This window comes from Pseudomonas asiatica (assembly GCF_040214835.1).
GTDB classification, from domain to species: Bacteria; Pseudomonadota; Gammaproteobacteria; order Pseudomonadales; family Pseudomonadaceae; genus Aquipseudomonas; species Aquipseudomonas putida_Z.
Window position 1 is genome coordinate 1,292,336 of sequence record NZ_CP157874.1, and the last position, 111,115, is coordinate 1,403,450.

A 111,115-nucleotide genomic window follows, 5' to 3' on the forward strand; every position below is an offset into this window, starting at 1 on the left:
GTGGATCTGGTGTCGGCGGGGCAGACGGACAGCTCATGCGTATTCTGATTTCGAACGACGACGGTGTTACCGCACCCGGCATCGCCGCGCTGCACGCTGCGCTGGCGGATTACGCCGAGTGCGTGGTTATTGCCCCGGATCAAGACAAGAGCGGCGCCAGCAGTTCGCTGACGCTGGACCGGCCACTGCATCCGCAGACCTTGGCCAATGGCTTCATCAGCCTCAACGGCACGCCGACCGACTGCGTGCACCTGGGGCTCAATGGGCTGTTGCCACAGGCGCCGGACATGGTCGTGTCGGGGATCAACCTCGGTGCCAACCTGGGCGACGACGTGCTCTATTCGGGCACTGTCGCGGCCGCGTTGGAAGGCCGTTTCCTCGGCGGTACCTCGCTGGCGTTTTCGCTGTTGTCGCGCCAGCCGGACAACCTGCCAACCGCGGCCCATATCGCCCGCCGCCTGGTCGAGGCGCAGTCGCGCCTGGCCTTGCCGCCGCGCACCGTGCTCAACGTCAACATCCCCAACCTGCCGCTGGAGCACATTCGTGGCATCCAGCTTACCCGCCTCGGTCACCGGGCGCGGGCGGCGGCGCCGACCAAGGTGGTCAACCCGCGCGGCAAGGAAGGCTACTGGATCGCCGTGGCCGGGGATGCCGAGGACGGTGGCCCGGGTACCGACTTCCACGCGGTGATGCAAGGCTATGTATCGATCACTCCGCTGCAGCTCGACCGCACCTTCAGTGATGCCTTCGAGCAGCTCGACGGTTGGCTGGAGGGCCTGCTCTGATGCGCGAGGACGATATGCTGCGGCGTGGCATCGGCATGACCTCCCAGCGTACCCGGGAGCGGCTGATCCAGCGCCTGTGCGAGGAGGGCGTTTCGAACACCAAGGTGCTCGACGTGATCCGTCGTACCCCGCGCCACCTGTTCGTCGACGAGGCGCTGGCGCATCGCGCCTACGAAGACACCGCGCTGCCGATCGGCCACAACCAGACCATCTCGCAACCGTTCATGGTTGCCCACATGAGCGAGCTGCTGCTCGAGGCCGGGCCGCTGGACAAGGTGCTGGAGATCGGCACCGGCTCGGGCTACCAGACGGCAATCCTGGCCCAGTTGGTCGAGCGTGTGTTCTCGGTGGAACGCATCAAGGTGTTGCAGGACCGGGCCAAGGAGCGCCTGGTGGAACTGAACCTGCGCAACGTGGTGTTCCGCTGGGGCGACGGTTGCGAAGGCTGGCCGGCGCTGGCGCCGTACAACGGCATCATCGTCACCGCCGTGGCGCCGGAAGTGCCGCAGGCATTGCTCGACCAGCTGGCGCCCGGTGGCCGTATGGTGATCCCGGTGGGGCCAGCCGGCGAAACCCAGCAGCTGATGCTGATCGTGCGCGAGGAGCATGGATTCTCCCGCCGCGTGCTGGGGGCAGTGCGCTTCGTACCGCTGCTCAACGGCCCGCTGGCCTGAACACTGCTGGTTCGAGCCGCGCGATATTTTTACGCCAGCACCGAATTCTTGCAGCAACGCCCTGTCTATCTGGCGGGGTGAAGCGCTAGCGCACAGCGTGTGCCATGGCTTTGCAGCAGTCTTTCACCAACCCTGCCAATGCGGGCGGGCTTGGTTATAATTGCAATAATATTGCATTTCTTGTCTTCATATCGTTTTCGGCACCATGAGGGGAGCGCGGGTGGGTCACACAGTCATTCGGCAGCGCAAGGACGGGTCGGGTTTCACGCTTCTGGTGATTGCACTGGCCATGGGCACGCTACTGGTGGGTTGCTCGAGCACCAGCAGCAACAGCGCGCGGGTGGTCGACCGCAATAACACCGTGCCCAAGCGCCCGGCGGTAACCACCGGGCAGTACATCGTCAAACCTGGCGATACGCTGTTCTCCATTGCCTTCCGTTATGGCTGGGACTACAAGGAACTGGCTGCGCGCAACGGCATCGCGGCGCCTTACACCATTCGCCCGGGGCAAGCGATTCGTTTCAGCAGCGGCTCTACCGGCAGCACCACGGTGGTGTCCAGCCCGTCGTCGTCGAGCAAGACCACGGTCATCCGGCGGCCTGTGGGCAGTACCAGCACACCCCCTGCCAGTACCAGCAAACCGGCCACGCCGACAGCCTCCAGCAGCGCCCCGGTGGTCGCCACGGTGCCTGCCGCGGAGCGCGCGGTAGGCGGCTGGACCTGGCCTGCCAATGGCGTGCTGATTGGAAAATTCGCTTCAAACGGTAGTTTGAATAAAGGCATTGATATCGCCGGTGATTTGGGACAGCCTGTTTTTGCTGCGTCTGATGGTGCAGTGGTGTACGCCGGGAGTGGCTTGAGGGGCTACGGCGAACTGATCATCATCAAGCACAGCGATACCTACGTCAGTGCCTACGGCCATAACCGCAGGCTGTTGGTTCGGGAGGGGCAGCAGGTCAAGGCAGGGCAGTCGATTGCTGAAATGGGGTCCACGGGCACAGATCGGGTGAAGCTGCATTTCGAGATTCGCCGCCAGGGCAAACCCGTCGATCCGCTCCAGTTCCTGCCACGTCGTTGACCGTTGTACCCGGCCTGTTCCTGTGATGTAGAGGGGACAGGCTCCAGCGCTGCCAGGGAGATAGGTGCCGCTCGAGTCTGAGTTCGAACTCAGCAAAGGACTATAACAATGGCTCTCAGTAAAGAAGTGCCGGAGTTTGACATCGACGATGACCTGCTTCTGATGGAGACGGGTATCGTTTTGGAAACGGATGTGGTGTCAGACGAACCTGCTGTATCTTCGGTTCGGACGAGGGCCAAGTCGGGCTCTTCGCTCAAGCAACACAAGTATATCGATTACAGCCGGGCGCTCGATGCCACCCAGTTGTATCTCAACGAGATCGGATTCTCGCCTCTGCTTTCGCCGGAAGAGGAAGTGCATTTTGCGCGCCTGTCGCAAAAGGGCGACCCTGCCGGCCGCAAGCGCATGATCGAAAGCAACCTGCGCCTGGTTGTAAAAATTGCCCGTCGTTACGTGAACCGCGGCCTGTCGCTGCTCGACCTGATCGAGGAGGGCAACCTGGGGTTGATCCGTGCCGTCGAGAAGTTCGACCCGGAGCGTGGTTTCCGGTTCTCGACCTATGCGACCTGGTGGATTCGCCAGACCATCGAGCGGGCAATCATGAACCAGACCCGCACCATTCGCCTGCCGATCCACGTGGTCAAGGAACTGAACGTCTACCTGCGCGCTGCGCGCGAGCTGACCCAGAAACTGGACCACGAACCCTCGCCAGAAGAAATCGCCACGCTGCTGGAGAAACCGGTCGCCGAGGTCAAGCGCATGCTGGGCCTGAACGAGCGGGTGTCTTCGGTGGATGTGTCGCTCGGTCCGGACTCGGACAAGACCCTGCTCGATACCCTGACCGACGACCGCCCGACCGACCCGTGCGAACTGCTGCAGGATGACGACCTGTCGCAGAGCATCGACCAATGGCTGGGCGAGTTGACCGACAAGCAGCGTGAAGTGGTGGTGCGCCGCTTTGGCCTGCGCGGGCATGAAAGCAGCACCCTGGAAGATGTCGGCCTGGAGATTGGCCTGACCCGTGAGCGGGTGCGGCAGATCCAAGTCGAGGGGCTCAAGCGTTTGCGTGAGATCCTCGAGAAGAACGGCCTGTCCAGTGAGTCGTTGTTCCAGTAGCGGAAGCCTGCAACACAAAGCGCCCCGATGATTTCGGGGCGTTTTTGTATGCCTGTTTGAATTGCTGGGGGCGCTGCGCGCCCCTATCGCGACACAAGGCCGCTCCTACAGGAGATCGCGTTGCCTGTAGGAGCGGCCTTGTGTCGCGACGGGCTGCAAAGCAGCCCCAGACATTATGTACTGCGCTACCCCAGTAACATCGCGTGTAAGCCTTTGCTTACTTGTTCTGTCAGCCTTCTATGTACGTTTCAGTAAATCATTGTCGTATCCAGATCCTGCGTTTTCCCAACTCATTGAAAAACCTGGCTTATTCAGCTGTGAGGAAATGTGTCACCTGCAACACCCTGTGAGGTTTAGCGGTTGCCCGCCCGGCTCAAGTCGCTAGTATTCGAACTGTGCACAGGGACATGCACAGGCTTTCAGGAGGAAAGCCAGGGACGTCGCAAGAGGCGATTTCATCAGGATGATGTTTGGGACAAGCAGGGACTACGGAAAAAATGTGGGCGGGTCAAACCGCCCCTTTTTTTTGCCCGCAGAAAACAAAAAAGGCCCCAAGGGGCCTTTTTCGTGTCCGGACGCTATCAGCGCTCCAGGTCTGCAATCTTGCCAGTCTTGCCATCCCACTCTTCAGCGTCCGGCAGGGCGTCCTTACGCTCGGTGATGTTCGGCCAGATTTCCGCCAGTTCGGCGTTCAGCTCGATGAAGTTCTCCATGCCCGCAGGCACTTCGTCTTCCGAGAAGATGGCTTGCGCTGGGCATTCCGGCTCGCACAGAGCGCAGTCGATGCACTCGTCCGGGTGGATGACCAGGAAGTTCGGGCCTTCGTAGAAGCAGTCCACCGGGCAGACTTCCACGCAGTCGGTGTATTTGCATTTGATGCAGTTGTCGGTGACGACGAAGGTCATTTCTAATTCTCTCCTCAGGCGACGGCGGCGGCCCTTCCTCTCAGGGCCGCGCGGTTTGCGGGCATGTGGCTGCAGGCCAGGCTAATAACCTGCAGCACCAGCAAACCGCGGCGGATTCTACCAGCTTGTAGTGGGCGCCGTTATAACAGGTTCTTTAGTTGATATAGCATTTCGATAGCTTGACGCGGGGTCATGTCGTCCAGCTGCAGCTTGCCCAGCTTCTCGATGGCCGGGTGTGGCAGGCTGGCGAACAGGTCGCTCTGGTGCGGGACCTGTGGCACGTCCTTGGCCTTTTGGGCCGGGGGCTGTTCATGCGGCAGGCTGGTGGTTTCCAGCCTTGCCAAGTGTTCACGGGCACGCTGGATGACGGCCGTCGGCACGCCGGCCAGCTGCGCCACGGCCAGGCCGTAGCTCTGGCTGGCAGGGCCAGGCAGCACGTGGTGCAGGAACACGATGCGTTCGTTGTGCTCGGTGGCGTTCAGGTGCACGTTGGCCACCAGCGGCTCGCTTTCCGGCAGCACGGTGAGCTCGAAGTAGTGCGTGGCGAACAGCGTGTAGGCACGCAGCTGGGCCAGGCGCTCGGCGGCGGCCCAGGCCAGCGACAGGCCGTCGAAGGTACTGGTGCCACGGCCCACTTCGTCCATCAGCACCAGGCTGCGGTCGGTGGCGTTGTGCAGGATGTTGGCGGTTTCGCTCATCTCGACCATGAAGGTCGAGCGGCCGCCGGCCAGGTCGTCGCTGGAGCCGATGCGGGTGAAGATGCGGTCGACCAGCGACAGTTCACAGCTGGCAGCCGGCACGAAGCTGCCGATATGCGCCAGCAGCACGATCAGGGCGGTCTGGCGCATGTAGGTGGACTTACCGCCCATGTTCGGGCCGGTGATGATCAGCATGCGCGTGCTGTTGTCCAGGCCCAGGTCGTTGGCCACGAAAGGTGTGGTCAATACCTGTTCCACCACAGGGTGGCGGCCCTGCTCGATGCGCAGGCACGGCTCATCGACGAAGCGCGGGCAGTTCAGGTCCAGGTTCAGTGCACGTTCGGCCAGGTTGCTGAGCACGTCCAGTTCGGCCAGGGCGGCGGCGCTGTCCTGCAGCGGTGCCAGGTGGCTGATCAAGGTTTCCAGCAGGGCGTCGTAGAGCATCTTTTCGCGGGCCAGGGCGCGGCTCTTGGCCGACAGGGCCTTGTCCTCGAACGCCTTCAGCTCCGGGGTGATGAAGCGCTCGGCGCCTTTCAGGGTCTGACGGCGGATGTAGTCGCCCGGGGCCTGCTCGGCCTGCTTGGTCGGCAGCTCGATGAAGTAGCCATGCACCCGGTTGTAGCCGACCTTGAGGTTGGCCAGGCCGGTGCGGGCCTTTTCCCGGGCTTCCAGGTCGATCAGGAACTGGCCGGCGTTCTCGCTGATCGCCAGCAGCTCGTCCAGCTCGTTGTCATAGCCGGCCTTGAGCACGCCGCCATCGCGGATCACCGCCGGCGGGTTGTCGATGATCGCCCGTTCCAGCAGGCTGGCCAGTTCGGGGTAGGTGCCGGTAATGGCGGCCAGGCGTGCCAGGTGCGGCGCCTCCAGCTCGGCCATGGCGTTCTGCAGCTCGGGCAGCGCGCCCAGGGCATCGCGCAGGCGTGCCAGGTCGCGTGGGCGGGCGTTGCGCAGGCCGATACGGGCGAGAATCCGCTCGATATCGCCGATTTCCTTGAGCTGCGGCTGCAGCTTCTCGAAGCGGTAGCCGTCGAGCAGGCAGCGGATCGAATCCTGGCGTGCCTGCAGCACCTTGAGGTCGCGCAACGGGCGGTTCAACCAGCGGCTCAGCAAACGGCTGGCCATGGCGGTCTGGCAGCGGTCGATCACCGACTGCAGGGTGTTGTCACGGCCGCCGGCCAGGTTGATGTCCAGCTCCAGGTTGCGGCGGCTGGCGCCGTCGAGGATGACCGTGTCGTCCAGGCGTTCGTGGCGCAGGCTGCGCAGGTGCGGCAGGGCGGTGCGCTGGGTTTCCTTGGCGTAGATCAGCAGGCAACCGGCGGCGCCGATGGCCAGGGTCAGCTTGTCACAGCCAAAGCCCTTGAGGTCCTTGGTCGCGAACTGCTGGCACAGGGCCTTGCGCGCCGAGTCGCGGTCGAAGTCCCATGGCGCACGGCGACGGGCGCCCGGGCGTTTCTCGGCGGGCAGGTCGCGCGGCCAGTCGTCGGGGATCAGCAGCTCGACCGGGTTCAGGCGCTCGAGCTCGGCCAGCAGGTTTTCCCAGCCCTTGATCTCCTGCACGCTGAAGTTGCCACTGGTGATGTCCAGTACGGCCAGGCCGAACAGGCGCTCGTCACCGAGCAGCGCGGCAATCAGGTTGTCGCGACGCTCGTCGAGCAGGGCCTCGTCGCTGACCGTACCCGGGGTGATGATGCGCACCACCTGGCGTTCCACCGGGCCCTTGCTGGTGGCGGGGTCGCCAATCTGCTCGCAGATCACCACCGATTCGCCGAGCTTGACCAGCTTGGCCAGGTAGCCTTCCAGCGAATGGAACGGAATCCCGCACATGGGGATGGACTGGCCGGCTGACTGACCGCGCGCGGTCAGGGTGATGTCCAGCAGTTTTGCGGCTTTTTTCGCATCTTCGTAGAAGATCTCGTAGAAGTCGCCCATGCGGTAGAACATCAGCTGGTCCGGGTGCTGGTTCTTCAGCTTCCAGTACTGCTGCATCATCGGGGTGTGTGCGGAGAAGTCGGAAATTGCTTTATTCATCAAGGGCTTAGAAAGTAGGTCTCAATATTGTGGGGCAAATTGGGGCGTTCTGTGTTGCACGCGCGACGCCGAGACCCACCGGATTTTCAAGCCGCATAGGTTAACACGGCTACCCGGCAGGCTGTACCTGCGATATTCCGCCCGGCGCCGCTGCCGTGGCCGGTAGCGGCCTGGAACAAGTGATGTGCGAGACCGAAGCGGGCGCCCACCCCACCTCACCAAGATGCTAGGGTAGAAGCCTGCCTCCAAGGAGCCCGACATGGACCCGATCACCACGCTTGCCACCCGCCTGGGTGAACACCTGCGCCGCTTCAACGCGCAGGTGACCACCGCCGAATCCTGCACCGGTGGCGGCATCGCCGAGGCCATCACCCGCGTGCCCGGCAGCTCGGCCTGGTTCGAGGCTGGGTACGTGACCTATTCCAACACCCAGAAAACCCGTCAACTGGAAGTGCCCGCGGCGTTGTTCAGCCAGGTTGGCGCGGTCAGCCAGGAAGTGGTCGAAGCCATGGTCCGCGGCGCCCAGGCCGCCAGCGGCGCGCGCTTTGCCGTGGCGGTGAGCGGCGTGGCCGGGCCGGACGGTGGTTCGCCGGCCAAACCGGTGGGCACCGTGTGGCTGGCCTGGGGCGACGGCAACCATGTGTTCAGCGAGCGGCGCCAGTTCGACGGCGACCGCGAGGCGGTGCGCCGACAGACGGTGATCGCCGCGTTAGACGGCTTGTTACAGCTTGGTGCCGAGTAAATCGACGACAGGGGTTTGCGCGGGCGCTTGCCTGTGGAATAATACTGGCTACTTATACAGGTATTCCGGCCGTCAGGGCCAAGTCGAACACGTGAGGATTTCAATGGACGACAACAAGAAGCGCGCCTTGGCTGCGGCCCTGGGTCAGATCGAACGCCAATTCGGCAAGGGCGCCGTCATGCGCATGGGCGACCACGAGCGCCAGGCTATCCCTGCCATCTCCACCGGCTCGCTGGGCCTGGACATTGCCCTGGGCATCGGCGGCCTGCCAAAAGGCCGTATCGTCGAGATCTACGGCCCGGAATCCTCGGGTAAGACCACGCTGACCCTGTCGGTCATCGCCGAAGCCCAGAAAAACGGCGCGACCTGCGCCTTCGTCGACGCCGAACACGCCCTCGACCCCGAGTACGCCGGCAAGCTGGGCGTCAACGTCGACGACCTGCTGGTTTCGCAGCCGGACACCGGCGAACAGGCCCTGGAAATCACCGACATGCTGGTGCGTTCCAACGCTGTTGACGTGATCATCGTCGACTCCGTGGCTGCTCTGGTACCGAAGGCCGAGATCGAAGGCGAGATGGGCGACATGCACGTGGGCCTGCAGGCGCGCCTGATGTCCCAGGCGCTGCGCAAGATCACCGGTAACATCAAGAACGCCAACTGCCTGGTCATCTTCATCAACCAGATCCGTATGAAGATTGGCGTGATGTTCGGCAGCCCGGAAACCACCACCGGTGGTAACGCCCTGAAGTTCTACGCCTCGGTGCGTCTGGATATCCGCCGTACCGGCGCGGTCAAGGAAGGCGACGAGGTGGTCGGTAGCGAAACCCGCGTCAAGATCGTCAAGAACAAGGTTTCGCCGCCATTCCGTCAGGCCGAGTTCCAGATCCTCTACGGCAAGGGTATCTACCGTAACGGCGAGATCATTGACCTGGGTGTTTCCCAAGGCCTGGTCGAGAAGTCCGGTGCCTGGTACGCCTACCAGGGCAACAAGATCGGTCAAGGCAAGGCAAACGCTGCCAAGTACCTGGCTGAGAACCCGGCTATTGGTGCCGAGATCGAGAAGCAGATTCGCGAGAAGCTGCTGACCTCTGGTGCTGTTGCGGCTGCTGGTAAGGCTGCTGCTGCCGAAGCCGATGCCGATGACATGGCCGACGCTGACGCCGGTTATTGATTGCGCGGTAGATAGCCGAACATGTCCGCCGTACTCGACACCCCCGTCGCCATTCGGCGGACAGCCATGGACCTGCTCGCGCGACGTGAGCACGGTCGCGTCGAGCTGACGCGCAAGTTGCGTCAGCGCGGCGCTTCGGACGAGCTGATCGAGCCTGAACTCGACCGGCTCGCCGAAGAAGGGTTGCTTAGCGAAGCCCGTTACCTCGAAAGTTTCATCCGGTACCGTTCCAGCTCCGGCTACGGCCCTGCGCGTATTCGCGAAGAGCTAGGCCAGCGCGGTTTGGCGCGTGCTGATATCGAGCAGGCGCTACGCGAGAGCGAGGTGGATTGGGGCGAGCGCATGCGTGACGTTTGGCAGCGCAAGTTTGCTGGTCAGCGCCCGCAAGATCCCCGCAGCCGTGCCCAGCAGACCCGGTTTCTGGCTTACCGGGGTTTCCCCATGGACATGATCGGCCGTCTGCTGAGTGGTCGTGATATCGACGACTACTGAGGGCTGGGGCCGCTTTGCGGCCCCAATCCAGCCGGCAAACGTTATCTGACCGGCATTAGGGTTTACCCGCGAGTACCGGCAACGCCGCTCCCACAGGTTGCGCGGCGCACTTTGGAAATTTGTTCGACAATCAACTGACCTTCAACGCCTCCCTGGCCCGCTGCGTGGTATGCATGGGCTGCGGCTTGGCCCAGTTCTCCGGCAGGTTGATGAAGTCCACCAGCTCGCGCAGCCTGCCCTGATCCCGGCCATTGAAGGCAAATGACAAACGGGTCAGGTGGCTGAAGTTGCCCACTTCGTGCTCGGCACTGCTGTCAGGTTGCTGGTGATACTTGCCACTCAGGCGCAAGTCGGCAAAGCCTTCCTGGATGTCATACAGCGCCGCCTCGCTGAGCGGGTGATGCATGCGGATCACGAACTGGCTCTTCAGCCAGCGGCTGGAGTGGTAGTTGCTGTAGAACTGGTTGATTTCTTCCACTGCCTCGTCAGCGCTGTGCACCAGGCGCAGCAGTTTCAGGTCGCTGGGCAGGATGTAGCGGTTTTCCTCCAGTTGGCGGCTGATGAAGTCCAGGCAGTCGCGCCAGAAGCTGCCACCTGGCGAATCCAGCAGCACCACCGGTACCAGCGGGCTCTTGCCGGTCTGGATCAGGGTCAGCACCTCCAGCGCTTCATCCAGAGTGCCGAAACCACCCGGGCACAGCACCAGGGCATCGGCCTCCTTGACGAAGAACAGCTTGCGGATGAAGAAGAAATGGAACGGCAGCAGCTTGTCGGTGCCGTCCACCGTGGGGTTGGCATGTTGTTCGAAGGGCAGGGTGATGTTGAACCCCAGGCTGTGGTCGCTGCCGGCGCCTTCGTGGGCAGCTGCCATGATGCCGCCGCCGGCACCGGTGATGACCATCAGGTCGGAGCGTGCCAGGGTTGCGCCCAGTTCGCGGGCCAGGGCGTACATCGGGTGCTCCAGCGGAGTGCGCGCCGAGCCGAACACGGTCACCTTGCGCCGGCCCTTATAGCGTTCCAGGGTGCGGAACGAATGGTCCAGTTCGCGCAGGGCCTGCAGGGTGATCTTGGCGCTCCAGCGGTCGGTGTCGTCATGGGCCATGCGCAGGATGGTCAGCATCATGTCGCGGTACAGCGGCAGGTTGGGGCTGTTCGGTGCCACCAGTTGCAGTTGTGCGTCGATGTTGCTCAGGTCGATGTTGTTGTCGCGGAAGTGGCTGAACAGCAGTTCACTCGATTGGTAAGGCATGCAACGTCTCCTTCTGCACCAATACCTCTGACCTCAATCTAGACCCTTGCGCTCAATTGTGCCGGAGGGTTCGGCACAGCCGCCCGTCGGCATGCAGCCACGGGGGATGCGGGTTTGGTTAACTGGGTAGAGCGAAACGTGTCGATGCAGGAGGTGGCGGTATGCATCGCTTGATCATCGAAGTGGACCGGCAGCTTTACCAGCAGCTGGAGAATGCGGCCCAGGTGCATCACCTGAGCCTGGAAGCCGAGTGCCGGCGCAGGCTGTCGGGGCTGGAATGCCAGTCGCGCTACCTGCAGGCGCTGCTGGCAGAGATGCGCGCCGATGCCGCTGAAGGGCGCTGGCGCGCCCGTGAAGACGAGAAGGCGTAGCGATCGAAGTTGGTTACTTCTTCTTGTTGCCGGCCACGCAGCTGGCATTGTCGAACGCCTGGTCCATGATCGGCTGGTTGGTCTTGTAGACCGTGAAGCGGTAGACCATGACCGCGCCTTTGGACATCAGGTTGCGGAAACCGCTGTTGCGGCAGACGCTGTCACCCAGCTGGCTGCGTACCTGTTCGGGGTTGGCCTGCATGCGCGCGGCATGGTCCTGGCGCACGCTCAGGTGGTTGACCAGTGCCTTGCCCTCCACGGTGTAACCCTGGTCGAGGATGTCCTCGTTGATGGCTCGCGGGGTGCCGACACTGCTCTCTTTGGCAACCTTCTGCAGCGTGTTGTTCAGGTCGTATTCCTGCTTGGAAGCCGCCTGGGCTGCCAGGGGCAGGGCGAGCAGCAGGCTCAGGGCGGGGACGATACGGCGCAGCATGAATCTCTCCTGGTTCGATGACTGGCGCTTTGACATGCGCGGGTCGACGGCGTTCCCTGAAAATCGCGCAGGCGCGAGGCTGGGGTACGGTAAAAACAGCGATTATAAGGACCGCGCCGCCACCTGCACAGCAATTGCCCCCTGTTCTGGTAGACTGGCGCCCTTAGTTTTTTCCGAGTCATCCTTGTGTCCATTCCCAACCTGTCCAGAGGCCTGCCGGCATGAGCCATGCGGTAGCGCGCCTGCGCGCCGAACGCCTGGCCCGCAGCAACAAGCCCTTCATCGCCCGTGGTTCGCGTGCCGAGCGCTGCCCCGATTGCCGGGTAATCGCCACTCATTGCCTGTGCGCCTGGAAGCCGCGCGTGCAGGCCGAATCCGGCGTGTGCCTGCTGATGCATGACACCGAGCCGCTGAAGCCCACCAATACCGGCTGGCTGATCGCCGACCTGATCGAGGACACCTCGGCCTTCGGCTGGCTGCGCACTTCGGTCGACGAACGCTTGCTGGCGTTGCTGGGCGATCCGCATTGGCAGCCCTACATCGTCTTCCCCGGCGAATTCGTTGCCCAGGAGCGGGTGGTCAGCGAGGTAGTGCGCGAGCCGGGCAAGCGCCCGCTGTTCATCCTGCTGGATGCCACCTGGACCGAAGCGCGCAAGATGTTCCGCAAAAGCCCGTACCTTGACCGCTTCCCGGTGTTGAGCCTGCAGGCCGAGCAGATGTCCCGCTACCGCCTGCGCCGCTCCAAGCGTGACGATCATTTCTGCACTGCGGAAGTCGCTGCCATGTGCCTGGACCTGGCCGGCGATACCCAGGCCTCGCAGGCGCTGGACGCCTACCTGGATGTGTTCAGCCTGCATTACCTGAGCGGCAAGCGGCGCCTGCCGCTGGACGAGCAGGACGACACCCACCAGCGTTTGCATACCTTCCTATAGTCCAAGGGGCACAACCCCTGCTTTGGTTCATAATGACCCTTACCCGAGTGCCCGACACAGAACAGGATCCCCAGATCGATGGCCACTTACGAAATCCTGATTGCCGATGACCACCCGCTGTTCCGTGGCGCCTTGCGCCAGGCCGTTACCCTCGGCCTGGGCCCGGATGTACGCCTGGTTGAAGTCGCCAGCATTGCCGAACTGGAAACCCGTCTGAGCGAAAAAGCCGACTGGGACCTGGTGTTGCTGGACTTGAACATGCCGGGTGCCTACGGTTTTTCCGGGCTGGTGCTGCTGCGTGGGCAATACCCGCAGATCCCTGTGGTGATGGTATCGGCGCAGGAAGAGGCCGCAGTGGTGGTCAAGTCCCGCGAGTTTGGCGCCAGTGGCTTCATTCCCAAGTCCAGCACCCTGGAAGTGATCCAGGATGCGGTGCGCAAGGTGCTCGACGGCGAGGTCTGGTGGCCGCCGCAGGCGTTCGAAAAGGTCGATGTCTCGGCCGAGGCCAAGGCCGCCAGCGAAGGCCTTGCCAGCCTCACGCCGCAGCAGTTCCGCGTGCTGACCATGGTCTGCGAAGGCTTGCTGAACAAGCAGATCGCCTATGAGCTGAACGTGTCGGAAGCGACCATCAAGGCCCACGTGACCGCGATCTTCCGCAAGCTGGGTGTGCGTACCCGCACCCAGGCGGCGTTGTTGCTGCAACAACTTGAATCGGTTGCCAGCAGCTGAGTGCGCCTGGCTTCACGCTTTTTTGACTCGTGCCGGTCTAGTCTGCTGGCCTTTCCGTTGTGAAGTGACTCACATGACATCGCCATTCAAGGGCCAGACCGGCCTCAAACGTATCCTCAACGCCGCCGGCTATTCGCTGGACGGCCTGCGCGCCGCCTTCAAGGGCGAGGCCGCGTTCCGCCAGCTGGTGCTGCTCAACGTGCTGTTGGTCCCGGTCGCCTTCTGGCTGCCGGTCAGCCGTGCGGAGCGGGCGATCATGATCGCCGTGTGCCTGTTGGGCCTGATCGTCGAACTGTTCAATTCGGCGGTGGAAGCAGCCATCGACCGCATTTCGCTGGAGCGCCACCCGCTGTCGAAAAACGCCAAGGACATGGGCAGCGCCGCGCAACTGGTGGCACTGACCATGGTGGCGCTGGTGTGGGGTGTGATCCTGCTTTAAGCGATTGGTGGCAACACGATCTCGTCACTGCGGGTGAAGCCCGCAGTGAAGTTGCGGCACAGTTCGAGAAATTCGCGCATGGCCGAGGTCTGGTACTTCTGTTTGTGCCAGATGAAGTAGAACTGGCGCATCAGGTCCAGCTCCGGGGTTTCTACCGCTACCAGGCTGCCGCGGCGGAAGGCGTCACGCAGGGCCAGGCGCGAGATGCAGCCGATGCCCAGGCCCGACTCCACCGCGCGCTTGATCGCTTCGGTGTGTTCCAGCTCCAGGCGGATGTTGAGGTTGGTGCGGTGGTGGCGCATGGCCTGGTCGAAGGTCAGGCGCGTGCCCGAGCCCTGTTCGCGCAGGATCCACGCTTCCTGGGACAAGGTCTGTACATCGGCGCGGCCCAGCTTGGCCAGCGGGTGCTGCGGCGCGCAGAACACCACCAGTTCGTCCTCGACCCAGGGCTGCACTTCCAGGTCCGGGTGGTTGCAATCGCCTTCGATCAGACCCAGATCAATTTCGTAATGCGCCACCTGTTGCACGATATGCGCAGTGTTCTGCACATGCAGCTTCACCTGGCTTTCCGGGTGCACCTGCATGAAGCTGCCGATCAGCAGGGTGGCCAGGTAGTTGCCGATGGTCAGCGTGGCGCCGACCGCCAGCGAGCCGAAACCGGACTTGCCGTTGAGCAGGTCTTCGATTTCCTTGGCCTGGTCGAGCAGGGCCACGGCCTGCGGCAACAGTTGCTGGCCCAGGGCGTTGAGGCTCAGGCGCTTGCCGGCGCGGTCGAACAGCTGGCAGCTGGACTGGCGCTCAAGCTCGGTGATCGAAGTGCTGGCAGCCGACTGCGACAAGGCCAGCACACTGGCGGCGCGCGAAACGCTCTGGTGCTGGGCCACGGCAACGAAGACTTGCAGCTGACGAAGTGTAAATCGCATATCGATATAACCGATAACACATATCTTGATAATCCAGTTAACAGATATTGTCGCTGCCCCTAAACTATCGCGCAACTGCGCGTCTTGCGCGCGCCGCGTCTTTCTTCAGGAGCCCCATTAAATGAGCAACATGAACCACGAACGTGTCCTCAGTGTGCACCACTGGAACGACACCCTGTTCAGCTTCAAGTGCACTCGCGACCCGGGCCTGCGCTTCGAGAACGGTCAGTTCGTGATGATCGGCCTGCAACAAGAAAGCGGCCGTCCGCTCATGCGCGCCTATTCCATCGCTTCGCCGAACTGGGAAGAGCACCTGGAGTTCTTCAGCATCAAGGTGCCGGACGGTCCGCTGACCTCGCAGCTGCAGCACCTGAAGGAAGGCGACGAGATCATCATCAGCAAGAAGCCTACCGGTACCCTGGTACTCGACGACCTGAACCCGGGCAAGCACCTGTACCTGCTGAGCACCGGCACTGGCCTGGCACCGTTCATGAGTGTCATCCAGGACCCGGAAACCTACGAGCGCTTCGAGAAGGTGATCCTGGTGCACGGCGTGCGCTACGTGAACGAAGTGGCCTACCGCGAGTTCATCACCGAGCACCTGCCGCAGAACGAATTCTTCGGTGAGTCGGTTCGCGACAAGCTGATCTACTACCCGACCGTGACCCGTGAACCGTTCGAGAATCAGGGCCGCCTGACCGACCTGATGCGCAGCGGCAAGCTGTTCAGCGACATCGGCCTGCCACCGATCAACCCGCAGGACGACCGCGCGATGATCTGCGGCAGCCCGAGCATGCTCGACGAGACCAGCGAAGTGCTGGACAGCTTCGGCCTGAAAATCTCCCCGCGCATGCGCGAGCCGGGTGATTACCTGATCGAGCGTGCCTTCGTCGAGAAGTAAGGCGCAGGCTGATGCAAAGAAGGCGACCCTTGGGTCGCCTTTCTTGTGCCTGTGATTCATGTATCGCCTGTGCCGGCCCTTTCGCGGGCTTGCCCGCTTCCACAGGGATATCACAAGGCCTGAGGTCAGTGGTACCCCTGTGGGAGCGGGCAAGCCCGCGAAGAGGCCGGAACAGGCAATACACAATCTATTCGACGCGCGTCTCGCCGCTATACACCAATATCTCCCGACACCGCTTGCACAGGTAGCGCCGCCCCTGGCGCACCAGCTTGTGCCGCTGCGCGGTAAACGGGAAGTCGCTTTGCGGGCACGGGCAGCGGTAGATGTAGCGGGTCACCACGCGCCGTTGCACTTCGTAGTTGTGGCAACGGTTGGGCGGCAGTTCATACACCCCGCGCATGATCAGCTGCCACTCCTCGCCATGGGCCTGGATGCGGTCGCCGAACAGCTGGTGGGCCACCAGGTGCGCCACTTCATGGGCCACGGTCTGGCGCAGGAAGTCTTCCTGGTTTTCGCGGTAAAGCTGCAGGTTGAAGCGCAGCAGGTTCTCGTGCAGGTGGGCGACACCGGCTTTTTGCCCGCGCAGCTTGAAGCTGACTTCCGGGCGCGGGAAGGGGCGTTTGAAGAAGGTTTCAGCTTGCTGGTAACAGGTTTCGACGCGTTGTCTGAGCAGCTCGGGCATGGCGGGGTGGTTCTCCTGACCGGGCATTATGCCGCAACCCCGGGCAGGCTGCCGAGCCACCGGTCAGCGCACAGCCTGAGGCCGCCTTGCGGCGGCCTCAGGTTGATGCCCCAGTGTTGGTCGAGTCTGTTCTAGTTGGTGTAGACGGGCCCCACGCCCAGTCCCCAGATGATCACCGTGGCGGCCATGATCGCCACCAGTACCACAAGGCCCACCGCCAGCACCGAGCTGGAGAACAGGAAGCCTTCGTCGGACGGTATGTTCATGAACGTCGGCAAACCGACGTACAGCAGGTACACCGTGTAGCAGATGGCGGCGGTGCCAATCAGCATGCCCAGCCACAGGTGCGGGTACAGTGCCGCCAGGCCGCCGATGAACAACGGGGTGGCGGTGTAGGTGGCAAAGGCGATGCACTGTGCCATGGACGGGTTGGCATCGTAGGTGCGAGCCATCCAGTGGATGAACGCCCCCATTACCGCCACCCCGGCAAGCATCGCCAGGTACGACATGATGCTCATCCAGATGGCGCTTTCCATGGTCAGCATCACCGCTGGCCGGTCGCCGATCACCCAGCCGACCTGGGTGGTACCGATGAACGCCGAAATGGCGGGGATCGCAGCCAGGATCAGGGTGTGCGTCAGGTACATGTGGCTGATGGTTTCTTCTTCGCCACGAATTTCCCGCCATTCCTGGTCGGGATGGGTAAACAGCCCCACAACGTGATGAATCATGCCGATCACTCCTCTCAATGTTGCCAAACGCCCCCCAGATGGAGCGCAAGCGGCCCTAGGCCCGAACACCGAAGCAAGCGGTAATGTGGCCTTATGTCGCAGTATAGGAAGCCGTTACCCGCATAAACCGTGCTTTTTAGAGCAAATTGCGCTGTAAGACGCGCTGTTGATTACAATGAAGTCTTTATCGGAATGCCTACAGCGCCGCCGCGTTTGTGCGTAAAATAGCCGGCTTTTGTCACACCTCGCGGATCCAAGCGCTATGGGCACCCTCTCGGTCAACCAGAACAAACTGCAAAAACGCCTGCGTCGTCTCGCCGGCGAAGCCATCACCGACTACAACATGATCGAGGATGGCGACAAGGTCATGGTCTGCCTGTCCGGCGGCAAGGACAGCTACACCATGCTCGACGTTCTGTTGCACCTGCAGAAGGTGGCACCGATCAAGTTCGAGATCGTCGCGGTGAACATGGACCAGAAGCAGCCGGGTTTCCCCGAGCATGTGCTGCCGGCCTACCTCAAGGAACTGGGTGTCGAGTACCACATCGTCGAGAAGGACACCTACTCGGTGGTCAAGGAGCTGGTCCCCGAGGGCAAGACCACCTGCTCGCTGTGCTCGCGCCTGCGCCGTGGCACCCTGTACACCTTCGCCGACGAAATCGGCGCGACCAAGATGGCGCTGGGGCACCACCGCGACGATATCGTCGAAACCTTCTTCCTCAACATGTTCTTCAACGGCGCGCTCAAGGGCATGCCGCCGAAGCTGCGCGCCGACGATGGCCGCAACGTGGTGATCCGCCCGCTGGCCTACTGCAGCGAGAAGGATATCCAGGCCTACTCGGACATGAAGGAATTCCCGATCATCCCGTGCAACCTGTGCGGTTCGCAGGAAAACCTGCAGCGTCAGGTGGTCAAGGACATGCTGGTGGAGTGGGAGCGCAAGCACCCGGGGCGTACCGAGAGCATCTTCCGCGCCCTGCAGAACGTGGCACCGTCGCAGCTGGCTGACCGCAACCTGTTCGACTTCACCAGCCTGAAGATCGACGAGAACGCTACCCCGCGTTTCCTTGACGTGCTGAACATCTGAACCCATGCGCGATTACCAGTGGTTGCACGAGTACTGCCTGAACCGCTTCGGCTCGGCCCAGGCCCTGGAGGCCTTCCTGCCGCAGCCGCGCACACCGGCGCAACTGCGTGATATCAGCGACGACCGCTACCTGTCGACCTTGGCCCTGCGCGTGTTCCGCGCCGGGCTCAAGCACAGCCTGGTGGATGCCAAGTGGCCGGCGTTCGAGCAGGTGTTCTTCGGCTTCGACCCGGAGAAGGTGGTATTGATGGGCGCCGAGCACCTCGAGCGGCTGATGCACGACGAGCGCATCATCCGCCACCTGGGCAAGCTCAAGAGCGTGCCGCGCAATGCGCAGATGGTTCTTGACGTGGCCAAGGAGAAGGGCAGTTTCGGCGCCTTCATCGCCGACTGGCCGGTGACCGACATCGTCGGTTTGTGGAAGTACCTGGCCAAGCACGGCAACCAGCTGGGCGGGTTGTCGGCACCGCGCTTCTTGCGCATGGTCGGCAAGGACACGTTCATCCCTACCGATGACATGGCTGCGGCGTTGATTGCGCAGAAGGTGATCGACAAACCGCCGACCAGCCAGCGGGACCTGGCCTTGGTGCAGCAGGCGTTCAACCAGTGGCATGCCGAGAGTGGGCGGCCGCTGTGCCAGTTGTCGGTGATGCTGGCGCATACCGTCAACCATTGAGATTTGTGTTGGCCCCTTCGCGGGCATGCCCGCTCCCACAGGTCAGCGCCGACCTCAAGTGTGGCGCGAACCCTGTGGGAGCGGGCAAGCCCGCGAAGAATCTAACGCCCTTCGCCGGCCATGCGCCGTTCGTGCTGGAACTTCCAGCGCACATACAGCAGCCCGGCAATGAACAGCCCCAGGCTCACCAGCACCTCTACCCAGCCAAATACCGCCCGTGCCGGGTCGAACGCCGCCAGCACCCCCTTGATGAAATAGATATTCACTACGAAGCAGGTCCAGGCATGTGCCCGGGCGCTGCCTGTCAGCATGCCCGGCAGCAACAGCAGCAACGGCACCAGTTCGATCGCCAGGATCACCTCGACCCGCGCCCCGTGCAGGTTGGCGAACCACAGGTTGTTCACCAGCAGCAGGGCGACCAGGCCGAAGAAGAACGCCAGGCTCAACGCCCGCGTCAGGCGCAGACGCGGTGCCAGCCATTCCAGCGCCGGCAATACCTTGGGCTTCTTAGCCACGTGCGGCCTCCAGGGCCTTGGCGGTGGTCGCCAGGCGTTGGCCAAGGGCGCGGCACAGGGCTATCTCGTGCTGGTCGAGCTCGCGCTTGCCATCGGCGCCAGCATGATGGCTGGCGCCATACGGGGTGCCGCCACCGCGGGTCTCGAGCAGTGCCGATTCGCTGTACGGCAGGCCCATTACCAGCATGCCGTGGTGCATCAGTGGCAGCATCATCGACAGCAGGGTGGTTTCCTGCCCGCCATGCAGGCTGGCGGTTGAGGTGAAAACGCCCGCCGGCTTGCCGACCAGTTCACCGCCCAGCCACAGGCTGCTGGTGCCATCCAGGAAGTACTTGAGCGGTGCCGCCATGTTGCCGAAGCGGGTCGGGCTGCCCAATACCAGGCCGGCGCAGTGGCGCAGGTCGTCCAGGGTGGCGTACAGCGCGCCACTGGCCGGGATGTCCGGGGCCACTGCTTCGCACTCGGTGGAAATCGCCGGTACCGTGCGTAGGCGGGCTTCCATGCCGGCCAGCTCGATGCCGCGGGCGATGTGCCGGGCCATCTCGCTGGTCGAACCATGGCGGCTGTAATACAGCACCAGGATGTAGGGCTGGCTCACGGCAGGATCTCCAGTACTTTCTCGGGCGGTCGGCCGACCACGGCCTTGTCACCGACGACCAGGATCGGCCGCTCGATCAGCTTGGGGTGCCGGGCCATGGCCTCGATCAGTTGTGCGTCGGTCAGCGCCGGGTCGGCCAGTTTCAGCTCCTTGTACTCGTCCTCGCCGGTACGCAGCAGCTGGCGTGGGGCGATGCCCAGCTTGCCGAGCAGGGCCTTCAGGGTGGCAGCGTCGGGCGGGGTCTCGAGGTAGCGCACGATGGTCGGCGCCAGGCCGCGAGCTTCGAGCAGTTCCAGGGCGCCGCGGGATTTCGAGCAGCGCGGGTTATGATAGAGCGTGAGGTCGGTCATGTCGGGTCGCATCCAGCAGGGTGTGGCGGCTATTCTAACCGCAGCGACTGACCAATTTGCTTTAAAACTCGAGAAGGATTGACCCATGGCAAGGCGTCTGGCAGCAGTACTGGCCATCACCGCGAGCCTGTTGCTCGGTGGTTGCGGTGCCGATTATGGCGTGGACCAACACGGTAATACGGTTAAGGCCGAACAGATCGACGGGCACTGGCTGGTGCTCAACTACTGGGCCGAATGGTGCGGGCCGTGCCGTACCGAAATCCCTGAACTGAACGCGGCAGCCAAGCAGTGGGCGGCCGACGGTATCAAGGTGGTGGGGGTGAACTTCGATGGCTTGCAGGGGCAGGAGCTGAAGCAGGCTGCCGAAACCTTGGGCATCGCTTTCACCGTGTTGGCGCAGGACCCGGCCGAGCGCTATGACCTGCCACGTAGCGAGGCATTGCCGGTGACCTACATCATCGATGACAAGGGCAAGGTGCGGGAACAGCTGATGGGCGAGCAGACCCTGGAAGGGCTGCAGGCCAAGATCAAGGCACTGAAGGGCGCCTGATGCATTTGGGGGCTGCTTTGCAGCCCATCGCGACACAAGGCCGCTCCTACAGGAGATCGCATCCCCCTGTAGGAGCGGCCTTGTGTCGCGATGGGCCGCAAAGCGGCCCCGGCAATATTCAGCCTTCCTCAGGCCAGAAGCGCAGCGGCTTGCCTTCGGCCGGCCAGAAACGCATCTGCTCGATAGGCGACACATCCCAGCGCTGCACTGTTTCCAGCGCCTGCAGGAAGCGCTTTTCCTGCTCCATCAACGCCGGTGCGCAGAGCTTGCGGGTCTTGCCGACCTTGCCGAAGCTCAGGTGCTCGCCGTCCAGTGTGTACGGCGCAAACCAGTGGTTGCAGCCGCCGTTGCCATAGGCACGGCCATCGCTGGCCAAGGTCAGGGTCAGGTGGCTGTAATCGATCAGCGGCCGTTCGCCAATCCACTCCAGCACGTAGCTGCGCTCCTGCTGCAGTTTCGAAGGTTCCGCGGCGCAGCCGAGCAGGCCGGTGGCAATCAGCACGCCGGTCAGCAGATTCTTCACTCGGCGCTCTCCTGGCAACGCGGGCACAGGTGTTTTTCGCCACGGCTGGCCCAGCCCAGCTCGGCAACGCGCGCGCTGGCGGCAGGCTGGCGGGCTTTCTTGCCCAGCTTGGCGTCCACCGCGAACTCGAAGTCCAGCACGGCGTCGCAGCTGTCGCACGCAACCTGCCAGGTGAGGATTTCCAGCTCGTTGAACACCGGGCCGCTGGCCACGGCAACCCACTGGCCGCGTGGGTTGATCAGGTGGCGCACGCTCTCCACTGTCAGGCGCATGGACAAGTCCTTGCTGCCCTTGAGGGTGACCAGCAGGGTGTCGCCTTTGTGCATCGAACCGCCGTTGCCGGTGACCTGATAGCGGCCCGGCACCAGGGCGCGGCACTCGATCAGGGTGTGTTGCGGGTTGAAAAGGGTGTAGCGGAAATCGTGCTCGACCATGGGTCCTCCAGAAATGCCGCGTATCCTAGCACTAACCCATCACCAGATTCTGTGGATTGCCTGCCGCCCAGCGGTTGATGTTGTCCAGCGTGGTCGCGGCGATGGCATCCAGTGCCTCGCGGGTAAGGAACGCCTGGTGGGCAGTGATGATCACGTTGGGGAAGGTCAGCAGGCGGGCCAGTACGTCGTCCTGCAGCGGCAGGTCGGAGCGGTCTTCGAAGAACAGCTGGGCTTCTTCTTCGTAGACGTCCAGGCCCAGGTAGCCGAGCTGGCCGCTCTTCAGCGCGTCGATCAGCGCCGGGGTGTCGACCAGCGCGCCGCGGCCGGTGTTGATCAGCATGGCGCCGGGCTGCAGCTGGGCCAGGCTTTGTGCATTGACAAGGTGCCGGGTGTGCTCGGTCAGCGGGCAGTGCAGGCTGATGACGCGGGCTTCGCGCAGCAGTTCGGGCAATGGCAGGTAGCGCGCGCCCAAGGCCAGCAGGTCGGGGTTGGGGTAAGGGTCATAGGCCAGCAACTGGCAGCCGAAACCGGCCATGATGCGGGCAAAGGCGGTGCCGATCTGGCCGGTACCGACCACGCCGACGGTCTTGCCGTGCAGGTCGAAGCCGGTCAGCCCGTGCAGGGTGAAGTCACCCTCGCGGGTGCGGTTGTAGGCCCGGTGCAGGCGCCGATTCAGGGCCAGGATCAGCGCCACGGCGTGTTCGGCCACGGCGTGCGGCGAGTAGGCCGGCACTCGCACTACGGTCAGGCCCAGGCGCTGGGCGGCGGCCAGGTCGACATGGTTGTAGCCGGCCGAACGCAGGGCGACCAGGCGCGTGCCGCCTGCGGCCAGGCGTTGCAGCACCTGGGCGTCGAGCTCGTCATTGATGAAGGCGCATACCACCTCGTAGCCATCGGCCAGGGCAGCGGTGTCGAGGGTCAGGCGGGCAGGCTGGAAGTGCAGGTCCAGGGTGGTGCCGCTGGCGGCACGGGTGAAGCTTTCCTGGTCGTAGTGCTGGCTGCTGAACAACAGGGCGCGCATGGTGGGTTCCTTTTCCAGTGCAGGAGGTACAGCATACCTTGAATATGGCGCGGGCCACTGTGGGAGCGGGCGTGCCCGCGAAGAAGGCTTCGCGGTGGATGGCACGGGCTTCGCCCGTGTTCGCGGGCACGCCCGCTCCCACAGGGAACTGTGTCAGGCGCTCAATCTGGCCTGCGCCGCCAAGCGGTTGATTGCCGCATCCAGTTCGTCCAGTGCCTGCTGTGCCAGCGGGTTTTCCTGCTTGAGCAAGGTCTCGCTGCGCTGGCACGCGGCCCGCAACTGCGGCACGCCGCAATAACGCGAGGCGCCGTTCAGGCGGTGCACCTGTTCGATCAGGCCGTTGCGGTCGTCGGCCTCGCGGGCAGCGCGTATGGCTTCGCGGTCGGCTTCCAGCGAGGTCAGCAGCATGCTCAGCATATCCGCCGCCAGGTCCGCCTTGCCGGCGGCCAGGCGCAGACCTTCCTCGGGGTCCAGCACCTTCAGGTCATCACCGTTGGCCAGTTGCTCGGCCAGGCGTTCCTGCTGTGGCGCGCCCAGGCTCAGGCCGGTCCATTTCATCACCACCTGGGCCAGCTGCCGTTCGCTGATCGGCTTGGTCAGGTAGTCGTCCATGCCACCGTGCAGCAACGCGCGTTTCTCATTGGCCATGGCGTGGGCGGTGAGGGCGACGATCGGCAGCGGGTTGCCGCTTTGGGTGTTTTCCCACAGGCGAATCTGCTCGGTGCAGGCGCGGCCGTCCATGCCGGGCATCTGCACGTCCATCAGCACCAGGTCGAACGGCTCGTCCTGCACCGCCTGCACCGCCGCATAGCCGTTGTCGACAGCCAGCACCTCGGCGCCCAGGTCTTCGAGCAGGGTCTGCACCAGCAGCAGGTTGGCGGGGTTGTCGTCGACGCAGAGGATCTTCGGCTGGCGCTGGCCGTTGACGCTGTTCACCTCGCCCTGCGGGCGGCGCGGCTGCACCAGTTCCAGCAACAGGCGGCGCAGTTTGCGCGTGCAGGTCGGCTTGGACAGCAACTGGCCATGGCCGTTGGGCAGGTACGGATGGTACAGCGCCTGCTCGGTGGTCGGGCACAGCACCACGCACTGGCAATGGTAGCGCTCGAGCTGCTGGTGGTAATGGCCCAGCTGCTCGGGCGACAGGTTGCCAAGGTTGGCCCCGAGCACGGCGAACTCGAACGGCAAGCCAGCCTGGCTGGCGGCCTGCACACCCTGCAGCAGCTGGTCGTAGGAGGCGAACAGGCTGACGCTGAGGCCGCAGTCTTCCAACTGGTGTTCCAACGCCTGGCGCGCCAGCTCGTGGCCGTCGACGATGGCTGCGCGGCGGCCCAGCAGCGGTTGCAGCGGCAACTCCTCGACACCATCGTGGGCCTTGGGCAGGTTGAGGCTGATCCAGAACTGCGAACCCTCGCCCGGGGTGCTGTCGACGCCGATCTCGCCGCCCATCTGCTCGATCAGGCGCTTGGAAATCACCAGCCCCAGGCCGGTGCCGCCGGGCTGGCGGGCCAGCGAGTTGTCGGCCTGGCTGAAGGCCTGGAACAGCGTACGCACATCCTGTGGCGACAGGCCGATGCCGGTGTCCTGCACGCTGATGCGCAGCTGCGCACTGTCTTCGTGCTCGTCTTCGAGCATGGCGCGCACGACGATGGTGCCTTCGCGGGTGAACTTGATGGCGTTGCTGACCAGGTTGGTAAGGATCTGCTTGAGCCGCAACGGGTCGCCGATCAGCGACGACGGGGTATCGCGGTAGATCAGGCTGAGCAGCTCCAGCTGCTTGGCGTGGGCGGCCGGGGCGAGGATGGTCAGGGTGTCCTGGATCAGGTCGCGCAGGTTGAAGGGGATGCTGTCGAGCACCAGCTTGCCGGCCTCGATCTTGGAGAAGTCGAGGATCTCGTTGATGATCCCCAGCAGGTTGTCGGCGGATTTCTCGATAGTGCTCAGGTAGTCCAGCTGGCGCGGTGTCAGCTCGCTTTTCTGCAGCAGGTGGGTGAAACCGAGGATGCCGTTGAGCGGGGTGCGGATTTCGTGGCTCATGTTGGCCAGGAACTCCGACTTGATGCGGCTGGCTTCCAGGGCTTCCTTGCGCGCCATGTCCAGCTCGATGTTCTGGATCTCGATGGTTTCCAGGTTCTGGCGCACGTCCTCGGTGGCCTGGTCGATGCTGTGCTGCAGCTCTTCGTGGGCGTTGTGCAGGGTTTCGGCCATGCGGTTGATGCCGCGCGCCAGCTCGTCCAGCTCATGGCTGCCCATGGCCGGCAGGCGTTCCTCGAGGTGGCCGTCCTTGAGCTGGTTGACCGCGTGCTTGATGCGCTTGATCGGGTCGTTGATGGTGCGGCTCATGCGCAGTGCCAGCAGGCCGCTGAGCACCAGGCAGGCGAGGATCAGCAGCAGGCTGGTGAACAGGTTGCGGTAGCCGCGCAGCAGGGTGCCGTCGTGGGACAGCTCGATCTCGACCCAGCCCAGCAGGCGTTCGGATTCGGCCGGCACGGCATCGGTGGCCAGGTCGCGATGGTGGCCGAACACCGGCATCAGGTAGCGTGTGGCGTCATTGCCGCTGCGCTGCAGCAGCTGGGTGCCGGTGCCGCCGCTGGGTGGCTGGTTGAGCATGCTCGGGCCGGCGTGGGCCAGGCGCGTGCGGTCCGGGGCCAGGAAGGCGACCGCACGCACATCGGCCTGCTCCAGGGTTTGCGCGGCAATGCGCTCAAGTTGTGCCGGTGCCAGCTTGGCCATGGCGGGTGCGGCCAGTGGCGCCAGTTGCTCGGCGATCATCTTGCCGCGTTGCAGCAGCTGGGTGCGCAGGTCGTTCTGTTGCAGCCAGGTGAAGTAACTACCCAGCACCAGGGCCATCAGGCCGGCGGGCAGCAGGGCCAGCAGCAGGACCCGGCTGCGAATTCCCAAGCGATCGAGCACACTCGCCTCCTGTCATGTGCCTGGACGCCGTCAAGCGATGACGGCCAAGCCGGGAAGTTACTCCGCCTGCCGTGCTATTGCACCTCTTTAGTACGTGTTTTGCGCCCTTGCAGGGGCATTGGTCGCAGGGCGGTTGCCTGGCGGGCGCTGGATACTCAATAATTGCGCAATTGAGAATGCATGGCAGTTGCCAATGAATCCTGTAGCTATTCACAACTCCAATATCCTCGCCATCGAGGATGACCCGGTCCTCGGTGCCTACCTGCACGAAGAGCTGCAGCGCGGCGGCTTCCAGGTGACCTGGTGCCGCAATGGGCTGGAGGGCCTGGAAACGGCGGGGCGCCAGGCTTTCGATGTGGTGCTCATGGACATCCTGTTGCCCGGGCTCAACGGCCTGGATGCCCTTGCGCAGTTGCGCAAGCGCAGCGCCACGCCGGTGATCCTGATGTCGGCGCTGGGCGCCGAGGCCGACCGCATCAGCGGTTTCCAGCGCGGTGCCGACGACTACCTGCCCAAGCCGTTCAGCATGGCCGAGCTGCAGGTACGCATCGAGGCCATCCTGCGCCGCGTCGCCCTCGAGCGGCGCCATCAAGCCCCGCAGGCGCGTGCCGGCAGCGGCGAACTGCAATACGACGAGGCACTGTGCGACGTGCGCCTGGAGGGTCGCCTGGCCGGCCTGACTCCCAGCGAATACCGCCTGCTCGACATCCTCAACCGCAACCTCGACGAAGTGCTGAGCAAGCCGTTCCTCTACCAGCAAGTGCTGCAGCGAGGCTATTCGCGGCATGACCGCAGCCTGGACATGCACGTCAGCCAGATCCGTCGCAAGCTCAAGGGCATCGGCTATCACGAACGGCAGATCCGCACCGTGTGGGGCAAAGGCTACGTACTCAGCGCCAGCGAGGCGGAGTGACCCATGCTCGACCGCCGCTCGCTGTTCTGGAAGCTGGCGATCCTGCTGGTGGGCTTCTGCCTGCTGATGATCGGCCTCAGCTACACCTGGGGTCGGCACATGGAAACCCAGAACGCCTTCCTCTCGGAACCGGCGCGGCAGGCCTTGCGTGGCTACGCTGCCGAGGCCGAGCAGGCCTGGCGCAGCGGTGGGCGGGCAGGGCTGGACCGTTGGGTGGCGGCGATGCACCAGCGCGAACGCGGCTGGGTTGGCGTGCTCGACCTCAACCTGCGGCCGCTGGACAGCGCCAGTCTCGACCCGCAGATCATGCAGCGGCTGACCCGCCTGCGCGGTGTCGACTGGCCGATGAGCCGGCGCAGCGTCGAGCAGCCGTGGCTGCGCATACCGTTCCCGGGGGCTCCGGAGCAGGGCCTGCTGGTGATCGAACTACCGCAGCGCTTCAACCCCGGGCAGTATCGGATGCTGTGGCGCATCGTCACCAACGGCATCATCCCCGGCCTGTTCACCCTGCTGTTGTGCGTGGGCCTTTACCGCATGCTGATCGTGCCGTTGAACCAGTTGCGCGAGCAGGCCAATGCCTGGCGCGCCGACCAGTTGTCGGCTCGCCTCGACCCACGCACCATCGCCCGGCATGACGAGTTGGGCGAACTGGCCCGGGCCTTCGACCAGATGGCCGAGCGGCTGCAGGGTACGGTAGCCATGCAGCAGCAGTTGCTGCGTGACCTGTCCCACGAAATGCGTACGCCACTCAGCCGGCTGCGGGTGGCCTGCGATGGCGAAACCGACCTGCAGCGCCTGCGTGAACGCCTGACGCGGGAGGTGGACTGCATGCAGCAGCTGGTCGAGGACACCCTGCAACTGGCCTGGCAGGACGCCGAACGTGCGCCGATGAACCTGGAGCCGATCGAGGTGCAGGCGCTGTGGGAGCTGCTGGCCGAGAATGCCAGCTATGAAAGCGGCTGGTCGCTGGCGCGGCTGCGCTGCGAAGTGCCGGCCGACTGCTGGGTGCAGGGCAACCTGAACCACCTGGCCCAGGCGCTGGAGAACCTGTTGCGCAATGCCATTCGTCATTCGCCAGCCGATGGTGTGGTGCGCCTCGGTGGTCAGCGTGAAGGCGGGTATTGGTGGTTGTGGCTGGAAGACGAAGGCGGAGGCGTGGCTGAAGAAGACCTGGAGCGGATCTTTGCACCGTTCTCGCGGCTGGACGGTTCGCGGCCCGGGGATGGCGGTTTCGGCCTGGGGCTGAGCATTGCCCGCAGTGCCATCCAGCGCCAGGGTGGCACCTTGTGGGCGCAGAATGGCAAACGCGGGCTGCGGTTGTGGATGAGATTGCCGTTACATGTGCCGGCCTCACCACAGCGCTTGAATTTAACGCGGTCCCTGTAGGAGCGGCCTTGTGTCGCGATGGGGCGCGCAGCGGCCCCTAGGTTTCAGCTTCGCCGCATATATTGCCGGGGCCGCTGCGCGCCCCATCGCGACACAAGGCCGCTCCTACAAAGGCCGTGCACGCAATACACGCCGATATATAGCTTGTAGCTATATTCACCACAGATTGCGTGATATGGCCGGGAAGGGTTTGCCGGTATGATAGGCACCCCTGCCGTCCGGATTGTGAAATACGCCATGACCTTGCAGTACCCAACCATCGCCGATTGCGTCGGCAATACGCCCCTGGTTCGCCTGCAGCGTATCGCTGGCGAAACCAGCAACACCCTCCTGCTCAAGCTCGAAGGTAACAATCCCGCCGGCTCGGTGAAGGACCGCCCGGCACTGTCGATGATCACCCGCGCCGAACTGCGTGGCCAGATCAAACCCGGCGACACCCTGATCGAAGCCACCTCCGGCAACACCGGCATCGCTCTGGCGATGGCTGCGGCGATCAAGGGCTACAAGATGATCCTGATCATGCCCGACAACTCTACCGCCGAGCGCAAGGCCGCCATGACCGCCTACGGCGCCGAGCTGATCCTGGTGACCAAGGAGGAGGGCATGGAAGGCGCCCGTGACCTGGCCGAGAAGCTGCAGGCCGAAGGCCGCGGCCTGGTGCTGGACCAGTTCGCCAACGGCGACAACCCCATCGCCCACTACAACAGCACCGGCCCCGAGATCTGGCAGCAGACCCAGGGCACCATCACTCATTTCATCAGCTCCATGGGTACCACCGGTACCATCATGGGCTGCTCGCAGTACCTCAAGGAACAGAACCCGGCGGTGCAGATCATCGGCCTGCAACCAATGGAAGGCTCGGCCATTCCGGGCATCCGCCGCTGGCCCGAGGAATACCTGCCGAAAATCTTCGACGCCAGCCGTGTCGACCGCGTGGTCGACATGTCGCAGCAGGAAGCCGAGGAAACCACCCGTCGCCTTGCCCGTGAAGAGGGCATTTTCTGCGGCGTGTCTTCCGGTGGTGCAGTCGCGGCCATGCTGCGCCTGTCCCGCGAGGTGGAAAATGCCACGATGGTCGCGATCATCTGCGACCGCGGCGACCGTTACCTGTCCACCGGCCTGTTCGACCCGAGCTAAATGTCCAAGAAGAAAAGCAACAGCGGCCTGCGCTTCCAGCCGGCCGGCGGCAACCGCAGCCCCCAGGTCCCGGTGGGCAAGAAGCAGCGCCTGGAAATAGAGCGCCTGGCCGGTGACGGCCGGGGTATTGCCTTCCACGAAGGGCGCACCTGGTTCGTCAGTGGCGCCCTGGCCGGCGAGGCCGTGGAAGCGCGGGTGCTCAATGCCCGTGGCAAAGTGGTCGAGGCCCGCCTTGAGCGCCTGCTGCAGGCCAGCCCCGAGCGCCGTCAGGCACCATGCCGGTATTACGAGCGCTGCGGTGGCTGCAACCTGCAGCACCTGCCGCACGAAGCGCAGCTGGCGCTCAAGCAGCGCACCCTGGCCGAGCAGCTACAGCGGGTGGCCGGCGTGCAGCCCGAGGAATGGGCCGCACCGCTGAGCGGGCCGGAGTTCGGTTACCGGCGCCGCGCCCGCGTGGCCGTACGCTGGGACGCCAAGGCGCGCCAGCTGGAGGTCGGCTTCCGCGCCGAAGCCAGCCAGGACATCATTGCCATCGACGATTGCGCGGTGCTGGTACAGCCCTTGCAATCGATTCTGCGCCACTTGCCGACCGTGCTGCGCTCGCTGAGCAAGCCGCAGGCGCTGGGCCATGTGGAACTGTTCAGCGGCACTGCCGAGGCGCTGCTGGTGCGCCATGTCGCGCCGTTGCCGGCTGAAGACCTGGCCAGGTTGCAGGCATTCTGCGAGCAGGCCAATGCCCAGCTGTGGCTGCAGGGCGAAGGTGAGCCGGCGCCAGTGGACCCGGCCGCGCAACTGGGCTTTGCCCTGGCGCCCTGGCAGCTGGAGCTGGCCTGGCGCCCGGGTGACTTCGTGCAGGTGAATGCCCAGGTCAACACGGCGATGATCGAGCAGGCCCTGGCATGGCTGGCACCCCAGGCCGACGAGCGCGTGCTGGACCTGTTCTGCGGCCTGGGCAACTTCGCCCTGCCGCTGGCCCGCCAGGCGCGCGAGGTGGTTGCTGTGGAAGGTGTGCAGGCCATGGTCGATCGGGCCGCGGCAAATGCCCGGAACAACAATGTGCATAACGCACGGTTTTTTCAGGCCGATTTATCGCAGCCTTTGGCGGGCGCCGGATGGGCCGCCGAGGGCTTTTCTGCGGTACTCTTGGATCCACCGCGCGACGGTGCTTTCGAGGTGGTGCAAGGCATCGCCCGCCTCAAGGCCAGAAGGCTGGTCTATGTATCGTGCAACCCGGCCACGCTGGCGCGAGACGCCCAGGTGCTGGTCGGCCAGGGGTACCGGTTAAAAAGGGCCGGGATTCTCGACATGTTTCCTCAGACGGCGCATGTCGAGGCCATGGCGTTATTCGAAGCGGGCTAGCTGACTGGCCCCTTGGTGCGGCTTTCACGGAAGGGTGGCCGCACGGTGATTGCCAGCGCACCCGCGTGGTGCGCTGTATGGAAAGGTAAAACAAAGATGGTACAGGTGAGAGTGCACCAGCCGGTCAACACCGACGGCAGTATCAATCTCGAAGCATGGTTGGACCATGTGGTAAGCGTCGATTCGGCACTGGATCGCGCAGCGCTGAAAGAGGCCTGCGAGTTTGCCCATGAAGTCGAGAAAAAGGGCAACCCGGCCAAGCATTCCTGGGCGGACGGTACGTCCAGCTTCCAGGCGGGCCTGGAGATCGCCGAAATCCTCGCCGACCTCAAGCTCGACCAGGATTCCCTGGTGGCGGCGGTCATCTACCGCTCGGTACGCGAGGGCAAGGTGACCCTGGCCGAGGTCAGCCAGCGCTTTGGCCCGGTGGTGTCCAAGCTGATCGACGGTGTGCTGCGCATGGCCGCCATCAGCGCCAGCCTCAGCCCGCGCCAATCGCTGGTACTGGGTTCGCAGGCGCAGGTCGAGAACCTGCGCAAGATGCTCGTGGCCATGGTCGACGACGTGCGCGTGGCGCTGATCAAGCTGGCCGAGCGTACCTGCGCGATCCGTGCGGTCAAGGCCGCCGACGACGAGAAACGCCTGCGTGTCGCGCGCGAGGTGTTCGACATCTATGCGCCGCTGGCGCACCGCCTGGGTATCGGCCACATCAAGTGGGAGCTGGAAGACCTGTCCTTCCGCTACCTCGAACCCGACCAGTACAAACAGATTGCCAAGCTGCTGCACGAGCGCCGGCTGGACCGCGAGCGCTTCATCAGCGAGGTGATGAACCAGCTGCAGAACGAGCTGCTGGCCACTGGCGTCAAGGCCGACATCAGCGGCCGGGCGAAACATATCTATTCGATCTGGCGCAAGATGCAGCGCAAAGGCCTGGAATTCAGCCAGATCTACGACGTGCGCGCGGTACGCGTGCTGGTGCCGGAAATCCGCGACTGCTACACCGCGCTGGGCATCGTGCACACCCTGTGGCGGCATATCCCCAAGGAGTTCGACGACTACATCGCCAACCCCAAGGAGAACGGCTATCGCTCGCTGCACACCGCGGTGATCGGCCCCGAGGGCAAGGTGCTGGAAGTGCAGATCCGTACCCACGGCATGCACGAGGAGGCCGAGCTTGGGGTTTGCGCCCACTGGCGCTACAAGGGCACCGACGTCAAGTCCAGTTCCAACCATTACGAAGAGAAGATCTCCTGGCTGCGCCAGGTGCTGGAGTGGCACGAAGAGCTGGGCGATATCGGTGGCCTGGCCGAGCAGCTGCGGGTCGACATCGAGCCGGACCGGGTCTACGTGTTCACCCCGGACGGCCACGCCATCGACTTGCCAAAGGGTGCCACGCCGCTGGACTTCGCCTACCGCGTGCACACCGAAATCGGCCACAACTGCCGCGGCGCCAAGATCAACGGGCGCATCGTGCCGCTCAACTACAGCCTGCAGACCGGCGAGCAGGTCGAGATCATCACCAGCAAGCACGGCAACCCCAGCCGTGACTGGTTGAACTCCAACCTGGGCTACGTCACCACCTCGCGGGCGCGAGCCAAGATCGTGCACTGGTTCAAGCTGCAGGCACGCGACCAGAACGTCGCTGCCGGCAAGACCTTGCTCGAACGCGAGCTCAGCCGCCTGGGCCTGCCGCAGGTGGATTTCGAGCGCCTGGCCGAGAAGACCAACGTCAAGACCGCCGAGGACATGTTCGCCTCGCTCGGTGCTGGCGACCTGCGCCTGGCGCACCTGGTCAACGCCGCCCAGCAGTTGCTGGAGCCCGAGCGCATCGAGCAGATCGAACTGGTACCGCGCAAGCCTACCGGGCCGCGTACCGGCAAGCGTGGCGACATCCAGATCCAGGGCGTCGGCAACCTGCTGACGCAGATGGCTGGCTGCTGCCAGCCGCTGCCGGGTGACGCCATCGTCGGCTACATCACCCAGGGCCGCGGCGTGAGCATCCACCGCCAGGACTGCGCCTCGGTGCTGCAGTTGGCGGGCAAGGAGCCGGAGCGCATGATCCAGGTCAGCTGGGGGCCGATCCCGGTGCAGACCTACCCGGTCGACATCGTCATCCGTGCCTACGATCGCCCGGGCTTGCTGCGCGATGTGTCGCAAGTGCTGCTGAACGAAAAGATCAACGTGCTGGCGGTGAACACCCGCTCGAACAAGGAAGACAACACCGCGCTGATGTCGCTGACCATCGAGATTCCAGGCCTGGATGCGCTGGGGCGCCTGCTGGGGCGGATCTCGCAGTTGCCGAACATCATCGAGACGCGGCGTAATCGTACCCCTTGAGACCGCGGTGCCTGCTTCGCGGGCTTGCCCGCTCCCACAGGCAAGATGCAGATTTCGAAACCTGCATGCATCCTGTGGGAGCGGGCAAGCCCGCGAAGAAGCCACCACCGAAGGACCTGCCTGAATGACCTACACCCTCGAAGACCTGCTGCACCTCATGGCCCGCCTGCGCGACCCGCAGTACGGCTGCCCGTGGGACCTGAAGCAGAACTACGCGAGCATCGTCCCGCACACCATCGAAGAGGCCTACGAGGTTGCCGACACCATCGAGCGTGGCGACTTCGAACACCTGCAAGGTGAGCTGGGCGACTTGCTGTTCCAGGTGGTCTACTACAGCCAGCTGGCCCGCGAGGAAGGGCGTTTCGAGTTCGACGGCGTGGTCGACAGCATCACCCGCAAGCTCATTCGCCGTCACCCGCATGTATTCCCCACCGGCGAGCTGTACGCGCCGGTGGACACCCCCAGCCTGAGCGAGGCCCAGGTCAAGTCACGCTGGGAAGAAATCAAGGCTGAAGAGCGGGCGGAAAAGAGCCAGCCCGAACAGCTGTCGCTGCTCGACGACGTACCAGCGGCATTGCCGGCATTGTCGCGGGCAGCCAAACTGCAAAAGCGCGCGGCCACGGTCGGTTTCGACTGGCCTGCGGCATTGCCGGTGTTGGACAAGGTCCGCGAAGAGCTGGATGAAGTGCTGCAGGCCATGGCCGACGGCGATGCCGATGCGCTCGAGGATGAAATCGGCGACCTGCTGTTTGCCGCCGTCAACCTGGCCCGCCACCTCAAGCATGACCCGGAACACGCCCTGCGCCGTGCCAATCGCAAGTTCGAGCGGCGTTTCCGCTTCATCGAACAGGCATTGCGCGACAGTGGCCGACCCATCGAAGATTGTAACCTTGACGAACTGGATGCCCTTTGGGGTGAAGCCAAACGTCAGGAAAAGAACCTGCCCAGCTGCAGCTGAGCTGTTGCATAAGTGAGTGAACATTCATGAGCCTTTCCCTTCGCGACCAACTGCTCAAAGCCGGTCTGGTCAACCAGAAACAGGTTTCCCAGGCCAACAAGGCCGAGAAGAAACAGAAACGCCTGGAGCACAAAGGCCAGGTCGAGGTGGACGACAGCCAGCAGCGCTTGGCCAAGGAAGCCATGGCCGAGAAAGCCAAGCGTGACCAGGAGCTGAACCGCCAGCAGCAGGAAAAAGCCGAGCAGAAGGCCCGCGCCGCGCAGATCAAGCAGTTGATCGAAGCGACTCGCCTGCCGAAGCTGAGCACCGAGGACTACTACAACTTCGTCGACGACAAGAAGGTCAAGCGCATTGCCGTCAATGCCTTGATGCGGACCAAGCTGAGCAATGGCGCGCTGGCCGTGGTGTCGTTTGCCGGCGGTTACGAGGTGATCCCTCGGGAGGCGGCGGTGAAGATCCAGGAGCGCGACCCCAACCGTATCCTGTTGCTGAATACCCATGTCGAGGAAGCGGACGAGGACGACCCGTACGCGGCCTACAAGATCCCTGATGATCTGATGTGGTAACCACGAAAAACCCCGCCTTGGCGGGGTTTTTCATTTGAAGATGGGTCATTGCGTGGCGCGCTGGTTTTCCAGGTTTTCCAGCTCTGTACGGTACTGGTGTGCTTCATGTTCGTTGTGGAACATCCCCACCAGCTGGCCCTGTTGGTGCACATCCCAGATCCGCACACCAGCGGCCAGGCCTTCGTGGGACATTTTCGATTCGTCGCGTTCGGTTACTTGGACTGTCATCGTTAAACTCCACTGCTTCAGTTGGCTGCGACACTGTGTCGCACAACCTCTTTATAGAATTTGTTAGCAGGCTAAGTAAATAAAACCGGCATGAAACAAGTTTCATGATCAGCCTTTGGGCCGGCAGGTGCGCTTTTGTAATCGATGGACTCGCCCCCGCCGAGGCATCACAGTGCCACGGTGGCGTTCTAAGAAGCCAACGGCAGCGAGGGCGAGACCATGAAAAAGCATAGTTCCAAGCAAGGTTCCCTGTCGTCCACTGATGTGGAGCTTTGCACAACCATCTGTGTAGACCTGGCCAAGCAGGTCTTTCAGTTAGCAGGCGAGGATGCTACCGGTCGGGTGATCTACGAAGATCGCATCAAATCCCGTCAGGCCTTTCATGATTTCCTGCTCAGGTTGCCAGCGACAGTGACCGTCTTGATGGAGTGCGGCCCAGGTGCACAAGCCTGGGCAAGGCTGCTGCAGGCCAAAGGTAATGCGGTTCGCATCCTGCCTGCGCAACGAGTCGCCGAACACCGCAGCGGCGCGAAGAACGACCGTAACGACACCCATGCCATTTTGCGCGCCGGTCGCGATACCAGTATTGCCTCGATATCGATCAAGAGCACCACAGCACTGGCTATTCAAGCACTGCACCGTATCCGCCGCGGCAACATCAAGCGGCATACCGCGCTGGGTAACCAGATACGTGGTTTGCTGCTTGAGCATGGCGTATCCATGCCACAGGGCGACGCTGCGATTGGTAAGCATGTGCCGCGGTCTCTTGAGGATGCCTCTTTACCTTTGCCCGACCTATTGCGTGAGTTGCTCGATGAGCTGTTGACGGACTGGCTGTCTCTGGGTGAACGCATTGCGGGGCTCAGTAGACGGCTCGAAGCGACAGCCCGGGAGGATAAAGTCGCACAGCGACTGGTCACCATTCGTGGCGTAGGCCCTATCATCGCCACGGCGATCGTGGCGAAACAGACCGAGCCCAGCCGCTTCGCCAGTGGCCGAATGTATTCCGCCTTCTTCGGTATCGTGCCCGATCAGCACAGCAGTGGAAACAAAGTCAGATTGGGCAGGATGAGCAAGCGAGGTGACGGCTACATACGTAGCCTGATGATCCAGGGCGCACATGCTGTCTTGAGTCAGCTAAGGCCTGATTCCGATCAGCCAGACGATCGCCGCCTCTTGCGCTGGCTATCCCGCCTTGGGCGCAAGGAAGCGGCGATCAGACTGGCTAATCGAAATCTGCGCATTATCTGGGCCCTGTTACAGAACGACCAGGTCTATCAACACAAACCGAACAGCAACCCGGAGGCTGCCATGAGCCTCTGACTAACCGAGTAATGCCACCGGGGCGCTAAGCGCTCCAACCCCTGCTAGTGAACATTGACCCCTGGTAAGACCGTCGCAGACTGATGCCTCCGCTCCTACAGGCCCGATGCAGTGGCCTCAATGTAAACGGCACGCTGCGAGCTCACCACGATGTTGGCCAGAAGCAAAAAGCTTCCTCGAACAGGCCTGATACATAGATGCAACCGGGTTCCTATGTTCAAAAGCAGCTAGACAGTGTGGGCGAGTCCATACATAGGAGCGGCCTTGTGTCGCGATGGGGCGCGCAGCGGCCCCGGCAATCTTGCGTTGAGGCAAAGATCCTGGGGACGCTGCGCGCCCCATCGCGACACAAGGCCGCTCCTACAGGCGTCGGTGCAAGGCAGGCAGAAAAAAGCCCCGCACAAGGCGGGGCTTCGGGTGCTGCAGGCAGCGCTGGCTCAGTTGCCCTTCACCGGCTTGCCATCGACCGTGCCATCCTGCAGCACGATCACGTATTCCTTGCCATCGGTCTCGACCTGGCGCAGTTGCACCAGCAGGTAGTCCCAGTTCTTGGCGAACCAAAGCTCGGTGATGCGCTTGCTCTGGCTTGGGTCGCGCACGCGCTCGACCTTCACCGCATCGACCTGGCCGGTCTTGGTAGTGACCTTTTCGGTGCCCAGCACGCGGAAGTCGTAGGTGTCGATCTCGTCACCGTCGACCACCTGGTAGGTCATGCTCTTCTTGCCGGCGGCCACGTCATGCTGCAGGGCCAGTTGGTAGGACGACTTGTCCAGCACGCCACGGTTCAGCGGCAGGCTGATGGCATCGCCACGGTCGCTGCCGGTGACCTTCTTGCTGTTCCAGTCGAAGGTCAGGTCGACCTTCTTGGCCTTGCCCAGGCCGCCACGCTCGAAGTGATACTTCTGCGGCAGCAGCGTGTCGTTGTCCAGGCGCAGGGTGCTTTGCTCGGTCAGGCTGGCGATCATCATGGAAGCCTTGAAGTTAAGGTCCCAGGTACCGTTGGCATTCTTGACCAGGCTGCGCTCGGCGGTGCCGCTCATGGGCAGTTGCTTCCAGTCTGCGGTGTAGCTGGCCGAGAAAGGCTTCAGATCAGCTGCCTGGAGGGGCAGGGCGAGCACGGCGAGAGCCAAGAGCAGGGCGCGACGCATAAATTCTCCTAGGATCGAATCAAGTGACCGCTGGCCGCCAGGGGCTGGCCATCCAGTAATGCACCCAGTTCGCCAAGGCGCAAGCGCCCTTCGGCGAACCAGCGCACCGCCAGCGGGTAGATCAGGTGTTCCTGGCGGTGTACCCGCTGGGCCAGGCTTTCGACGGTGTCGTCAGACGCCACCGGTACCACAGCCTGTACGACCAGTGGGCCGCCATCGAGTTCCTCAGTCACGAAGTGTACGCTGCAGCCATGCTCGGCGTCGCCTGCCTCCAGCGCCCGGCGGTGGGTATGCAGGCCCTTGTACTTGGGCAGCAGCGACGGGTGGATGTTGAGCAGGCGGCCCTGGTAGTGGCGCACGAAGTCGCCACTGAGGATGCGCATGAAACCGGCCAGCACCACCAGGTCCGGGGCGAAAGCGTCGATGCGCGCCATCAGCGCGGCATCGAAGGCTTCACGGCCGTCGAACTGGGTGTGCTCGAGCACGACGCTGTCGATGCCGGCCGCCGCGGCGCGTTGCAGGCCGTAGGCATCGGCGCGGTTGGAAACCACCGCACGGATGCGCACCGGGCTGTCCTGGCCTTGGCAGCTGTCGATCAGGGCTTGCAGGTTGCTGCCGGAGCCCGACAGCAGTACCACTACATTGCAGGTCTTGCTTGGCATCAGTGTGCCTTGAGGTTCTGCAGCTCGACCTGGGCAGCGCCCTCGGCGGCTTCGGCGATGTGGCCGATCACCCATGGCTGCTCGCCAGCGGCGCGCAGTTCGTTCAGGGCAGCTTCTACCTGATCCTGGGCCACGCAGATGACCATGCCGACGCCGCAGTTCAGCACGCGGTGCATTTCATGCTCGTCGACGTTGCCTTTTTCCTGCAGGAAATCGAACACCGCCGGGCGCTGCCAGCTGGCCACGTCGATGACCGCCTGGGCGTTGGCCGGCAGTACGCGCGGGATGTTGTCCAGCAGGCCACCACCGGTGATGTGGGCCATGGCCTTGACCGCGCCGGTGTTCTTGATCAGTTGCAGCAGCGGCTTGACGTAGATGCGGGTCGGCGCCATCAGCAGGTCGGTCAGTGGCTTGCCGTCGAGCTGGGTGTTCTCGATGTCGGTGGCGGACACTTCGAGGATCTTGCGGATCAGCGAGTAGCCGTTGGAGTGCGGGCCCGAGGACGGCAGGGCGATCAGTGCGTCGCCGGTGGCAACCTTGGAGCCGTCGATGATCTCGGCCTTTTCCACCACGCCGACGCAGAAGCCGGCCAGGTCGTAGTCTTCGCCTTCGTACATGCCAGGCATTTCGGCGGTTTCACCACCGACCAGCGAGCAGCCGGCCAGTTCGCAACCGGCACCGATGCCGGTGACCACGGTGGCGGCTACGTCGACGTTAAGTTTGCCGGTGGCATAGTAGTCGAGGAAGAACAGCGGCTCGGCGCCGCACACTACCAGGTCGTTGACGCACATGGCGACCAGGTCCTGGCCGATGCTGTCGTGCTTGTTCAGGTTCAGTGCCAGGCGCAGCTTGGTGCCGACGCCGTCGGTGCCGGAGACCAGCACCGGCTGCTTGTAGCCGGCCGGGATCTCGCAGAGGGCGCCGAAGCCGCCCAGGCCACCCATGACTTCAGGGCGTGCGGTGCGTTTTGCCACGCCCTTGATGCGTTCGACCAGTGCTTCGCCGGCGTCGATGTCTACACCGGCGTCCTTGTAGCTCAGGGAGGGTTGCTTGCTCATTGATCCAGGCCTTTAGGAGGGAGGGATTCTTAAAAACGACCATGACGGCCAAGGCCGGCTGGTAAGCGGCGGCTGCCTGAAACGTCAGTGGTCTGTGAAGGCGCGCGATTTTATCAGGGTTGCCGGGCAGCGGCCATCCTCAGGCCGACGGGCAGGTGCCGAAAGCATTAAAAAAACATCCTTTCACGGGCCGCGACTGGTTGCCGCGCGGGTGGCTGTATAAGGTATAGGAAAGGTGGCAGGCAGAAATACCCGGTGCCACGGAGCATTTCTTGCCCGTGGCGGTCACAGCCTGCAGGCAGCGCTCCGTCGCTCCATGTGTTCTGGACAGGAATCCTCCATGCGTCTCTTCAATATTCTGGCAGTCGGTTGCCTGGCCCTGATCTCGGCCACTGCCCAGGCTGAAAGTGTCTCCGGCCTGTACCAGGTGCGCGAACCGGTATCCGGGCAGGGCGCCGAAGCCCGTGCCGCGGCTACCATCCAGGCCCTCGATACCCTGGTAACGCGCCTGACCGGCGACCCCAAGGCAGCGCAAAGCCCGGCATTGGCCGGGCTGCGCAAGGACCCGCAGCAAATCATCAACCAGGTCGCCAGCGAAGCCGGGCCACCCGAGTCGGTGCTGGTCGAGTTCGACCCTGGCAGTACCGAACGGGCCTTGCGCAAGGCCGGCCTGGCCTTGTGGGGCAGCAACCGCCCCTCGATCCTCGGCTGGTGGCTGAACGACAGTGCGGAAGGCAGCAACCTGGTCGGTGACGGCCAGGCCAGCGCCCAACCCCTGCGCCGCGCCGCGCAGCACCGTGGCCTGCCGTTGCGCCTGCCTCTGGCCGACCTGCAGGAGCAACTGGTGGCCAATGCCGAGCAGATCGAAGGCAGTGACCCTGCGGCGCTGCGCGAAGCCTCAGGGCGCTACGGCGCCGATGCCTTGCTGGCGGTGCATGCCCGGGAAGCCGACGGCAAGTGGCAGGGCAAATGGCAGCTGTGGCTGGGCGACCAGCGTGAACAAGGCACTGCCGAAGGTGCCGACCCGGCAGCACTGGCCGATGCCGTGATGCTGGCGCTCAGCAGTCGCCTGGCGCCGCGCTACGTCACCCGCCCGGGCGCCAGCAGCCAGTTGCAGGTGCAAGTGCAGGGGATGAACCTGCAGCGCTACGCAGAGCTTGCCCGCGTGCTCGAACCCTTTGGCCCGCGCCTGCAGATGGCCGAAGGCAGCACCCTGACCTACGGCGTGACCGCCAACCGCGAACAGCTGCGCGCCCAGCTTGGCCTGGCCAAGCTGCAGGAAGTACCGGTAGAGCAGGCGCCTGCTGTGCAGCCCCCTCCAGCTCCGGCAGACGCTGCCGGCGCTGGGCAACCAGTGCCGGCCCAGCCAGCACCCAAGCCGTTCGACGGTTTGCGTTTTCGCTGGTAAGGGGAGCACACCGTGACCGACGTACGTCGTTGGATCTGGCTGGGCGTTGCCCTGCTGGTCGCCGTGCTGCTTTACAGCCTGCACAATATTCTTACCCCGTTCCTGGTCGGCATCCTGCTGGCCTACCTGGCCGACCCGCTGGTCGACCGCCTGGAGCGCCTGGGGCTGTCGCGCACCTGGGGCGTGGTGGTGGTTTTCGGCCTGTTTACCTTGCTGTTGCTGGCCTTGCTGCTGGTATTGGTGCCGCTGCTGGCCAAGCAGCTGGTGCGCCTGTACGAACTGGCGCCGCAGATGCTCGACTGGCTCGAGCACGTGGCGCTGCCCTGGGTGCAGAGCCGCCTGGGCCTGGCTGACGGCTTCTGGAAGTTCGACAAGATCAAGGCCGCCATCGGCACGCACATGGGCCAGACCACCGATATCGTCGGCGTGCTGCTGTCCCATGCCACCGCATCGAGCCTGGCGCTGATGGCCTGGCTGGCCAACATGGTGCTGATCCCGGTGGTGGGTTTCTATCTGTTGCGTGACTGGGACCTGATGATGGCCAAGCTGCGTGGCCTGTTGCCGCGCCAGCGTGAGCCGCAAGTGATGGGCCTGGCGGGCGAATGCCATGAAGTGCTGGGGGCGTTCGTGCGCGGGCAATTGATGGTGATGGTGGCCCTGGGCATCATCTATTCGGCCGGGCTGATGCTGGTGGGGCTGGAACTGGGGCTGCTGATCGGCATGCTCGCCGGGCTGGCTGCCATCGTGCCGTACATGGGCTTCATCATCGGCATCGGCGCGGCCTTGGTGGCTGGCCTGTTCCAGTTCGGCGGCGACCTGTACCCGATGCTGGGGATCGTCGCGGTGTTCATGGTCGGGCAGGCGCTGGAAGGCATGGTGCTGACCCCGCTGCTGGTCGGCGACCGTATCGGCCTGCACCCGGTGGCGGTGATCTTCGCGATCCTGGCCGGCGGTGAGCTGTTCGGCTTTACCGGGGTGTTGCTGGCGCTGCCGGTGGCGGCGGTGATCATGGTGCTGCTGCGGCATGTACATGACCTGTACAAGGAATCGGACATGTATGCCGGGGATATCGACCCGGAGTTGTGATCCCGGGGCCGCCTTGATGCCGGCCAGTTAAGAAATTGGGGCCGCGTTGCGGCCCTTCGCATGCTTGCCCGCTCCCACAGGTGTGTCGCTGAGGCCATGATTTACGCGCCCCTGTGGGAGCGGGCAAGCCCGCGAAGGGCTGCAAAGCAGCCCCAAAACAGCAAAAAAACCGCAACTCGTTGATTTTACTTGTGCTATCCGCTGCCGCGATTGTGCGCCCCGCGCTGCGGGTATAGACTTTGCACATTGTTCACCAAAGGCCCCCTGCGGTCCTGTCGACCGCCCGCGAGCATGAAACCACCGATCCAGTTGCCCCTGGGTGTGCGCCTGCGCGATGACGCCACCTTCATCAACTACTATCCGGGCGCCAATGCCGCGGCATTGGGCTACGTCGAGCGGCTATGCGAAGCCGACGCCGGCTGGACCGAGAGCCTTATCTACCTGTGGGGCAAGCAAGGTGTTGGCCGTACCCACCTGCTACAGGCCGCCACCCACCGCTTCCAGCAACGCGGCGAGCCAGCCGTCTACCTGCCACTGGCGCAATTGCTCGATCGTGGCGTAGGGCTGCTCGACTACCTGGCCCAGTACGAACTGGTGTGCATCGACGACCTGCACGTGATCGCCGGCAAGGCTGACTGGGAAGAGGCCATGTTCCACCTGTTCAACCGCCTGCGTGACAGCGGCCGGCGCCTGCTGCTGGCTGCCTCGGCGTCGCCGCGCGAACTGCCGATCAAGCTGCCCGACCTGAAGTCGCGGCTGACCCTGGCCCTGGTGTTCCAGATGCGTGGCCTGTCCGACGAAGACAAGCTGCGTGCCCTGCAACTGCGTGCTTCGCGCCGTGGCCTGCACCTTACCGACGAAGTCGGTCACTTCATCCTCACCCGCGGCGCACGCAGCATGAGTGCGTTGTTCGACCTGCTCGAACGTCTCGACCAGGCCTCGTTGCAGGCACAACGCAAGCTCACCATCCCGTTCCTCAAGGAAACCCTGGGTTGGTAACCCCGAAAACGCTGGGCCAGAGCGGCAAAACAAAAAAGTCACATCTTTTTCGATAAAATTTGCAAATGGCCATGATAGAGGGCATAGTTTCACCCTTCTAAAGGATTACAGACACGGTCGTGCCCATGCTGAAGCGCTTCGCACCCCTCGTGCCACTCGCACTCGTGACCCTGCTTTTTGGCTGCGCGGCCCAAGGCCCAGCTTCTCATTCAGAGCCGCAGCCCCAGGATCACTCCCCGATCGCCGCACAATCGGCGTTCAAGGCCAAAGCCTCGTCCTCGTCGGTATTCGGCGAGCCGGAAGAGCTGGCCACCGAAGATGACCTGGAGGCTTTCTCCAGCAGCAAGCCTTACCAGTTGCCAGCTCTGGCTGACAGCATTCTCGAGCGCGGCATGTCGCTGATCGGCACCCGCTACCGCTTCGGTGGTACCTCGGAGAAGTCCGGCTTCGACTGCAGTGGTTTCATCGGCTACCTGTTCCGCGAAGAGGCGGGCGTTACCCTGCCGCGTTCCACGCGTGAAATGATCAACGTCGATGCCCCGAAAGTGGCCCGCAACAAGCTCAAGCCAGGTGACCTGCTGTTCTTCAGCACCAATGGTCGCGGCCGCGTGAGCCATGCCGGCATCTACCTGGGTGACAACCAGTTCATCCACTCCAGCAGCCGCCGCAGTGGTGGCGTGCGCATCGACAGCCTCGGTGACCGCTACTGGAGCAAGACCTTCATCGAAGCCAAGCGTGCCTTGGCCATGGCGCCGACCACCAATATCGCGCGCAACTGATAGCAAAATGATATATCCTGCCGCGGCGGCGATGCTTTGAAAAAAGCTCGCCGCCGTGCGCATTTATAGAAAGCGTCTAATCTAAATTCTCAATTCTTTTCGGCTGCGGCCCAGCGGACTCAGACAGGATGTTCTGGCCATGGTAAAGATGGCGCGCTTCGCATTTCTCTCCTTGGCAGCCTTGCTTGCTGCCTGCTCCAGCCGTGCGCCTGCGCCGGCCCCTGTGGTACAGCCGCAGGTAACCTATAGCCAGGCCAGCCCTTCGCCGATTGCCGATGACGTGCTGATGCGTGCTATCGGCCTGGTGGGCACGCCTTATCGCTGGGGCGGCAACACACCGGACTCCGGTTTCGATTGCAGTGGTCTGATCAAGTACGTCTACCGTGATGCTGCCGGCATCAGCCTGCCGCGTTCGACGCGTGAGATGATCGTCATGCGCGCGCCAACCGTGGATGCCAAGTCGCTGCAGTCCGGTGACCTGGTGTTCTTCGCCACCAGTGGCGGCTCGCAGGTCAGCCATGCTGGCATTTATGTCGGGGAAGGGCGCTTCGTGCATGCACCTTCCAGCGGTGGCACGGTGCGCCTGGACTACCTGTCCAACAGCTACTGGGCCAAGGCTTACCTGCAGGCCAAACGCGTCATTCCGCAAGGGCATCTGGCGCAGAACCCCTGAGGACAGGCGGGGCTTTGCTCACCCGCCAGACCACATTGCCGACATCATCGGCTACCAGCACGCCGCCACGCCCGTCGGTGATCACGCCGACCGGGCGCCCTTGGGCCTTGCCATGCTCATCCAGAAAACCGGTAAGCAGGTCCACAGGCTTGCCCGAAGGTTTTCCTGAAGGGTCGAACGGCACGAAAATCACCTTGTAGCCACTGTGCGGCTTGCGGTTCCACGACCCGTGCTGGCCCACGAATGCCCCTTCTTCGAAGGGCGGTGGTAGCCCATTCGGTTGGGCGAATGCCAGCCCCAGCGATGCCGTGTGTGGGCCCACGGCGTAGTCGGGCACTAGCGCCTGGGCTACTTTTTCAGGCGCTGGCGGTTGCATGCGCTCGTCCACGTGGCGGCCGTAGTAGCTGTAGGGCCAACCATAGAAACCGCCGTCCTTCACGGAAGTGATGTAGTCCGGTACCAGATCGCTACCGATCTCGTCACGCTCGTTGACTGCCGTCCACAACGCGCCGCTGTGCGGCTCCCAGGCCAGGCCGTTAGGGTTGCGCAGGCCGGTGGCGAACAGGCGGTGCTGGCCGCTGGCGGGGTCCACTTCCCAGACCGCGGCGCGTCCCTGTTCCTTGTCCATACCGTTTTCGCCTACGTTGCTGTTGGAGCCGACCGTCACGAAAAGCTTCTTGCCATCGGGGCTGGCGATGACGTTCTTGGTCCAGTGGTGGTTGAGCGGCCCGCCTGGCAACTCGACTACCGGCTGGCCTTCATTGCGAATTTGCATGGCACCGGGCTCGTAGTGAAAGCGCAGCAGCCTGTCGGTGTTGGCGACGTAGAGGTCCTTGCCGACCAGGGCCATGCCGAACGGTGAGTTGAGCTCTTCGATGAAGGTCGTGCGGATTTCAGCCACGCCGTCGTGGTCGGCATCCCGTAGCAGGGTAATGCGGTTGGCGCTGGGCACGCCTGCACCTGCCCGCTTCATCACCTTCTTCATGACCCAACCGCGCAGGCCCTTGCCATCTTCGGGTTTGGGCGGGGCATTGGTTTCAGCTACCAGCACGTCGCCGTTGGGCAGCAGGTATAGCCAGCGAGGGTGGTCGAGTCCGCTGGCGAACGCTTTCACCTGAGTGCCTGGTGCTGCTTCGGGCTTGGCGTCCTTGGGCCAGCCCACTGCCGGGGCGATATTCACGGTGGGGAGGGTGGTCTTGACCGGAGCAGGCAGCTGGGGGGTTGGGCCACTGCCGTCGAGTACATTCAGCAGGGCGGTTTCGCCGCAGGCAGTCAGGCTGGCGGCCAATAGCCAAGGCATCAGGTGTTTCATGGGCGGCATCCTCCTAAGAAGGCCTATGGAACTGAGAGGTCGGCGACGTTCGCCGGGTTCCCGGGAACCATCCAACTGCCGTTGCCGTTGCCGTTGCCGTTGCCGTTGCCGTTGCCGTTGCCGTTGCCGTTGCCGTTGCTTTTGCTTTTGCTTTTGCTTCTAAGCGCGCGATAGTTCAGGCACCGCCGATTGCGACTTCAGGAGGCCGAGCGAAGGGACTGCGGAGGGAGGTGACGGGCATGGATGCCCGTCAAGCGCTGAGGCCCCATGGATGGGGCCTGCAGCGCGTACTCCCGGGAGCAGGCCCGTAGCGAGGGGACCCCGGAGCGAAGCGTAGGGGCCGGATGATAGGAGCCAGCGTTTTTTGGTTACTTTTTGTCGCGTTTGACAAAAAGTGACCCGCCGTAAGGGCGGAAAGGTGATTAAGCGCCACCTTCGAAAATGAATGTTGACCTTGTTGTTGATGCCCACGCTTGAAAGCGAAGAGCGAAGAGCGGAAAAGTACCGGTCTTGATCTCGCGCATAGTCCATTTACGATGGCGACGCTTACTCACCTTTTCGCCCTTACGGCGAGTCACTTTTTGCCAAACGCGGCAAAAAGTAACCAAAAAACGCTGCGCTCCCATCATCCGGCCCCTCCGCTACGCTACGGGGTTCCCTCGCGCCGGTCTTGCTCCCGGGAGTACGCGCTGCAGGCCCCATCCATGGGGCCTCAGCGCTTGACGGGCATCCATGCCCGTCACCTCCCTCCGCAAGCCCTCTGCTCGGCCTCCTGAAGTCGCGAAGATCAAGATCAAGATCAAGATCAAGAGCAAGAGCAAGAGCAAGAGCAAGAGCAAGAGCAAGAGCAAGAGCAAGCAAGTCGGGTGGTGGCTCAATGTGCCAGTGAGATGCGCCGCTGCTGTTGCAAAGGTGGCGTGGGGGCGAGACCAAGAATCAGATTTAACACCTTTCTTGTAGGCCGTTTCCCAAAGATACTCTTAACACCTATTCTCCGTTGCGCGCGCCAAATGCGGTCTCTAGTCTCGGCATGTCGTTGACCTTCAATGACCGGGTTAGCCGCCCGAAATCGTCAGACACCGCAGCTGAGCAATACCGAGTAATCGGCATTGGCGCCTTATGGCGGCTGTGCGTGGGGCACCTGCGGGTGCGCCGGGTGCCTGACGTCCCGGTCGGCTAACCCACGTACAGCTGCCACCATACTGTTTAGCCGCGGTTGGTGGTCGCTTCACTACGACAGGAGCCTTAAATGACCACCGAAGACACGAAATGCACAGTCGGCAAAACCATATTCTTTCAAGGTGAAAACCAGACCCACCCCCTGTTCCGCATCGAACCCGGTATCTCCTGCCAGAACGCCCGCGAACAAGCCTCGGAATTGATCGGCTATGCACGGGACCTGACCATCGACGGCCTGATGGAAGACAAGCCAAAGCTGATCTGGGCCGCGCACTACCTTTGCGCCTTGGGCAAAGCGCTGCTGGATGATGCCGAACTCGGCATGATGCGTTAGGACCTGAAAGGCGCGCAGGCCATTCGCGGCACGGGCCGCGCTCTCATGGAGCCGCATATAACTGAAAGGTTTAGCAGGGGCTCTGTGGGAGCGGGCGCGCCCGCGAACACCGGCGCAGCCGGTGCCAGCCACCGCGTTGGATTCTTCGCGGGCACGCCCGCTCCCACAGAAACCACGTCGCGCTTGCTAACGCGTTCCGGTCCCGCCCCGAGCCGAAGTTGCTTCAAGCCTGCTTGAGCAACAACGCCACCCCCGGGAAATACTGCCCCAGTTCGTTGTGCAACTTGCGGTAGGCATACGGGAAGTACCAGGCGATGGCACAGGCGGTATGTTTCTGCAGATCGTCGACCAGGTCCTGCAGTTCCTCGGGGCTGGCATGCTGGCCAGCCTTCCACGGGCTGATGAACAGCGCACCAGCTTTCAACTGGCTGGGGTAGGCCACCTGGCGCGCGAGGGCAGCGGTCTGCTGCAGGGCGTCGGCCATGTCCAGCCGGGCAACTTTTGGCCAGCGCTGGCTGACACTGAGGTACAGCGCTTCATCGGCACTACTGATCGACAGGTCGCAGCGCCCTTCGTGTTCGCCTTCGTCGCGCTGCTTCTTGCCGGCAAACTGCTGCAGCGCCGCCAGTTCGGCCTGCCACGCCGCTGCGGCAAGCAGCCCGGTATTGGCCGCGGCGCCATGCCAGTAAGGTGCTTCGGCATCGCCGGCAAACTGGTTGAAGCGGTCGATGCAATCGCCCCAGCGCTCCAGCACCGGGGCGAGAAACTCCAGGCGCGGGTTGTTGATGATCTGGCCTCGCATGCTGCGCTCTCCTGTTATCGTTGTGATCGCGTTCAGCTGAAAGTGATGGCTATGTGATATCACTGTATTCAGTGTGGCACAACCAGGTGAATTGGCCATTACCCGGGCGGTGCCTGTTCGACTGCAAAGCGGCCCACTTCGATTGACGCTCCCGGTGCAACCCTCTAACCTTCGCGCGTGTTTCAGGTGCCCTGCCAGCCCCGACTGGGCAGGGTGAAACTGGGAAGCCGGTGGGTGCCAGCATGGCGCGATTCCGGCGCTGCCCCCGCAACGGTAGGTGAGTCGCGGCCGCGCAGGGCCACTGGGTGCCAGCACCCGGGAAGGCGCGCAGGCCTGGGCCAAGGCCCGCTCACAAGCCCGGAGACCGGCCTGATACTGCCAACGGCATCACGGAGGGTGATGCGCGGTGCACCGTGGCGTACGGCCACGGCCCCTGCGCGTTCTCCGTCTGCCCGCCTTTTACCTGTCGCCGCGCGTTGCCGTGGCGCCAGCCAGCGGAGAACCCTGATGAGCGAATCCACCGAACGCGACGAACGCCACCTGGCGCGCATGCAGCGCAAGAAGGCGATCATCGACGAACGCATCGCCAATTCCCCCAACGAATGCGGCCTGCTGCTGGTGCTGACCGGCAATGGCAAAGGCAAGAGCAGCTCGGCCTTCGGTATGCTCGCGCGCGCCCTGGGCCATGGCATGCAGTGCGGTGTGGTGCAGTTCATCAAGGGCCGCAACAGCACCGGCGAAGAGCTGTTCTTCCGCCGCTTCCCCGAGCAGGTGCGCTACCACGTGATGGGCGAGGGCTTTACCTGGGAAACCCAGGACCGCCAGCGCGACATTGCCGCCGCCGAAGCGGCCTGGGCTGTGTCGCGCCAGTTGCTGCAAGACCCTAGCGTGCAGTTCGTGGTGCTCGATGAACTGAACATCGCCCTCAAGCACGGCTACCTCGACCTTGACCAGGTGCTGTCCGACATCCAGGCCCGCCCACCGATGCAGCATGTGATCGTCACTGGCCGTGCCGCGAAACCCGAGATGATCGAACTGGCCGACACCGTGACCGAGATGGGCATGCTCAAGCACGCCTTCCAGGCCGGCATCCGTGCACAGAAGGGCGTGGAACTGTGAGCCAGCCGCGCCATTGCCCCGCCGTGCTGATCGCGGCACCGGCCTCTGGCCAGGGCAAGACCACCGTCACCGCCGCCCTGGCCCGCCTGCACCGCAACCTTGGGCGCAAGGTGCGGGTGTTCAAGTGCGGGCCCGACTTTCTCGACCCGATGATCCTCGAGCGGGCCAGCGGCGCGCCGGTGTACCAACTCGACCTGTGGATGATCGGCGCCGAGGAAAGCCGCCGCCTGCTGTGGGAAGCCGCCGGCGAGGCCGACCTGATCCTGATCGAAGGGGTGATGGGGCTGTTCGACGGCACGCCGTCCAGCGCCGATCTGGCGCGCCACTTCGGCGTGCCGGTGCTGGCGGTGATCGACGGCACGGCCATGGCCCAGACCTTCGGCGCCCTGGCCCTGGGCCTGGCACGCTACCAGGCGGACCTGCCGTTTGCCGGTGTGTTGGCCAACCGGGTCGGCAGCCTGCGCCACGCGCAACTGCTGGAAGGTAGCCTGACCGAGGGCCTGCGCTGGTATGGCGGCTTGTCCCGCGAGCGCGGTATCGAGCTGCCCAGCCGCCACCTGGGGCTGGTCCAGGCCAGCGAGCTGAACGACCTGGACGCGCGCCTGGATGCCGCTGCCGAGGCGCTTGGCGCCAGTTGCGATGCGGCCTTGCCGCCGCCAGTGACCTTTGCCGAACCCGAGCCGCAAACCAGTGCTGCCTCGTTGGCCGGTGTACGCATTGGCGTGGCGCGAGACGAGGCCTTCGCCTTCACCTATGGCGCCAACCTCGACCTGCTGCGCAACCTGGGCGCACAGCTGGAGTTCTTCTCGCCGCTGCATGACCGCGAACTGCCGGCAGTAGACAGCCTGTACCTGCCGGGCGGTTATCCCGAACTGCACCACCACGCCCTGGCCGGCAATGCGCCGATGAGCGAGGCAATACGCGCCCATCACGCCCAGGGCAAACCGTTGCTGGCCGAGTGCGGTGGCATGCTGTATCTGCTCGATGCCCTGACCGACGTGGCCGGCGAGCGTGCCGAGCTGCTCGGCCTGCTGCCGGGCGAAGCGACCATGCAGAAGCGCTTGGCTGCCTTGGCCTTGCAGGCGGTGGAACTGCCGGAAGGCACCCTGCGCGGGCACACCTATCACCATTCGCTGACCAGTACCGCACTGGAGCCGATCGCACGTGGCCTGAGCCCCAATGGCGGGCGTGGCAACGAAGCGGTGTACCGCCTGGGTCGGCTGACGGCTTCCTACGTGCACTTCTACTTCCCCTCCAACCCGGATGCGGCGGCGGCGCTGTTGCGACCATGAGCGAACACGCCTACAGCGACGCCGAGCGCGCCGCGATCTACCGGGCCATCGGCGAACGCCGTGACATGCGCCATTTCGCCGGCGGCGAGGTAGCCCCGGAACTGCTGGGCCGCCTGTTGGCTGCCGCGCACCAGGCGCCAAGCGTCGGGCTGATGCAGCCCTGGCGTTTCATCCGCATCACCCAGCGCGACCTGCGTGCGCGCATCCAGGCCTTGGTGGAAGCAGAGCGGGTGCGTACCGCCGAAGCGTTGGGCGAACGCTCCGACGCCTTCATGAAACTGAAGGTGGAGGGCATCAATGACTGCGCCGAGTTGCTGGTGGCCGCCCTGATGGACAACCGCGAGCCGCATATCTTCGGCCGTCGCACCCTGCCGGAAATGGACCTGGCCTCGCTGGCCTGCGCCATCCAGAACCTGTGGCTGGCAGCCCGTGGCGAAGGCCTGGGCATGGGCTGGGTGTCGCTGTTCGACCCGCAGGCGCTGGCGGCGCTGCTGGGCATGCCGGCCGGGGCCAAGCCGGTCGCGGTGCTGTGCCTGGGGCCGGTAACCGAGTTCTACCCGGCACCGATGCTGGTGCTGGAAAACTGGGCCGAGGAACGGCCCTTGAGTGAAATGCTCTTTGAGAATCAATGGGGAGAGCGCCAATGAGCGTCGCCTTGCTGACTGTGGCCGGGGTGGCCCTGGATGCCTTGCTGGGCGAACCGCAGCGGCGCCATCCGCTGGTAGCCTTCGGCAACATGGCCAGTAACCTCGAGCGCCGCCTGAATGCCGGTGGGCGCGGCTGGCGCAGCCACGGGGTGAGCGCATGGTTCCTGGCCGTGGTGCCGCTTACCCTGGTGGCACTGATCCTCTCCTGGCTGCCGTACATCGGCTGGCTGGTCGACGTGCTGGCGCTGTACTGCGCCGTCGGGCTGCGCAGCCTGGGCGAACACGTGTTGCCGGTGGCCAGTGCCTTGCGCCAGGGTGACCTGCAAGAAGCGCGGCGCCGTGTGGGCTACCTGGTCAGCCGCGAAACCCGTGAACTGGACGAACCTGCGGTTGCCCGGGCGGCCACCGAATCGGTACTGGAGAATGGCAGCGATGCGGTATTCGCCGCGCTGTTCTGGTTCGTGGTCGCCGGCGCGCCGGGCGTGGTGCTGTACCGCCTGAGCAACACCCTGGACGCGATGTGGGGCTACCGCAACGAGCGCTTCGAACGCTTCGGCTGGTGCGCGGCGCGCGTCGACGATGTGCTCAACTATATTCCCGCCAGGCTGGTGGCGTTGACCTACGCGCTGCTGGGCAAGACCCGCCTGGCCCTGGCCTGCTGGCGCAAGCAGGGCCCGCTGTGGGACAGCCCCAATGCCGGGCCGGTGATGGCCGCCGGTGCTGGTGCGTTAGGTGTGGAACTCGGTGGCCCGGCGGTGTACCACGGCGAGCTGCATGAGCGGCCACGCCTGGGTGACGGGCCAATGGCCGACGCCGACGCCATCGAGCGCGGCTGGGGCCTGGTGCAGCGCGGCGTATGGCTGTGGCTGCTGGTGATCTGCCTGGGGGCCTATATCAATGCTTGAACACGGAGGCCGCCTGCTGCGGGCGGTACGGCAATACGGCATCGCCCGTGAGCAGTGGCTCGACCTGTCCAGCGGCATTGCGCCATGGCCTTTCCCGATTCCACCGATTCCCGTGGAGGCCTGGGCTCGCCTGCCGGAGACCGAGGATGGCCTGGAGGACGCCGCGCGTGCGTATTACGGCGCACGCCAATTGCTGGCGGTGGCCGGTTCCCAGGCCGCGATCCAGGCCTTGCCGCTGTTGCGCGCAGCCGGCCAGGTAGGGGTGTTGACGCCTTGCTATGCCGAGCACCCATACGCCTGGGAACGGGCGGGGCACCAGTTGCTGGAGCTGGACGAAGCGCAGGTCGAGGCGACGCTCGACAGCCTTGACGTACTGGTGCTGGTCAACCCCAACAACCCCACCGGCCGCCGGGTGCCGCGTGAACGCCTGCTGGATTGGCATGCGCGCCTGGCTGCCCGCGGTGGTTGGCTGCTGGTCGATGAAGCGTTCATGGACAACACCCCGGCGCAAAGCGTGGTCGATTGTGCCGAGCGCCCGGGGCTGATCGTGCTGCGCTCGTTCGGCAAGTTCTTCGGCCTGGCCGGCGTGCGCCTGGGGTTCGTTGCCGCCGAACTCAGCCTGCTGCTGCGCCTGGCCGAGTTGCTTGGGCCGTGGACCGTCAATGGCCCGACCCGGGTGCTGGCCCAGGCCAGCCTGGCCGACCACGCCGCCCAGCGTGTGCAGGTCGAACGCTGCGCTGCCGCCAGCCAGCGGCTGGCTATGCTGTTGCGCAGTGCCGGCCTGGCGCCCAGCGGTGGTTGCGACCTGTTCCAGTACGTACGCAGCGAGCACGCTGCGCAACTGCATGACTTTCTTGCCCGCCGCGGCATCCTGGTGCGGCTGTTCGAGCACCCGCCGGCGGTACGCCTTGGGCTGCCTGCCCATGCGGTGGACGAACAGCGCCTGGCCCAGGCCCTGGCGGCCTATCAGAAGGAAACGGCATGACCACCCTCATGGTGCAAGGCACCACCTCCGACGCCGGCAAGAGCACGCTGGTGACTGCACTGTGCCGCTGGCTGTTGCGCCAGGGCGTCGGCGTGGTGCCGTTCAAGCCACAGAACATGGCGCTGAACAGCGCGGTGACCGCCGACGGCGGTGAAATCGGCCGGGCCCAGGCGGTGCAGGCCCAGGCCTGCCGGCTGCAGCCGCATACCGACATGAACCCGGTGCTGCTCAAGCCCAACAGCGACACCGGCGCCCAGGTGATCATCCATGGCCGTGCCGTCACCAGCATGAACGCGGTGGCCTACCACGACTACAAGGCTATCGCCATGCAGGCGGTGCTGGCTTCGCACCAGCGCCTGAGTGCTGCCTGGCCGGTGGTCATGGTCGAAGGTGCGGGCTCGCCAGCGGAGATCAACCTGCGTGCCGGTGACATTGCCAACATGGGCTTTGCCGAAGCGGTGGACTGCCCGGTGATCCTGGTTGCCGACATCAATCGTGGTGGTGTGTTCGCCCATCTGGTCGGCACCCTGGAACTGCTGTCGCCCAGTGAGCAGGCGCGGGTAAAGGGCTTTGTCATCAACCGCTTCCGCGGCGACATCGCCTTGCTGCAGCCGGGGCTGGACTGGCTGGAGCAACGCACTGGCAAGCCGGTACTGGGCGTGCTGCCGTATGTCACCGATCTGCATCTGGAAGCCGAAGACGGCATCGATATGCGCCAGGGGACGAAGACCGAGCGCGTGCTCAAGGTGATCGTCCCGGTGCTGCCGCGTATCAGTAACCACACAGACTTCGACCCACTGCGCCTGCACCCCCAGGTGGACCTGCAGTTCATCGGCCCGGGCCAGCCGATCCCGGCTGCCGACCTGATCATCCTGCCGGGTTCCAAGAGTGTGCGCGGCGACCTGGCGCAATTGCGTGAGCGCGGTTGGGACAAGGCCATCGACCGGCACCTGCGCTATGGCGGCAAGCTGATCGGGATCTGCGGTGGCCTGCAGATGCTGGGCCGCGAAGTGCATGACCCGCTTGGTCTCGAAGGTGCCGCCGGCTCCAGCCCGGGGCTTGGCCTGCTCGATTACGCCACGGTGCTCGAAGCCGAGAAGCAACTGCGCAACGTTGCCGGCACGCTGAACCTGGAAGCAGTCCCGGTTGCCGGTTATGAAATTCATGCCGGCGTCACCACGGGGCCTGCCCTGGAGCAGCCAGCCGTGCAACTTGCCGATGGCCGTTGCGATGGTGCTGTCAGCGCTGATGGCCAGATACTTGCCACCTACCTGCACGGCCTTTTCGAAGGCAGCCAGTCGTGCGCGGCGCTGCTGCGCTGGGCTGGGCTGGATGATGTGCAGGCCGTCGATTACCAGGCCCTGCGCGAACGCGATATCGAGCGCCTGGCCGACCTGGTGGAAAAGCACCTGGACACCGCGCGCCTGCGCGAGCTCTGTGGGGTGGCCTGACATGCTCAACCTGATCCTCGGCGGCGCCCGTTCGGGCAAGAGCCGCCTGGCCGAACAGCTGGCCAGCGCCAGTGGCCTGCCGGTGACCTATATCGCCACCAGCCAGCCGCTGGATGGTGAAATGAACCAACGCGTGCTGCTGCACCGCCAGCGTCGCCCCGATGACTGGGGGTTGATCGAAGAGCCCCTGGCCCTGGCCGCGGTACTGCGCGCCGAAGCGGCCGAAGGGCGCTGCCTGCTGGTGGATTGCCTGACCCTGTGGTTGACCAACCTGCTGATGCTCGAAGACGACCAGCGCCTGGCCGAGGAGCGTGATGCGCTGCTGGCCTGCCTGGAAAAGTTGCCGGGCACGGTCATCCTGGTCAGTAACGAAACCGGCCTGGGCGTCGTGCCCATGGGCGAGCTGACCCGACGCTATGTCGACCTGGCCGGCTGGCTGCACCAGGCCGTGGCCGAACGCTGTCAGCGCGTGGTGCTGACCGTGGCCGGCCTGCCCCTAATGCTCAAAGGACCTGCACTATGACCCAAGCCTGGTGGCGTGACGCCTGCCAACCCCTCGACAACGCCGCCATGGACCAGGCCCGCGCCCGTCAGCAGCAGCTGACCAAACCTGCCGGTTCGCTCGGCCAACTGGAAGGATTGGCCATTCAGCTGGCCGGCCTGCAGGGGTGTGAACGGCCGACCTTGGATCACGCCGCAATCAGCATTTTTGCCGGTGACCACGGCGTGGTCGAGGAAGGCATCTCGGCCTACCCGCAAGCGGTGACCGGGCAGATGCTGCGCAACTTCGTCGGTGGTGGCGCGGCAATCAGCGTGCTGGCGCGCCAGCTGCAGGCAAGCCTGGAAGTGGTCGACCTGGGCACCATCGACCCGCACCTGGAACTGCCTGGCGTGCGCCATCTGCGCCTGGGCGCCGGTACCGCCAACTTCGCCCGCCAGCCAGCGATGACCGAGGGCCAGCTGCAGGCCGCCCTGCAGGCTGGCCGCGATAGTGCCCTGCGCGCCGCCGAACAGGGCGCGCAGCTGTTCATCGGTGGCGAGATGGGTATTGGCAACACCACGGCTGCCGCTGCCTTGGCCAGCGTCTTGCTGGGTTGCCCGCCGGCTGAGTTGAGTGGCCCGGGTACCGGCCTGGACCACGCCGGGGTGCGGCACAAGGCCGAGGTCATCGAACGGGCGCTGAGCCTGCATGGCCTGAGCGCCAACGATCCATTGCAGGCACTGGGTTGTGTCGGTGGTTTCGAGATCGCGGCCCTGGCCGGTGCCTACATCGGCTGTGCGCAGGCGGGTATCGCGGTGCTGGTAGACGGCTTCATCTGCAGCGTCGCCGCGCTGCTGGCGGTGCGCCTCAACCCGCAGTGCCGGGCCTGGTTGCTGTTCGCCCACCAAGGCGCAGAGCCTGGGCACAAAGGCTTGCTCGACGCGTTGCAGGCCGAGCCGTTGCTGGCCCTGGGACTGCGCCTGGGCGAGGGCAGTGGAGCTGCCCTGGCCGTACCGCTGTTGCGCCTGGCCTGTGCGTTGCACGGGCAGATGGCTACCTTCGCCGAGGCTGCGGTGGCGGACCGCCCGGCATGATCCTCGACCTGCTGCGCCATGGCGAAACGGAACAGGGCGGCCTGCGTGGCAGCCTTGATGATGCCTTGACCGACAAGGGCTGGGCGCAGATGCGTCACGCCGTGGCCGAAGCCGGCCCGTGGGAGGTGCTGGTCAGTTCGCCGCTGCAGCGCTGTGCGCGTTTTGCCGAGGAACTGGGCGAGCGGCTGAACCTGCCGGTACAGCGCGAAGCGGCGTTGCAGGAACTGCATTTTGGCGACTGGGAAGGCCTTAGTGCGGCGCAGATCATGGAAGACCAGGCGGACGCGCTGGGGCGCTTCTGGGCGGACCCTTACGCGTTTACACCGCCCAATGGCGAGCCGGTCGAGGCGTTCGCCGAGCGTGTGCTGGCGGCTGTCGAGCGCCTGAGCCATCAGCATGCTGGCAAGCGTGTGCTGCTGGTCACCCATGGCGGCGTGATACGGCTGCTGCTGGCCCGTGCCCGTGGTTTGCCGAGGGCGCAGTTGCTGCAGGTCGAAGTCGGCCACGCTGCGCTGATGCGATTGGTGCCGGGTGACGACGGCCAGTTGGTCGAGGGGCGCTGAAATGTTGCCGTTGTGGATTGCCTTGCAGTTTCTCAGCAGCCTGCCGGTGAGTCTGCCGGGCATGCCGGCGCCGCGCGAGGTGGGGCGCTCGCTGCTCTGCTACCCGCTGGTCGGGTTGCTGTTCGGCCTGTTGCTGTGGCTGGCCAGCCACTTGCTGGAGGGTACACCGGCGCCGTTGCACGCGGCCCTGCTGCTGACGTTGTGGGTGTTGCTCAGTGGCGCCTTGCATCTGGATGGCCTGGCGGACAGCGCCGACGCTTGGCTGGGTGGTTTCGGTGACCGCGAACGCACCCTGCTGATCATGAAAGACCCGCGTAGCGGGCCGATTGCCGTGGTCACCCTGGTGCTGGTGCTGTTGTTGAAGTTCTGCGCGTTGTGGGTGCTGGTCGAGCAGGGCATTGGCGTGCAGTTGCTACTGGCACCGTTGATCGGGCGGGCGGCGATGCTCGGATTGTTCCTGAGTACGCCTTATGTACGGCAGGGTGGTTTGGGGCAAGCGCTGGCCGAGCACCTGCCCCGGCATGCGGCCGGCTGGGTGCTGCTGGGCTGTGTGCTTTTTTGCGTGGTCCTGGGCGGGTGGGTCGTGGTACTGGCGTTGGCGGTGTTTGCCTGGTTGCGACAACTGATGTGCCGGCGCCTGGGCGGGACTACCGGTGATACCGCTGGTGCAATGCTGGAGTTGCTCGAACTGGCCGTGGTGCTGGGGTTGGCGTTGGGCCTCTGAGCCTTGCTCTGGACCCTGTAGGAGCGGCCTTGTGTCGCGAAGGGCTGCAAAGCAGCCCCGGCAATTTATGCACTAACGCTGAAATCGTGGGGCTGCTTTGCAGCCCTTTCGCGACACAAGGCCGCTCCTACAAGTGGCCGCGCAAGCAGGATGTTTCTGTAGGGCGTTTCTGAGCCTAACGTGTCGGTAAATTCCTGAAAAAACTCAGCAAGAACCGGCATCTTTTCACTGGCGTATGCTTGCTCCTCCCGCGAACTGTCGAGGAGTGTCGGCACCATGCGTCATGTCATTCTCGCTGCGTTTTTGTTGGCCATGGGGCCTGCTGTCATCGCAGCCGATCTCATGGATTTCTGGAACACCCCCCGCCACGGTGGCAACAGCTTCAACCGGCTGCCGCCTGATCAAGCCTACTTCGACGCCTTGAGCGGTTATGGCGCGACCTGGGTGCGGCTGTCCTACGACAAATGGCAGCCGGCGGAACGCGACTTCCTCCTCGGCGATGCCGATGCCTACCAAGGCCTGCCTGCGGCCGACCTGGCCACGCTGCGAGCCACCCTCGACCGCGCCCATCAGGCCGACCTCAAGGTGGTCATCGCACCGCTCTCGCTACCCGGCATGCGCTGGTCGCAAAACAACCAGGGCCAGTTCGACGACCGCCTCTGGCAGGAGAAACGCTACTGGTTGCAGGCTGAGGCCTTCTGGCGGGATCTGGCGCGTGAGCTGAAAGGTCACCCGGCCATCGCCGCCTACAACCTGGTCAACGAGCCCGCCCCGGAGAAGCAAGGTGGCCTGGCCGAGCATGCCGACCCTGGGCAAATGCAGCAGTGGTATGCACGGCAGCAGGGCAGTGCGCGTGATCTGCCGGCCCTGTATCGGCGGTTGATAGCGGCCATTCGCGAGGAGGACGCGGACACGCCGGTCATGCTCGATGCCGGCTGGTTCGCCGCCGCTGACGCCTTCGGTTACTGGCCGTCACCTCTGGAAGACCAGCGAGTGCTGTACAGCGTGCACATGTACGAGCCCTATCTGGTGACCAGTGCACCGAACATGACGCGCAAGCAACCCATCGCCTATCCCGGCCCGGCACCATTCGCGGGGCAGACGCAGCAGTGGGATGGCCAGCGTGTGGCGCAATACCTGCGCCGGCCGCTGGACTGGGCCGCGGCCATGAACGTGCCCCGCTCGCGGTTGGTAGTGGGCGAGTTCGGCTGTATGCGCAGGCTGCCGGGCTGCCGGCAATACCTGGAAGACGTGCTCAGCGTGCTGGATCGCCACCAGTTGCATTGGGCCTTCTACAGCTTCCGTGAAGATAACTGGGACGGCATGGACTACGAACTGGGCTCGGCCAAGGTGCCGTGGCGCTATTGGCAGGCAATCGAGCAGGGCGTTCCAGACCCGCTGGCGCGCAAGGCTACAGTAGAGTTCGAGCCGATTCGCCGGCGCTTGAACCTGGTTAAGTAATTGGGGGCCGCTTTGCGGCCCATCGCCGGCAAGCCAGCTCCCACAGAACAACACATAAATCATGGATTTAGCAGGGCTCTGTGGGAGCGGGCATGCCCGCGAAGCAGGCGACGTGGTGTATGGCACCGGCTTCGCCGGTGTTCGCGGGCACACCCGCTCCCACAGAGTCCCGTTAACGCTATCTGACAGGCATCAGGGCTGAGGGGCGTCGGTAATCGTGAAATCTCTTGCAACACACATGACGCGGGTATATACACGTATCCATGTTGACCAGTGAATGCATCTGCACCCATCTGCGTCGTGCCGCCCGTGGGGTGAGCCGGCATTACGACGAGGCCCTTGCCGGCTTCGGGGTCAATGTCGCCCAGTTTTCCCTGTTGCGTCATCTGCAGCGGCTCGATCGCCCCAGTATCACCACCCTGGCGGAGGCCATGGGCCTGGAGCGCAGTACCCTGGGCCGCAACCTGCGGGTGCTGGAGGCTGAAGGGCTGGTGGCCTTGGCCGATGGTGACGATCAGCGCAACCGCGTGGTGCTGCTGACCGAGGCCGGTACCCAGCTGCTGCACGCTGCCCATCCAGCCTGGGAACAGGCTCAGGCCGAACTGGTGGAGCGGCTGGGGGCAGGGCAGCGGGATGAACTGGTGCGTTTGCTGAACCAGCTGGCTTGAATTGATACGACTATAAGCGGGTATATACCCGTAAAACCTTGCGATGTGCTGGAGATAACGACAATGACTTCGGTGTGGCGAACCAGCGGGTGGGTATTGGTGGGGGCAGCGCTGATCCTGGCGCTATCCCTGGGTGTGCGGCACGGCTTCGGCCTGTTCCTGGCGCCGATGAGCGCGGACTTTGGCTGGGGGCGTGAGGTGTTCGCCTTCGCCATTGCCTTGCAGAACCTGATCTGGGGGCTGGCGCAACCGTTCGCCGGCGCCCTGGCCGACCGCATGGGCGCGGCGCGGGTGGTGATCATTGGCGGTATTCTCTACGCTGCCGGGTTGGTGCTGATGGGCATGGCCGACTCGGCCTGGTCGTTGTCGCTGAGTGCCGGCTTGCTGATCGGCATCGGCCTGTCCGGCACCTCGTTCTCGGTCATCCTCGGCGTGGTCGGGCGTGCCGTGCCGGCGGAGAAGCGCAGCATGGCCATGGGCATTGCCAGCGCTGCCGGTTCTTTCGGCCAGTTCGCCATGTTGCCGGGCACCCTCGGCCTGATCCAGTGGCTGGGCTGGTCCGCAGCGTTGCTGGTGCTGGGCCTGATGGTGGCGCTGATCGTGCCCTTCGTCGGCCTGCTGCGCGACCGGCCGCTGCCCACCCATGGTGCCGAACAGACCCTGGGCCAGGCCCTGCGCGAGGCGTGCTCGCACTCCGGCTTCTGGTTGTTGGCGCTGGGCTTTTTCGTTTGTGGTTTCCAGGTGGTGTTCATTGGCGTGCACCTGCCGGCCTACCTGGTCGACCAGCACCTGGCCGCGACCACCGGCACAACGGTGCTGGCGCTGGTAGGCCTGTTCAATATTGTCGGTACCTTCACCGCGGGCTGGCTGGGCGGGCGCATGTCCAAGCCGCGCCTGCTGACCGGGTTGTACCTGCTGCGTGCGGTAGTGATCGTGCTGTTCCTCTGGGCGCCGGTGACTGAAGTCAGCGCTTACCTGTTCGGCATCGCCATGGGCCTGCTGTGGTTGTCCACGGTGCCGTTGACCAACGGCACGGTGGCCACTGTGTTCGGCGTGCGCAACCTGTCCATGCTTGGCGGTATCGTCTTCCTGTTCCACCAGCTGGGCGCCTTCCTGGGCGGCTGGTTGGGCGGGGTGGTGTATGACCGCACTGGCAGCTACGACATGGTCTGGCAGATATCCATCCTGCTCAGCCTGCTGGCTGCCGCCCTCAACTGGCCCGTGCGCGAACGCCCGGTCGCCCGCCTGCAGGCCCAGGCCGCATGAACCGCTACCTGGCTCGAGGGCTACTGGCCGTCGCTGCCCTGTTGCTGCTGGCGCTGGTGTGGTGGGGCTGGCACAAGGGTGGGATGGCGCTGATGCAGCTGGGCATGAGTGTTTGTTAGGCGCTACCCTGCAAGTTCAGGGATTGTCTTGCGGGAGAACGAGTCATGCGTGCACATTGGTTGACGGTGCCGGTGCTGGCCTTGCTTGCCGGCGCATCGAGCTGGGCTGCCGATTGCCCGGCGTTGTTGCAGGGTAGCCTGCCAGAGTTGCGGGGCAAGGGGCAGGTGGACCTGTGCCAGCGCTTTGCCGGCAAGCCGCTGGTGGTGGTCAACACGGCCAGTTACTGCGGTTTTGCGCCGCAGTTCGAGGGGCTTGAAGCGACATACAAGGAATATCACGAGCAAGGCCTGGAAATGCTTGGTGTGCCTTCCAATGACTTCAAGCAGGAGGACGCCGACAGCGAGAAGACTGCCAAGGTTTGTTATGCCAACTATGGCGTCACCTTTACCATGACCAAGACACAGGCGGTTCGGGGCGCGGATGCGATACCGCTGTTCGCGGAGCTGGCCAGCCAGAGCAGTGCGCCGAAGTGGAATTTCTACAAGTATGTGGTAGACCGCAAGGGCAAGGTGATTGGTAACTTTTCCAGCCTGACCAAGCCGGATGATCCAGCGTTCCGGGCAGCCATCGAAAAGGCCATTGCTTCTCAGCCATAACCTGGCTGCTCTTGCTCTTGCTCTTGCTCTTGCTCTTGCTCTTGCTCTTGCTCTTGCTCTTGCTCTTGCTCTTGCTCTTGCTTTTGCTCTTGCTTCGGCTTTTGCTTCTAAGCGCGCGATAGTTCAGGCGCCGCCGATTGCGACTTCAGGAGGCCGAGCGAAGGGACTGCGGAGGGAGGTGACGGGCATGGATGCCCGTCAAGCGCTGAGGCCCCATGGATGGGGCCTGCAGCGCGTACTCCCGGGAGCAGGCCCGTAGCGAGGGAACCCCGGAGCGAAGCGTAGGGGCCGGATGATAGGAGCCAGCGTTTTTTGGTTACTTTTTGTCGCGTTTGACAAAAAGTGACCCGCCGTAAGGGCGGAAAGGTGATTAAGCGCCACCTTCGAAAATGAATGTTGACCTTGTTGTTGATGCCCACGCTTGAAAGCGAAGAGCGAAGAGCGAAGAGCGAAGAGCGAAGAGCGAAGAGCGGAAAAGTACTGGTATTGATCTCGCGCATAGTCCATTTACGATGGCGACGCTTACTCACCTTTTCGCCCTTACGGCGAGTCACTTTTTGTCAAACGCGACAAAAAGTAACCAAAAAACGCTGCGCTCCCATCATCCGGCCCCTCCGCTACGCTACGGGGTTCCCTCGCGCCGGTCTTGCTCCCGGGAGTACGCGCTGCAGGCCCCATCCATGGGGCCTCAGCGCTTGACGGGCATCCATGCCCGTCACCTCCCTCCGCAAGACCTCTGCTCGGCCTCCTGAAGTCGCGAAGATCAAGATCAAGATCAAGATCAAGATCAAGATCAAGATCAAGAGCAAGAGCAAGAGCAAGAGCAAGAGCAAGAGCAAGAGCAAGAGCAGGGGACTTGTCTGGGTTTCAGGTTACTTCACTTTGAATGCACAGTAATCGCCACCAACCGCATAACCACCGGCCTGACCATCAATACACAAACGAACGCCACAGGCATCGCCAACTGGTAAGCCTTCAGCACGTTGCCAAGGTATTCAGGGTTAATCCCCCCATTCGCTGCCGTGATCACGAAACACATCAATAGCGCCATGATCGACGACATGTAGAAGGCAAAAACGTAGGGCGTGGCGCCCGGGTGCAATTTGCGTCGGCTGCGTGCCTGGGACAGGTTGCTCATGCGAACTCCTGAAAAGTAAGTAGAGGCGCAGGTTAGCAACGCATCCGGCAGCAGCTGTAGACCTGCAAAGCGCCGGCGTGCCGGCCACGCCAGAGGCCTTGCGTGACCACCGCTGCCTGGTGTTCCGCTACCCGGTGGATGGGCGCTTCCTGCGTTGGGGGTTCATGCGCGACGGGCTGCGGTTCGAGCCAGAGTTCGGCAGTGTCCTGATCAGCGACGACATCGATGCCCTGACCCAGATGGCACTGCACGATGGCGGCATCACCCGCCTGGCCGAGTTCATCGTCCGGCCGCATCTGGCCGCCGGGGCGCTGGTATCGTTGTTCGAATACAGCGATAGCGGTCAGGCCTATGCCCAGACCGAACCGATGGATATCTACCTGTGCCTGGCCGACCGCTTCGCCATGACCGCAAAAGTGCGTGTGTTCATGGACTACTTGCGCGAATGCCTGGGTGACAGCTGGCAGGTGCAGGCCTGAAAAGATATTGGGGCTGCTTGCAGCTCATCGCGACACAAGGCCGCTCCAGCAGCGTCCGCATGAACCCGTAGAATCGGTTTTGTGCGGTCGTTGCAGGAGCGGCCTTGTGTCGCGATGGGCCGCAAAGCGGCCCCGACTTACTTGAAGCTATCAGAAGCGGTAGGTAAGGGACGCACCGATACCGTGAGCGCTGTTCTCGTACTTGGCCTGGTAGCTGCCTTTCAACAAGCCTTCTGTCTGCGAGCTCGGCAGATTGTTGACCTTGGTGTCCTCTTCCCACAGGTAGGAGTAGGCAACATCGATGGTCATGTCATCGTTCGGGCTCCAGCCGGCACCAAAGCTGACCGCTTTACGGTCGCCGGTAGGAATGCGCGGCGAGCGATCGTGGTTGTTGGTGGGCGACTGGTCAACGGAGAAGCCTGCACGCAGGGTCCACTCCTTGTTGACCTTGTAGGCAGCACCAATGGCGTGTGCCCAGGTGTCATGCCAGTTCTGCTCTTCGGTGATGGTCTGCAGTGGGTAGCCCGCCGGTGCTTCGTTCTTGACAACGATGCTCTCCAGGCGGCTCCAGCGAGTCCACGTGCTGCCCGCATACAGGGTCCAGTGGTCATCCAGTTCATGGGTGACCGAGAAGTCCACCGACTCTGGCGTCTTGATTTTCAGGCTGGCGTCGAACTTGCCGTTCAGGCCGAGGGCCGCAATCGGGTAGGAAACACGGGTATCGCCTTCAAGCTTGTAGTCGACCATCGAGTGATAGGTCAGGCCCAGACGGGTACGGTCTGTGGCTTGTACGAGAACGCCGATGTTGTAACCGATCGCGGTGTCGTCGCCCTTGATCTTGACTTCGCCATCCGGGCCGTTGGGGCCCAGCAGGGCCTTGCTGCCCAGGTTCGAGCCCAGCTCACCCTTGATACGGTTGATAGTCGGGCCAAAACCGATCGACACCTTGTCGTTGAAGGCATAGCTGATGGTTGGCTGGAAGGTGACAACCTCGACCTTGCTCTTCTTGCCCCAGTAGCGTGCCGCGTCATCGCTACCGTAGTCGGTGATCAGGCCGTATGGCACGTAAACACCGAAACCGACGCTCCAATGATCATCGATCGGCTTGACGTAGTAACCCATGGGCACGCCTACGACCGGGACCATGTCGCCATCGGTTTCCCCCCCGAAATTGCTACCACGACCCGAAATATCAGACTTGGCAATGACGGCTGCGCCACCCACGGTGACCTGTTCGCGCTTCAGGCGCGACATGCCTGCAGGGTTGCCATACACAGTGCTGGCATCTTCGGCAGAAGACGAACGTCCCGCAAAACCGGTTCCCATGCCGCTGATGCTTTGCTCGTTCAGCGCGAAACCTGCAGCAAGCAGTTGGCTGGAAGCAAGAGCAACGGCAATGCCGAGGGAGGTTTTGAGCATTACTTTTTTCATTATTAGAAAACTCCTTGGGATCTCCGGGGCGAAAAGCTACCAACAAATCACGCGCCGCGCTATAGCCTCAATCGCAGGAGATAGAGCGGTTTTGTAGGACAATCCGACCAAAATTCCCTTTTTTCCGGGTGCGTTGTAGGACGCGTCTTAAGATGCCTGCGGCAACCTCTGATCTATGCAGGTATGCCAGGCGTGGGTGAAGTCGCGCAGGCGACCTTGTGGGTTGAAAATCTGTCGCCAGATCCGCGCCAGCGCGAGAAGGTCATCGGCGGCAGGCAGTGGCGTGGCCTGCTCTTCGACGAGCATCCAGGCAATGGCGGTGGAATAGCGCAGGTTGACGGTGAGTTCCAGGTGCGGGCCACCGAGGAAGGCGTGCTGGCTGGCCAGGCCGCGGACCAGGCTGGCCAGGTCGGGGTCACGGGCAAGGTAGTCGTCCCAGATCGCCTGGTGACGGTGTTCGCCGATACGGTAAAGGCCATGCCCACGACGGTCGTGCAAGGCCGACCCCAGGGCCGACTGGCTGGCGGCGATGCCCAGCAACAAGGCTTCGGCGCTGGCGCAGTGACGGTTCAGGTAGACCAGGGTGGGTCGGATCACATACTGACACAATTCATTCGCCGCGATACCCATGATGCCCTCGAGCAGTTAAGGGCCGGACGGGCGCTGGAGCTTGGCAGCTGGTGAGTGATCAGGCCCGCCGGAAGCGGCAAGCACCGCTCGAGTTGAAGTGTAGTGTGATAATCGTGGTGTAAAGGGCTGTTTTTAAATCGATTGCTGCCTGACGTAACGGGCTATATGCCTTAAGGCAATTACGCCGCGAACGTTCAGGCAGGCTTGCGATGGGATGATTCAGCGCTTGAATACCGCAGTATTCGCCGCTCACGCGGTGAGCGACTGGCGGGTTCGGGCGATGACCGCCTGCAGCGGTTCACTGCGGCTGTACTGTTCGGGGTACAGGCGCTCGGTGTGGCAGGCGACGCCGTGTTCGTCTACCAGGGTGAAGCTGAAGCTGCCCTTGCGAGGGGCAACGATAAGGCACTTCAACGGCGAGAAGGCCTGGGAGAGGGTGCCAATGGCGGCCTGAATCTGATGATGAGTTTGCATATTGTTGGAGGTTCCTGCTTTAAACACGGGGTTATGATCCGTGCATGATAGAAACGTTCCAGTGACGCCTTTATTAAGGGACGAACGAACCTGACTGGAACAGGGCAGCCAGAGGGAGCGCAATCAAATGTGGGCGCATGGGCTGACTGGTAGGTACTTCAGAAGGCAGGCAGCACGCCGGGGCCAAGGTTCTAGGCCGTCGGTGTGGGATCCTGATCAATCTGTCACGTGATTCGTGCTTGAACAGCGCGTGGCTGGCGAGTGAATCATCGAATGGGCCGGTCCTGGTTTCAGCAGCGCCACCCTTGGGAGGAGCGGGTCTGCAAGGACGCTTGAGGCCAGAATTGACTTTCAGCTTGGTACTAACGAGGCGCACCTTAGCGGAAATACAGGCGCTTGGCAAGCATTTCATGTTTGTTCAGGTGAGCCGAGCAGTATGGCGCGTATTTGCCCTGCTGGGAAGAGGGGGCAAAAGGCCCGCATCCGGGCTGATGTACCGATTTCGTGCACTCAAATGAAGGTTTATGGTGCACTTGTTCACATTCGGAGCATCGCTTGCAACTGCCTGGCAACACGCCACGACAGCCTCGCCAATGCCTTGACTGGGCGGTTAAGTCAATGAAAAAAAACACTATTTTTAGCTGGTGAAAAAATCGTCAGTTTGAGCGAAAGCCCCAATTCATGGGGGTTTGCGGGGGATGGGAGGGGGTTGTCCACCGAGTTATCCACAGGAACTGTGGATTGTCCCGAGCGCTTGCTCTAGGACGGGCGTGCCAGCAATACATTGAACTGTCCGACAATCGACATGCTCCGGGAGACCTGTTGGTCATCCACTTGAAAACGTCAAGAAAAGATCATTGAAAATTTTTTTCAATCCTCCGGAAATCGAAAGGCCAAGGCGCAAGAAAAAGGGTAGAGTGGCGCGCCTTTCGAGTTGCCAAACCTGTTGCTCATGAAGTTTCGCGGTAAACCCCTCGCCAGCCCCGCTGCATCGACGCCTGCGCCTCCCCCCAAACGTTTCTCTCTCAAAGTGGCCTTGTGGCTGCTCGACAACCCGCACCTGGGTGACAAGCCGCAGGTCAAGCACCTGGCCGGGCGCCTGTTGAAACAGCCGGCGCGCCAGGGCGTGGTCGTGGCGCAAAGCCGCCTGGGGCAGATGTTGTGCCGCGATTGCGGCAATGCCCGTGACCGTCGTATTGGCCATGAACTGCTGCGCCAGGCAGCCCGCGCCGGTGATCGGCGGGCGCAGCTGGAGTATGCGCGGCTGTGCCAGCACAGCGAGCCGGAGCAGGCGCGGTACTGGCTGGAGCTGGCGGCGGGGCAGGGGTCGCAGGAAGCGCGGCGGCTTTTGAGGCAGTGGTTCCATGCCTGAGGTGTGTTGCCAGCACTGGCCTCTTCGCGGGTAAACCCGCTCCCACAGGAATAGCTATACCTCGGATACTGTGCAATCCCTGTGGGAGCGGGTTTACCCGCGAAGAGGCCGGAACAGGCAACACACCGCTCAGGCTGATAAGCTGCGATGCATTCATCCAGGATCATTCGGGGTAAGCATGACAGTGGATCTGGCCAGCATTCTGCTGGGCTTGGTGGCAGGTGCATTACCTTGCCTGGGTTGGCTCATGCAGGTGCAGCGCCGCCAGGGCGCGCGGCAAGGCGAGCAGGCCTTGCTCGAAGAGCGCCTCAATGCTGCCCAGCTGGCCCTGGCCGGCCTGCAGGCGCAACTGGACGCCAGCCGCGACGAGGTCAGCGACCTCAGCGAAGCCAACACCGTCAAGCAGACCCAGCTGGCCGCCCAGGGCCGTGAGCTGGAACTGCTGCAGATCGACCGCGACAACGCCCGTGACGCCGCCCACGCCTGGAACCTCGAGCGTGCCAACCGCGAAGCCGAACTGCGCCGCCTGGAGGCCCAGACCGCACGCCTGGACGCCGAACTGCGCGAGCAGCAGGAAAGCCACCAGCAGCGCCTGGAAGACCTGCAGGAAGCCCGCGACACCCTGCGCGCCCAGTTCGCCGACATGGCTACCAAGATCTTCGACGAGCGCGAGCAGCGCTTCGCCCAGACCAGCCAGCAGCATCTCGGCCAGTTGCTCGACCCGCTCAAGGAGCGCATCCAGGCCTTCGAAAAACGTGTGGAGGAAAGCTACCAGCAGGAAGCCCGCGAGCGCTTCTCGCTGGGCAAGGAGCTGGAGCGCCTGCAGCAACTGAACCTGCGCCTGTCCGACGAAGCCACCAACCTGACCCAGGCGCTGAAGGGCCAGAAAACCCAGGGCAACTGGGGTGAGCTGATCCTCGAACGGGTACTGGAGCATGCCGGCCTGGAAAAGGGTCGCGAATACCAGACCCAGGTCAGCCTCAAGAGCGCCGATGGCGAGCGCTTCCAGCCTGATGTGCTGATCATGCTGCCCGGCGACAAGCAGGTAGTGGTGGATGCCAAGGTCAGCCTCACCGCCTACCAGCAGTTCGTCGCCGGCAACGACGAGGCCGCGCTCAAGCAGCATGTGCAGTCGCTGCGCAGCCATGTCAAAGGCCTGTCGAGCAAGGACTACAACCGCCTCGAAGGCCTGCACAGCCTGGATTTCGTGCTGCTGTTCGTGCCGATCGAGGCCGCCTTTTCGGCAGCCCTGCAGGCGGAGCCGAACCTGTTCCAGGAGGCCTTCGATCGGCAGATCGTGATCGTCAGCCCGACCACCTTGCTGGCCACCTTGCGGGTGATCGACAGCCTGTGGAAGCAGGAACGCCAGGGCCAGAACGCCCGCGAGATCGCCGAGCGCGCCGGCTGGCTGTACGACAAGTTCGTGCTGTTCATCCAGGACCTGGACGAGCTGGGCAGCCGCCTGCAGCAGGTGGACAAGGCCTATGCCGCCGCGCGCAACAAGCTGTGCGAAGGGCGCGGCAACCTGGTCAGCCGCAGCGAACAGCTGAAGCTGCTGGGCGCCCGCGCCAGCAAGAGCCTGCCGGCCGACCTGCTGGAGCGGGCGCTGTCCGACGAGGCGTTGCCGGACGAAGCGCTTACTGAACCAGGCTCAGATGGCGATTGAGCATGGCGCGCAGGGCCGCCGGCTTGACCGGCTTGGCCAGGTAGTCCAGGCCAGAGGCATGCACCATGGCGATGGTTTCCTTGCTGCCGTCGGCGCTGATCACCACGCCCGGCACCGGCTCGCCCAGGCGCGCGCGTAGCCAGCCCATCAGCCCGGTACCGGTCTCGCCGTCGTCCAGGTGGTAGTCCACCAGCGCCAGGTGCGGGCGCATGCCCCTGGCCAGCAGGGCTTCGCATTCGGCGCGGTTGCGCGCGGTCCACACCTGGCAACCCCAGCGGCTGAGCAGGCTGTTCATGCCGATCAGGATGCTGTCTTCGTTGTCCACGCACAGTACCTGCAGCCCGGCCAGTGGCTGGCCGCCCTGTTCCACCGGGGCGGTGGGCGCTGGGGCGGCCTGGCGGGCAATCGGTACGCTGACGCGGAACACCGTGCCCTTGCCCGGCCACGAGCGCACTTCCAGCTTGTGCCCCAGCACCCGGCACAGGCCGTCGGCGATCGCCAGGCCCAGGCCCAGGCCCTTCTCGGCGCGGGTCTGGTGGCTGTCCAGGCGCTTGAACTCCTGGAAAATCACCTGCAGCTTGTCGTCGGCGATGCCCGGGCCGCGGTCCCACACCTCAAGCCACAACTGTTCACCCTGGCGCCGTGCGCCCAGCAGGATCGGGCTCTTGCCATAGCGCAGGGCATTGGTCAGGAAGTTCTGCAGCACCCGGCGCAGCAGCTTCATGTCGCTGTCCACCCGCAGGCGGCTGCCGCGCAGGCGGAACTCCAGGCCCTTCTCGGCGGCCAGTACCTTGAATTCGGCGCCCAGGGTGTCGAATAGCTCGTTGAGGGCAAAGGGCTTGGCATCCGGGGTGATCTTGCCGTTTTCCAGGCGCGAGATGTCCAGCAGGTCGCTGATCAGCTCTTCGGCCGAGCGCAGCGAGCTGTCCATGTGCTGCACCAGTTGCCGGGCCTCTTCATTCATGCCCTCGGCCTGCTGCGACAAGGCGGCGGAGAACAGCCGGGCGGCGTTCAGCGGCTGCATCAGGTCATGGCTGACCGCAGCCAGGAAACGGGTCTTGGACTGGCTCACCGCTTCGGCACGGCTCTTGGCTTCGGACAACGCCTGGTTCAGTTGCGACAGCTCTTGGGTGCGTTCCGCCACCCGTTGTTCCAAGCCTTCGTTGGCATCGCGCAGGGCCTGCTCGGCCTCGCGGAACGGGGTGATGTCGGTGAAGCTCATGACGAAACCGCCGCCCGGCATCGGGTTGCCGATCAGTTCGATCACCCGGCCATTGGGGAACAAGCGCTCGGAGGAGTGCGCACGGCCCTGGCGCATCCAGTGCAGGCGCCGCGCCACGTGCACCTGCGCCTCGCCCGGGCCGCACAGGCCACGCTCGGCGTTGTAGCGGATGATGTCGGCGATCGGCCGGCCCACGCTGATCAGCCCGTCGGGGTAGTTGAACAGTTCCAGGTAACGGCGGTTCCAGGCCACCAGGTGCAGGTTCTGGTCGACCACGCTGATGCCCTGGTTGATGTTCTCGATGGCCCCTTGCAGCAGGGCGCGGTTGAACTGCAGCACCTCGCTGGCTTCGTCGGCGATACGCACCACGTCTTCCAGCTGCATGTCGCGGCCTTCGATGGCGGCCTTGACCACGGCGCGGGTCGACGAGGTGCCGAGCACGCCGGCCAGCAGGCGTTCGGTGTGTTCGATCCAGTCGCCGTCGGCGTTCTGGTTGGGGTTGAAGCCCTTGCCCTGGCGGTAGGCGAAGCGGATGAAGCTCTGCCGGGCGCGTTCTTCGCCGACAAAGCGCGAGGCCAGGGTCAGCAGGTCGTCGATCTGCACCGCTAGCAGCGGCTTGCTGCTGGGCCTGGCGCTGGTCTGCTGGCCGATGAAGCGGCCGGCTTGCCAATGCTCGGAAACCCGCGTGCGCGACAGCACCGAGACCCAGGCGAACAGGGTGAAGTTGCCCGCCAGCGACAGCACCACGCCCTGGGTCAGCGGGCTGATCGGCAGGTTAAGCGGGTTGCCGTGCAGCCACGCCAATCCTGGGAACAGCTGCAGCGACCAGCCCACGCTGTGCGCGGCAATCGGCAGCACCAGGGTGTAGAACCACAGGAAAATACCTGCGGCCAGGCCAGCGAACACGCCGCGGCGGTTGGCCTGCTTCCAGTACAGCGCGCCGAGCATGGCCGGGGTCAGCTGGGTCACGGCGGCGAAGGCGATCTGGCCGATGGTCGCCAGGCTGGCGGTGGAGCCCAGCAGGCGGTAGCTGACATACGCCAGCAGCAGGATCACCACGATGGTCACCCGGCGTACCGAGAGCATCCAGTGGCGGAACGCCTCGAACGGCCGCTCGGCGTTGGTACGGCGCAGCAGCCAGGGCAGCAGCATGTCGTTGGAGACCATGGTCGACAGCGCCACGGCCTCGACGATGACCATGCCGGTGGCCGCCGAGGCACCACCGATGAATGCCAGCAGGGCCAGGCTCGGGTGTGCTTCGGCCAGCGGCAGGCTGATGACGAACGAATCGGAGATCACCGTGCCCGGCAGCAGCATCTGCCCGGCCAAAGCGATCGGCACCACGAACAGCGCGGCCAGCGCCAGGTACATCGGGAATACCCAGCGCGCCAGGCGCATGTCCTGGGGTTCGATGTTCTCCACCACGGTGACGTGGAACTGCCGTGGCAGGCAGATGATCGCCATCATCGCCACGGCGGTCTGCACCACCATCGACGGCCAGTTGATGGTTTCCTGCCAATAATCCTGCAGGTGGATCGACTGGCGGGCCTGGCTGAACAGGTCGTCGAAGCCGTCATACAGGTTGAAGACGATGAAGATGCCCACGGCGAGGAAGGCCAGCAGCTTGATCAGCGATTCGAAGGCAATCGCCAGGACCATGCCACGGTGGTGTTCGGTCACGTCCAGGCTGCGGGTACCGAAGACGATGGCGAACAGCGCCAGTACCAGCGACACCACCAGCGCGGTGTCCTGCACGCGGGTGCCGGTGGCGTCGGCATTGGCGCCGATCAGAAGGTTCACGCCCAGCACGATGCCCTTGAGCTGCAAGGCGATGTACGGCAGCACGCCGACCAGGCAGATCAGCGCCACGACCACCGCCAGGGACTGCGACTTGCCGTAGCGCGCGGCGATGAAGTCGGCGATCGAGGTGATGTTCTGTTGCTTGCTGATCAGCACCATCTTCTGCAGCACCCAGGGCGCGAAGATCAGCAGCAGCACCGGGCCCAGGTAGATCGGCAGGAATGCCCAGAGCTGTTCGGCGGCCTGGCCGACCGCGCCGAAGAAGGTCCAGCTGGTGCAGTACACGGCCAGCGACAGGCTGTACACCCAGGCACGCAGCTTCGGCGGCAATGGCGTGCTGCGGCGGTCGCCGTAGAAGGCGATGGCGAACATGATGGCCATATAGGCCAGGGCGACCACGGCGATCAGCCCGCTGGACAACGACATGAAGACTCCGAAGCAAAAAGATAACGCGGTCCCGATCAATCAGTCTGGCACGCAGGTGCCGCTTCGTCAGCGCAGACGATGGTCGCAGTGGCAGGTGGTCGCAGGGTTCTCTTTAACCTGTGCCGGCCCTTTCGCGGGTGAACCCGCTCCCACAGGTACTGAACAGGCTTCGAAAGCGGCGCTGCCCCTGTGGGAGCGGGTTCACCCGCGAAGAGGCCAGCAGAGCAGACATCATCCTTTGCGGGTACCCAGCCAATAAAACACCCCCGCCAGTATCACCGACAACACCAGCAGATAGAAGATCGCCCCCGGCCACAGATGCACCAGGGCAAACCCCACCATCACCGGCCCCAGCGCCGCTCCGAGGTTGGACAGGTTCTGCGCACCGTAATACACCCCACGCAAGTGCTCCGGCGCGATCAGGTCGATGAACATGTACTCGGCCGGGATCACGATGATCTCGCCCAGGGTGAACACCAGCATCGCCAGGCACCACGCCAGCGCCGAACCGGCCAGGGCAAAGCCCAGCAGCCCGGCGATGAACAGGCCCATGCCGGCCAGCAGCCAGGGCATCAGGCGCTGGCGGCTGATGCGGCGGCCGATCAGGTACTGCAGGGCAATCACCGTCACCGCGTTGGTGGTCACCAGGTAACCGATCAGGCGCGCCGCCTCGGCCGGGCTGCTGGTCACCACCAGGTACTGTGACAGGTAGGCGGTGAACTGGCCGAACACCACCGCGCTCAGCACCCCGCCCAAGGTGAAGCATACCAGCCGCCGGTCACGGGCCAGCCCCAGCGCCACCTGGCCAAAGCCGGCCCCGGGCTTGTCCGGCGCACTGGCCTGCAGGCTGCGGTCACCCAGGCGCCAGTAGGCCAGGCACATGGCCAGGCCGAGCAGGGCAGAGGCGCTGAACGGCATATGGTCGTTCAGCTCCAGCATGGCCACGCCCAGCAGCGGGCCGGCGGCGTAGCCGACGTTGCTGAGGGTGTACTTGATGGCGAACACTTCGGCCCGTTCCTCCACCGGCAGCAACGCGCAGAAGCCCGCCTTGGCGGCGATGTCGACCACTGCCAGGGCCAGGTTGATCATTACCAGGCAGAGAAAGAACAGCAGCGCCGAGTTGCTGGCGACCGCGCCGACGAAGGCCAGGGCAAACAGCAGGGTGCTGGCGCTGACCAGTGTGTGGTTGCGCAAGGTATCCACCAGGTGGCCGCCATACAGGCTCAGCAGCGAGGCGATGATCAGCGCGCCACCGATCAGCAGGCCGATCTGGCTGATCGGCAGCTGGAAGTTGTCGGCCAGGTACACCACCAGGTAGGGCAGGGTAAGGGCACGGGCGACGGTGAGGGTGAAGGTGGTGGTGAGCAGCAGGCGCACAGTGTGCGGGTAGCGTTTGATGGCGGCGAGCATTGCCACGTCCTTGTTGTGGAATAGCCGAATCGGAGCATATGACAAATGGGGGCTGCTCTGCAGCCCATCGCCGGCAAGCCGGCGATGGGGCCGGGACAGGCTTGCTATAGAATCACCGCGCTTGCCAGTCAGTGCATTTCCCATGCAGATTTGTGGCTTGTCGCGCCCGGCGCACCTCCAATTGAAAAGCCCTCAGGACCAAGGACGATGAGTCACTCCTCGCAATTCACCTTGCTCGGCAAGCGGCGTTTCCTGCCGTTTTTCATCACCCAGTCGCTGGGTGCCTTCAACGACAACCTGTTCAAGCAGTCGCTGATCCTGGCGATCCTGTTCAAGCTCAGCCTGGGCGACGGCGACCGTTCGATCTGGGTCAACCTGTGCGCCCTGCTGTTCATCCTGCCGTTCTTCCTGTTCTCTGCGCTGGGTGGGCAGTTTGGCGAGAAGTTCGCCAAGGATGCGCTGATCCGGGCCATCAAGCTGGCCGAGATCGCGATCATGGCGGTAGGCGCGCTCGGTTTCATCACCAACCACCTGGCGCTGATGCTGGTGGCGCTGTTCGGCATGGGAACCCACTCGGCGCTGTTCGGCCCGGTGAAGTACTCGATCCTGCCGCAGGCCCTGCGCGAGGAAGAACTGGTCGGCGGCAACGGGCTGGTGGAAACCGGTACCTTCCTGGCCATCCTCGCCGGCACGATCGGCGCCGGGGTGATGATGTCGGCCGACAGCTATGCCACCGTGGTGGCTGGTGGCGTGGTCGGCACCGCCGTGCTCGGTTACCTGGCCAGCCGCTGGATCCCGCGGGCCGCTGCCGCTTCACCGCAAATGCCGCTGGACTGGAACATCTTCAGGCAGTCGTGGGCGATCCTGCGCATGGGCCTGGGGCAGCCGCCGGCGGTGTCGCGCTCGATCGTCGGCAACTCGTGGTTCTGGTTCGTCGGTGCCATCTACCTCACGCAGATCCCGGCCTACGCCAAGGACTGGCTGCACGGTGATGGCACGGTGGTGACACTGGTGCTGACCCTGTTCTCGGTGGGGATCGCCCTGGGTTCACTGCTGTGCGAACGGCTGAGCGGGCGCAAGGTGGAAATCGGCCTGGTGCCGTTCGGCTCGTTCGGCCTGAGCCTGTTCGGCCTGCTTTGGTGGTGGCACTCCGGCGATGTACCGGCTGCGGCGGCACCGCACGACTGGCTGGCGCTGTTGGGCATGGGCCAGGCCTGGTGGATCCTGCTGTCGATCGTCGGCCTTGGGGTGTTCGGCGGCTTCTACATCGTACCGCTGTATGCGCTGATCCAGGCCCGCACCGCCGAAGACCAGCGCGCCCGGGTGATCGCTGCCAACAACATCCTCAATGCCCTGTTCATGGTGGTGTCGGCAGTGCTCACCATCATCCTGCTGGGCCTGGCCGAGCTGACCATCCCGCAACTGTTCCTGGTGGTGTCTCTGCTCAACATCGCGGTCAACGCCTATATCTTCAGGATCGTGCCCGAGTTCACCATGCGCTTCCTGATCTGGCTGCTCAGCCATTCGATGTACCGTGTGCAGCACCGCGACCTCGAGCGCATCCCCGACGAAGGCGCAGCGCTGCTGGTGTGCAACCACGTGTCGTTCGTCGATGCGCTGCTGCTGGGCGGGGCGATCCGCCGGCCGATCCGCTTCGTCATGTACTACAAGATCTACAACCTGCCGGTACTCAACTTCGTGTTCCGCACCGCAGGCGCCATCCCGATTGCCGGGCGCAACGAAGACCTGGCTATCTACGAACGTGCTTTCGCGCGCATTGCCGAATACCTGGCCGATGGCGAGCTGGTATGCATCTTCCCTGAAGGCAAGCTGACCGGGGATGGCGAGATCGATGTGTTCAAGGGCGGCGTCAACCGCATCCTCGAAGAAACCCCGGTGCCGGTCATTCCGTTGGCCTTGCAGGGGCTGTGGGGCAGCTTCTTCAGCCGTGACCCGGCCAAGGGCTTTTTCAAGCGCCTGTGGTCGCGGGTGACCATCGTGGCAGGCGCCGCCATCCCGGTGGAGGCGGCGCAGCCAGAAGCCTTGCGTGAGCAGGTCAGCCGCCTGCGCGGCAACCTGCGCTAGGGGAGGGCGTCAGCTGGCGCTGACTTTCAGGCCGACCAGGCCGGTAATGATCAGCGCCACGCTGACCAGGCGTACCAGGGCCATGGACTCGCCGAACAGGATGATGCCGGCGATCACCGTGCCGACGGCGCCGACGCCAGTCCAGATGGCATAGGCGGTACCCAGCGGCAGCTCTTTCATGGCCAGGCCCAGCAGGCCCAGGCTGATGGCCATGGCGGCGACGGTGAGGACGGTGGGCAGAGGCTTGCTGAAGCCGTCGGTGTATTTCAGGCCGACGGCCCAGCCGACCTCGAACAGGCCGGCGAAGAACAGGATGATCCAGGACATGGTGCGTCTCCATCGTTGTGAATGATGGGGCCGTCCCCGGAATGGTCACGCGGTGCGTCGTGAGGTCGTCCTCACAGTGGGTGCCATGGTGCACATATGCAGCCCTCTGGGCAAGCCTGTGCAGGCCTCTTCGCGGGTAAACCCGCTCCCACAGGGATCTCCACAATTTTCAGACCTGTGCAGTACCTGTGGGAGCGGGTTTACCCGCGAAAGGGCCCGCACAGGCAACATCAATGCCTGGCCGGCTCCCCACCTTCTGCTTCTGCCACAGGTTCCCCCATGCGCCGGAACCAGGTCGACAGCAGCGCCCCGGAAATATTGTGCCAAACGCTGAACAACGCACTCGGCACCGCAGCCAGTGGCGAAAAATGCGCCGCCGCCAGTGCCGCACCCAGCCCGGAGTTCTGCATGCCCACCTCCAGCGCCAGCGACTTGCGCTGTGCCAGTGGCAGCTTGCACAGCCTGCCGGTCAGGTACCCCAGCAAGTAGCCGAAGCTGTTGTGCAATATCACCACCGCCATGATCAGCAGCCCCGACTCGGCGATCTTCGCCTGGCTGGCCGCCACCACCGCGCACACGATCATCACGATACTCACCACCGATACCAGCGGCAGCACCTGCACCGCCGCCTGCACCCGCGCGCCAAGCAGCCGCTGGGCCAGTACGCCGAGCACGATCGGCAGCATCACCAGCTGCAGGATCGACCAGAACATGTCCATGAAGGACACCGGCAGCCAGGCCGAGGCCAGGAACCAGATCAGCGCCGGGGTCAGCAGCGGGGCGAGCAGGGTGGTCACCGCTGCGATCGCCACCGCCAGCGCCAGGTCGCCACGGGACAGCCAGACCATCACGTTCGACGCCGTGCCGCTCGGGCAGCAGCCAACCAGGATCACGCCCACGGCGATTTCCGGCGGCAGGTGGAACAGCTGGCACAGCAGCCAGGCCATGCCCGGCATGATCACGAAGTGCGCGACCACACCCAGCATCACCCGCCAGGGCTGGCGGGCGAGGGCGGCGAAGTCATCGAGCTTGAGGGTGAGGCCCATGCCGAACATCACCAGGCCCAGCAGCGGCACGATGGCCACCTTCAGGGCGATGAACCATTGCGGTTGCAGGAAGGCCAGTACGGCGAACACCAGCACCCACAGGGCGAAGGTATTGCCGACGAAGCGGCTGAGAGTGGCGAGGGCACGCATGGGGCAAGTCCTTTTCTGCTTATAGCGTTATTGATTTCACTGGCCCTTTCGCGGGTGAACCCGCTCCCACAGGTACTGCACAAGATTCGAAGCCTGTGCGGTTCCTGTGGGAGCGGGTTCATCGAGGCGTCGAACCGCCGCGAAAGGGCCGGCACTGCCAAAAATCACTTCAAGGCCAGCACCGGCATTTCAAAACCAGTCAGACCCCTTGCGGAATCTCTTCCCCACCCAGCGCCTCGAACAGCACCGGCAGGAATTCGGCAAAGGTCATCATCATCAGCTGGAAGCTGGCATCGAACTGCTGCGCAGCCTCATCGCCACCATCCTGTTCGGCCTGCTCCTGCAGAAGCTCTTCGAACTTCAGGCGCTTGATCACCATCTTGTCATCCAGAATGAACGACAGCTTGTCCTGCCAGGCCAGGGCCAGCTGGGTAACCACCTTGCCAGTGCTCAGGTGCAGCTGGATTTCCTCGCCGGTCAGGTCCTGGCGCTTGCAGCGCACGATACCGCCATCTTCGGCGGTGTCGCGCAGTTCGCACTCGTCCAGCACATAGAAGCCTTCGGCAGCTTCCTGCGACTTGACCCACTCGGTCATGGTGGCAACCGGTGCGATTTTCACGGTGGCCGGGCGTACCGGCAGCGAGCCCATCACTTCACGCAGGGTCGACAGCAGGTCTTCGGCACGCTTGGCGCTGGCCGAGTTGACCAGGATCACGCCCAGGCGCGGGGCAATGGCCGCGAAGATCATCGAGCGGCGGATGAACGCGCGCGGCAGGAAGGCCTGGATGATCTCGTCCTTGATCTGGTCGCGTTCCTTTTTATAGACCTTGCGCATCTGCTCGGTCTCGATCTCTTCGACCTTTTCCTTCACCGCATCGTTGACCACGCTGCTGGGCAGGATGCGTTCTTCCTTGCGCGCGGCAATCAGCAGGTACTCGCCGCTGACATGCACCAGGGGAGCGTCTTCGCCCTTGCCGAATGGCGCGACGAAACCATAGGTGGTCAGCTCCTGGCTGGCGCAGGGGCGGGCCGGCTTGCTGGCCAGGGCCGCTTCCAGCGCTTCAGGCTCGAACGGGACTTCCTGGGTCAGGCGGTAGGTCAGCAGGTTCTTGAACCACATGAGGGGCAATCTCTCCTTAATGCATAAGGCGGGCATTATTCTCCGAGCGGTGCTCTCAGGCCAACCCTGTCGGAGTGCCAGTAGCTGTAGCTGAATGTAAAGATGCACGTGGCAACGCTAGGTCTTTGAAAGGCCTGAGGTTTTTTTTGAAAAAAGTTAAAAAAGTGCTTGCCAGGGTACGGGGCCGTCCGTAGAATGCGCGCCACACCGAGACGAAGGGTGATTAGCTCAGCCGGGAGAGCATCTGCCTTACAAGCAGAGGGTCGGCGGTTCGATCCCGTCATCACCCACCACTCGATGTTTAGCGCAGCGGTAGTTCAGTCGGTTAGAATACCGGCCTGTCACGCCGGGGGTCGCGGGTTCGAGTCCCGTCCGCTGCGCCATATTTCACTTCCAGGGCCTACTGAACACCCGGAAGTAACAAGGAAAGCGACCTCAGGGTCGCTTTTTTTGTGCCTGCGATTTGGTGTTTTCGCGAATTTTGCAAAAAGTTCGATAAGTGCTTGCCAGAGCGCCAAGTCGCCCGTAGAATGCGCGCCACACCGAGAGACATGGGTGATTAGCTCAGCCGGGAGAGCATCTGCCTTACAAGCAGAGGGTCGGCGGTTCGATCCCGTCATCACCCACCACTCGATGTTTAGCGCAGCGGTAGTTCAGTCGGTTAGAATACCGGCCTGTCACGCCGGGGGTCGCGGGTTCGAGTCCCGTCCGCTGCGCCATATTCCACTTCCAGGGCCTACTGAACACCCGGAAGTAACAGAGAAAGCGACCTTAGGGTCGCTTTTTTTGTTTCTGCATCCTGAGCGATTTCATCGTTCATGAAATCCTGGGGCAGCTTTGCGGCCCATCGCGACACAAGGCCGCTCCTACAGGGGTATGCGCAGTCAGCGAGTGACGCGATCTCCTGTAGGAGCGGCCTTGTGTCGCGAAAGGGGCGCAAAGTGCCCCCGGCAATTTCAGCTACGACGCTCTTCTTCCCGCAAAGTCAGCACTTCAAACCCATCCTCGGTCACCGCCACGGTATGCTCCCACTGCGCCGACAGGCTGTGGTCGCGGGTAATCACCGTCCAGCCATCCTTCAGCGTGCGCGTCCCGCGTCCGCCCTGGTTGATCATCGGTTCGATGGTAAACACCATCCCCGGCTTCAACTTCAGGCCCATCCCGCGCTGGCCGATGTGCAGCACCTCGGGCCCTTCATGCATCTGTTGGCCAATGCCATGCCCGCAATACTCACGTACGACGCTGTAGCCCGCCGCTTCGGCATGGGTCTGGATGGCATGGCCGATATCACCCAGCGTAGCCCCGGGGCGTACCTGTTCGATGCCTTTCCATAGCGCGTTATAGGTGGTGTATACCAGGCGCTGCGCCTCATCGCTGATCGGCCCGATGCTGTACATCTTTGACGAGTCGGCGATATAGCCGCCTTGTTCCAGGGTGATGTCGACGTTGATGATCGAGCCTTCCTTCAGCACCTCATCGACCTTGGGCATGCCATGGCACACCACATGGTCCACCGAGGTGTTGAGCGAATAGGGGAATCCATACTGGCCCTTGCTCGCCGGGCGGGCCTTGAGCGTGCCGACGATGAACGCCTCGGCGCGGTCGTTGATCTGCATGGTGGTCACGCCGGGGCGGATGAAGCTGTCGAGGTCGGCGAACACCTGGGCAAGCAGTTGGCCGGCGCGGCGCATCAGGTCGAGTTGGGCGGGGGTCTTGATAATCACCTGGGACATGGAGGAGTGCAGTGGCTCGTGCTGGAATGTGCCCCAGCATAGCGCCATGGGGTGTGGGGTTGCCATCGCATGGTGCACAGCCTGTATCGGCCTCTTCGCGGGCACGCCCGCTCCCACAGGTGCAGCACCGCCCTCAGGCCTTGCGATATCCCTGTGGGAGCGGGCATGCCCGCGAAAGGGTCGGCACAGCTGGCCCATAAATTGCTGTTTCACCTCTATCCAGGGCTATCAACGTCGACAGCCCACAAAACTTCACGACAAAGGCGCCGTGTTGCCCCGCTTGCCCAGCAAGCAGGGGCAGCCGGCGCCTTTTTGCGTTCCCTACAGGAGCCCGCCCATGGCCAACAGCGAAGTGCGCAGCGTCTGCCCCTACTGCGGCGTCGGTTGCGGCATCGTCATGAGCGTCGCCGATGGCAAGGTCGGCAAGATCAGCGGCGACAAGCAGCACCCCAGCAACTTCGGCCGCCTGTGCACCAAAGGCCTCACCGCACACCTGCCGCTGACCGCCGCCGGGCGCATGGAGGATGCCTATGTGCGCCAGCAGCGCAGCCAGCAGCCAGCGCGTACCGGCATCGGCCAGGCCATCGCCGCCGCCGCCGGGCGTTTGCGCGGCATCATCGACCAGCACGGCCCCGACGCCGTGGCGCTGTACGTGTCCGGGCAGATGTCGCTGGAGGCCCAGTACCTGGCCAACAAGCTGGCCAAGGGCTTTATCCGCACCCGCCACATCGAGTCCAACTCGCGCCTGTGCATGGCCAGTGCCGGCAGCGGCTACAAGCTGTCGCTCGGTGCCGACGGCCCGCCCGGCAGCTACCAGGACTTCGAGCACGCCGACGTATTCCTGGTGATCGGCGCCAACATGGCCGACTGTCACCCGATCCTGTTCCTGCGCCTGCTCGACCGGGTCAAGGCGGGTGCCAAGCTGATCGTCGTCGACCCACGGCGCAGCGCCACTGCCGACAAGGCCGACCTGTTCCTGCAGGTGCGTCCCGGCAGCGACATGGCCTTGCTCAATGGCCTGCTGCACCTGCTGCTGCGTAACGGCCACACCGACCCCGACTTCATCGCCCTCCACACCGAAGGCTGGGACGAACTGCCGGCCTTTCTCGATGACTACACCCCTGACCGGGTGGCTGCCATCACCGGGCTGGCCGAGGCCGACATCATCAAGGCCGCCGAATGGATCGGCGGCGCCAGCAACTGGATGAGCTGCTGGACCATGGGCCTGAATCAGAGCATCCACGGCACCTGGCACACCAATGCGATCTGCAACCTGCACTTGGCCACGGGCGCCATCTGCCGCCCCGGCAGTGGGCCGTTCTCGCTGACCGGCCAACCCAATGCCATGGGCGGCCGCGAGATGGGCTACATGGGCCCCGGCCTGCCAGGCCAGCGCTCGGCGCTGGTAGAGCAAGACCGCGCCTTCGTCGAGCAGCAGTGGCAACTGGCCCCGGGCAGCCTGCGCAGCGAAGGCGGCGAGGGCACGGTGGCGCTGTTCGAGCAGATGAAAAGCGGCGTGGTAAAGGCCTGCTGGATCATCTGCAGCAACCCGGTGGCCAGTGTCGCCAACCGCCAGCAGGTGATCGACGGCCTGCGCCAGGCCGAACTGGTGATTACCCAGGATGCCTTCCTCGACACCGAGACCAACCGCTACGCCGACATCCTGCTACCGGCTGCGCTGTGGGCCGAAGGCGAGGGCGTGATGATCAACAGCGAGCGCAACCTCACCCTCATGCCACGTGCCGTCGAACCGCCCGGGCAGAGCCTGCCAGACTGGCAGATCATCGCCCGGGTCGCCTGCGCCATGGGCTATGCCGACGCCTTCGATTACCCCGATGCCGAGGCGGTGTACGAGGAGATCCGCCGCTTTCACAACCCAACCACCGGCTACGACCTGCGGGGCATCGGCTATGCCGAACTACGCGAACAGCCGCACCAGTGGCCCTGCGCCCCAGGCCGCGACAACCCGCGCAGCCCGCTGCGCTACCACAACGACGGCAGCAGCCAGACGCTGTTGCACGATGCCCAAGGCGAGTGCCCGGTGCTGGCCTTCCCGACCGCCAGCGGCAAGGCCCGCTTCTTCGCCCGGCCCTGGTTGCCGGCGGCGGAGCTGCCGGATGCCGATTACCCCATGGTGCTGAATACCGGCCGCGTGCAGCACCAGTGGCACACCCTGACGAAGACCGGCAAGGTACCGGCGCTGAACAAGCTGGAGCCCGGCCCCTTCGTGGAAATCCACCGCGACGATGCTGCCCGGCTGGGCATCGCCGAAAAGGACCAGGTGGCCATTCGCTCGCGCCGCGGGCAGGCCGTGCTACCCGCGCGAATCAGCGACCGGGTCATGCCTGGCAACTGCTTTGCCCCGTTCCACTGGAATGACCTGATCGGCGAGCAACTGGCGATCAACGCCGTGACCTGCGATGCGGTCGACCCGCTGTCGCTGCAGCCGGCGTTCAAGCATTGTGCCGTGACCCTGGAGCGGGTTGCCGGTGAGCGCATCGAAGCCCTTGATCTGAACACTGCCAATCCGGAGCCTGCCCGCATGCCGACCGCCACCCTGTCCCGTCTGCTTGGCCTGGACACCCTGCCAGCCCCGGTGCTGGCCGAGGAAGAGCGCCATTACCTGCAAGGCTTCCTGCTGGGCCTGGACCAGGCCCGCGCCGAGGGCGTGCCCTGCCTGCCGGCCAGTGCGCCGCTGGCCGCCAACCGCCGGTTGTTCGTCGATGGCCTGCTGGCCGGGCTGTTCGCCCAGCCGGCGGTGCTGCCCGATGCGGCGTTGATAGCACCACGGCACCAGGTGCTGTGGGCTTCGCAAACCGGCAACGGCGAGCTGTTGGCCGAACGCTGTGCCGAGCGCCTGCGCGGTGCCGGCCTCGACGTGCAGCTCAGTTGCATGGAAGCGGTCAGCCCGCGCCAGCTGCAGGGCGCCGCCAGCGTGGTGCTGATCGCCAGCACCTTTGGGGATGGCGACGCGCCCGACAGCGCAGCGGCATTCTGGCAAGCCTTGCAAGGCGAGGAGGGCGCCCACTGCGCCGAACTGCCTTTTGCCGTGCTGGCCCTGGGCGACTCCAGTTACGACCAGTTCTGTGGCTTTGGCCGCAAGCTCGACCAACGCCTGGCCGAGCTGGGTGGGCGGCGCCTGCTGCAGCGGGTGGACTGCGAGCCGGACTTCGACGACGCCTTCGCCGCCTGGCTGGATGCGCTGCTGCCCACGTTAGGCAACGCCGCTGCACCGCAACCGGTCACCGAGCCTGCGCCCGTGGCGGCCTATGGCAAGCAGCAACCCTGGGCTGCCACCTTGCTGGAAAACCGCCTGCTCAACGGCCCGGGTGCCAGCAAGGAAACCCGTCAACTGGTGTTCGACCTGAGCGGCAGCGGTTTCACCTATGCCGCCGGTGATGCCTTGGGCGTGTGGCCGCTCAACTGTCCGGCCCTGGTCGACGAGCTGCTGGTGCTGATGCGGCTCGATGGCCAGACCATGGTTCAGCTGAAAGGCCAGCCCGCCATGCCGCTGGCCGAAGCCTTGCAAGCGCACCTGGAGATCGCCAAGGTCACCACGCAGCAGCTGCAGGCCTTCGCCGGCAATGCCCCGGACCTGCAGCGCCTGCTGCAGCCCGAGTGCAAGGCCGAGCTGCAGGACTGGTTGTGGGGGCGGCAACTGGTCGATGTGCTGCGCGCCTTCCCCCAGCAGCTGCCGCTGGCCAGCTGGCTGGAGCTGCTCAAGCCGTTGCAGCCGCGCCTGTATTCGATCAGCTCCAGCCCGCTGGCGCACCCGCAGCAGGTGCACCTGACCGTTTCCACGGTGCGCTATGGCACGCGCAAAGGGGTGTGTTCAAGCTTCCTTGCCGACCGTGCGCAGGCGCTGAAGGTGGCCATCTTCCCGCAAGTGTCGAAGCACTTTCGCCTGCCCGAGGACGACAGCGTGCCGGTGATCATGGTCGGCCCCGGCACCGGCATTGCGCCGTTCAGGGCCTTCCTCGAAGAGCGAGAGGCACGTGGGGCGGAAGGGGCCAACTGGCTGTTCTTCGGCGAGCAGTACGCGGCCACCGATTTCTATTACCAAGAGCAGCTGCAGGCCTGGCAGGATGCAGGGCACTTGCGCCTGGACACAGCGTTCTCGCGCGACCAGGCCGAGAAGGTCTACGTGCAGCAGCGCATGCTCGAACAGGGCGCGCAGTTGTGGCAGTGGCTGGAGGCGGGGGCGTACTTCTATGTGTGTGGCGATGCACAGCGCATGGCCAAGGATGTGGATGCGGCGTTGCGGGCGATCGTCGCCGAGCATGGCGGCATGGATGCAGCGGCGGCTGCGGCTTATGTCGAAGCGCTGGGCAGGGCCAAGCGGTATCGGCGGGATGTGTATTGATGTGCACCGGGATGGGGTGTTGTGCACTGTGAATGTGCATGACCTGTACCGGCCTCTTCGCGGGTAAACCCGCTCCCACAGGTACAGCACAGGTCTGAAAATTGTGGAGATCCCTGTGGGAGCGGGTTCACCCGCGAAGAGGCCGACACAGGCAACCCAGTTGGCACACTCCCTGCTTTACCCTGGTTACAACAAAGCCCAATGATCAACGGCGATCAACCCGGGCCCCCTACCGTGATGAATACAGGCAAAGGCGCCTGGAGCTTCGGCTCCAGGCGCTTTTTTTTTTGATCGAGGATCGGCTTATGAAGGCAACAGCGAGCAGCGGGCAACGAGAGCGACTGGTCATCGTCGGCAACGGCATGGTCGGCCACCATTGCGTCGAACAACTGGTCAGCCGCGGCGCCCTGCAGCGCTTCGAAGTGCATGTGTTCGGCGAAGAGCGCCAACGCGCCTACGACCGCGTGCACCTGTCCGAGTACTTCGGCGGCAGCTGTGCCGAAACCCTGGCCCTGTGCGAGCAGGACTTCTACGGTACCAACGGTGTGCACCTGCACCTCGGCGAAGCGGTGCTGGAAATCGACCGTGAGCGCGGCGAAGTGGTCACCGCCGAGGGCCGCTACGGCTACGATCACTTGGTGCTGGCCACAGGTTCCTACCCGTTCGTGCCGCCGATCGAAGGTTCCAGCGGCAATGCCCGCCTGGTCTACCGCACCCTCGACGACCTCGACGGCATCCGCGCTGCCGCAGCCAGTGCCCGCCGTGGCGTGGTAGTGGGTGGTGGCCTGCTTGGCCTGGAAGCAGCCAACGCCCTCAAGTCGCTGGGCCTGGAAGCCCACGTGGTGGAATTCGCCCCACGGCTGATGCCGGTGCAGCTGGACGGCGAGGGCGGTGCCGCGCTCAAGGCACAGATCGAAGCGCTGGGCGTTGGCGTGCATCTGTCGCGCGCCACCCAGTCGATCAGTGCGGGTGAAGACTACCGCTACCGCATGAACTTCGATGGCGGCGAGCACCTGGAAACCGACCTGATCGTGTTCTCCGCGGGTATCCGCCCGCAGGATGCCCTGGGCCGTGCCTGTGGCCTGGACATCGCCGCGCGTGGCGGCGTGGTCATCGACAACCACTGCCGCAGCAGCGACCCACGCATCTTTGCCATCGGCGAGTGCGCCTCGTGGAACGGCAGCGTGTTCGGCCTGGTCGCCCCGGGCTACAGCATGGCGCGCAACCTGGCGGCATTGCTGATGGGTGAAGCCGCTGGCGAATTCACCGGTGCCGACATGTCGACCAAGCTCAAGTTGCTGGGCGTGGATGTCGGCTCCATCGGCGATGCCCATGGCGCCACCCCGGGCGCACGCAGCTACCGCTTCATCGACGAAGCCAACAGCGCCTACCGCCGGCTGGTGGTGGATGCCAGCGGCAAGCATGTGCTCGGTGCGGTGCTGGTGGGCGACAACAGCTACTACGACACCCTGCTGCAGTACGCCCAGAACGGCATCGCCCTGCCAGCCGACCCCGCGGCACTGATCCTGCCGCAAGGCGGCGCACCGGCCCTGGGTGCTGATGCGCTGCCCGACAGCGCGACCATCTGCTCGTGCCACAACGTCAGCAAGGGCGCGGTCTGCGCCGCCATCGACAGTGGCTGCGGCGACCTTGCCGCAGTCAAGGGCTGCACCAAGGCCGCCACCGGTTGTGGTGGTTGCGCGGCACTGCTCAAGCAGGTGTTCGAGCACGAGCTGACCGCCCGTGGCGTGGCGGTGGACAAGAGCCTGTGCGAGCACTTCGCCTACACCCGTCAGGAGCTGTACGGGCTGGTGCGGGTAGAGGGTATCCGCACCTTCAACGAACTGCTCGAACGCCACGGCAAGGGCCACGTTGGCTGCGACATCTGCAAGCCGGCGGTGGGCAGTATCCTCGCCTCGTGCTGGAACCAGCCGATCATGGACCCGGCGCTGGTGCCGCTGCAGGACACCAACGACACCTTCATGGCCAACATGCAGAAGAACGGCACGTACTCGGTGGTGCCGCGCATCCCCGGTGGTGAGATCACCCCCGACAAGCTCATCGTGATCGGCCAGGTGGCGAAAAAGTACGACCTGTACACCAAGATCACCGGCGGCCAGCGCATCGACCTGTTCGGCGCCCAGTTGCACGAGCTGCCGCTGATCTGGGGCGAGCTGATCGAGGCCGGCTTCGAAACCGGCCATGCCTACGGCAAGTCGACCCGCACGGTGAAATCGTGCGTCGGCAGCACCTGGTGCCGTTACGGCGTGCAGGACAGCGTCGGCATGGCCCTGCGCCTGGAAGACCGCTACAAAGGCCTGCGCAGCCCGCACAAGCTCAAGTTCGCGGTTTCCGGCTGCACTCGCGAATGCGCCGAGGCACAGAGCAAGGACATCGGCGTGATCGCCACCGACAAGGGCTGGAACCTGTACGTGTGCGGCAATGGCGGCATGCGCCCGCGGCATGCCGAACTGTTTGCCACCGACCTCGACGACGAAACCCTGGTGCGCCTGATCGACCGCGTGCTGATGTTCTACATCCGCACCGCCGACAAACTGCAGCGCACCTCGGTGTGGCGCGAGAACCTGGAAGGTGGGCTGGACTACCTGAAGCAGGTGATCATCGACGACAGCCTGGGCCTGGCCAGCGAGCTGGAGGCGCAGATGCAGCATGTGGTCGACCAGTATGAATGCGAATGGGCCAACGCCCTCAACGACCCCGAGAAGCTCAAGCGCTTCCGTACTTTCGTCAACGACCGCCGCGCCGACCCGGACGTGCACTTCGTGCGCGAACGCGAACAGCGCCGGCCTGCTGCGCCACTGCACCTGATCCCAACCGTCGAGGAGGCTGTCTGATGAACCTGTCCAATGCTGCTGTGAAAACCCACGAGAACTGGCAGGCGGTGTGCCAGGCGGATGACCTGGTGGCCGATTCCGGGGTGGTGGTCTGGCTCGACGGGGCCCAGGTCGCGCTGTTCTACCTGCCGGGGCAGGCGCAGCCGCTGTACGCGGTGGACAACCGCGACCCGCGGTCCGGCGCCAACATCATCGGCCGCGGGCTGGTTGGCAGTGTGCAGGGCGAGCTGGTGGTGGCCGCGCCGTTGTACAAGCAGCACTTCAGCCTGGAGAGCGGAGAGTGCCTGGAAGATGGCGGGCAGCGCCTGCGGGTGTGGCCGGTGCGGTTGAACGGGGAGGCGGTGGAGTTGGCTGTGGCCTGATGCTCATCAGTTGCCTGCACCGGCCCTTTCGCGGGTGAACCCGCTCCCACAGGTACTGCACAGGTCTGGAGAACTGTGGAGATCCCTGTGGGAGCGGGTTCACCCGCGAAAGGGCCGGTACAGGTTATTTGCATGCGGTAAGCTTGAGCCCATGAACCTCGACACCCGCATCAAGTACCGACACCTGCTGTGCTTCCTGGAGATTGCCCGGCAGGGCAGCCTGGCCAGGGCTGCCGACATCCTGGCAATCAGCCAGCCAGCCATCTCCAAGACCCTCAAGGAACTCGAAGACCTGCTGGAAACGCGCCTGTTCGCGCGCAGCCGCCAGGGCGTCGAGCTGACCCCGGCCGGTACGCGTTTCATGCGCTATGCCGGGCCCAGCGTGCAGGCCCTGCGCGATGGCGTCAGCAGCCTGCGTGGCGAAGCGCGGGCGCCGTCGCAAGTGCGCATCGGTGTGTTGTCCACGGTCGAAGGCCTGCTCATGCCCGAAGTGCTGTGCCGCCTGCACCAGCGCCATGAGGCGCTGGTGATCAGTGTGGTCACAGGGGTCAGCGCGCAGCTGCTCGGCCAGTTGCGCCTGGGCGAACTGGAACTGGTGGTCGGGCGCATGACCGACAGCCCGCAGATCCAGGGCTTGTCGTTCGAGCACCTGTACAGCGAGTCGATGAGCCTGGTGGTGCGGCCCGGCCACCCGCTGCTGGCCAGCAAGCCAGTAGAGCGGGGGGAGGTTGGGCATTACCCGCTGGTGCTGCCGCCAGCCGGCACCACCATCCGCCAGCATGCCGATAGCCTGTTCGTGCAATGCGGCATCCAGATGCCCGCCCAGCGCCTGGAAACCCTGTCGCTGGCGCTGAGCCGGCGCTACCTTCTGGGCAGCGATGCAGTGTGGGTGGCGCCGCGCGATGCGGTGCTGCTCGACCTGCGCCGGGGCGAGCTGGTCGAGCTCGACCTGGGTGTGCGCGAGCCGGGCGGCTCGGTCGGCATCTGTCGCAATGCTGCCTTGCCGCAGAGCCTGCCTGGGCAGTGGGTATGCGAGGTGTTGCGCGAGGTAGCGGGGCAGTACCGAGAGGGCAGCTACCCCTGAACGCAGGTTTGGCCCTTTCGCCGGCAAGCCAGCTCCCACAGGGATAGCACCTGCTTCGTGGCCTGTGGTCAACCTGTGGGAGCTGGCTTGCCGGCGATAGGGCCAGTGCAGGCTTCTCAGCATTCAGCTAAATAAATCCCCCGCAAAACCGGGCAAAGGCGCCGCAACCGGTCAATACTGGCCAGTGGCTGCACATCCTTTGATGAATAAGCGTTTAACTACTGAACTTCCTTACCAAAACCCGCTCCTATGCCGGTAGCCATTGGTCATGGCCGCCTGCTAAGCTCGCGGCTTTACCCTGATTGCCCTTTTGGCGCATGAACAAGGAAATAGCATGAAACAGCATCGTTTGGCGGCTGCGGTTGCCCTGGTAGGCCTGGTACTGGCTGGCTGTGATCAACAGACCAGCAGCCCCGAGCTGAAGACTCCGGCACAGAAAGCCTCCTACGGTATCGGCCTGAACATGGGCAAGAGCCTGGCTCAGGAAGGCATGGAAGACCTTGATTCGAAAGCAGTCGCCCTCGGCATCGAAGACGCCGTTGGCAAGAAGGAACAGCGCATCAAGGACGAAGAGCTGGTAGAGGCCTTCACCGCGCTGCAGAAGCGTGCCGAAGAGCGCCTGGCCAAGGCCAGCGAAGAAGCCGCCTCCGCCGGCAAGAAGTTCCTCGAGGAAAACGCCAAGAAGCCAGGCGTGGTCACCACTGCTTCGGGCCTGCAGTACGAAGTGGTCAAGAAGGCCGACGGCCCGCAGCCCAAGGCGACCGACGTGGTCACCGTCCACTACGAAGGCAAGCTGATCGATGGCAAGGTGTTCGACAGCTCCGTCGAGCGCGGCAGCCCGATCGACCTGCCGGTCAGCGGCGTGATCCCGGGTTGGGTCGAAGGCCTGCAGCTGATGCACGTCGGCGAGAAGTACAAGCTGTTCATCCCGGCTGAACTGGCCTACGGTGCGCAGAGCCCAAGCCCGCTGATCCCGGCCAACTCGGTACTGGTATTCGACCTGGAACTGATCGCCATCAAGGATCCGGCCCAGCTGCAAGGTGCCGAGCCGGAAGCGGAAGCTCCTGCCGAGGCCCCGGCCGAAGCGCCTGCCAAGTAACATTGGCTGGCCCACGCAAAACGCCCCGTCCTGACGGGGCGTTTTCGTTTGTGCCGGGTAGTTGGACGAACCTGCAACTGCTGATACTGTCCGAGGAAATGCAGCGTGAAGAAGCAGAATGCTTCTGACGCAAACCGTTTGCGGCGTACGCACCCAAGGTGTGAAACGACTGTGTAAAAAACGCCCGATCTGACCGGGGCCCTTGCCTGGCAGGCTCCTGGGGTCGGAAACGTCGCCCTGTTCACAAGGTTATCCACAATAAATGTGGATAACCTTTTCCTCTTGGAGGCTCCATGAGCGCACCCTGGAATTTCGCCCGTTTCCTGCCCTTGGCCGAGCGCCTGCTCAGCCGTGGCCGGTTGCCGGCCTTGCTGTTTGCGGTAGCCCGCAAAGGCCCGCGCATCGGCCAGTTGCGCGAAGACGTGAAGCTGCTGCAGTCGCTGTGCCTGGCCTGGTGGCGCGGCGAGTACCGCGCCATCAGCCCCAAGGCGCTGGTCACCATCGTCGCCGGGCTGCTGTATTTCGTCAGCCCCATCGACGCAATCCCCGACTGGCTGCTGGGCGTGGGTTTTCTAGACGACATCGCGGTACTGGGTTGGGTGCTGAAGACCGTGGCCGACGAACTGGCGCGCTTCAAGGCCTGGCGCGACAGCCAGGCGCCCGAGCGGCTGCGCGTGGTCGAGCGCCTGCCGGCCACCCCCGAAGCGCTGCGGTTGGAACGCAACACGCAGTGAAACTGGCCGCAACCGCAGCGCAACTGCACAGACCCCAGAGTTGGTAATATAATTGGCATAAGGGTTATGCCTACGGATTACATGCTGTAATCCTTTTTAAAGGGGTTTGTAATGGGTATTCAGGTCATCAGCCGGGACGGTCAACCCGAGTACGTCGTCGTTCCCTGGGAACAGTACCAGGCACTGCTCAAGGCCGCAGGGCAGGCACCTGCCGAGGTGCTTGCCAGTGAAGCGCAGGGCGATGCAGCCAGTGCGCCATTGCCGGCCTTCAGCGAAGTGGCACAGATTCGCCAGGCCAAGGGCATTGCCCCTGAGCAACTGGCGCGCAATGTCGGGGTAAGCCCGGCTTACCTGGCCATGATCGAATCGGGCGAACGCCAGCCGGATGCTGCCATCCGCCGAGCCCTGGCCTGGCATCTGGGGGTGGCTGGCTGGAGCGAGCCATCATGAGCCAGGTCAGGATCAGCCGTCAGCACTGGGATAACCTGCTGGGCGAGCTTGACCTGGCCCGTCGTCAACGTCACTTGCTGACGTATCGAGCGCTCATCGAGCGCTTGCAGTTGCCCAGCCCGGCCATGCAGACGCTGACAGCCGCGCTGGAGTACCTGGCGGTGCTGGATGCCCGCGCCGAGCAGCCATTACGCAGCTCGCTGGTGATCAGCCAGGGTGCCAGCCGTTTGCCGCGTACCGGTTTTTTTGAGTGCGTTGAACGGTTGGGCCGATTTTCCGGGCCGGTCGACGGCATGGAAGCGGCCTCATGGCATGCCTCCGAGGTGGTCAGGGTGTTCGAGTACAGCTACCCCGAAACGGCCTGAAGCGTTACCTGTTCCGGCCTCTTCGCGGGCACGCCCGCTCCCACAGGTTCACCACAGGTCTTGAGTCTTGTGTTGTACCTGTGGGAGCGGGTTTACCCGCGAAGAGGCCGGAACAGGCAAAGCATCTCTGTGGATCAGCCCACAAGCCCTGCCATCGGCATCTACCACCGCCAATGACTCCAGGTGCCGGTGCCGGCCAAACAACTCCAGCAACTGCCCAATCGTCGCATTGAGCCGCACCGTCGGCTGTCCGGCCTGCGGAACGTTCATCAGCGCTGGTAGCGGCCGGCTTTCGCGCACCCCCAGCTCCTGCGGCCGCCCCAGCAGGTAGCCCTGCACCAAGTCCACGCCCATCTCCACCAGCACCGCCAGCTCTTCCGCCAGCTCGATGCCTTCGGCAATTACCTGCGCCTTCGACGCCCGGGCAATCTGCAATATCGAACCGACGAATTCACGCTTGAGCGGGTCGCGGTGGATGCCGTCGATGAAATGGCGGTCGATCTTCACGTATTCGGGGCGCAGCTCCGACCACAGGCGCAGGCTCGAATAACCCGCCCCCAGATCGTCGATGGCAATCGAGAAGCCCATGTCCCGGTAGTGGTGCAGGGCATTGGACAGCAGCTGGAAGTCGTCGGTCGGGGTATGTTCGGTCAGCTCGATCACCACCCGGCTGGGCGGCAGGCCAACCTGTTCGAGCAGTTTCAGGGTCTGCCCGGAGGGGTAGTGCGGCTCCAGCAGCGATTCCGGCGAGATGTTGAGAAACAGCTTGCCCTGCAGCTGCTGTTCGCTGAAACGCCGGCAGGCGCTTTCCCGGCAGGCAGCCTCCAGCTCGGTCAGGCGGCCGGCCTGGCGGGCGATGGTAAACAGGTTCAGTGGTGCGTGCAGCGGGCTGTTGGACGGCCCTCGGCTCAATGCTTCATGGCCGAAAACCCGTTGCTCGCTCAGGCACATGATCGGCTGGAACAGACTGTGGATGCTGCGTTGAGCCAGGATGGCACTCAAGGCACTGAGCTGTTCGGCGACGGTCATGACGTATTCCTGAAAATGAAAGGGCCGGGCGTTTCCACGCCCGGCCCCTCTATTTCACGACAGCGCGATGACTGTTTGATGACAAGTGAAGCTAATTTGCCATCATTGCCGCAGTGCCTTACTTCTTGGCCACCTTGGTGCTCGCACTCAGGTAGTCGATCAGGATGCGACCAGTTTCCGACAGATAGGCATCGTCTTCCGGCTTGGTGTTTTCATCCTCGGTCGGCAGCGCGTCCTCGTCCTCTTTCTTCAGCTCCTTCAGCGGCTCTTCACCCTTGGCCTTGCGGCGGATGTTCTCCAGCGCCAGCTGCTTGGCCTCGATTTCGTCGTGGCGTGCACGGCGGTCCTGCTCGTTGAGGCTGACGGTCTTCTCGTTCATCAGCTTCTGGGTCAGGGCCAGGCGGTCGCGGATGTAGGTGAACTCCGCGTCCTTGTCGCTGCGCGCTTCATGCTGCGCCTTGAGTTGGGCCAGGAACGGCTTGAACGGGTCGGCCGCCGGCTTGACCACCGGGCGAATGGTGTCCCATGGCATGGCCTCGGGCAGGGCGCTCTCGCCGATTTCCTTGGTGTCGATGATCGACGGGTAGTCGATGTCCGGCAGCACGCCCTGGTGCTGGGTGCTCTGCCCGGAAACCCGGTAGAACTTGGCCAGGGTCAGCTTCAGCTCGCCATGGTTGAGTGGCTGGATGGTCTGCACGGTGCCCTTGCCGAAGGTCTGGCCACCGATGATCAGCGCACGGTGGTAGTCCTGCATGGCACCGGCGAAAATCTCCGAAGCCGAGGCCGACAGGCGGTTGACCAGTAGCGCCAGCGGGCCCTTGTAGAAGGCACCGGGGTTTTCGTCTTCCAGCACGTCGACACGGCCGTCGCTGTTGCGCACCAGCACGGTCGGGCCTTTCTCGATGAACAGGCTGGTCAGCTCGGTGGCTTCCTGCAGCGAGCCGCCGCCGTTGTTGCGCAGGTCGATGACCACGCCGTCGACTTTTTCTTTCTGCAGTTCGGTGAGCAGCTTCTTCACGTCCCGCGTGGTGCTCTTGTACTCCGGGTCACCGGCGCGGTAGGCCTTGAAGTCGAGGTAGAAGGCCGGGATCTCGATGATGCCCAGCTTGTAGTCACGCCCGTCCTGCTTGAGCTTGAGCACCGACTTCTTCGCTGCCTGCTCTTCGAGCTTCACCGCCTCGCGGGTGATCGACACGATCTTGCTGGTCTGGTCGCTAGGCGCGTTGCTCGCCGGGATGATCTCCAGGCGCACCACCGAGCCTTTCGGGCCGCGGATCAGCTTGACCACTTCGTCCAGGCGCCAGCCGACCACGTCGACCATTTCCTTGTTGCCCTGGGCCACGCCGATGATCTTGTCGGCCGGTGCCACCTGCTTGGTCTTGGCCGCCGGGCCAGCCGGCACCAGGCGCACGATCTTGACCTGGTCGTTGTCGCTTTGCAGCACTGCGCCGATACCTTCCAGCGACAGGCTCATGTTGATGTCGAAGTTTTCCGCGTTGTCCGGCGACAGGTAGTTGGTGTGCGGGTCGTAGGACTGGGCGAAGGTATTGATGTAGGCCTGGAAGATGTCCTCGGCACGGGTCTGGTCCAGGCGCGACAGCTGGTTCTTGTAGCGCTTGGTCAGGGTTTCCTGGATTTGCTTGGGTTCCTTGCCGGCGATCTTCTGGCGCAGCACTTCGTCCTTGACGCGTTTGCGCCACAAATCGTCGAGCTCGGCCTGGTCCTTCATCCATGGGGCGTCCTTGCGGTCGATCAGCAAGGTTTCCTTGGCGTTGAAGTCGATCTTGTCCACGCCCTTGTTCAGCTCGGCCAGGGCGAAGTCCAGGCGTTGCTTGACGCGGTCCAGGTAGCGTTTGTAGATGGTGAAGCCCGGGTCCAGGTTACCGCTCTTGAGGAAATCGTCGAATTGCGTTTTCCATTTGTCGAATTCGGCGATGTCGGCAGCGGTGAAGTAGCTGCGCGCCGGGTCCAGCAGCTTGATGTAGCTGTCATAGATGATGACCGAACGGGCGTCGTCCAGCGGCGGCTTGCTGTAGTGGTGGCGCTTGAGCAATTCCACCACGTTGAGGCTGGCGACGATCTCGTCGCGGTCCGGCTGCAGGCTGTCCCACTTGTTGGCGGCCGCCGCATTGCCGCCGAGCGTGAGGCTGCCCAGGCCGATGATCAGCGCCAGGGCGGTGCTTGGGAGGAAATGCTTCATGCTGATTCGACGTGGAGACAATTGATCACGCATAGTAGGCCGTCTTTTCTGTTCACCGGTTGCAAAAAACCGGATGCATACTGCAAAAAGCCTGGGGACTTGGCGTTCCCAGGCTCGGTCATATGATTCAACTATGGAGGCACTGTGAAGGCATTGCAAGGCGTTGACGGACATGTGGCTTGGGTCGAGGCTGAGCGCCCGGCCTGCGACGCGGGTCAAGTGCGCATTCGCGTGGCCGCAGCGGGGCTGAACCGCGCCGATCTGCTGCAGATGAAAGGTTTGTATCCACCACCACCAGGCGCCAGCCCCTACATGGGCCTGGAGTGCGCCGGGGTGATCGAGGAAGTGGGTGCCGGTGCCGACTGGCGGGTGGGTGACCGGGTGTGCGCGCTGCTGGCAAGCGGCGCCATGGCCGAGGAAGTGGTGGTGGATGCCCGCCACGTGCTGCCTGTGCCCGAAGGCCTGAGCCTGCACGAGGCGGCGGCGTTGCCGGAGGTGTATGCCACTGCCTGGCTGAACATCTTCCAGCTGGGTGGCGTTAAAGCTGGCGAGAAAGTGCTGGTGCACGCTGGCGCCAGCGGCGTTGGCTCGGCCGCCATCCAGCTGTGCAAGGCATTCGGCAGCCCGGTGTGGGTCAGCGTCGGTTCGCAGGACCGCCTGGCCTACTGCGAGGCGCTGGGCGCCGCCGGCGGTGTGGTACGCAACGAGAACCTGGAGGCGCTGGAAGGTTTCGGCCCGTTCGATGTGATTCTCGACCCGGTGGGCGCCAGCTACGGCGAGCTCAACCTCAAGCTGCTGGCGCGTGACGGGCGCTGGGTGATCATCGGCCTGATGGGCGGGCGCAAGTTCGAACTGGACCTGGCACAGGTACTGGGCAAGCGCCTGGAGATTACCGGCTCCACGCTGCGCAACCGCGATGACGGCTTCAAGGCCGAGTTGCTGCGCGATTTGCAGCAGCAGGTTTGGCCGCTGTTTGCCGAAGGGCGCCTGTCGCCGCAGCTGGTGGATACCTACCCGGTGGAGTTTGCCCAGGCGGCGTATGCCGAGCTTGAGACCAACCAGGTGTCGGGCAAGCTGGTGATGGTGATCGACCCTAGCCTGGTGTAAGCAGGCCTGGCCCCTTCGCGGGTGAACCCGCTCCCACAGGGATTACCACAGGCTTGAAAACTGTGTGGTCCCTGTGGGAGCGGGTTTACCCGCGAAAGGGCCGGTGCAGGCGATGTGATTACCTCAGGCCCAGCTCAGGATCGGCCACTTGTTGATCTCGGCATGCTCCCGCAACACCGCATCCGGGTTCACCACATGCGGATGATCCACCTTCAACAACAACGGCAAATCGTTCCGCGAGTCGGAATAGAAACTCGCCCCCTCCAGGTTCTCCTGCTCCTGGTCCAGCCACTCCAGCAACCGCGTGATCTTCCCTTCGCGGTAGGTCAGCACCCCATGGGTCTTGCCGGTATAAACCCCGTTCACCGCCTCCAGTTCGATCGCCAGGTATTCGTCCACCCCCAGCCGCGCCGCAATCGGCCCGACCAGGTGCGTACCCGACGCCGAAATGATCAGGATGCGATCCCCGCGCTTGCGGTGCTCGGCAATGCAGCGGCAGGCGTCGCCGTAGATAATCGGCTCGATCACCTCTTCGACCCACGGCGCCACCAGGTGCTCGACCTCTTCCAGGGTGCGCCCGGCAATCGGCTCCAGGCTGAAGGCCATGTAGTCCTCCATCTGCAGGTGGCCCTTGCCATAGGCCTCCATCAACTCATGGTCGCGGCGCAGGAAGTCCTTGCCGTCGACCCAGCCCAGCCGGGCCATCTGCTCGCTCCACAGCGACGCGCAGTCGCCGTGGATCAGGGTTTCGTCCAGATCGAAAATTGCCAGTGCCATGGTGTTGATTCTCCTTAGGCCACTTCTCGTAGCGCCGTGGGGTCGATCGACAAGCTTACCCGTTGCCCGTCCGCGTGCAGGTCGGACGGTGAGCGGTTGAGCACGTCGACCACCAGTTCCACCTCGCGTACCCGCACCCGGTAGCGGATCACGTTGCCCAGCAGGCTGTGGCTGCGCACTTCGGCGTCCAGTTCGCCGTTGATGCCCAGGGTGATCGACTCGGGGCGGATCGCCAGGCGGCTGGCCACCGGGCGCTGCAGCAGGCGGCTGGCGCTGTCGGCGTCGAGCAGGTTGTAGTTGCCGATGAAGCCGGCGGCAAACAGGTCCACCGGCGCGGTGTAGAGGGTTTCGGCATCGCCGCTCTGGACGATGCGGCCCTGGTTCATCAGGAAGATGCGATCGGACATGGTCAGCGCTTCTTCCTGGTCGTGGGTGACGAAGATGGTGGTCAGCCCCAGCTCGCGCTGGATGGCGCGGATCTGCTCGCGCAGGTGCTTGCGGATGCGCGCATCCAGCGCCGACAGCGGCTCGTCGAGCAGCAGCAGGCGCGGGCGGGTGACCAGCGAACGGGCCAGGGCCACGCGCTGGCACTGGCCGCCGGACAACTGGTGCGGGTAGCGCCCGGCGAAGTTGCCCAGCTCCACCAGCTCCAGCGCCTCGCGTACCCGGGCCTGGCTTTCGTCGGCCTTGACCTTCTGCATGCGCAGGCCGAAGGCGACGTTCTGCTCCACGGTCATGTTGGGGAACAGCGCATAGCTCTGGAACACCATGCCGATACCGCGCTTTTGCGGGCTCAGCGGCACGATGTCATGGCCGTCGAGCAGGATCTGCCCGCTGTCCACCGGGGTCAGCCCGGCGATGCAGCGCAGCAGCGTGGACTTGCCGCAACCGGACGGGCCAAGCAGGGTAACGAACTCGCCGCGTTCGATACGGCAGTCGATGTTCTCGAACACCGGGCTGCCGGCGTAGCTTTTTTGCAGTTTCTGTACGCTGACGAAGCTCATGTCAGGTCTTGTCCTTGTTCAGGCGGTTGGCGACCCAGGTCAGTACCAGCACGAAGGCGAAGTACGAGATCACCAGCGCGCTGTTGAAGTGGCCGCTGCTGTTGCGCATGTTGTTCAGGTACACCTGGAGGGTCTCGTAGCGGGTGCCGACCAGCAGGTTGGCGAACACGAACTCGCCAAACAGGAACGAGAACGACAGCAGCAGAGCCACCATCAGGCCCTTGCGCAGGTTCGGCAGCACTACCAGCAGCGCCGCCTGCCAGGTGCTGGCACCCAGCAGCTGGGCGGCGTCCATCAGGTCGCGCAGGTTGATCGCCTGCAGGTTGTTGGTGATGGCCCGGTACATGAACGGCAGGGCAATGGTGAAGTAGCAGCCGATCAGGATCCACGGCGTGCCGACCATGGCCATGGGCCCGCTGCCATACAGCTGCAGCAGCCCCACCGACGACACCACCGGCGGCACCGCGAACGGCAGCAGGATAAGGATGTTCATCAGTGCGTCGAGCCTGGGGAAGTGGTAGTGCACCACGAACAGCAGCGGCAGGATCAGCACCACCGACAGCAGCAGCGCGCCCACGCACACCAGCAGCGACTGGCCGAAGGCAGCCAGGAATCGCGGCTCGCTCCACAGCGCGATGTACCACTTGAAGGTCAGGCCGCTGGGCAGCAGGCTGGCCGACCAACTGGTGGCCAGCGAGTAGAGCAGGGTGCCGGCCAGCGGCAGCAGCAGGATGAGGAACAGCAGGTAGACCACGGCGCGGTGGTACCAGCCGCCGGAACGGGCGTCAGCGCGCATGGTAGCTCCTTTTCAGCAGCCATTGATGCACCACCGTGACCAGCGTCATCAGCCCCACCAAAACCATCGCCAGGGCGCTGGCCAGGTTGGGATCGAGGCTGATGTCACCGGCCACCAGGCCGGCGATGCGGATCGGCAGTACGTTGAAGTTGCCGGTGGTCAGCGCGTACACGGTGGCATAGGCACCGAGCGCGTTGGCCAACAGGATGACGAAGGTGCCCAACAGTGCCGGGGTCAGCACCGGCAGGCCGATGTGCCGCCAGAATTGCCAGTGGTTGGCGCCCAGCAGCGCGGCCGACTCGCGCCAGTCTTCACGCAGGGCGTCGAACGCGGGGTACAGCAACAACACGCCAAGTGGGATCTGGAAGTAGGTGTACACCAGGATCAGCCCGCTCTTGGAATAGATGCTGAAGTCCTCCAGCAGGCCGACCTGCTTCAGCAGCAGGGTCAGCGCGCCGTTGAAACCGAGCAGGATGATGAAGGCGAAGGCCAGCGGCACCCCGGCGAAGTTGCTGGTCATGTTGGCGAAGGCGCTGACGAAGTCGCGCAGCTTCGAGTCCACCTGGCGCAGCGAATAGGCGCCGAGAGTGGCGATGACGATGCCGAAAAGGCTCGACCAGAAGCTGATCTCCAGGCTGCGTTGCAGGGCCTGCAGGTAGAACTTCGAGGCGAATACCTTGCTGAAGTTGTCCACGCCCCAACCTGCTTCCGATTGCAGGCTGTTGATCGCCACCCAGGCCAGCGGGGCGATCTGGAAGATGACGAAGAACACGGCGAACGGTAGCAGGCAGAGCAGGGCCAGGTAGCGGCCACGGGCGCTGCTGCTCTTGGGTGTGGTCACTTCAGCAGCTCCCGGCAGACGCTCTTGTCATGCGGTGCGCCGAGCAGCTCGCAGATGGTCCCGCACAGTTCGGTCTGCAGCGGTTTGGCCGCAGGGTCGAGGCTGAAGGCATCGCCGAAGACGAACAGTGGCACTTCGCGCTCCTCGGTCAGCAGGCCATTGTGCGAGCGGTCGTTGTTCATGCCGTGGTCGGCGGTGACCAGTACCTGGTAGCCCTCTTCGAGCCAGCCTGGCAGGTAGTCGGCCAGCAGGATGTCGGCGCTGCGCGCGGCGTTGCGGTACTGGCTGCTGTCCAGGCCGTGATGATGGCCGACATCGTCGATGCTCATCGGGTGCACCAGCAGGAAGTTGGGGGCGTGGCGGCGGCGCAGGTATTCGCCATCGGCCAGCAGGTGCGAATCGGGGTAACGGTCGTCCCAGTAGAACAGCCCGTGCTGGATCGGCAGTTTCGGTGCGTGGGTATGGCGGTCGCGCTGCGGGTCGAAGGGCGAGCGGTTGTACAGCTCGCTCATCCAGTGATAGGCCGCAGCCGCAGTACCCAGGTTGGCCTCGCGGGCGTAGTGGAACACGCTGCGCTGGTTGGACAGACGGTTGACGTTGTTGTGCACGATGCCGCTGTCGATCGGCGGTACACCGGTGAGGATGCACTCGTACAGCGGCCGCGACAGCGACGGCAGTTCGCATTCCACGCGGTACAGCGCGGCACGGTCGGCCTCGACGTAGGCGTGCAGGTGGCCCATGGCGTGATGCGCGACCTGGTAGTTGAGGCCGTCGAGCAGGACCAGGATGACGTTGTGTTGCATGGTGGCTCCAGTCATAAACCGCGTTGGCTTCTTCGCGGGTAAACCCGCTCCTACAGGGTCATGCGCCGGCCTTGAGGTGTGCGCTGTACCTGTGGGAGCGGGTTTACCCGCGAAAGGGCCCGTCCAGGCGCTAGAGAAACTAGCCCCTTACTCCATCTCGATGATCACCTGCTCCTGCCACATCTGCGGCAGTTTCTTCGAGCTCGCTTCCCAGGCCTCGGCATTCTTGATCGGCTGCGCGGCCTTGTACTGTTCGTTGGGCAGCAACTTGGCCTGCACATCGTCCGGCAGCTTCAGGTGCTCGGCACGGATCGGCCGCGCATGCCCTTTGGCCAGGTTGATCTGCCCGGCATCGCTGAAGATGTATTCACGTGTCAGCTTGGCCGCATTCGGGTGCTTGGCGTACTTGTTGATGATGGTGGTATAGCCGGAGATCACCGAGCCATCCGACGGGATCAGCACTTCGAAACGCTTGGGGTCGATCTGTTCACGGTAGCTCAGGCCGTTGAAGTCCCACACCACGCCCACTTCCACCTCGCCCTTTTCCAGGGTCTGGATGGTCGGGTTGGCCAGCGACAGGCGCTTCTGCTGGGCCAGCTTGGTGAACAGCTGCAGGCCCGGTGCCAGGTTGGTCTCGTCACCCTTGTAGGCGATCGCCGCAGCCAGCACGCCGTTGGCGGCCTGGGCAGCGGTGCCGACATCACCGATGGCGACCTTGTACTTGCCTTTTTCCAGGTCATGCCAAGAGGTTGGTCGCTCGCCTTCCTTTACCAGGTCCTTGTTGATGATGAAGGCGATGGTGCCGGTATAGGCCAGCGCCCAGTGGCCGTCCTTGTCCTTGGCCCAGGTCGGCACCTGGTCCCAGGTGCTCGGCTTGTACGCCTGGCTCACGCCCTTGCTCACGGCGATCGGGCCGAAGGCGGCACCCACGTCGCCGATGTCGGCGCTGGCGTTGTCCTTCTCGGCTTCGAACTTGGCGATTTCCTGGGCCGAGCTCATGTCGGTGTCGCTGTGCTTGAGGCCGTACTTGCTGGCCAGATCTTCCCAGGTGCCTTTCCAGTTGGCCCAGGCATCGGGCATGCCCACGCTGTTGACGTTGCCCTCCTTGCGGGCGGCGTCTTCCAGGGCCTTGAGGTCGGTATCGGCGGCCATGGCCGTGGTACACAGGGCGATGGCCGAACCGAGCAGTGACGCCATGAACAACTTTTTCATCCGAAGCTCCTTGGGTGGGTGCCTTTAGCGATGGTTGTTATGAGTGAAGCCGTTGTCTGGTGACCGTTGGTCTAGGTCAGCAAACCTTGAGCCAAGGTAGGCTGCTTGCGTGACAGTTTGATGTAGGGAAGGGCCGGTGAAGGCCCTGAAGCTACAGCGTAGACCACGCAGCCGCCCCGGTTCTGCTGGGTTGGCGCGTTTCTGGCAGTGTCTGGCCAAAGCCTTTGTCACAGGATGGTCATCAGCCCTGCCTAGGCTTGCACTATTCTCCAAGTGCCCTGTTCTGGGGCTGGACTAGTCCAGATAGGTAACCTTTGATGCAGTCGATGCCACCGCGTGCGGTAACAGCCATCTGTCACGCTCTGCAGGAGCAGATCGAGCACGGCCTGCTGGCGCCGGGCGGCAAGCTGCCGGCCGAGCGCAAGCTCAGCGAGGTGTTCGATACCACGCGCATTACCCTGCGTGAGGCGCTGGTGCAGCTCGAAGCCCAGGGGCTGATCTACCGCGAAGAGCGTCGCGGCTGGTTCGTCGCGCCCGAACGGCTGACCTACGACCTGATCGAGCGCAGCCACTTCCATGCCATGGTCCGCGACCAGGGGCGGGTGCCCAGTACCAAACTGTTGTCGGCGCGGCTGCAGCCGGCCTCGGCGGCCATCTGTGCGCGCTTGCAGCTGCCGGCGTTGTCCAGTGTGGTGCGTATCTGCCGGTTACGGCGGATCGATGGGCGGGCGGTGCTGTATGCCGAGCACTACCTCAACCCCCGGTACTTCCCGGAGATTCTCGAACAGGACCTGGCCCAGTCGCTGACCGAGATTTATGGGCGGGTGTATGGCATCCAGTATGGGCAGGTGTGCTTCGAGATCTTGCCGACGGCGTTGCCGGTGGAGGCGGCCAGTGCCTTGAAGGTGTCGGCGGGAAGCCCAGGGTTGCATATCACCCGGGTCAACAGTGACCAGCATGGGCACCTGATCGACTGTGACCTGGAGTATTGGCGGCATGATGCCATCCGCATCCGCGCCCAGGCTGGATGAAAAGTTGGCTTCTTCGCGGGTAAACCCGCTCCCACAGGGACCGCACAGGTTTCAGCCTTTGCACAGTACTTGTGGGAGCGGGTTCACCCGCGAAGAGGCCCTAACTGGAAGAACCGGCAGTCACTACCTGCACTGACAACCTTGGCGTTGCCAAATCCAGCCCGGCCTCATCCAGCTGCCGCTTCAACGCCAGGTTGAACGCCCGCGACACTTCCCACTGCTTGATCGGCGCAGTCTTGAACCGCGCCCGCAAGATCGCCGACCCCGACTCGAAGCTCTCCACCCCCTGCAGCTCCAGCGGCGACCAGATGTTGCGGCGCATCAGCGGGTCGTTGCGCAGCTTCTGCCCCACTTCGCGAATCAGCGTGATCGCCTGGTCGATGTTCATGCTGTGCGGGATCGCCACGCGGAAGATCGCGTAGCCGAACTCGCGCGAGTAGTTCTTGATGCTCTTGATCTCGCTGAACGGGATGGTATGCACGATGCCGTCGATGTCACGCAGGCGCACGGTACGGATGGTCAGCCCCTCCACCGTGCCCAGGTGGCCACCCACATCGACGTAGTCGTCGATGGCCAGCGAGTCCTCGATGATGATGAACAGCCCGGTGATCAGGTCGGCGACCAACGACTGCGCACCAAAGCCGATGGCCAGACCGATCACACCGGCACCCGCCAGCAGCGGGGTGACGTTCATGCCCATGTTGGCCAGGGCGACGATCACCGCGATGATGAAGATGACCACGAACATCACGTTGCGGATCAACGGCATCATGGTTTGCGCGCGGGCGTTGGCCAGGCCTCGGCGCGAGCGCACCAGGGCGTGGTGCACGGCGGTGTCGGCAAGGATCCACACCAGCCAGGCGACGATCAGCGTGCCGGCCAGGCCCAGCAGGCGCACGCTTATGTCGTGGCCGTCGCCCTCGGCGAAGCTGATCATCGACAGGCCCCACACGCGCAGCCCCAACTCGATGAACACCAGCCAGATGAACAGGTGCACCAGCAGGTAACCGAAGTTGCGCAGGCGCTCGGCGTACACCGCCTGGCGCTTGTTGGCGCGCTTGGGGTTGGCTGCGTGGCGGCGCACCAGGCCGTTGAGCACCATGCACACCACCACCAGCACCGTGCACATCAGCGACTGGCGCAGGGCGGTGCTGGTGTCGCCGGCCGAGATGAAGGTAGCGAACAGCGAAATCGCCACCAGGATCAGTGCTGGCACGAACCAGAAGCTGCCGAGGATCTCGATGGTGTCGCTGAGGGTGCGTCGGGTCAGGCGCCGTGACAGTGGCTGGTTGCGGATCAGGTGGGCGATCGGGCGGCGGAAGCGCAGAATGAACAGCCCGGTGCACAGCGCCGCGATCACGTTGGCCAGGGTGGCCAGGGCGTGGGCCAGGTGGGTGCCGAGGGCGACCATCAGGCGCGGGTCGCTCATCGCTTCGCCAAACGCGGCGAAACTGCCGATCAGCCACAGCGGGCGGAAGGCCTGGTGGCGCAGGATGTAAAGGGCGCGGTGGCGGTGGGGGCCGTCGAGCAGCGAGAAGGCAATCACGCAGATGGCCGAGAAACAGGTGCCGACCACCAGTGCGTAGGCCAGCACCATGGCCAGCGACTTGCCCAGCGACGGCGGCAGCACGAAGCTCAGGTACACGGTGAACACCAGCGCCACCAGCCATGGGCCCAGCTTGCGCAGGGCAAAGCGCACCAGGTCCCAGGTGCGCGGGTGCTGCGGCAGTTCCTCGCTCAGGCCAAAACGCAGGCGTACCCGATGCCCGACCCAGTTGAAGGCGTAGGCCAGCACGCTCCAGACGGCGATGACGGCGGCAAAGCCAAACAGAATGGCCGGCCACTGGTGCACCGGCACCATCAACTCGGTCAGTTCGGCCTGGGCCTGTTCGATTTCCGCGGCCCAGCGATGGAACGGGCTGGCATCGCCGCTGAACTGCTTTTCGAAGTCATGCAGGGCGCCGCCGATCAGGCCGAGCACGCCTTGTTCGACGGTGGGTTGCGATTGCCTGGTGGCGTCGCGCAGCTTTTTCAGGTCGGCCAGGAGTTTGGCCCGCTGCTGGTCGTTTTCCAGGTTCTTGATCACCTCGTCCAGCGACTTGCCCAGCGGTTCGCTGGCTTCTGGCTGCGCGGGCGCGCTGCCACCCAGCAGGCCTGGCAGGCCCGCAGCCTGTAACGGGGTGACAAACAGGAACAGCAGCAGGAACAGGCAACGCAGGAGGGCAGGCACTGGCAAAACTACCTCAGGTCAAACGATTGGCCGAGTGTAGAGGTTTATGACGGCAGTTTCTCGAGGATCTTCCAGCAGGTGAGGCCGAAGATGCCCAGGGTGCCGATCCACATCATCAGCACGCCGATGTTGCGCTCGCGCAGGCTGAAACCGATGGTCAGCAGCATCAGGAACAGAAATACCGGCACGAACAGGGACAGGAACGGGGACATGGACAGCAATCCTTTTGCAGTGGGGCCATGTAACAAGCATAGCGGGTAGCGGGCGAAGCGGGATTGACCTTGAGCAGGTGCAAGCAGGCCTGGCCTCTTCGCGGGTGAACCCGCTCCCACAGGAACTGTGCGGTACCTGTGGGAGCGGGTTCACCCGCGAAGAGGCCAGGCCTGCTTGCATCAAGGCATCAGGGCAACTCGCGGCAACGGTAGAAGGCACTCAGCACCTTCACCAGGTGCGCCAGGTCATGGCTGCCGCACAGCTCGCGAATCGAATGCATGGCAAAGGTCGGCAAGCCGATATCCACCGTACGCGCGCCCAGGTGGCTGGCGGCAATCGGCCCGATGGTCGAACCACAGCCCATGTCGCTGCGTACCACGAAGCTCTGCACCGGCACTTCCTCGGCCATGCACAGGTGGCGGAAGAACCCGGCGGTTTCGCTGTTGGTAGCGTAGCGCTGGTTGTTGTTCACCTTGATTACCGGCCCGGCGTTGAGCTTGGGCCCATGGTTGCCGTCGTGCTTGTCGGCGTAGTTGGGGTGCACGCCGTGGGCGTTGTCGGCCGACACCATCAGCGAGCGCTGGATGGTGCGCACGTAGGCGTCGCCATCCGGCAGCAGGCGCTGCAGGGTCTGCTCCAGCATCGGCCCGTCGGCGCCACAGGCCGAGCAGCTGCCGACTTCTTCATGGTCGTTGCACACCAGTACGCAGGTTTCGTCGCTGTCGCCGGCCAGCAGGGCCTGCAGGCCGGCGTAGCACGACAACAGGTTGTCCAGGCGCGCACCGGCGATGAAGTCGCCGTTCAGGCCGACCAGCGCGGCGTCCTGGGTGTCGTAGAAGCTCAGCTCGTAATCCAGCACCACATCGGCGATCAGTTCGTGCTCGCGAGCCAGTTGCTCGGTGAGCAGGGCGCGGAAGTCGATGCGTTCGTCACCCGCCACCTGGGCCAGGATCGGCGGCAGCTCGTTCTGCGGGTTGATCGCCCAGCCTTCGTTGGCGGTGCGGTTGAGATGGATTGCCAGGTTGGGGATGACCGCGATCGGCAGCTTGAAGTCGATCAGCTGGCTTTCGACCTTGCCGTCACGGCGGTAGGTGACCCGGCCGGCCAGCGACAGGTCGCGGTCGAACCATGGCGCCAGCAGGGCGCCGCCATACACTTCGACGCCCAGTTGCAGGAAGCCCTGGCGCTGCAGCTCGGGCTGCGGCTTGACCCGCAGGCACGGGCTGTCGGTGTGGGCGCCGACCATGCGGATACCGTTCAGCAACGGTGCCTGCTTGCCCAGCTTGATGGCGATGATCGACGAGTCGTTACGGGTGACGTAGTAGCGGCCGCCAGGCACTGTGGCCCAGCTGTCGCGCTCGTCCAGGCGCTGGTAGCCGGCAGCTTCCAGGCGCTGGGCCAGGCTGGCGGTGGCGTGGAAGGGCGTGGGGGAGGCCTTGAGGAAGTCGATAAGGCCAGAATTCAGTACGTCGCGCATAGCTCACTCCAGACAGCAGTGGCGCGAGTTTAGCGTATTAGGTCGACAAATTGTGTCTGCCTCTTCGCGGCTGAAGCCGCTCCCACAGGTACTGCACAACCGTCGAAAGTGGTGCGGTCCCTGTGGGAGCGGCTTTAGCCGCGAAGAGGCCAGTACAGGCTGTACACAATCAGAAGGGCGCAGGGCACTCGAACTTCAACCGCTCCCCGGACACCGGGTGGGTAAAGCTCAGCATCGAGGCATGCAGGCACAGCCGCTCGTGGGCAGCCAGTGCCTCGGGGTTGGCATACAGCCGGTCGCCCAGCAGCGGGTGCCCGATCGACAGCATGTGCACGCGCAACTGGTGCGAACGCCCGGTAATCGGTGTCAGCTCTACCCGGCAGTAATCACCGCAGCGCTCGACGATGCGCCAGAAGGTCAGCGCATGCTTGCCCTGTTCGTGGTCCACCACATGCCGTGGCTTGGTCGGCGGGTCATAGCGCAACGGCAGGTCGATGCTGCCGCTGTCCAGCGCCGGCTGGCCCCAGCACAGCGCGGTGTAGGCCTTTTCGGTTTCGCGGTCGTGGAACTGGCGCGACAGCTCACGGTGGCTGTCGGCATCCCGGGCCAGCAGGATGATGCCGGAAGTTTCCCAGTCCAGGCGGTGCACGATCAGCGCGTCGGGGTAGCCGTTTTCCTGCAGGCGAGTGATCAGGCAGTCCTTGTTGTCCTCGGCGCGGCCGGGTACCGACAGCAGCAGGGTCGGTTTGTTGATCACCAGGATGGCGGCGTCTTCGTGCAGGATCTGGATGTTGGACAGCGGCATTGCTTGGTCTCGGTTATATCGGGGAAAACACTGGGGCCGCTTTGCGGCCCATCGCGACACAAGGCCGCTCCTACAAGGGTTATGCAATTCCCCTGTAGGAGCGGCCTTGTGTCGCGATGGGCTGCAAAGCAGCCCCAATGCTCAAAGCCTGGTCGCGAAATCAGCGATCCGGCAAGGTGATGTTCAGTTCCAGAATCGAGCAGCTACCCTGGTTTTCCAGCTCGATATGCACATCATCGTTGCCGATGTTCACATATTTGCGGATCACTTCCAGCAGTTCTTTCTGCAGCGCTGGCAGGTAGTCCGGTTCGCTGCGTTGGCCGCGCTCGTGCGCCACGATGATCTGTAGACGCTCTTTCGCTACCGACGCGCTGGTAGTTTTCTGTCTGCCACGAAAGAAGTCAAAAAGGTTCATGGTTTACTTGCCTCCAAACAGGCGCGCGAAGAATCCTTGCTTCGGCACTTCGATGAACCGCAGGGGCTTTTCTTTGCCCAGCAGACGGTCGACGGTATCGCTATAGGCCTGGCCGGCATCGCTCTGGTCGTCGAGGATGACCGGGATACCCTGGTTGGAAGCCTTGAGCACTGCCTGGCTCTCGGGGATCACACCCTTGAGCTTGATCGCCAGGATCTCTTCGACGTCGGCAATGCTCAGCATTTCGCCCTTTTCCACGCGCTCCGGGTGGTAGCGGGTGATCAGCAGGTGTTCCTTGATCGGCTCTTCGCCGTTCTCGGAGCGGCGCGACTTGCTCGACAGGATGCCCAGCATGCGGTCGGAGTCACGTACCGAGGACACCTCGGGGTTGGTGACCACGACGGCTTCGTCGGCAAAGTACATGGCCAGGTGTGCGCCTTTCTCGATACCGGCCGGCGAGTCGCAGATGACGAAGTCGAAGTCTTTCTTCAGCTCCATCAGGACCTTTTCCACGCCTTCCTGGGTCAGCGCGTCCTTGTCACGGGTCTGGCTGGCGGCCAGCACGTACAGGTTCTCGAGGCGCTTGTCCTTGATCAGGGCCTGTTGCAGGTTGGCTTCGCCGTTGACCACGTTGACGAAGTCGTACACCACGCGGCGTTCGCAGCCCATGATCAGGTCGAGGTTACGCAGGCCCACGTCGAAGTCGACGATGACGGTCTTGTGGCCACGCAGTGCGAGGCCGGTACCAATGGCGGCGCTGGTGGTGGTCTTGCCCACACCCCCCTTGCCGGAAGTAACCACGATAATCTTGGCCAAGGTGTTTCACCCCTAAAATAATCGGGACACACGTCCCTGCAAAAATACAAATAAATGGCAACGGTAAGAAAAGTTGCACTAAAAATGCTGGCAAGTATCCGTTAAAGACGGGTGATGTTCAACACGTCGCCAGACAGGCTGACTTGCACGCCTGTGCCCCACAGCGGGTCGCGGCGCAGGTCCTCGCAGACCTTGTACTGGCCGGCGATGGAGACCATTTCGGCGGTCATCTGCTGACAGAAGATACGTGCCTTGGTATTGCCTTTGATGCCGGCCAGGGCGCGGCCGCGCATGGCGCCGTACACATGGATGTTGCCATCGGCCAGAAGTTCCGCCCCCGGGCTGACCGAAGCGGTCACCACCAGGTCGCCGCCCTGGGCGTAGATCTGCTGGCCGCCACGTACTGGCGCAGTGATGATGCGGGTCGGGCGCACCTCGGGTTCGAGGATTGGTGGCGGGACAGGGGCTGGCTCTGGCTTCTTCACCTCGGGTTCGGGCTCCAGCGGCCGTTCGCGGGCGCCGGATGGCGGCAGCACCGGCAGGTCGATGGCAATGGCGGCGGCGATGTCCTCGATGCGGTTGGCACGGATGGCCAGGGTACGCAGGCCGTGGTGGCGGCAGATCCGCATCAAGCCGGGCAGGTCGATTGCCCCCTCGTCGGCCGGCAGCTTGTCCAGCGCCAGCACCAGCGGCGTGTTGCTGAAGAAGTTCGGTGCCTGGGCGACTTTGGCCGCCAGTTGGCGGTCGAGGGCTTCAAGGTCATTGCGCGCCAGCTCCAGCACTGTAATGGCGAGCATGCTGCCCTTGAGCTGGAACACGGAGGCGGTGTCGGGTGTGTGGTTTGGGCTCATGGTCTGCATAGACGGCTTGTTGCGAAAAAAGTGCCCTGACTTATAACGATAAGACCGGTTGCCCGCAACATGCGCTGATCCGTTGTAGAATGCGCGGCCTTTGTCTTTCCGGAAGCTTCAATGGAACGCCCGCGTTTTCGTCCCTATTTCCTTCACCCACGTTTCTGGGGTCTGTGGCTGGGCCTGGGCCTGCTGTGGCTGGTGGTCCAGTTGCCGTACCGGGTACTGTTGAAAGTCGGTGCCGTGCTGGGAGCGGTGATGTACCGCTTTGCCGGTGAGCGGCGGCGCATTGCCGCGCGCAACCTGGAGCTGTGCTTCCCGGAGCTGTCGGTCGACGAACGGCAGCGCCTGCTCAAGGCCAACTTCGCCTCCACCGGTATCGCCTTCTTCGAAATGGCCATGAGCTGGTGGTGGCCCAAGGCCCGGTTGGCGCGCCTGGCCCATGTCGAGGGGCTGGAGCACCTGCAGGCCGCCCAGCAGGCGGGGCAGGGGGCCATTCTGATGGCGGTGCACTTCACCACCCTGGAGATCGGCGCCGCACTGCTGGGCCAGCATCACACCATCGATGGCATGTACCGCGAGCACGGCAACCCGCTGTTCGACTTCATCCAGCGCAGCGGCCGCGAGCGGCATAACCTCGACTCGCTGGCGGTGGAGCGCGAGGACGTGCGCGGCATGCTCAAACTGCTGCGTTCGGGCCGGGCGATCTGGTACGCACCGGATCAGGACTACGGCGCCAAGCAGAGCCTGTTCGTGCCACTGTTCGGCATCCCGGCGGCGACGGTGACCGCCACCACCAAGTTTGCCCGGTTGGGCAAGGCGCAGGTGATTCCGTTCACCCAGAAGCGCCTGGAGGATGGCAGCGGCTATCGCCTGGTGATCCACCCGCCGCTGGCGGATTTCCCCGGGGAGAGCGAAGAGGCTGACTGCCTGCGCATCAACCAGTGGGTGGAAAGCGTGTTGCGCGAATGCCCCGAGCAGTACCTGTGGGCGCACCGCCGGTTCAAGTCGCGGCCCGAAGGGGAGCCGCGGCTGTATGACAAGAAGAAGCGCTGAATTTTCTTTTGCCTGTGCCGGCCTATTCGCGGGTGAACCCGCTCCCACAGGTTCTCCACAGGCCTTGAAGGCTGTGCAATACCTGTGGGAGCGGGTTTACCCGCGAAAGGGCCGGCACTGACAGCACACCAACCCCAGGAAGGACTCCTATGGCCCCACCCCCGGTAACCGGTCTTATCCTTTCTGGCGGCGGCGCCCGCGCTGCCTACCAGGTCGGCGTGCTGGCCGGCATCGCCGAACTGCTGCCCGCTGGCGCGCACAACCCGTTCCCGGTCATCGTCGGCACCTCCGCCGGCGCCATCAACGCCGTCACCCTGGCCAGCGGCGCCACCCATTTCAGCGACGCTGTACAACGGCTCACCGCCTTCTGGCAGAACTTCCGCAGCCACCTGGTCATCCGCAGCGACTGGCCCGGTGTGGTCCGCCAGGCCAGCCGCTTCGTCGCCCACAACCTGCTGGGCGTGGGCGGCCCGGCGCCAGTGGCGCTACTGGACAGCAGCCCATTGCGTGGGTTGCTGCAGGCGCACCTGAACCTGGACGGTATCGCCCACTCCCTGGCCGCCGAGCAACTGCGCGCCGTCGCGGTGACCGCCTTTGGCTACGAGTCCGGCCAGGCGGTGACCTTCTACCAGGGCCGCGGCACCATCGAAGCCTGGTTGCGCCACCGCCGCATCGGCATGCCCACGCCGTTGACCATCGACCACCTGCTGGCCAGCGCGGCCATCCCGCTACTGTTCGCCCCGGTGCGGCTGGGCGACGAATATTTCGGTGATGGCGCGGTACGCCAGTCGGCACCGATCAGCCCGGCCCTGCACCTGGGCGCCAGCCGGGTACTGGTAGTCGGGGTCAGCGGCAACCCGCAGCGGCCGGCGCCACCATTGCCGACCCAGCGGGTGTTCAGCGGCCAGCAGCCGAGCCTGGCGCAGATCGGCGGGCACATGCTCAACAGCACGTTCATTGACAGCCTGGAAGACGACATCGAGCTGCTGCAGCGCCTCAACCACCTGAGCCACCTGTTGCCGGCGCACCTTGACGCCCGGCGCCTGGGCCTGGCGCCAATCGACGTGCTGGTGGTGGCGCCCAGTCAGCCGCTGGACGAAATTGCCGCGCGGCATCGGCGCGAGTTGCCGGCGGCCTTGCGCATGTTCCTGCGTGGGCCGGGGGCGACACGTACCAGCGGGGCGGGGGTGTTGAGCTATTTGCTGTTCGAGGCCAGTTACTGCAGCGAGCTGATAGAGCTGGGGCGAAAGGATGCCTTGGCCAAGAAGCGGGAGCTTTGCCAGTTCCTGGGGATTTGATGTTGCTTGTGCCGGCCTCTTCGCGGGTAAACCCGCTCCCACAGGGACTGCACCACCCTCAGGTATTGTGCGATCCCTGTGGGAGCGGGTTTACCCGCGAAGAGGCCTGGCCTGCCTACTCGGCTATCTGCAACTTGCGCGCCTGGGTATACACATACCGCACCTTCTCGTACTCGAACGGCGAGTTGAGCTGGCCATAGCGGAATTTGGTGCTGTAGCGCTTGTCCACCACGCGCAGCACGGAGATTTCCGGGTGGTCGCTGCTGGCTTCGGCCACGTTCAGGTAGTTGATCGCCTGTTCGCCTGCATAGTCCACCACCAGCCCGGTGGTATCGCGCAGGTTCGACGGCCCCAGCACCGGCAGCATCAGGTACGGCCCGTCCGGTACGCCATAGAAGCCCAAGGTCTGGCCAAAGTCTTCACTTTGTCGCGGCAGGCCCATCTTGGTCGCCGGGTCCCACAGCCCACCCACGCCGATGATGGTGTTGAACATCAGCCGCGCGGTGATCTCCGCCGAGCGCTTGGCCTTCAACTGCAACACGCTGTTGAACAGGTTCGGCACGTCGCCCAG

General features: G+C 63.9%; 107 protein-coding genes, 4 tRNA genes, 1 pseudogene and 1 riboswitch (2 of these 113 cut by a window edge). Of the genes and pseudogenes, 66 read left to right on the forward strand and 46 right to left on the reverse strand.

Going from position 1 to position 111,115, the window contains the following annotated elements:
• From truD to rpoS, 5 genes are all read left to right on the forward strand, one after another.
• Positions 1–48, forward strand: partial view of a tRNA pseudouridine(13) synthase TruD gene (gene truD, locus ABNP31_RS05900; RefSeq protein WP_085593278.1) — the end only. It extends 1,011 nt beyond the left edge of the window; the window shows 48 of its 1,059 coding nt (coding positions 1,012–1,059); its start codon lies beyond the left edge, outside the window; it ends in the stop codon at positions 46–48.
• Positions 36–785 (forward strand): 5'/3'-nucleotidase SurE, encoded by a 750-nt coding sequence (gene surE / locus ABNP31_RS05905; protein ID WP_025337991.1) that lies wholly within the window; start codon positions 36–38, stop codon positions 783–785. The genes truD and surE overlap by 13 nt, the downstream gene beginning before the upstream one ends.
• A 35-nt stretch (positions 786–820) precedes the next feature.
• Positions 821–1,459 carry a protein-L-isoaspartate(D-aspartate) O-methyltransferase gene (locus ABNP31_RS05910; protein WP_015269209.1) on the forward strand — a complete coding sequence of 213 codons (639 nt, stop codon included), beginning with the start codon at positions 821–823 and terminating at the stop codon, positions 1,457–1,459.
• 220 nt (positions 1,460–1,679) lie between these two features.
• Positions 1,680–2,537 carry a peptidoglycan DD-metalloendopeptidase family protein gene (locus tag ABNP31_RS05915; RefSeq protein WP_085665688.1) on the forward strand — a complete coding sequence of 286 codons (858 nt, stop codon included), beginning with the start codon at positions 1,680–1,682 and terminating at the stop codon, positions 2,535–2,537.
• A 108-nt stretch (positions 2,538–2,645) separates the two neighbouring features.
• Entirely contained in the window at positions 2,646–3,653 is a 1,008-nt protein-coding gene (gene rpoS / locus ABNP31_RS05920; RefSeq protein WP_013971277.1) for an RNA polymerase sigma factor RpoS, read from the forward strand.
• 581 nt (positions 3,654–4,234) lie between these two features.
• Here rpoS and fdxA read toward each other — a convergent pair.
• Together fdxA and mutS are read right to left on the reverse strand one after the other, a co-directional pair.
• The gene (gene fdxA, locus ABNP31_RS05925; RefSeq protein ID WP_004375459.1) at positions 4,235–4,558 is read right to left on the reverse strand and encodes a ferredoxin FdxA; all 324 of its coding nucleotides are present in this window, start codon (positions 4,556–4,558) and stop codon (positions 4,235–4,237) included.
• A gap of 140 nt (positions 4,559–4,698) precedes the next feature.
• Positions 4,699–7,272, reverse strand: a complete 2,574-nt coding sequence (mutS, locus tag ABNP31_RS05930) for a DNA mismatch repair protein MutS (protein ID WP_075046894.1) — start codon at positions 7,270–7,272, stop codon at positions 4,699–4,701.
• A 271-nt stretch (positions 7,273–7,543) separates the two neighbouring features.
• Between mutS and ABNP31_RS05935 the strand changes: the two genes are divergently transcribed.
• The 3 genes from ABNP31_RS05935 to recX all read left to right on the forward strand — a co-directional run bounded on the left by ABNP31_RS05935 (position 7,544) and on the right by recX (position 9,689).
• Positions 7,544–8,026 carry a CinA family protein gene (locus ABNP31_RS05935; RefSeq protein WP_085665686.1) on the forward strand — a complete coding sequence of 161 codons (483 nt, stop codon included), beginning with the start codon at positions 7,544–7,546 and terminating at the stop codon, positions 8,024–8,026.
• A 103-nt stretch (positions 8,027–8,129) separates the two neighbouring features.
• Complete coding sequence (gene recA, locus ABNP31_RS05940) at positions 8,130–9,197, forward strand: recombinase RecA (protein ID WP_015269214.1); 1,068 nt, start codon at positions 8,130–8,132, stop codon at positions 9,195–9,197.
• Positions 9,198–9,218: 21 nt separating this feature from the next.
• Positions 9,219–9,689, forward strand: a complete 471-nt coding sequence (recX, locus tag ABNP31_RS05945) for a recombination regulator RecX (protein WP_085619270.1) — start codon at positions 9,219–9,221, stop codon at positions 9,687–9,689.
• A 130-nt stretch (positions 9,690–9,819) separates the two neighbouring features.
• Here recX and ABNP31_RS05950 read toward each other — a convergent pair whose 3' ends face one another.
• Positions 9,820–10,938: an LOG family protein gene (locus ABNP31_RS05950; RefSeq protein ID WP_025337997.1), complete on the reverse strand. Its 1,119-nt coding sequence runs from the start codon at positions 10,936–10,938 to the stop codon at positions 9,820–9,822.
• Between the two features lie 161 nt (positions 10,939–11,099).
• On the opposite strand from ABNP31_RS05950, the gene ABNP31_RS05955 reads away from it, so the two are divergent.
• A complete protein-coding gene (locus ABNP31_RS05955) occupies positions 11,100–11,309 on the forward strand; it encodes a hypothetical protein (protein ID WP_025337998.1) in 210 nt (69 codons plus the stop codon).
• Between the two features lie 13 nt (positions 11,310–11,322).
• On the opposite strand, the gene ABNP31_RS05960 is transcribed toward ABNP31_RS05955, so the two are convergent.
• Positions 11,323–11,742 (reverse strand): quorum-sensing-regulated virulence factor family protein, encoded by a 420-nt coding sequence (locus ABNP31_RS05960; RefSeq protein WP_085665685.1) that lies wholly within the window; start codon positions 11,740–11,742, stop codon positions 11,323–11,325.
• A gap of 221 nt (positions 11,743–11,963) precedes the next feature.
• On the opposite strand from ABNP31_RS05960, the gene ABNP31_RS05965 reads away from it, so the two are divergent.
• The 3 genes from ABNP31_RS05965 to ABNP31_RS05975 all read left to right on the forward strand — a co-directional run bounded on the left by ABNP31_RS05965 (position 11,964) and on the right by ABNP31_RS05975 (position 13,842).
• Positions 11,964–12,674: a tRNA-uridine aminocarboxypropyltransferase gene (locus ABNP31_RS05965; protein WP_075043997.1), complete on the forward strand. Its 711-nt coding sequence runs from the start codon at positions 11,964–11,966 to the stop codon at positions 12,672–12,674.
• 78 nt (positions 12,675–12,752) lie between these two features.
• On the forward strand, positions 12,753–13,403 hold the full coding sequence (erdR, locus tag ABNP31_RS05970) for a response regulator transcription factor ErdR (RefSeq protein WP_025338000.1): 651 nt from the start codon (positions 12,753–12,755) through the stop codon (positions 13,401–13,403).
• Between the two features lie 73 nt (positions 13,404–13,476).
• Positions 13,477–13,842 (forward strand): diacylglycerol kinase, encoded by a 366-nt coding sequence (locus tag ABNP31_RS05975; RefSeq protein ID WP_025338001.1) that lies wholly within the window; start codon positions 13,477–13,479, stop codon positions 13,840–13,842.
• Here the strand turns inward: ABNP31_RS05975 and finR are convergent.
• Positions 13,839–14,765 carry a LysR family transcriptional regulator FinR gene (gene finR / locus ABNP31_RS05980; protein WP_004375481.1) on the reverse strand — a complete coding sequence of 309 codons (927 nt, stop codon included), beginning with the start codon at positions 14,763–14,765 and terminating at the stop codon, positions 13,839–13,841. The genes ABNP31_RS05975 and finR overlap by 4 nt on opposite strands.
• Positions 14,766–14,886: 121 nt before the next feature.
• Between finR and fpr the strand changes: the two genes are divergently transcribed.
• The gene (fpr, locus tag ABNP31_RS05985) at positions 14,887–15,666 is read left to right on the forward strand and encodes a ferredoxin-NADP reductase (RefSeq protein ID WP_004375483.1); all 780 of its coding nucleotides are present in this window, start codon (positions 14,887–14,889) and stop codon (positions 15,664–15,666) included.
• A gap of 187 nt (positions 15,667–15,853) precedes the next feature.
• Here fpr and ABNP31_RS05990 read toward each other — a convergent pair whose 3' ends face one another.
• Entirely contained in the window at positions 15,854–16,348 is a 495-nt protein-coding gene (locus tag ABNP31_RS05990; protein ID WP_025338002.1) for a SprT family zinc-dependent metalloprotease, read from the reverse strand.
• 131 nt (positions 16,349–16,479) lie between these two features.
• Positions 16,480–17,079: a Yip1 family protein gene (locus ABNP31_RS05995; RefSeq protein WP_012270925.1), complete on the reverse strand. Its 600-nt coding sequence runs from the start codon at positions 17,077–17,079 to the stop codon at positions 16,480–16,482.
• A 262-nt stretch (positions 17,080–17,341) separates the two neighbouring features.
• On the opposite strand from ABNP31_RS05995, the gene ttcA reads away from it, so the two are divergent.
• Both ttcA and ABNP31_RS06005 read left to right on the forward strand, forming a co-directional pair.
• A complete protein-coding gene (ttcA, locus tag ABNP31_RS06000) occupies positions 17,342–18,166 on the forward strand; it encodes a tRNA 2-thiocytidine(32) synthetase TtcA (protein ID WP_012270926.1) in 825 nt (274 codons plus the stop codon).
• A gap of 4 nt (positions 18,167–18,170) precedes the next feature.
• Positions 18,171–18,842 (forward strand): DNA-3-methyladenine glycosylase I, encoded by a 672-nt coding sequence (locus tag ABNP31_RS06005; protein WP_054573186.1) that lies wholly within the window; start codon positions 18,171–18,173, stop codon positions 18,840–18,842.
• Between the two features lie 101 nt (positions 18,843–18,943).
• Here the strand turns inward: ABNP31_RS06005 and ABNP31_RS06010 are convergent, their stop codons facing one another.
• The 3 genes from ABNP31_RS06010 to arsC are packed head-to-tail and all read right to left on the reverse strand — an operon-like array spanning position 18,944 to position 20,305.
• Positions 18,944–19,357, reverse strand: coding sequence for a DUF2069 domain-containing protein (locus tag ABNP31_RS06010; protein ID WP_238067349.1), 414 nt, complete (start codon positions 19,355–19,357; stop codon positions 18,944–18,946).
• Positions 19,350–19,955: an NAD(P)H:quinone oxidoreductase gene (wrbA, locus tag ABNP31_RS06015; protein WP_025338005.1), complete on the reverse strand. Its 606-nt coding sequence runs from the start codon at positions 19,953–19,955 to the stop codon at positions 19,350–19,352. The genes ABNP31_RS06010 and wrbA overlap by 8 nt, the downstream gene beginning before the upstream one ends.
• A complete protein-coding gene (arsC, locus tag ABNP31_RS06020; RefSeq protein ID WP_085665684.1) occupies positions 19,952–20,305 on the reverse strand; it encodes an arsenate reductase (glutaredoxin) in 354 nt (117 codons plus the stop codon). The genes wrbA and arsC overlap by 4 nt, the downstream gene beginning before the upstream one ends.
• Before the next feature lie 85 nt (positions 20,306–20,390).
• Here arsC and ABNP31_RS06025 point away from each other — a divergent pair, with 85 nt between their 5' ends.
• A complete protein-coding gene (locus tag ABNP31_RS06025; protein ID WP_015269224.1) occupies positions 20,391–20,855 on the forward strand; it encodes a TlpA disulfide reductase family protein in 465 nt (154 codons plus the stop codon).
• A gap of 118 nt (positions 20,856–20,973) precedes the next feature.
• Here ABNP31_RS06025 and ABNP31_RS06030 read toward each other — a convergent pair whose 3' ends face one another.
• The 4 genes from ABNP31_RS06030 to ABNP31_RS06045 form a co-directional block, all read right to left on the reverse strand.
• Positions 20,974–21,378: an META domain-containing protein gene (locus ABNP31_RS06030; protein ID WP_004375489.1), complete on the reverse strand. Its 405-nt coding sequence runs from the start codon at positions 21,376–21,378 to the stop codon at positions 20,974–20,976.
• Positions 21,375–21,812, reverse strand: coding sequence for a hypothetical protein (locus ABNP31_RS06035; protein ID WP_004375491.1), 438 nt, complete (start codon positions 21,810–21,812; stop codon positions 21,375–21,377). The genes ABNP31_RS06030 and ABNP31_RS06035 overlap by 4 nt, the downstream gene beginning before the upstream one ends.
• 31 nt (positions 21,813–21,843) lie before the next feature.
• Complete coding sequence (locus ABNP31_RS06040; protein WP_350013087.1) at positions 21,844–22,833, reverse strand: 2-hydroxyacid dehydrogenase; 990 nt, start codon at positions 22,831–22,833, stop codon at positions 21,844–21,846.
• A 153-nt stretch (positions 22,834–22,986) separates the two neighbouring features.
• Positions 22,987–25,743 carry a response regulator gene (locus ABNP31_RS06045; protein WP_075044003.1) on the reverse strand — a complete coding sequence of 919 codons (2,757 nt, stop codon included), beginning with the start codon at positions 25,741–25,743 and terminating at the stop codon, positions 22,987–22,989.
• 193 nt (positions 25,744–25,936) lie between these two features.
• Between ABNP31_RS06045 and ABNP31_RS06050 the strand changes: the two genes are divergently transcribed.
• From ABNP31_RS06050 to ABNP31_RS06080, 7 genes are all read left to right on the forward strand, one after another.
• Positions 25,937–26,656, forward strand: a complete 720-nt coding sequence (locus ABNP31_RS06050; RefSeq protein ID WP_025338009.1) for a response regulator transcription factor — start codon at positions 25,937–25,939, stop codon at positions 26,654–26,656.
• 3 nt (positions 26,657–26,659) lie between these two features.
• Positions 26,660–28,042 (forward strand): sensor histidine kinase, encoded by a 1,383-nt coding sequence (locus ABNP31_RS06055; protein ID WP_350013088.1) that lies wholly within the window; start codon positions 26,660–26,662, stop codon positions 28,040–28,042.
• A 237-nt stretch (positions 28,043–28,279) separates the two neighbouring features.
• Entirely contained in the window at positions 28,280–29,179 is a 900-nt protein-coding gene (gene cysM / locus ABNP31_RS06060; protein ID WP_043936067.1) for a cysteine synthase CysM, read from the forward strand.
• The gene (gene rlmD, locus ABNP31_RS06065) at positions 29,180–30,538 is read left to right on the forward strand and encodes a 23S rRNA (uracil(1939)-C(5))-methyltransferase RlmD (RefSeq protein ID WP_061551293.1); all 1,359 of its coding nucleotides are present in this window, start codon (positions 29,180–29,182) and stop codon (positions 30,536–30,538) included.
• Positions 30,539–30,634: 96 nt separating this feature from the next.
• Positions 30,635–32,875: a GTP diphosphokinase gene (gene relA, locus ABNP31_RS06070; protein WP_015269231.1), complete on the forward strand. Its 2,241-nt coding sequence runs from the start codon at positions 30,635–30,637 to the stop codon at positions 32,873–32,875.
• 124 nt (positions 32,876–32,999) lie between these two features.
• Positions 33,000–33,833: a nucleoside triphosphate pyrophosphohydrolase gene (gene mazG, locus ABNP31_RS06075; protein ID WP_075044006.1), complete on the forward strand. Its 834-nt coding sequence runs from the start codon at positions 33,000–33,002 to the stop codon at positions 33,831–33,833.
• 26 nt (positions 33,834–33,859) lie between these two features.
• Positions 33,860–34,399, forward strand: coding sequence for a DUF2058 domain-containing protein (locus tag ABNP31_RS06080; RefSeq protein WP_025338014.1), 540 nt, complete (start codon positions 33,860–33,862; stop codon positions 34,397–34,399).
• Positions 34,400–34,444: 45 nt separating this feature from the next.
• Here the strand turns inward: ABNP31_RS06080 and ABNP31_RS06085 are convergent, their stop codons facing one another.
• On the reverse strand, positions 34,445–34,627 hold the full coding sequence (locus tag ABNP31_RS06085) for a hypothetical protein (RefSeq protein ID WP_003257734.1): 183 nt from the start codon (positions 34,625–34,627) through the stop codon (positions 34,445–34,447).
• Between the two features lie 264 nt (positions 34,628–34,891).
• Between ABNP31_RS06085 and ABNP31_RS06090 the strand changes: the two genes are divergently transcribed.
• Positions 34,892–35,950, forward strand: a complete 1,059-nt coding sequence (locus ABNP31_RS06090) for an IS110 family transposase (RefSeq protein WP_085665802.1) — start codon at positions 34,892–34,894, stop codon at positions 35,948–35,950.
• 437 nt (positions 35,951–36,387) lie between these two features.
• Here ABNP31_RS06090 and ABNP31_RS06095 read toward each other — a convergent pair whose 3' ends face one another.
• The 3 genes from ABNP31_RS06095 to purM are packed head-to-tail and all read right to left on the reverse strand — an operon-like array spanning position 36,388 to position 38,818.
• On the reverse strand, positions 36,388–37,098 hold the full coding sequence (locus ABNP31_RS06095; RefSeq protein WP_025338015.1) for a DUF3108 domain-containing protein: 711 nt from the start codon (positions 37,096–37,098) through the stop codon (positions 36,388–36,390).
• 8 nt (positions 37,099–37,106) lie between these two features.
• A complete protein-coding gene (gene purN / locus ABNP31_RS06100; RefSeq protein WP_085665680.1) occupies positions 37,107–37,760 on the reverse strand; it encodes a phosphoribosylglycinamide formyltransferase in 654 nt (217 codons plus the stop codon).
• Positions 37,760–38,818, reverse strand: coding sequence for a phosphoribosylformylglycinamidine cyclo-ligase (gene purM / locus ABNP31_RS06105; RefSeq protein ID WP_013971366.1), 1,059 nt, complete (start codon positions 38,816–38,818; stop codon positions 37,760–37,762). Before purM ends, purN begins: the two co-directional genes overlap by 1 nt.
• Before the next feature lie 340 nt (positions 38,819–39,158).
• Between purM and ABNP31_RS06110 the strand changes: the two genes are divergently transcribed.
• The 5 genes from ABNP31_RS06110 (at position 39,159) to ABNP31_RS06130 (ending at position 43,763) form a co-directional block, all read left to right on the forward strand.
• Positions 39,159–40,226 (forward strand): DUF2066 domain-containing protein, encoded by a 1,068-nt coding sequence (locus ABNP31_RS06110; RefSeq protein ID WP_085665679.1) that lies wholly within the window; start codon positions 39,159–39,161, stop codon positions 40,224–40,226.
• A 12-nt stretch (positions 40,227–40,238) separates the two neighbouring features.
• Entirely contained in the window at positions 40,239–41,312 is a 1,074-nt protein-coding gene (locus ABNP31_RS06115; RefSeq protein ID WP_085665678.1) for an AI-2E family transporter, read from the forward strand.
• Between the two features lie 291 nt (positions 41,313–41,603).
• A complete protein-coding gene (hda, locus tag ABNP31_RS06120; RefSeq protein WP_013971369.1) occupies positions 41,604–42,311 on the forward strand; it encodes a DnaA regulatory inactivator Hda in 708 nt (235 codons plus the stop codon).
• Positions 42,312–42,436: 125 nt separating this feature from the next.
• Positions 42,437–43,090 (forward strand): C40 family peptidase, encoded by a 654-nt coding sequence (locus tag ABNP31_RS06125; RefSeq protein ID WP_084785065.1) that lies wholly within the window; start codon positions 42,437–42,439, stop codon positions 43,088–43,090.
• 139 nt (positions 43,091–43,229) lie between these two features.
• Positions 43,230–43,763 (forward strand): C40 family peptidase, encoded by a 534-nt coding sequence (locus ABNP31_RS06130; protein ID WP_085665677.1) that lies wholly within the window; start codon positions 43,230–43,232, stop codon positions 43,761–43,763.
• On the opposite strand, the gene ABNP31_RS06135 is transcribed toward ABNP31_RS06130, so the two are convergent.
• Entirely contained in the window at positions 43,729–45,075 is a 1,347-nt protein-coding gene (locus ABNP31_RS06135) for a PQQ-dependent sugar dehydrogenase (RefSeq protein WP_350013089.1), read from the reverse strand. The genes ABNP31_RS06130 and ABNP31_RS06135 overlap by 35 nt on opposite strands.
• A gap of 1,249 nt (positions 45,076–46,324) precedes the next feature.
• Between ABNP31_RS06135 and ABNP31_RS06140 the strand changes: the two genes are divergently transcribed.
• Complete coding sequence (locus ABNP31_RS06140) at positions 46,325–46,588, forward strand: DUF3077 domain-containing protein (protein ID WP_112252663.1); 264 nt, start codon at positions 46,325–46,327, stop codon at positions 46,586–46,588.
• A 223-nt stretch (positions 46,589–46,811) separates the two neighbouring features.
• On the opposite strand, the gene ABNP31_RS06145 is transcribed toward ABNP31_RS06140, so the two are convergent.
• Positions 46,812–47,390: a hypothetical protein gene (locus ABNP31_RS06145; protein WP_085619516.1), complete on the reverse strand. Its 579-nt coding sequence runs from the start codon at positions 47,388–47,390 to the stop codon at positions 46,812–46,814.
• Between the two features lie 167 nt (positions 47,391–47,557).
• Positions 47,558–47,777, forward strand: a riboswitch (cobalamin riboswitch).
• 120 nt (positions 47,778–47,897) lie between these two features.
• Between ABNP31_RS06145 and cobO the strand changes: the two genes are divergently transcribed.
• The 16 genes from cobO (at position 47,898) to ABNP31_RS06225 (ending at position 61,659) form a co-directional block, all read left to right on the forward strand.
• Complete coding sequence (gene cobO / locus ABNP31_RS06150) at positions 47,898–48,509, forward strand: cob(I)yrinic acid a,c-diamide adenosyltransferase (RefSeq protein WP_013971375.1); 612 nt, start codon at positions 47,898–47,900, stop codon at positions 48,507–48,509.
• Positions 48,506–49,801 carry a cobyrinate a,c-diamide synthase gene (locus ABNP31_RS06155; RefSeq protein ID WP_350013090.1) on the forward strand — a complete coding sequence of 432 codons (1,296 nt, stop codon included), beginning with the start codon at positions 48,506–48,508 and terminating at the stop codon, positions 49,799–49,801. Before cobO ends, ABNP31_RS06155 begins: the two co-directional genes overlap by 4 nt.
• Positions 49,798–50,448: a 5,6-dimethylbenzimidazole synthase gene (bluB, locus tag ABNP31_RS06160; protein ID WP_085593449.1), complete on the forward strand. Its 651-nt coding sequence runs from the start codon at positions 49,798–49,800 to the stop codon at positions 50,446–50,448. The genes ABNP31_RS06155 and bluB overlap by 4 nt, the downstream gene beginning before the upstream one ends.
• Positions 50,445–51,353 (forward strand): adenosylcobinamide-phosphate synthase CbiB, encoded by a 909-nt coding sequence (gene cbiB / locus ABNP31_RS06165; RefSeq protein WP_015269245.1) that lies wholly within the window; start codon positions 50,445–50,447, stop codon positions 51,351–51,353. Before bluB ends, cbiB begins: the two co-directional genes overlap by 4 nt.
• A complete protein-coding gene (gene cobD, locus ABNP31_RS06170) occupies positions 51,346–52,338 on the forward strand; it encodes a threonine-phosphate decarboxylase CobD (RefSeq protein ID WP_350013091.1) in 993 nt (330 codons plus the stop codon). The genes cbiB and cobD overlap by 8 nt, the downstream gene beginning before the upstream one ends.
• Positions 52,335–53,789: a cobyric acid synthase gene (locus ABNP31_RS06175; RefSeq protein WP_085665791.1), complete on the forward strand. Its 1,455-nt coding sequence runs from the start codon at positions 52,335–52,337 to the stop codon at positions 53,787–53,789. Before cobD ends, ABNP31_RS06175 begins: the two co-directional genes overlap by 4 nt.
• A 1-nt stretch (position 53,790) precedes the next feature.
• Positions 53,791–54,312, forward strand: coding sequence for a bifunctional adenosylcobinamide kinase/adenosylcobinamide-phosphate guanylyltransferase (gene cobU, locus ABNP31_RS06180; RefSeq protein ID WP_085665792.1), 522 nt, complete (start codon positions 53,791–53,793; stop codon positions 54,310–54,312).
• Complete coding sequence (gene cobT, locus ABNP31_RS06185; protein WP_350013092.1) at positions 54,309–55,364, forward strand: nicotinate-nucleotide--dimethylbenzimidazole phosphoribosyltransferase; 1,056 nt, start codon at positions 54,309–54,311, stop codon at positions 55,362–55,364. Before cobU ends, cobT begins: the two co-directional genes overlap by 4 nt.
• On the forward strand, positions 55,361–55,927 hold the full coding sequence (locus ABNP31_RS06190) for a histidine phosphatase family protein (RefSeq protein WP_350013093.1): 567 nt from the start codon (positions 55,361–55,363) through the stop codon (positions 55,925–55,927). Before cobT ends, ABNP31_RS06190 begins: the two co-directional genes overlap by 4 nt.
• A gap of 1 nt (position 55,928) precedes the next feature.
• Positions 55,929–56,651 (forward strand): adenosylcobinamide-GDP ribazoletransferase, encoded by a 723-nt coding sequence (locus tag ABNP31_RS06195; RefSeq protein ID WP_350013094.1) that lies wholly within the window; start codon positions 55,929–55,931, stop codon positions 56,649–56,651.
• 342 nt (positions 56,652–56,993) lie between these two features.
• Complete coding sequence (locus ABNP31_RS06200) at positions 56,994–58,112, forward strand: glycoside hydrolase family 5 protein (protein ID WP_350013405.1); 1,119 nt, start codon at positions 56,994–56,996, stop codon at positions 58,110–58,112.
• A 263-nt stretch (positions 58,113–58,375) separates the two neighbouring features.
• Positions 58,376–58,780, forward strand: a complete 405-nt coding sequence (locus tag ABNP31_RS06205; protein ID WP_046617187.1) for a MarR family winged helix-turn-helix transcriptional regulator — start codon at positions 58,376–58,378, stop codon at positions 58,778–58,780.
• Positions 58,781–58,843: 63 nt separating this feature from the next.
• On the forward strand, positions 58,844–60,046 hold the full coding sequence (locus ABNP31_RS06210) for an MFS transporter (RefSeq protein ID WP_269136190.1): 1,203 nt from the start codon (positions 58,844–58,846) through the stop codon (positions 60,044–60,046).
• Positions 60,043–60,165 (forward strand): hypothetical protein, encoded by a 123-nt coding sequence (locus tag ABNP31_RS06215; protein WP_075044023.1) that lies wholly within the window; start codon positions 60,043–60,045, stop codon positions 60,163–60,165. Before ABNP31_RS06210 ends, ABNP31_RS06215 begins: the two co-directional genes overlap by 4 nt.
• Before the next feature lie 45 nt (positions 60,166–60,210).
• A complete protein-coding gene (locus ABNP31_RS06220) occupies positions 60,211–60,762 on the forward strand; it encodes a glutathione peroxidase (protein ID WP_039615355.1) in 552 nt (183 codons plus the stop codon).
• A gap of 708 nt (positions 60,763–61,470) precedes the next feature.
• A complete protein-coding gene (locus ABNP31_RS06225) occupies positions 61,471–61,659 on the forward strand; it encodes a hypothetical protein (protein ID WP_350013095.1) in 189 nt (62 codons plus the stop codon).
• On the opposite strand, the gene ABNP31_RS06230 is transcribed toward ABNP31_RS06225, so the two are convergent.
• Positions 61,640–61,900, reverse strand: coding sequence for a DUF2798 domain-containing protein (locus ABNP31_RS06230; RefSeq protein WP_350013096.1), 261 nt, complete (start codon positions 61,898–61,900; stop codon positions 61,640–61,642). The genes ABNP31_RS06225 and ABNP31_RS06230 overlap by 20 nt on opposite strands.
• A gap of 56 nt (positions 61,901–61,956) precedes the next feature.
• Between ABNP31_RS06230 and ABNP31_RS06235 the strand changes: the two are divergent.
• A pseudogene (locus tag ABNP31_RS06235) lies at positions 61,957–62,379 on the forward strand (LysR substrate-binding domain-containing protein); the annotation flags it as partial.
• A 150-nt stretch (positions 62,380–62,529) separates the two neighbouring features.
• Here ABNP31_RS06235 and ABNP31_RS06240 read toward each other — a convergent pair.
• The 3 genes from ABNP31_RS06240 to ABNP31_RS06250 form a co-directional block, all read right to left on the reverse strand.
• Positions 62,530–63,810 carry an OmpP1/FadL family transporter gene (locus tag ABNP31_RS06240; RefSeq protein ID WP_085589888.1) on the reverse strand — a complete coding sequence of 427 codons (1,281 nt, stop codon included), beginning with the start codon at positions 63,808–63,810 and terminating at the stop codon, positions 62,530–62,532.
• A gap of 147 nt (positions 63,811–63,957) precedes the next feature.
• A complete protein-coding gene (locus ABNP31_RS06245) occupies positions 63,958–64,440 on the reverse strand; it encodes a hypothetical protein (protein WP_025338041.1) in 483 nt (160 codons plus the stop codon).
• Between the two features lie 249 nt (positions 64,441–64,689).
• Positions 64,690–64,914: a hypothetical protein gene (locus ABNP31_RS06250; protein WP_003257337.1), complete on the reverse strand. Its 225-nt coding sequence runs from the start codon at positions 64,912–64,914 to the stop codon at positions 64,690–64,692.
• Between the two features lie 952 nt (positions 64,915–65,866).
• On the opposite strand from ABNP31_RS06250, the gene ABNP31_RS06255 reads away from it, so the two are divergent.
• Both ABNP31_RS06255 and rmuC read left to right on the forward strand, forming a co-directional pair.
• Positions 65,867–66,286 (forward strand): tetratricopeptide repeat protein, encoded by a 420-nt coding sequence (locus ABNP31_RS06255; RefSeq protein ID WP_238067361.1) that lies wholly within the window; start codon positions 65,867–65,869, stop codon positions 66,284–66,286.
• Between the two features lie 292 nt (positions 66,287–66,578).
• The gene (gene rmuC / locus ABNP31_RS06260) at positions 66,579–67,952 is read left to right on the forward strand and encodes a DNA recombination protein RmuC (RefSeq protein WP_162276782.1); all 1,374 of its coding nucleotides are present in this window, start codon (positions 66,579–66,581) and stop codon (positions 67,950–67,952) included.
• On the opposite strand, the gene ABNP31_RS06265 is transcribed toward rmuC, so the two are convergent.
• Both ABNP31_RS06265 and ABNP31_RS06270 read right to left on the reverse strand, forming a co-directional pair.
• Positions 67,924–71,400, reverse strand: a complete 3,477-nt coding sequence (locus ABNP31_RS06265) for a hybrid sensor histidine kinase/response regulator (protein WP_085665354.1) — start codon at positions 71,398–71,400, stop codon at positions 67,924–67,926. The two genes, rmuC and ABNP31_RS06265, sit on opposite strands and share 29 nt — an antisense overlap.
• Positions 71,401–71,631: 231 nt before the next feature.
• A complete protein-coding gene (locus tag ABNP31_RS06270; protein ID WP_238067362.1) occupies positions 71,632–72,810 on the reverse strand; it encodes an MFS transporter in 1,179 nt (392 codons plus the stop codon).
• Between the two features lie 207 nt (positions 72,811–73,017).
• Here ABNP31_RS06270 and ABNP31_RS06275 point away from each other — a divergent pair, with 207 nt between their 5' ends.
• Positions 73,018–74,895 (forward strand): MFS transporter, encoded by a 1,878-nt coding sequence (locus ABNP31_RS06275; protein WP_015269262.1) that lies wholly within the window; start codon positions 73,018–73,020, stop codon positions 74,893–74,895.
• Positions 74,896–74,904: 9 nt separating this feature from the next.
• Here ABNP31_RS06275 and sugE read toward each other — a convergent pair whose 3' ends face one another.
• The 3 genes from sugE to rdgC all read right to left on the reverse strand — a co-directional run bounded on the left by sugE (position 74,905) and on the right by rdgC (position 77,538).
• Positions 74,905–75,222, reverse strand: coding sequence for a quaternary ammonium compound efflux SMR transporter SugE (sugE, locus tag ABNP31_RS06280; protein ID WP_009686221.1), 318 nt, complete (start codon positions 75,220–75,222; stop codon positions 74,905–74,907).
• A 230-nt stretch (positions 75,223–75,452) separates the two neighbouring features.
• Positions 75,453–76,418 carry a bile acid:sodium symporter family protein gene (locus tag ABNP31_RS06285; protein WP_013971400.1) on the reverse strand — a complete coding sequence of 322 codons (966 nt, stop codon included), beginning with the start codon at positions 76,416–76,418 and terminating at the stop codon, positions 75,453–75,455.
• Between the two features lie 199 nt (positions 76,419–76,617).
• Positions 76,618–77,538, reverse strand: coding sequence for a recombination-associated protein RdgC (gene rdgC, locus ABNP31_RS06290; RefSeq protein ID WP_013971401.1), 921 nt, complete (start codon positions 77,536–77,538; stop codon positions 76,618–76,620).
• Between the two features lie 217 nt (positions 77,539–77,755).
• Between rdgC and ABNP31_RS06295 the strand changes: the two genes are divergently transcribed.
• The 4 genes from ABNP31_RS06295 to ABNP31_RS06310 all read left to right on the forward strand — a co-directional run bounded on the left by ABNP31_RS06295 (position 77,756) and on the right by ABNP31_RS06310 (position 78,257).
• Positions 77,756–77,831: transfer RNA gene (locus ABNP31_RS06295), tRNA-Val, on the forward strand.
• Between the two features lie 13 nt (positions 77,832–77,844).
• Positions 77,845–77,921: transfer RNA gene (locus ABNP31_RS06300), tRNA-Asp, on the forward strand.
• A gap of 170 nt (positions 77,922–78,091) precedes the next feature.
• Positions 78,092–78,167, forward strand: a tRNA-Val gene (locus tag ABNP31_RS06305).
• 13 nt (positions 78,168–78,180) lie between these two features.
• Positions 78,181–78,257: transfer RNA gene (locus tag ABNP31_RS06310), tRNA-Asp, on the forward strand.
• 237 nt (positions 78,258–78,494) lie between these two features.
• Here ABNP31_RS06310 and map read toward each other — a convergent pair.
• Entirely contained in the window at positions 78,495–79,271 is a 777-nt protein-coding gene (gene map, locus ABNP31_RS06315; protein WP_238067363.1) for a type I methionyl aminopeptidase, read from the reverse strand.
• Positions 79,272–79,608: 337 nt separating this feature from the next.
• Between map and ABNP31_RS06320 the strand changes: the two genes are divergently transcribed.
• From ABNP31_RS06320 to ABNP31_RS06355, 8 genes are all read left to right on the forward strand, one after another.
• A complete protein-coding gene (locus ABNP31_RS06320; RefSeq protein ID WP_350013097.1) occupies positions 79,609–83,634 on the forward strand; it encodes a bifunctional nitrate reductase/sulfite reductase flavoprotein subunit alpha in 4,026 nt (1,341 codons plus the stop codon).
• Positions 83,635–83,939: 305 nt separating this feature from the next.
• Complete coding sequence (nirB, locus tag ABNP31_RS06325) at positions 83,940–86,489, forward strand: nitrite reductase large subunit NirB (protein WP_350013098.1); 2,550 nt, start codon at positions 83,940–83,942, stop codon at positions 86,487–86,489.
• On the forward strand, positions 86,489–86,851 hold the full coding sequence (nirD, locus tag ABNP31_RS06330) for a nitrite reductase small subunit NirD (RefSeq protein WP_075044032.1): 363 nt from the start codon (positions 86,489–86,491) through the stop codon (positions 86,849–86,851). Before nirB ends, nirD begins: the two co-directional genes overlap by 1 nt.
• A 151-nt stretch (positions 86,852–87,002) precedes the next feature.
• Positions 87,003–87,935, forward strand: a complete 933-nt coding sequence (gene pcaQ, locus ABNP31_RS06335) for a pca operon transcription factor PcaQ (RefSeq protein ID WP_039614581.1) — start codon at positions 87,003–87,005, stop codon at positions 87,933–87,935.
• Between the two features lie 334 nt (positions 87,936–88,269).
• Positions 88,270–89,034 (forward strand): FKBP-type peptidyl-prolyl cis-trans isomerase, encoded by a 765-nt coding sequence (locus ABNP31_RS06340; RefSeq protein ID WP_003257347.1) that lies wholly within the window; start codon positions 88,270–88,272, stop codon positions 89,032–89,034.
• A 293-nt stretch (positions 89,035–89,327) separates the two neighbouring features.
• Positions 89,328–89,768 carry a YkvA family protein gene (locus ABNP31_RS06345; protein ID WP_015269270.1) on the forward strand — a complete coding sequence of 147 codons (441 nt, stop codon included), beginning with the start codon at positions 89,328–89,330 and terminating at the stop codon, positions 89,766–89,768.
• Positions 89,769–89,879: 111 nt separating this feature from the next.
• Complete coding sequence (locus tag ABNP31_RS06350; RefSeq protein WP_350013099.1) at positions 89,880–90,218, forward strand: helix-turn-helix domain-containing protein; 339 nt, start codon at positions 89,880–89,882, stop codon at positions 90,216–90,218.
• A complete protein-coding gene (locus ABNP31_RS06355) occupies positions 90,215–90,583 on the forward strand; it encodes a hypothetical protein (RefSeq protein ID WP_013971408.1) in 369 nt (122 codons plus the stop codon). Before ABNP31_RS06350 ends, ABNP31_RS06355 begins: the two co-directional genes overlap by 4 nt.
• 48 nt (positions 90,584–90,631) lie before the next feature.
• On the opposite strand, the gene ABNP31_RS06360 is transcribed toward ABNP31_RS06355, so the two are convergent.
• Together ABNP31_RS06360 and ABNP31_RS06365 are read right to left on the reverse strand one after the other, a co-directional pair.
• Positions 90,632–91,612: an EAL domain-containing protein gene (locus ABNP31_RS06360; protein ID WP_350013100.1), complete on the reverse strand. Its 981-nt coding sequence runs from the start codon at positions 91,610–91,612 to the stop codon at positions 90,632–90,634.
• A gap of 118 nt (positions 91,613–91,730) precedes the next feature.
• Positions 91,731–93,812, reverse strand: a complete 2,082-nt coding sequence (locus ABNP31_RS06365) for a carboxy terminal-processing peptidase (RefSeq protein ID WP_350013101.1) — start codon at positions 93,810–93,812, stop codon at positions 91,731–91,733.
• Positions 93,813–93,956: 144 nt separating this feature from the next.
• Here ABNP31_RS06365 and ABNP31_RS06370 point away from each other — a divergent pair, with 144 nt between their 5' ends.
• Positions 93,957–94,919, forward strand: coding sequence for an NAD(P)H-quinone oxidoreductase (locus tag ABNP31_RS06370; RefSeq protein ID WP_350013102.1), 963 nt, complete (start codon positions 93,957–93,959; stop codon positions 94,917–94,919).
• A 123-nt stretch (positions 94,920–95,042) separates the two neighbouring features.
• On the opposite strand, the gene ABNP31_RS06375 is transcribed toward ABNP31_RS06370, so the two are convergent.
• The 6 genes from ABNP31_RS06375 to ABNP31_RS06400 all read right to left on the reverse strand — a co-directional run bounded on the left by ABNP31_RS06375 (position 95,043) and on the right by ABNP31_RS06400 (position 100,352).
• The gene (locus ABNP31_RS06375; protein ID WP_085617654.1) at positions 95,043–95,696 is read right to left on the reverse strand and encodes an HAD family hydrolase; all 654 of its coding nucleotides are present in this window, start codon (positions 95,694–95,696) and stop codon (positions 95,043–95,045) included.
• Positions 95,697–95,710: 14 nt separating this feature from the next.
• Positions 95,711–96,700 carry an ABC transporter ATP-binding protein gene (locus ABNP31_RS06380; RefSeq protein ID WP_286101198.1) on the reverse strand — a complete coding sequence of 330 codons (990 nt, stop codon included), beginning with the start codon at positions 96,698–96,700 and terminating at the stop codon, positions 95,711–95,713.
• Position 96,701: 1 nt separating this feature from the next.
• Positions 96,702–97,496: an ABC transporter permease gene (locus ABNP31_RS06385; protein WP_013971414.1), complete on the reverse strand. Its 795-nt coding sequence runs from the start codon at positions 97,494–97,496 to the stop codon at positions 96,702–96,704.
• Entirely contained in the window at positions 97,486–98,337 is an 852-nt protein-coding gene (locus ABNP31_RS06390; protein ID WP_046616725.1) for an ABC transporter permease, read from the reverse strand. The genes ABNP31_RS06385 and ABNP31_RS06390 overlap by 11 nt, the downstream gene beginning before the upstream one ends.
• Positions 98,334–99,140 (reverse strand): alkaline phosphatase family protein, encoded by an 807-nt coding sequence (locus tag ABNP31_RS06395; RefSeq protein WP_025338062.1) that lies wholly within the window; start codon positions 99,138–99,140, stop codon positions 98,334–98,336. Before ABNP31_RS06395 ends, ABNP31_RS06390 begins: the two co-directional genes overlap by 4 nt.
• A gap of 147 nt (positions 99,141–99,287) precedes the next feature.
• A complete protein-coding gene (locus ABNP31_RS06400) occupies positions 99,288–100,352 on the reverse strand; it encodes an ABC transporter substrate-binding protein (RefSeq protein WP_085665343.1) in 1,065 nt (354 codons plus the stop codon).
• Between the two features lie 317 nt (positions 100,353–100,669).
• Between ABNP31_RS06400 and phnR the strand changes: the two genes are divergently transcribed.
• Positions 100,670–101,383: a phosphonate utilization transcriptional regulator PhnR gene (gene phnR / locus ABNP31_RS06405; RefSeq protein WP_085665342.1), complete on the forward strand. Its 714-nt coding sequence runs from the start codon at positions 100,670–100,672 to the stop codon at positions 101,381–101,383.
• 100 nt (positions 101,384–101,483) lie between these two features.
• Here phnR and ABNP31_RS06410 read toward each other — a convergent pair whose 3' ends face one another.
• The 7 genes from ABNP31_RS06410 to minC form a co-directional block, all read right to left on the reverse strand.
• Positions 101,484–103,613 carry a mechanosensitive ion channel family protein gene (locus tag ABNP31_RS06410; RefSeq protein WP_085665341.1) on the reverse strand — a complete coding sequence of 710 codons (2,130 nt, stop codon included), beginning with the start codon at positions 103,611–103,613 and terminating at the stop codon, positions 101,484–101,486.
• Positions 103,614–103,657: 44 nt separating this feature from the next.
• Positions 103,658–103,825: a hypothetical protein gene (locus ABNP31_RS06415; RefSeq protein WP_170929313.1), complete on the reverse strand. Its 168-nt coding sequence runs from the start codon at positions 103,823–103,825 to the stop codon at positions 103,658–103,660.
• Positions 103,826–104,013: 188 nt separating this feature from the next.
• The gene (locus tag ABNP31_RS06420; protein ID WP_350013103.1) at positions 104,014–105,303 is read right to left on the reverse strand and encodes a M18 family aminopeptidase; all 1,290 of its coding nucleotides are present in this window, start codon (positions 105,301–105,303) and stop codon (positions 104,014–104,016) included.
• 169 nt (positions 105,304–105,472) lie between these two features.
• Entirely contained in the window at positions 105,473–106,108 is a 636-nt protein-coding gene (locus tag ABNP31_RS06425; RefSeq protein ID WP_011532730.1) for an RluA family pseudouridine synthase, read from the reverse strand.
• A gap of 160 nt (positions 106,109–106,268) precedes the next feature.
• Positions 106,269–106,523, reverse strand: a complete 255-nt coding sequence (gene minE, locus ABNP31_RS06430; protein ID WP_025338068.1) for a cell division topological specificity factor MinE — start codon at positions 106,521–106,523, stop codon at positions 106,269–106,271.
• 3 nt (positions 106,524–106,526) lie between these two features.
• Positions 106,527–107,339 carry a septum site-determining protein MinD gene (gene minD, locus ABNP31_RS06435; protein ID WP_013971423.1) on the reverse strand — a complete coding sequence of 271 codons (813 nt, stop codon included), beginning with the start codon at positions 107,337–107,339 and terminating at the stop codon, positions 106,527–106,529.
• Positions 107,340–107,440: 101 nt separating this feature from the next.
• On the reverse strand, positions 107,441–108,199 hold the full coding sequence (minC, locus tag ABNP31_RS06440; protein WP_023660587.1) for a septum site-determining protein MinC: 759 nt from the start codon (positions 108,197–108,199) through the stop codon (positions 107,441–107,443).
• Between the two features lie 111 nt (positions 108,200–108,310).
• Here minC and ABNP31_RS06445 point away from each other — a divergent pair, with 111 nt between their 5' ends.
• Positions 108,311–109,246, forward strand: coding sequence for a lipid A biosynthesis lauroyl acyltransferase (locus ABNP31_RS06445; RefSeq protein ID WP_217190912.1), 936 nt, complete (start codon positions 108,311–108,313; stop codon positions 109,244–109,246).
• 149 nt (positions 109,247–109,395) lie between these two features.
• Positions 109,396–110,544 carry a patatin-like phospholipase family protein gene (locus ABNP31_RS06450; RefSeq protein WP_013971426.1) on the forward strand — a complete coding sequence of 383 codons (1,149 nt, stop codon included), beginning with the start codon at positions 109,396–109,398 and terminating at the stop codon, positions 110,542–110,544.
• 115 nt (positions 110,545–110,659) lie between these two features.
• Here ABNP31_RS06450 and ABNP31_RS06455 read toward each other — a convergent pair whose 3' ends face one another.
• Positions 110,660–111,115, reverse strand: the 3' portion of a protein-coding gene (locus ABNP31_RS06455; RefSeq protein WP_080958529.1) for an MlaA family lipoprotein. The gene runs 369 nt beyond the window's last position; 456 of the gene's 825 nt are visible here — the last part of the coding sequence; its start codon lies beyond the right edge, outside the window; its stop codon occupies positions 110,660–110,662.

What these genes read in the sequence shown, in the direction of transcription:
- surE (WP_025337991.1), top strand. Translation starts at nt 36, where the DNA reads ATGCGTATTCTGATTTCGAACGACGACGGTGTTACCGCACCCGGCATC.
- ABNP31_RS05910 (WP_015269209.1), top strand. Translation starts at nt 821, where the DNA reads ATGACCTCCCAGCGTACCCGGGAGCGGCTGATCCAGCGCCTGTGCGAG.
- rpoS (WP_013971277.1), top strand. Translation starts at nt 2,646, where the DNA reads ATGGCTCTCAGTAAAGAAGTGCCGGAGTTTGACATCGACGATGACCTG.
- fdxA (WP_004375459.1), bottom strand. Translation starts at nt 4,558, where the DNA reads ATGACCTTCGTCGTCACCGACAACTGCATCAAATGCAAATACACCGAC.
- ABNP31_RS05935 (WP_085665686.1), top strand. Translation starts at nt 7,544, where the DNA reads ATGGACCCGATCACCACGCTTGCCACCCGCCTGGGTGAACACCTGCGC.
- recA (WP_015269214.1), top strand. Translation starts at nt 8,130, where the DNA reads ATGGACGACAACAAGAAGCGCGCCTTGGCTGCGGCCCTGGGTCAGATC.
- recX (WP_085619270.1), top strand. Translation starts at nt 9,219, where the DNA reads ATGTCCGCCGTACTCGACACCCCCGTCGCCATTCGGCGGACAGCCATG.
- ABNP31_RS05950 (WP_025337997.1), bottom strand. Translation starts at nt 10,938, where the DNA reads ATGCCTTACCAATCGAGTGAACTGCTGTTCAGCCACTTCCGCGACAAC.
- ABNP31_RS05955 (WP_025337998.1), top strand. Translation starts at nt 11,100, where the DNA reads ATGCATCGCTTGATCATCGAAGTGGACCGGCAGCTTTACCAGCAGCTG.
- ABNP31_RS05960 (WP_085665685.1), bottom strand. Translation starts at nt 11,742, where the DNA reads ATGCTGCGCCGTATCGTCCCCGCCCTGAGCCTGCTGCTCGCCCTGCCC.
- ABNP31_RS05965 (WP_075043997.1), top strand. Translation starts at nt 11,964, where the DNA reads ATGAGCCATGCGGTAGCGCGCCTGCGCGCCGAACGCCTGGCCCGCAGC.
- erdR (WP_025338000.1), top strand. Translation starts at nt 12,753, where the DNA reads ATGGCCACTTACGAAATCCTGATTGCCGATGACCACCCGCTGTTCCGT.
- ABNP31_RS05975 (WP_025338001.1), top strand. Translation starts at nt 13,477, where the DNA reads ATGACATCGCCATTCAAGGGCCAGACCGGCCTCAAACGTATCCTCAAC.
- finR (WP_004375481.1), bottom strand. Translation starts at nt 14,765, where the DNA reads ATGCGATTTACACTTCGTCAGCTGCAAGTCTTCGTTGCCGTGGCCCAG.
- fpr (WP_004375483.1), top strand. Translation starts at nt 14,887, where the DNA reads ATGAGCAACATGAACCACGAACGTGTCCTCAGTGTGCACCACTGGAAC.
- ABNP31_RS05990 (WP_025338002.1), bottom strand. Translation starts at nt 16,348, where the DNA reads ATGCCCGAGCTGCTCAGACAACGCGTCGAAACCTGTTACCAGCAAGCT.
- ABNP31_RS05995 (WP_012270925.1), bottom strand. Translation starts at nt 17,079, where the DNA reads ATGATTCATCACGTTGTGGGGCTGTTTACCCATCCCGACCAGGAATGG.
- ttcA (WP_012270926.1), top strand. Translation starts at nt 17,342, where the DNA reads ATGGGCACCCTCTCGGTCAACCAGAACAAACTGCAAAAACGCCTGCGT.
- ABNP31_RS06005 (WP_054573186.1), top strand. Translation starts at nt 18,171, where the DNA reads ATGCGCGATTACCAGTGGTTGCACGAGTACTGCCTGAACCGCTTCGGC.
- arsC (WP_085665684.1), bottom strand. Translation starts at nt 20,305, where the DNA reads ATGACCGACCTCACGCTCTATCATAACCCGCGCTGCTCGAAATCCCGC.
- ABNP31_RS06025 (WP_015269224.1), top strand. Translation starts at nt 20,391, where the DNA reads ATGGCAAGGCGTCTGGCAGCAGTACTGGCCATCACCGCGAGCCTGTTG.
- ABNP31_RS06035 (WP_004375491.1), bottom strand. Translation starts at nt 21,812, where the DNA reads ATGGTCGAGCACGATTTCCGCTACACCCTTTTCAACCCGCAACACACC.
- ABNP31_RS06040 (WP_350013087.1), bottom strand. Translation starts at nt 22,833, where the DNA reads ATGCGCGCCCTGTTGTTCAGCAGCCAGCACTACGACCAGGAAAGCTTC.
- ABNP31_RS06050 (WP_025338009.1), top strand. Translation starts at nt 25,937, where the DNA reads ATGAATCCTGTAGCTATTCACAACTCCAATATCCTCGCCATCGAGGAT.
- ABNP31_RS06055 (WP_350013088.1), top strand. Translation starts at nt 26,660, where the DNA reads ATGCTCGACCGCCGCTCGCTGTTCTGGAAGCTGGCGATCCTGCTGGTG.
- cysM (WP_043936067.1), top strand. Translation starts at nt 28,280, where the DNA reads ATGACCTTGCAGTACCCAACCATCGCCGATTGCGTCGGCAATACGCCC.
- rlmD (WP_061551293.1), top strand. Translation starts at nt 29,180, where the DNA reads ATGTCCAAGAAGAAAAGCAACAGCGGCCTGCGCTTCCAGCCGGCCGGC.
- relA (WP_015269231.1), top strand. Translation starts at nt 30,635, where the DNA reads ATGGTACAGGTGAGAGTGCACCAGCCGGTCAACACCGACGGCAGTATC.
- mazG (WP_075044006.1), top strand. Translation starts at nt 33,000, where the DNA reads ATGACCTACACCCTCGAAGACCTGCTGCACCTCATGGCCCGCCTGCGC.
- ABNP31_RS06080 (WP_025338014.1), top strand. Translation starts at nt 33,860, where the DNA reads ATGAGCCTTTCCCTTCGCGACCAACTGCTCAAAGCCGGTCTGGTCAAC.
- ABNP31_RS06085 (WP_003257734.1), bottom strand. Translation starts at nt 34,627, where the DNA reads ATGACAGTCCAAGTAACCGAACGCGACGAATCGAAAATGTCCCACGAA.
- ABNP31_RS06095 (WP_025338015.1), bottom strand. Translation starts at nt 37,098, where the DNA reads ATGCGTCGCGCCCTGCTCTTGGCTCTCGCCGTGCTCGCCCTGCCCCTC.
- purN (WP_085665680.1), bottom strand. Translation starts at nt 37,760, where the DNA reads ATGCCAAGCAAGACCTGCAATGTAGTGGTACTGCTGTCGGGCTCCGGC.
- purM (WP_013971366.1), bottom strand. Translation starts at nt 38,818, where the DNA reads ATGAGCAAGCAACCCTCCCTGAGCTACAAGGACGCCGGTGTAGACATC.
- ABNP31_RS06110 (WP_085665679.1), top strand. Translation starts at nt 39,159, where the DNA reads ATGCGTCTCTTCAATATTCTGGCAGTCGGTTGCCTGGCCCTGATCTCG.
- hda (WP_013971369.1), top strand. Translation starts at nt 41,604, where the DNA reads ATGAAACCACCGATCCAGTTGCCCCTGGGTGTGCGCCTGCGCGATGAC.
- ABNP31_RS06125 (WP_084785065.1), top strand. Translation starts at nt 42,437, where the DNA reads ATGCTGAAGCGCTTCGCACCCCTCGTGCCACTCGCACTCGTGACCCTG.
- ABNP31_RS06130 (WP_085665677.1), top strand. Translation starts at nt 43,230, where the DNA reads ATGGTAAAGATGGCGCGCTTCGCATTTCTCTCCTTGGCAGCCTTGCTT.
- ABNP31_RS06135 (WP_350013089.1), bottom strand. Translation starts at nt 45,075, where the DNA reads ATGAAACACCTGATGCCTTGGCTATTGGCCGCCAGCCTGACTGCCTGC.
- ABNP31_RS06140 (WP_112252663.1), top strand. Translation starts at nt 46,325, where the DNA reads ATGACCACCGAAGACACGAAATGCACAGTCGGCAAAACCATATTCTTT.
- ABNP31_RS06145 (WP_085619516.1), bottom strand. Translation starts at nt 47,390, where the DNA reads ATGCGAGGCCAGATCATCAACAACCCGCGCCTGGAGTTTCTCGCCCCG.
- cobO (WP_013971375.1), top strand. Translation starts at nt 47,898, where the DNA reads ATGAGCGAATCCACCGAACGCGACGAACGCCACCTGGCGCGCATGCAG.
- bluB (WP_085593449.1), top strand. Translation starts at nt 49,798, where the DNA reads ATGAGCGAACACGCCTACAGCGACGCCGAGCGCGCCGCGATCTACCGG.
- cbiB (WP_015269245.1), top strand. Translation starts at nt 50,445, where the DNA reads ATGAGCGTCGCCTTGCTGACTGTGGCCGGGGTGGCCCTGGATGCCTTG.
- cobD (WP_350013091.1), top strand. Translation starts at nt 51,346, where the DNA reads ATGCTTGAACACGGAGGCCGCCTGCTGCGGGCGGTACGGCAATACGGC.
- ABNP31_RS06175 (WP_085665791.1), top strand. Translation starts at nt 52,335, where the DNA reads ATGACCACCCTCATGGTGCAAGGCACCACCTCCGACGCCGGCAAGAGC.
- cobU (WP_085665792.1), top strand. Translation starts at nt 53,791, where the DNA reads ATGCTCAACCTGATCCTCGGCGGCGCCCGTTCGGGCAAGAGCCGCCTG.
- cobT (WP_350013092.1), top strand. Translation starts at nt 54,309, where the DNA reads ATGACCCAAGCCTGGTGGCGTGACGCCTGCCAACCCCTCGACAACGCC.
- ABNP31_RS06190 (WP_350013093.1), top strand. Translation starts at nt 55,361, where the DNA reads ATGATCCTCGACCTGCTGCGCCATGGCGAAACGGAACAGGGCGGCCTG.
- ABNP31_RS06195 (WP_350013094.1), top strand. Translation starts at nt 55,929, where the DNA reads ATGTTGCCGTTGTGGATTGCCTTGCAGTTTCTCAGCAGCCTGCCGGTG.
- ABNP31_RS06200 (WP_350013405.1), top strand. Translation starts at nt 56,994, where the DNA reads ATGGATTTCTGGAACACCCCCCGCCACGGTGGCAACAGCTTCAACCGG.
- ABNP31_RS06205 (WP_046617187.1), top strand. Translation starts at nt 58,376, where the DNA reads ATGTTGACCAGTGAATGCATCTGCACCCATCTGCGTCGTGCCGCCCGT.
- ABNP31_RS06210 (WP_269136190.1), top strand. Translation starts at nt 58,844, where the DNA reads ATGACTTCGGTGTGGCGAACCAGCGGGTGGGTATTGGTGGGGGCAGCG.
- ABNP31_RS06215 (WP_075044023.1), top strand. Translation starts at nt 60,043, where the DNA reads ATGAACCGCTACCTGGCTCGAGGGCTACTGGCCGTCGCTGCCCTGTTG.
- ABNP31_RS06220 (WP_039615355.1), top strand. Translation starts at nt 60,211, where the DNA reads ATGCGTGCACATTGGTTGACGGTGCCGGTGCTGGCCTTGCTTGCCGGC.
- ABNP31_RS06225 (WP_350013095.1), top strand. Translation starts at nt 61,471, where the DNA reads ATGCCCGTCACCTCCCTCCGCAAGACCTCTGCTCGGCCTCCTGAAGTC.
- ABNP31_RS06230 (WP_350013096.1), bottom strand. Translation starts at nt 61,900, where the DNA reads ATGAGCAACCTGTCCCAGGCACGCAGCCGACGCAAATTGCACCCGGGC.
- ABNP31_RS06240 (WP_085589888.1), bottom strand. Translation starts at nt 63,810, where the DNA reads ATGAAAAAAGTAATGCTCAAAACCTCCCTCGGCATTGCCGTTGCTCTT.
- ABNP31_RS06245 (WP_025338041.1), bottom strand. Translation starts at nt 64,440, where the DNA reads ATGGGTATCGCGGCGAATGAATTGTGTCAGTATGTGATCCGACCCACC.
- ABNP31_RS06250 (WP_003257337.1), bottom strand. Translation starts at nt 64,914, where the DNA reads ATGCAAACTCATCATCAGATTCAGGCCGCCATTGGCACCCTCTCCCAG.
- ABNP31_RS06255 (WP_238067361.1), top strand. Translation starts at nt 65,867, where the DNA reads ATGAAGTTTCGCGGTAAACCCCTCGCCAGCCCCGCTGCATCGACGCCT.
- ABNP31_RS06265 (WP_085665354.1), bottom strand. Translation starts at nt 71,400, where the DNA reads ATGTCGTTGTCCAGCGGGCTGATCGCCGTGGTCGCCCTGGCCTATATG.
- ABNP31_RS06270 (WP_238067362.1), bottom strand. Translation starts at nt 72,810, where the DNA reads ATGCTCGCCGCCATCAAACGCTACCCGCACACTGTGCGCCTGCTGCTC.
- ABNP31_RS06275 (WP_015269262.1), top strand. Translation starts at nt 73,018, where the DNA reads ATGAGTCACTCCTCGCAATTCACCTTGCTCGGCAAGCGGCGTTTCCTG.
- sugE (WP_009686221.1), bottom strand. Translation starts at nt 75,222, where the DNA reads ATGTCCTGGATCATCCTGTTCTTCGCCGGCCTGTTCGAGGTCGGCTGG.
- ABNP31_RS06285 (WP_013971400.1), bottom strand. Translation starts at nt 76,418, where the DNA reads ATGCGTGCCCTCGCCACTCTCAGCCGCTTCGTCGGCAATACCTTCGCC.
- rdgC (WP_013971401.1), bottom strand. Translation starts at nt 77,538, where the DNA reads ATGTGGTTCAAGAACCTGCTGACCTACCGCCTGACCCAGGAAGTCCCG.
- map (WP_238067363.1), bottom strand. Translation starts at nt 79,271, where the DNA reads ATGTCCCAGGTGATTATCAAGACCCCCGCCCAACTCGACCTGATGCGC.
- ABNP31_RS06320 (WP_350013097.1), top strand. Translation starts at nt 79,609, where the DNA reads ATGGCCAACAGCGAAGTGCGCAGCGTCTGCCCCTACTGCGGCGTCGGT.
- nirB (WP_350013098.1), top strand. Translation starts at nt 83,940, where the DNA reads ATGAAGGCAACAGCGAGCAGCGGGCAACGAGAGCGACTGGTCATCGTC.
- nirD (WP_075044032.1), top strand. Translation starts at nt 86,489, where the DNA reads ATGAACCTGTCCAATGCTGCTGTGAAAACCCACGAGAACTGGCAGGCG.
- pcaQ (WP_039614581.1), top strand. Translation starts at nt 87,003, where the DNA reads ATGAACCTCGACACCCGCATCAAGTACCGACACCTGCTGTGCTTCCTG.
- ABNP31_RS06340 (WP_003257347.1), top strand. Translation starts at nt 88,270, where the DNA reads ATGAAACAGCATCGTTTGGCGGCTGCGGTTGCCCTGGTAGGCCTGGTA.
- ABNP31_RS06345 (WP_015269270.1), top strand. Translation starts at nt 89,328, where the DNA reads ATGAGCGCACCCTGGAATTTCGCCCGTTTCCTGCCCTTGGCCGAGCGC.
- ABNP31_RS06350 (WP_350013099.1), top strand. Translation starts at nt 89,880, where the DNA reads ATGGGTATTCAGGTCATCAGCCGGGACGGTCAACCCGAGTACGTCGTC.
- ABNP31_RS06355 (WP_013971408.1), top strand. Translation starts at nt 90,215, where the DNA reads ATGAGCCAGGTCAGGATCAGCCGTCAGCACTGGGATAACCTGCTGGGC.
- ABNP31_RS06360 (WP_350013100.1), bottom strand. Translation starts at nt 91,612, where the DNA reads ATGACCGTCGCCGAACAGCTCAGTGCCTTGAGTGCCATCCTGGCTCAA.
- ABNP31_RS06365 (WP_350013101.1), bottom strand. Translation starts at nt 93,812, where the DNA reads ATGAAGCATTTCCTCCCAAGCACCGCCCTGGCGCTGATCATCGGCCTG.
- ABNP31_RS06375 (WP_085617654.1), bottom strand. Translation starts at nt 95,696, where the DNA reads ATGGCACTGGCAATTTTCGATCTGGACGAAACCCTGATCCACGGCGAC.
- ABNP31_RS06380 (WP_286101198.1), bottom strand. Translation starts at nt 96,700, where the DNA reads ATGAGCTTCGTCAGCGTACAGAAACTGCAAAAAAGCTACGCCGGCAGC.
- ABNP31_RS06385 (WP_013971414.1), bottom strand. Translation starts at nt 97,496, where the DNA reads ATGCGCGCTGACGCCCGTTCCGGCGGCTGGTACCACCGCGCCGTGGTC.
- ABNP31_RS06395 (WP_025338062.1), bottom strand. Translation starts at nt 99,140, where the DNA reads ATGCAACACAACGTCATCCTGGTCCTGCTCGACGGCCTCAACTACCAG.
- ABNP31_RS06400 (WP_085665343.1), bottom strand. Translation starts at nt 100,352, where the DNA reads ATGAAAAAGTTGTTCATGGCGTCACTGCTCGGTTCGGCCATCGCCCTG.
- phnR (WP_085665342.1), top strand. Translation starts at nt 100,670, where the DNA reads ATGCAGTCGATGCCACCGCGTGCGGTAACAGCCATCTGTCACGCTCTG.
- ABNP31_RS06415 (WP_170929313.1), bottom strand. Translation starts at nt 103,825, where the DNA reads ATGTCCCCGTTCCTGTCCCTGTTCGTGCCGGTATTTCTGTTCCTGATG.
- ABNP31_RS06420 (WP_350013103.1), bottom strand. Translation starts at nt 105,303, where the DNA reads ATGCGCGACGTACTGAATTCTGGCCTTATCGACTTCCTCAAGGCCTCC.
- ABNP31_RS06425 (WP_011532730.1), bottom strand. Translation starts at nt 106,108, where the DNA reads ATGCCGCTGTCCAACATCCAGATCCTGCACGAAGACGCCGCCATCCTG.
- minE (WP_025338068.1), bottom strand. Translation starts at nt 106,523, where the DNA reads ATGAACCTTTTTGACTTCTTTCGTGGCAGACAGAAAACTACCAGCGCG.
- minC (WP_023660587.1), bottom strand. Translation starts at nt 108,199, where the DNA reads ATGCAGACCATGAGCCCAAACCACACACCCGACACCGCCTCCGTGTTC.
- ABNP31_RS06445 (WP_217190912.1), top strand. Translation starts at nt 108,311, where the DNA reads ATGGAACGCCCGCGTTTTCGTCCCTATTTCCTTCACCCACGTTTCTGG.
- ABNP31_RS06450 (WP_013971426.1), top strand. Translation starts at nt 109,396, where the DNA reads ATGGCCCCACCCCCGGTAACCGGTCTTATCCTTTCTGGCGGCGGCGCC.